This window comes from Aeromonas sp. 19NY04SH05-1 (assembly GCF_040581895.1).
Classification (GTDB): Bacteria; Pseudomonadota; Gammaproteobacteria; order Enterobacterales; family Aeromonadaceae; genus Aeromonas; species Aeromonas enteropelogenes.
On the sequence record NZ_CP095328.1, the window covers coordinates 1835596 to 1947929 of the forward strand.

Genomic DNA, 112334 nt, shown 5'->3' on the forward strand with positions numbered 1-112334 from the left:
ACAAGGTGGAGCTCGGCATTCGTCCCGAGCACCTGGTGCCGCTGGATCACGCCCATGCCGACAGCCGCGTGAGTGGTGTGGTGCAGGTGGCCGAGCACCTGGGGGCGGAGTCCTTCGTCTATATGGATGTGGATGGTCACGACTTCACCGTCAAGACCACCTCGGACGTGGACGTGGCGGCCGGTCAGACCTACAGCGTGGGGATCCCGGCCGAGGCCTGCTATCTGTTCGATACCAAGGAGCAGGCGTTCCCCCGTACCGCCAAATACATCCGTACCTGACGGGTACTGGTGCAGGTTTTCCTTATCTTCAATGCCTTTTTGCCGGTCGCAAGACCGGCTTTTTCATTTCTGGCCGGGTGCAAATAGAGCATCGCTTCATGACGATCCCTCCTGCTGGCGGGCCCAGCGCTGCAGAAAGTCGAGCAGGGGCTGATGGCTGTATGCCAGGTTGCAGCGCAGCCAGGGTGTGGCCGGAGCATCGACCCGAAACTGGCTGCCCGGGGCCAGCAATAACCCTTCGGCCAGCGCCGCTTCGCTCAGGGGCAGGGCATCCTGATGGGGCTCAGGGAGCCTGACCCAGGAGAAGAGACCGCCCTGGGGCGGACAGAAACTCTGCCAGCGGATCTGCTCCAGCCCCTGTTGCCAGCGCTCACCGGCCCGCAGCAGTCGATCCCGCAGCCGCTGCTGCTCTTTCGGGGTGTCGGGATCCTTGAGCATCCGCAGCACCAGACGCTCCGCCAGTTCGGAGGAGGCGATGGCGTTCATCACCTTGTAGCGCAGCAGACGGTCGGTGCGCTCCTCGCTCGCCAGCAGATAACCCACTCTCAGGCCCGGGGCCAGCGCCTTGGCAAAGCTGCCGATGTAGATGATGTGCTCCAGACCCGCCAGCGCCGCCAGGGTCGGGGTGGCGCTCTGGGTCAGGGCCGCACTCACGTCGTCCTCGACGATCAGGCAGTGGTGCTGCGCCGTGAGCTGCAAGACCCGAAACGCGGTGGCGGCCGAGTAGCTGGCGCCGGTGGGATTGTGCTGGCGCGGGTTGGTGAAGAAGGCCTTGGGCTGCGCCAGGTGCAGTTGCTCGGCCAGCACGGCGCAATCGGGGCCCTGCGCTGTCCAAGGGACGCCTATCACCCTCATGCCGGCGTGTTGCAGCAGGGTGATGAGGTTGCAGTAGCCAGGGTCGTCCACCAGCACTGTGTCGCCTGAGCGGAGTTCCGACTGCACCACCAGTGCCAGGGCCTGACTGGCCCCCTGGGTCAGCAACACCCCTTGCGGATCCACCGGGATGCCGAGTGCCTCGTGGTGTTGCCAGAGGTGCTGGCGCAGCGGCTGCCAGCCTGCCGAGTGACCATAGGCGATGGCGCAGTCGGCCTCTCGTCCCTGCTGGCGCAGGGCGCGTTGCAGGATCTGGGTCGGGTACCACTGGCTGGGCAGCCAGCCACAGCCGGGCTGAACCACCTCGGGGCCCGGAGTGATCCTGTGGTCGGTCAGCCAGCGGGCATCGGGTACCGGCGGCGGTGCCATGGGCGGGGCCAGCGGCGTGCGGGCCACATAGTAGCCATCCCCCCGTCTGGCGACGATCACCCCATGCTGTACCAGTCGGCTGTAACCGTCGGCAACGGTGAAGGTGCTGATGCCAAGGATGGCGGCGAGTTGGCGCACCGAGGGCAGGCGCTGGCCCGGTGCAAGCTGGCGCGCGGCGATGGCCTGCTGGATGGCGTGTATCAGCTGCTGGATCAGGGAACCCTGGGTCGGATCGAGGGAGAGGGAGGGCATACTGTAGTGGCTCTTTGACCTGTACGGTTGGGGTGATTGTTAATGGATTGTATATGTAACGTATCGGGCAAATGCAATAGTGTCGAGCCATCCACCCAGAGGAGAGACACCATGAAACGAGCCCTGTTATTACTCACCGGCCTGCTGTTTGCCCAGTCCGTTCTGGCCGGCCCCGTCCTTCGCATCGCGACCGACGGCACCTTCCCGCCCTACAGCACGGTCAATCCGGACGGTTCGCTGGCCGGGTTCGATGTTGATATCGCCAATGCGCTGTGCGCCGAGATGAAGGTGACCTGCGAGCTGAGGCAGTACGACTTCGACGGCATGATAGCCGGGCTCAAGGCCAGAAAATTCGACATGATCGTCGCCTCCATGGCGATCACCGAGGAGCGCCTGCGCCAGATCGCCTTCAGCGACAAGTATCAGGGGGGCTACTCCCGTTTCATGGGGCCTCGCGATACATCCCTGAATGGTGAACCCGCTGCCATGGCCGGCAAGCGGATAGGCGTGCAGCTTGGTTCCATTCAGGAGAACTATGCCAAGGATGTCTATGGCAAGGCGGGGGCCGAGGTGCGCACCTACGGTTCGGCAGAGCAGGCCTGGCTGGATCTGATGGCGGGTCGGCTGGATGCCATTGTGGTGGAAATCGGCGTCGGCATGGAGTTCAAGAAGCGGGAAGGGGCGGCCGGGTTCGACTTTTTCGGCCCCAGGATGAATGACCCCGCCTACTTCGGTACCGGCTCCGGCATCGCGGTGCGCAAGCAGGACGCCCGCCTGCTGGGGGAGGTCAACAAGGCGCTCGCTACCCTGCTGGCCAACGGCACCTACAAGCAGATCAACGACAAGTACTTCGATTACGACCAGTACGAATAAGGGAACAGGATGAAGGAGATCAAACTCCCCCTGCCCGGCGGCACGCCGGGCAGTCAACGGGTGTTGCAGGCCTGGGAATTTGGCTGCAGTGGGCCCCTTGCCTATCTGCAGGCGGGTCTGCATGCCGACGAGTTGCCCGGGGTGCTGGCCCTGCATCGCCTGCGCCAGCATCTGATGGCCCTGGAGCAGCAGGGAGCCTTGTTGGGGCGTATCCGTCTGGTGCCCCAGGCCAACCCCATCGGTCTGTCCCAGTGGCATTTGGGGTTGCATCAGGGGCGCTTTCTGGCCGCCACCGGACAGAACTTCAACCGGGGATATCCCCTGCTGGTGGCGAAGGGGGAGGCAATACCCACCCACCTGACGGCGCGCGATTTGTTGCTGGCCAGGCTGGCCGAACGGCGTCCCTGCGGCGAACTGGCGTGGTTGCAGCACACCCTGTTTGGCTGGGCACTGGAGGCCGATCTGGTGCTGGACATCCATTGCGACAGCGACGCCCTGCTGCACCTCTATGGCCACGTTCGCCAGCGCAGCCAGGTGGAGCGCCTGGGTGCCTGCCTCGGGGCCGGGGTGATGCTGCTTAGCGAGCAGGCGGGGGGCATGTCTTTTGATGATGCCCTGCTGCAGAACTGGTATGCCCTGATGGAGGGGCCACAGGTGCCGGTCGCGGTGACGGTGGAGCTGAGGGGGCAGCAGGATGTGGCCGATCATCTGGCCGAGCAGGACGCCCGGCGGCTGCTGGCCTGCCTGGTGGAGTCTGGCTGGATTGATCCCGCATTCAGGATGCCAGCTGATCCGCCCGCCTGCACAGAGGGAAAGGTGACGCCACTAGCTGCGGTGGAGGTGATCTCGGCCCCGGCGGCGGGGATCCTGAGCTACGAGGTTGCACCCGGGGATCGGGTGCTGGCGGGGCAGCGGGTCGGCTGGCTGACGGATGCGCAAACCGGGGAGCGTATTGCTCTGACCACGCACCACGAAGGCCTCTGTTACGCCAGGGTGCTCAACCGGCTGGCCTGCGCCGGGGATGAGGTGATCTTCCTGGCCGGTGAGGTTGCCCATCGGGAAGGGGACTTGCTGGGGCTGTAAATGGCTACCCGGAGTTTTGTGCGCTGCGTTGACAGGCCAGCCAGAGCGGCTGGCCGGGTCAGGCGTTATCAGTGATCGTCTTTGTCATCAAGATCTGCGGTGATGTCCGGCACGAAGTTCTGGCTGGTGAGCGGCGGGCGCTCGTAACCTTCGGTGCTGATGGGGGGCAGCTCTATGTGCTCGTAGTGGATCGCCTCGTAGGGCACCTTGCCGAGCAGGTGGGAGATGCAGTTGAGGCGGGCACGGCGTTTGTCATCCGCCTCCACCACGAACCAGGGGCTGTCCTGGGTATCGGTGTAGGTGAACATGTCATCCTTGGCGCGGGAGTATTCGACCCAGCGCGAGCGGGATTGCAGATCCATGGGGCTGAATTTCCAGCGCTTGATGGGGGTGCTGATCCGCTCCTTGAAGCGCTTCTCCTGCTCCTCGTCGCTGACCGAGAACCAGTATTTGATGAGGGTGATGCCGGAGCGGATCAGCATCCGCTCGAACTCGGGGCAGGCGCGCAGGAATTCCCGGTACTCCTCGTCGCTGCAAAAGCCCATCACCCGCTCCACCCCGGCCCGGTTGTACCAGGAGCGGTCGAACAGCACCATCTCGCCGGCGGCGGGCAGGTGGGCCACATAACGCTGGAAGTACCACTGGGAGCGTTCCCGGTTGGAGGGGGCTGGCAGGGCGGTGACCCGGCACACCCTGGGGTTGAGCGGCTCGGTAATGGCCTTGATGACGCCCCCCTTGCCGGCGGCATCGCGTCCCTCGAACACCACCACGACTTTCAGTCCCTCCTGCTTGACCCACTCCTGCAGCTTGACCAGCTCCTCCTGCAGATGGGCGAGGTGATGCTCGTAGCGCTTCTTGTTGAGGCGCGGGCGTTTCTTGCTCTTGTCCTTTGGCATGATCTTCTCCTTGTTGACACTCTTCCAGATTGCACCACAGAAGCGTCATCGCCAAGTGGGGCGTGATACACTGCCGCTCCACTAGAGGCAACAGGAGAAAACATGAAGCAGTTTATGGAGATAGCGGGTCGCCGCATGGCCTATCTGGACGAGGGGCAGGGCCCTGTGCTGCTGTTTGGTCACAGCTATCTGTGGGACAGCGCCATGTGGGCGCCGCAAGTCGAGGCGCTCAAGGGGCAGTATCGCTGCATCGTGCCCGAGCTCTGGGGCCACGGGGATTCCGACGCGCTGCCAGAAGGCCCCTGCTCCCTGGCGACCCTGGCCCGCGATCACCTGGCGCTGCTCGATGCCCTCGGGGTGGCAGAGTGTGTGCTGGTGGGCCTCTCCATCGGTGGCATGTGGGGTGTCGAACTCGCGCACATGGCGCCGGAGCGTCTCAAGGGACTGGTGCTGATGGACAGCTTCGTTGGCCTCGAGCCCCAGATCACCTGCGAGCGCTATCTTGGCATGCTCGCCATGATTGAGCAGCTCGGCACCATTCCTGCGCCCATCGTGGCGCAGGTGGCGCCGCTCTTTTTTGCCCATCAGCCGGATGCGACCTTGATGGATGGCTTCAAGGCGCGCCTGGCGAGCTGGCCCGCCGACAAGGTGGCCGCCATGGTGGCGGTTGGGCGCAGCTTCGTGACCCGGGAGGATCGCATCGACTGGCTCGAAGAGATCGCCGTACCCAGCCTGGTGATGACAGGCTGCGAGGACAAGGCCCGTCCCGTGCTGGAAGGCTATCTGATGGCCGAGGTGCTGGGTTGCCCCTTCAAGGAGATCCCGGGAGCGGGCCATATCTCCACCCTGGAGAATCCCGACTTCGTCAACGGCGCGCTGGGAGCGTTTCTGGCCGGGCTGTGAGGGTGACACCTTGCCGGATAGCGAGAAAAGGAGCGATGGGCTCCTTTTTTCTTTTGTCTTGCGACTTGTGCGGCTGAGGGGTTACCAGATATAGCCGAGGCCGAAGCCTGCATAGAGCTCGCCCTTGTGCTGGACGATAGGGCTGTCGGCGATGTCGTCGTCATAGCGTTCGTAGTTGACGCCAAAGCCGCCAATCCAGTTGGCACTGAAGCGATAGCTGCCGATGACGGAGACCATGGGGGAGAGGGTGGTGCCCGTGTTCCACGCCTGCCTGCCTGCCCGGGCCTCTTCTTGCGATACACCGCCGAAGTAATAGTTGGCGAGGTTGTGGCTGCGCAGCATCACGCCAGCCCCCGGCATCAGCAGCAGCGGGCCGCGGATGATGGGGAAGTTGGCCCACAGCATCACCTCCTGGCCGTTGCTGTTGCCGGTCACGTCCGTAGTGGCCCGCATGGTCCACAGGGCATAGGGGGTGATGAGATCGGCCCCGAAGCCGGCCTCGAACTCCCCTTTGCGCTTGTTGAGGCCATGGAGGAAGGCATCATCATCCGGATCCAGGTTGCCAAAGCGCATCCGCCCGAAGGCGTAGGTGGAGAAGCCGCCATCCCGGGTGAGGTAGTAGCGGGCCCGATCCCCCAGATACATCAGGTTGTCGCCAAAATAGAGGGCACCCGGGATGGGCAGCAGGGTGTCGTCCTGATGCTGGTAACGGGCCTGGCCTGCGATAAAGGCGCCGCCAACGACCAGTCCCTTGGGAATGGGGCTGCTTGGGCTGTCGCTGGAGAAGGCGCTGAGTGCCCCGAGATCGAGGTCGGCCCGGACGGGGGCCGAGAGCAGCAGCGCCAGAAGGGCGCCAAGAGAGGCATGGCGAAAGGCCGGGACTGGGGGCATATGAAATATCCTTATGGGTCGGTGACCGATGCAGTGGTGGCGCAACAGGGTGCCGGTAGCGTAGCCAGTTAAGCCGATTTGTATTGTGAATTCAAACCGATAGAGCAAAAAGAGTGGTGTGTTGCCAATGCTGGTCCCAATGGACGCCCGGCCTGGGCTGTGAGAGGCATTGCCGATAAGTAGGTGAGCGCTGCCGCCAACAAAAAAAGAGAGGCTTGGCCTCTCTTTTTGGTCTTTGCCTGTCGTTGCAGAGATGTTCCCTCAGGGGGCGGGGCGGGGCAGCTCTTCCCGCTTGGGCCAGACGTTGAGCACCGCCTTGACCAGGGTGGCGAGGGGGATGGCGAAGAAGACCCCCCAGAAGCCCCACAGGCCGCCAAACACCAGCACGGCGATGATGATGGCCACCGGATGCAGGTTGACTGCCTCGGAGAAGAGCACCGGCACCAGCAGGTTGCCATCGAGGGCCTGAATGACCAGATAGGCCACCATCAGCCAGGCGAAGTCGGGGGTGAGCCCCCACTGGAACAGGGCCACCATGGCCACCGGCACCGTCACCACGGCGGCGCCAATATAGGGGATCAGCACGGAGAAGCCGACCGCCACCGCCAACAGGGCCGAGTAGCGCAGTCCCATCAGGGCGAAGGGAATATAGGTCGCCACCCCGACGATGAGGATCTCGATCACCTTGCCGCGGATGTAGTTGATGATCTGGTTGTTCATCTCCACCCAGACCCGGTTGACCAAGGTGCGGTTGCGCGGCAGGAAGCGACGCAGCCCCCCCATCAGCACCTGCTTGTCTTTGAGCATGAAGAAGACCATCAGGGGCACCAGGATGAGATAGACCATGATGGCCACCACGTTCACCAGGGAGCTCAGGGAGGCGCTGACCAGGTGCTCGCCCCCGCTCAGGATGCGTTGGCGCATGTTGTCGATGACGGTTTCCACCAGGCTGACATCGACAAGCTCGGGGTATCTGTCCGGCAGGGTGCGCACATAGTCCTGGGCATGGGTCAGCATGGCCGGGGCTTCTTTGGCCAGATTGATGCTCTGGTGGACCAGGGTCGGGATAAGGCCCAGCACAGCGGTCACCGCCAGGGTGATGAAGATGAGCAGCACCAGACTGGTGGCCAGGGTGCGGGAGAGCCCCGCCTGCTGCAGCCGGACCACAGGCCACTCCAGCAGATAGGCCATGACGATGGCCACCAGGATGGGGGCGAGCAGGTTGCCAAATAGCCAGAGTCCGGCAAAGCCGAACAGCAGCAACAGGAAGAGGGTGACGGCATCGGGATCGGAAAAACGGGTCTGATACCAGCGCTTCAATACTTCTAACATCTAGCGTCCTTACACGACGGGGTCTGTGAGAGTGGCCTGGCCCCGACAACCAGTAGTAAAGAGAGGGTCTGATCCGGCGCCTGTTGCAGCGTGACCTGATGGCCGAGGCGTTGCAGATAGGCCGGAATATCCTGCCGCGAACCCGGATCGGCCAGGCGGATGGTCACAACCTGGCCTGGTTGGGCTTCTCTTAACCAGAGTTTGAGCCGGATCAGGGGCTCGGGGCAACGCCAGGGGGTCAGGTCGAGGTACTCCATGAGGGCTCCATCTCGAGAGTGGTCGCTATTATGGCCGCGATGACAGCACGAAACAACGCTTGTAGCCCTTCTGGGGCAAGGGTATTCTGCCGAAGCCCCGGTAGGGTCTGCTGACGTTTCGTCACGACCGCGACGGCGTCAGTTTTTGCGCAAGACCAGGCTGCGCCAGCCAAGGAGCATGGATCGAGTCACGACGTTTTGCGCAAAAGCTGGCCTGTCCCTACGGGTTGCGCGGTAAATGACGCCATGCGTCGTTGCAGGAGTGGCCAAGGGTATGGCCATTGTCGGCGTTCCGCGCCTTGCCTGGCGCCATTTGTCGCTGCAACGCGGCTTGCGCCGCAACGTCAACAGACCCTATTGGAGATAGAGATAACGTGGCACGCTTTTCCCCCCTGATGGCATCCATTCCCCTGCTGGCCTCCCTGATGGGCGCCACGTTTCATGCCCAGGCGAACAACCAGCTTCCCGACATCGGCACCGCCGGTGTCTCGGCCCTGCCCATCGAGCAGGAGGTCCGTTACGGCAATGCCTTCATGCGCTTCGCCCGGGCGGGTCTGCCCATCATCGACGACCCCGTGCTCAACCAGTACATCGACGATCTGGGCCAGCGTCTGCTCTCCAATGCCGACGGGGTACGCTTCCCGTTTACCTTTTTCCTCATCAATGACCCCAGCATCAACGCGGCCGCTTTCCTCGGCGGGCGGGTCAAGGTGCATACCGGCCTGTTTCTCTACGCCGACAACGAGAGCGAGCTCGCCTCGGTGCTGGCCCACGAAATCACCCACGTGACCCAGCGCCACATCGCCCGCTACATGGAAGCGCAGGCGAGCAGCTCCGCCATGACCCTGGCCGGTCTGGTGGGCTCCATTGCGCTGGCGGTGATCAACCCCACCGCCGGTATCGCCGCCCTGCAGACCACCCTCGGCCTCTCCATGCAGTCCGCCATCAACTACACCCGTGACAACGAGTACGAAGCGGACCGGATTGGTATGAAGACCCTGTATGACGCCGGCTTCGATCCCATGGGGATGGCGACCTTCTTCCAGAAGCTGGCCGCCGAGTACCGCTATGCCAGCAAACCACCCGAGATGCTGCTGACCCACCCGCTGCCGGAGACCCGGATCAGCGAGGCGCGGTCCAGGGCGAGCAACTACAGTCGCCGCAACCTCTCACCCAGCCTCGATTTCTGGCTGGCCAAGGTGCGTATCCAGGTGCGCTACGGCACGGACACCCCCCAGGGGTTGCTGAGCTACTTCGACACCCGCATCCAGAAGGGGGATTATCCCCTCAAGGATGCCGCCATCTACGGCAAGGCGCTGGCACTGATCCAGCTCAAGCGCACCGACGAGGCGGATGCCCTGATGAAGGAGCTGGCCTCCCGCCATCCGGAAGACTTGTTCGTGGTGGATGCTCTGACCGACATCGATCTTGCCAAGGGGCGCAGCGCCCAGGCCATCGCCCGGCTGGAAAATTTCCGCACCCGCATGCCGGACAACGAGGTGATAGTGGTGAACCTCGGCAACGCCTATCTCGAGAGCGGCAACTACAAGAAATCCATCGCCATTCTCGATCCCTATGCCCGCGAGCATGAGGAGAACAACCTGGCCTGGAACCTGCTCTCCGATGCCTATCGCAAGGCGGGACGGATGACCGAGCTGCACATGGCGCGGGCCGAGATGCTTGCGCTGCGCGGAGATTATCAGGCTGCCATCGACGAGCTCATCGTGGCCCGTGGCACCACCAAGGATCGGATGACGCTGGCCCGGCTCGAAGCCAGGATCACCGAGCTGGAGCGGGCCAAGAAGGATCTCGACAGCCTCAAGGGTTGATGACCCAATATGCGGTTAGCCAACAAGGGCGCACCTCGGTGTGCCCTTGTCATTGATGGTCAAATATGGCGAGTGACAGCCTGCGTGATGACGGGGGTGAAGGGTTAGTTGCCCAAGGTGCGGGCCGCCGCCTTGAGGGCATCGATCTGCGGCTGGTCGAGCTCGCCGACCAGGGTCTGCTGCAGTCGGCCCTGGCCATCGAGCAGATAGCTGGTGGGCAGCCCGGTCGGGCGCGGGAAGGGGAGCTTCGCCGTCTCGTTGGCGATCAGCAGCGGCAATGGGATGTCATAGCGCTCGGCCAGTTGGCCCAGCTCAGCCGGCGTCGCCGGGTCATAGTTGATAGCCACCACGGCGATCTCGCCTTCCCGGGCGAGTGCCGCCAGGCGCGGCATCTCCCGAAGGCAGGGGGCGCACCAGGGGGCGAAGTAGTTGACCAGGAGCGGCTTGCCGGCGAAGTGCGACAGGGAGAGAGGCTGGCCCTGCGCATCGGTGAACTCGGGGGCCGGCGTACAGGCGCTCAGCAGGCCGGCCACAATCATCCAACAAATTCGTTTCAATTCCTTTCCACTGCCGCTTACCCTGACCATCACTTTCCCCTACAATAGCGCCGTTTCTTGTCCCATCTTGCGATTAATCAGGGAGTTACCATGAGCGAGACCCAAATCTACCACAATCCGCGCTGCTCCAAGAGCCGTGAAACCCTGGCCTTGCTGGAACAGCGCGGGATCGCCCCGGACGTGGTGCTCTATCTGGAGCAGGCCCCGAGCGTGGAGACCATCCGCACCCTGCTGGGTCAGCTTGGCTTCACCGATCCGCGCCAGCTGATGCGCACCAAGGAAGAGCTCTACAAAGAGCTGGGGCTGGCCGGGCAGAGCGGCGAGGCATTGATCCTGGCGATGCACCAGCATCCCAAGCTGATCGAGCGCCCCATCGTCATCAAGAATGGCCAGGCCCGTATCGGCCGTCCGCCAGAGCAGGTACTGGAGATCCTCAAGTGACCACCCGCCTTGCCCGTCTGCTGACCCTGGTCGGCTTCTTCGGCCTGCTGATCTGGGTGCTGCTGTGGCACCTGTGGCTCTCGCCCCACCCGGACCTCAACCCCTGGCTGCTGCCGGTGATCTGGACTGTGCCCCTGCTATTTCCCCTCAAGGGGATAGTGCAGGGCAACCCCTACACCCACGCCTGGGGCAACTTCGTGCTGATGCCCTACTTCCTCCATGCCCTGACCCTGATCACCACGGATGAAGGGGAGCGGTGGCTGGCGGTGGTGGAGCTGCTGCTCACCACCCTGGCCTTTGTTGGCACCATCTACTACGCCCGCCTGCGTGGCCGCGAGCTGGGTTTAAGCATTCGCAAGAAGAAAGAGGAGGCGAAATAACGCATCCGGCTGTCAAAAACGCCCCGAACGGGGCGTTTTTTTATGGCGTTTGGTGATGGACAGCCGCCTCGCTGCGGTAGTTGGCCAGCTGTTGGCGGCTAAACGCCATCAGCTCGGGGTAGAAGCGCAGAAACCCCTGCTCGCACCGGCACCAGCGGCTCTCATCCAGGGTGAGCAGGGCGTCTCCGAGGGGCAGGGGACGGCGCAGCCGGCGACCGATGCCGTTGAGGGCCTGACCCAGTCCCTCCCTGTGGTGATAGGAGGCAATCCAGTTCTGCTGCGCCATCCGTGTGAGCGGAGTTGGCAAGCCATCGGGCAGGATGCGGTGATCTGCCAATAGCCGGGCATAGCTCTGCTGCAAGAAACTGGGCAGGGGATGCTCGTGAAATTGCGGCCAGTGCTGGCTGAGCCAGTGATCGTAGAGCATGTCCACCAGGATGCCGCCAAAGCGGCGCCAGGGAGCCTCGAAGCAGGCCACCGCCGCCCTGTGTTCGGGGTGGGCGTCGGTGAAGCCATCTATCTTGCGATGCAGCCAAATGCCCTCATCAAAAGGAGCGTCCAGCCCGGTCGGCAGCGGTCCCTTGATAAAATCCCCCAGCAGATTGCCGGTGAGGGAGCTGTCGGTGTGGGCGGCCAGATGCAAATGTGCCAGAAAGTTCATGATGCTGGCGCTCAGATCGCCAGAAAGCCCAGGATCAAGATGGGGCCGAGCAGGCTCAGGATAAAGCCGGAAACGATGGCAACCGGCACCACCTGGATGCCGCCGGATTTCTGGATCACCGGCAGGGTGAAATCAAGGGCCGTGGCGCCGCCGTAGCCGATGGCGGCACTGGGGTGGCGGCGCATCAGCACCGGGATGATCAGGATGGCGATAAGCTCGCGGCCGAGATCGTTGATAAAGGCGGCGGAGCCCAGCACAGGGCCCAGCTTGTCAGCCACCAAGATGCCGGAGAGCGAATACCAGCCGAAGCTGGAGCTGATCGCCAGGGCGTGGCTGGCAGGCATCTCCAGCAGCTGGGCGGCCAGCAGGCTGCCGAGCCAGCTGCTGAGAATGACGGTGGCGGCTATCTTCATGCCCCAGGGGTTGAGCAGGATCTGGCGCAGCCGCATACCGGAGTTGCGCATCTGCACCCCGATGAGAAACAGCAGCAGCATCAGGGCCCATTCGCTCCATTTGTCGATGGGCAGGGCGCGCAGGTCCACCAGCAGCCCCAGCAGCACGCCGCCGAGCACCACGAAGCAGAGCTGGAGCGACTCCCACAACAGGTGCAATTTGCTCGGCATCTTGCCGTCGCTGGCCTCGTGGGTCGGAGGAGATCGTCGGTCCAGCCACCAGAGCGCCAGCAGGTTGCACAGGGTAATGGCGGTGAGCATGACGCCGGCCACCTTGAAGATCACTGCCAGGTTGCTGCCGAGGTTCTCCACATAGGCAAGCCCCAGCCCCATCAGGAACAAGATAAGGTAGACCATCTTGCCGAGAGACTGGTTGACCAGCTTGATCAGCCGGGCAGAGGAGAGGGGAACCAGATAGCCGATCACCAGAGGTAACAGGATCAGCAACACATTGAGCAACATCGGGGCCTCGGTCACAAAAATTGATAAAAACGCCACATTATCATTACTTCTTGGCTCTGTGTCACATATCTGTGGGTTTGCGTGGTTCATCCGACACTTTTTTATCGATTTGTTATCTTTATGGTGCAAAACAGGGCACTGAACCAATCTGGTTCCCCACCCGGGTGCATCGCTGTTTTGGCAGGGGAGAGTCCATTTTTCAACAAGATGCGGTCAAGGGATGGCTGAATAAAGTGAATTTTGTTTGCTTGTCGGTCATTGGCCTGATTTTTCTTGCCACCCTTGCGCTGCAAGTATAAAAATGCGGTGTTGCCAGAACGGTGCGACTAGGGTTTTATGCACACAAAGTGCTGAAAAATACCTTTCTGGCCAATAAAAATACAGACAAAACACCAAAGACACCTGTTCTGTATTGTTTTTTAACTATCCCGATGATATTTTCGCTGAAGGTTGCCATCGGTTAACTATTTGTTAAAAAGAGATGGTGTGAGTCACGCCCCAGCGGCGTCTAGGGACAGACAAGGTTGTAATGGATGAGCGACGTTGCCGCACTGGAAGTACGTGATCTGCATAAGTATTTTGGCACCCACGAAGTGCTCAAGGGCATCGACATGACCGCCCACAAGGGGGATGTGATCTCCCTTATCGGCTCCTCCGGCTCGGGGAAGTCGACCTTTCTTCGCTGTATCAATCTGCTGGAAACACCCTCTTCCGGCACGGTTTCCCTTCATGGCGAGCTTATTCGCATGAAAACCAGCCGCGCCGGCGAACGCCTGCCGGAGGACATGCGTCAGGTGGAGCGCATTCGCAGCCGTTTGGCCATGGTGTTTCAAAGTTTCAATCTCTGGTCGCACATGACCATCATGCAGAACATCATAGAGGTGCCCATCCAGGTGCTGAAGGTGCCCCGTGCCGAGGCCATCGCCAAGGCGGAGCATCTGCTCAACCGGGTCGGCCTGTGGGAGCGCCGCGACTACTATCCCGGCCACCTCTCCGGCGGCCAGCAGCAGCGGGCGGCCATCGCCCGTGCCCTGGCGGTGGAGCCTGAAGTCATGCTGTTTGACGAACCCACCTCGGCGCTCGACCCCGAGCTGGTGGGAGAAGTACTCGGTCTGATGCGCGAGCTGGCCGAAGAGGGGCGCACCATGCTGGTGGTGACCCACGAGATGTCGTTTGCCCGTGATGTATCGAACAAGGTGATGTTCCTGCATCAGGGCCGCGTGGAGGAGGAGGGCAACCCCAAGGAGATCTTCGCCCATCCCAAATCCGAACGGTTCAAGCAATTCATCTCCTCCATCTATTGATGGACGGGATTTCGAATCAACGATCAACTGTTTTATCAAGGAGAGATACATGAACAAGCTGATGCTGGCGACCGCCGTTGTGACTGCTCTGTCTTCCGGCAGCCTGATGGCCAAGGAGTGGAAAGAGGTGCGGATCGGGGTAGAGGGGGCTTACCCTCCCTTCTCCTGGACCGAGCCGAGCGGCGAGGTGAAAGGCTTTGACATCGATATCGCCAACGCCCTGTGTGACGAGATGAAGGTGAAATGCACCCTGGTCAAGCAGGACTGGGACGGCATCATTCCGGCGCTGCTGTCGCGCAAGTATGACGCTATCATCGCCACCATGGACATCACCGAAGAGCGCAAGAAGAAGGTGGACTTCACCCAGAAGTACCAGCACATTCCGGCCCGTTTCGCCGCCAAGAAGGGCACTGACGTCAAGCTGGATAAGGCCTTCATGGACGGCAAAACCGTGGCGGTGCAGCGCGCCACCTCCATGGACACCTTTATTACCGACAACTTCCCCAATGCCACCATCAAGCGTTACGGCACCGCCGATGAGGCCTATCTCGACCTGAAATCCGGCCGCGTCGATTACGTGCTGGCCGACTCCGCCGCCATCAGCGACGGTCTGCTCAAGAAAGAGGGCGGCGATGCGTTTGAGTTCGTGGGCCCGAAACTGACCGATCCCAAGTGGTTCGGTGAAGGCGCCGGCATCGCGGTGCGCAAGGCCGACAAGGATCTGAAAGAGAAATTCAACGCCGCCATCCTGGCTTTGCGTGCCAACGGCAAGTACAAGGAAATCAACGACAAGTACTTCGACTTCGACGTCTACGGCGAGTAACTCCCAAGGCTCTTTGCCGGGAGCAGGAGCCAGGGCGTGACACGCACAATAGCGACAGGTTGACCCTCGTCTGTAGTCATCGGGCCCGTTGTCTCTCGCAAGGGAGTGATGGGCCCGCTTAGTTGCGATGGAACTGCATATGTTTGATTTGAAAGGATACGAAACCTCCCTGCTGGAGGGGGCCTGGGTCACCCTGGAGGTGGCGCTGGCCTCCCTGCTGCTGGCGCTCCTGCTCGGCATGCTGGGGGCGTTGGCCAAGCTCTCCCCCTACAAGTGGGCCCGCGGCTTTGCCACCGCCTACACCACCATCATTCGTGGCATTCCCGATCTGGTGCTGATGATGTTGCTGTTCTTCGGCGGCCAGGTGCTCATCAACAACCTCTGTACCTGGGTCAACGAGACCTACAACAACTATCTGCTGGCGAGCAATCCCAATCAGGAGTGGGTCTCCCTGCTGCCCGATTACATCGATATCAGCCCGTTTGCGGCCGGGGTGGCCACCATCGGCTTTATCTTCGGCGCCTACATGACCGAGACCTTCCGCGGAGCCATTCTGGCGGTGGACAAGGGGGAGCTGGAGGCGGCCCGTGCCTTTGGCATGCGAGCGACCCAGGTGTTTCGTCGCATCCTGTTTCCCCAGATGATGCGCCACGCCTTGCCGGGCTTTGGCAACAACTGGCTGGTGCTGCTGAAAACCACGGCGCTGGTTTCCATCATCGGACTCGATGACATGGTGCGCAAAGCCTCTCTGGCGGCGGGCTCGACCCAGCTGCCCTTCACCTTCTACATGGCGGTGGCGCTTATCTTCCTGATCTTCACCGCAGTCTCCACCTCGGCACTGAAGTGGGCCGAGCGCCACTACGCGATCAAGACGAGGTAAGCCATGGATTTTTCAATCATCCTAACCGAATGGCCCACCTACTGGCAGGGCCTCTACACCACGGTATTGCTGGTGGCAGCCTCCCTGGTGCTCGGCCTGCTGCTGGCGGTGCCCATGGGCATACTGCGCAACAGCCGCAACTGGCTGATCAAGGGACCGATCTGGGCTTATATCTACTTCTTTCGCGGCACTCCACTGCTGGTGCAGCTCTTTATCATTTACTACGGCGCCGCCCAGTGGGAGTGGCTGAAAAACAGCGCCGCCTGGTCGCTGTTTGCCGAGGCCTGGTTCTGCGCCCTGCTGGCGTTCACCTTGAACACGGGGGCCTACACCGCCGAAATCGTGCGTGGCGCCGTGCAGAACATGCCCAAGGGGCAGATTGAGGCGGCCAATGCCTTCGGCATGACCCGCTGGCAGACCCTCACCCGCATCATCTTGCCCAACTCGTTTCGCCGTGCGCTGCCCGCCTACAGCAACGAGGTGATCTTCATGCTGCAGGGCTCGGCGGTGGCGGGCATCATCACCATCGTCGATCTGACCGGTGCGGCGCGGATCATCAACTCCCGCTACTACAGTCCGTTTGAGGCGTTCCTGACTGCCGGTCTGCTCTACATGGTGCTGACCTTCGTCATCGTCTGGCTGTTCAAGAAGTGGGAGGCGCGCTGGCACGCCCACCTGCGCCCGCGCAGCGTCTGACCAACGGCTTGCCATACTGAGTGACGACGGCCCCCGCCCGGCAACAGGCGGGGGCCATTTTTTATCCCGGCACATCGGGTTTGCCAAATGGCGGGGGAGCGGGGAGAATGCCTCGCCTGAGCGCGGCCCCTGACGGGTCGCGAAGGCTTTTTTGTTTATCGAGGTTTTATGTACCGGATCCTGTTCCAGCACCCCGCCTTCCTGGTTATCGACAAGCAGCCCGGCATTGGCATGCACGATGAGGGAGGGGAGCCCGGTCTGCTTCATCCGGGTCTGGTCAATCGGGTCAAGGCGGACACGGGCCTCACCCTCTATCCGGTGCATCGCCTCGACAAGATGACCTCCGGGCTGGTGCTGTTGGCGCGTACCACGGAGGCGAACCGCGCCCTCAGTATGGCTTTTGCTGCGCGGGAGGTGAGCAAGCAGTATCTGGCCCTCTCCGATCGCAAGCCGAAGAAGAAGCAGGGCTGGGTGAAGGGAGACATGCAAAAGGGGCGGGGCGGCAGCTGGATGCTGACCCGCACTCTCGACAACCCCGCCATCAGCTGGTTCGATTCGGTGTCGGTGCGCGAAGGGTTGCGCCTCTATCGGATCAAGCCCCAGACTGGCAAAACCCACCAGATCCGGGTGGCCATGAAGAGCATTGGTGCCCCCATCCTCGGGGATGAGCGCTACGGCGGCACGCCGGCCGATCGCGGCTACCTGCACGCCTGGCGCCTGCGCTTTACCCTGGCAGGCGAGCCGTTCGACTTTGTCTGTCCGCCAAACCTGGGGGACGAGTTCGTGACCTCCGAACTGGCGGCGGCAATCGATACCCTGGCGCCCTGAGTCCGGGAGAGCAAGATGCAGTTGGATGATGATCCAGAGAAGGCGAAAGCGGGGAGTGCAGCGAAGACGATCGGCTGGATCCTGGCCGATTTTGACGACACCCTGGCCCCCGGTGACAGCCATGCCGGGCTGCTGCGTTACATCCTGCGTCGCCGCCGCTGGCCGCTGCTGTTGCTGCCGGTCATCGCCCTGGGCGGGCTGGTCTATCTATTGCCAAGCCAGCGTCGTCAGGGGATTTCGCTTATCTGGTGGGCCATCACCCTGGGGCTCTCCCCCCTTGGCTGGCGCAAGCTGGTGCGGGCCTATTGCCGCACCCGTACGGGTCTCTTTCGGGAGGCGCACGCCCTGCTCGATGAGGCGGGGGCGCGCTGCTGGGTGATCTCCGCCAGCCCCCGCGCCCTGGTGCGTGGCCAGCTCTACCAGCAGCGCCCGGGCAAGCTGCCCTGTCGCATCCTGGGCTCGCGCATGCACTACCGTTTCGGCGGTCTGATGCCGCGCTTTTATTGCCACGGGGTGCACAAGCTGTTGCCCGAGGTGTGCACCCTTGAGCCTGTCCTTACCTTAAGTGACAGCCTGCACGATCTGCCGCTGCTGGCGCTGGGGCAAGAAGCCTGGCTTGTCAATCCCACCCCGGCACGGCTCGCGCGGGGGAGGGCACAACTGCCACGGCTTATCCCGAAAACCTGGCAACTGTAAGACAAAGCTGACAGGGGGGAGGCACTCCGGCGCTTTGATCGCAGGCCTTCGCCATGAATGTCACAATTCATTTACATTCATTGCTTGCTTGGGTGAAAAACTATCTGAGGGCTCCCTCTTCTCTTCCTGTCGCCCACTGTCTCTAATGAAACAAGTTGTTAACACTTGTCGCGGGCAGTGTGTCATCGCCCGCGCTGTTTTCCTGATGGAGCAAGGAGCGCCCGATGAATGCCACCCCCTCTACTACCCATACCATCAATCCGCTTGGCACCGACGGCTTTGAGTTCGTCGAATACACGGCCCCGGATGCCAAGGGCATTGCCGCCCTCAAGGCGCTGTTCGTCTCCCTGGGGTTTGCCGAAGTAGCCCAGCACAGGCACAAGCAGTGCTGGCTCTATCGCCAGGGGGATATCAACTTCGTGGTCAATGCCGAGCCCCACTCCCAGGCCGAGCAGTTTGCCAGCCTGCACGGGCCGAGCGTCTGCGGCATGGCGTTTCGGGTTTCTGATGCGGGCAAGGCCCAGCAGTACGCCATCGCCAAGGGGGCCAAACCGTTTGTCGGCAAGATAGGGCCCATGGAGCTCAATATTCCCGCCATCTACGGCATCGGCGAGAGCACCCTGTCGTTTGTCGACCGTTACGGCGAGCGGGGCTCCATCTATGAGGTGGATTTTGTCTTCTATCCCGACTGGCAGGCGCGCATGGCCGAAGTGGATGCCGGGCTCCTTGATATCGATCACCTGACCCACAACGTCCATCGCGGCAACATGGATGTGTGGTCGAACTTTTACGAGCGGATCGGCAACTTTCGCGAAATTCGCTACTTCGACATCGAGGGCAAGCTGACCGGGCTCCATTCTCGCGCCATGACGGCTCCCTGCGGCAAAATTCGCATCCCCATCAACGAGTCGGCGGACGACAAGTCCCAGATCGAGGAGTACCTGCGCCAGTACAAGGGGGAGGGGATCCAGCATATCGCCCTGGCGTCCGCCGACATCTACCAGACCATTCGCACCCTGCGCAGTCGTGGCACCGGATTTATGCCAACTCCCGACACCTACTACGAGAAGGTGAACAGCCGGGTCGAGGGGCACCAGGAGGATCTGGCGGCGCTGAAAGAACTGCGGATCCTCATCGACGGTTCCCCCACCAAGGACGGCATACTGCTGCAGATCTTCACCGACACCGTCATCGGCCCCGTCTTCTTCGAGATCATCCAGCGCAAGGGTAACGAGGGGTTTGGCGAGGGCAATTTCCAGGCATTGTTCGAATCCATCGAACTGGATCAGATCCGCCGTGGCGTGCTCAGTGGCAGCGAACAGGGTGAGAGAAAAGGGGAGGAGAGTGATGCGTAACTGGATAAGTTTCCCCCATCGGGAGGGGACCCACTCCCGCCAGGCTCATGCCGACCTGCCCGAGCAGGCCATCTACGAGCGTGAACTGGGCCGTTCCGGTTTTTTCGGCCCGGCCACCCACATGCACCACAAGCATGCCCCCACCGACTGGATCAACTGGGAGGGGCCGCTGCGCCCGCGGGCCTTCGATCTCAACGGCTTGCTGGAGGAGGTCAGCTCCCTCTCCCCCTGGGTGATGCCGGATATTCTGAGCAACCCCCACTGCCGCTACCGGATCTGGCGCCTGCACGAGCCCATGCCGTTTCTGGTGCGCAACGCCGATGGCGACGAGCTGTTGTTCATCCACGAGGGGGGCGGCGAGTTCTACTGCGACTATGGTCACCTGACCCTGAGGGATGGCGACTATGTGGTGATCCCCCGCGGCACCATGTGGCGCATCGAGCCGACGGCGCCCCTGTTCATCCTGATGATCGAGGCCACCAACGACAGCTACCAGCTGCCGGACAAAGGGCTGGTGGGCAATCACGCCATCTTCGATCCGGCGGCGCTCGATGTGCCCGCCATCAACGAACGTTTCCTGGCCCAGCAGGATGAAAACCCCTGGTCGCTGCAGGTCAAGCGTCACGATCAGGTTTCCGTCATCACCTGGCCGTTCAATCCGCTCGATGCCCAGGGGTGGCACGGGGACTTGTGCGTGGTGCGCCTCAACTGGCGCGACATCCGCCCGCTGATGAGCCACCGCTACCACCTGCCACCGTCGGCTCACTCCACCTTCGTGGCGAGCCGGTTCGTGGTCTGCACCTTCGTGCCGCGCCCCATCGAGAGCGATCCCGGCGCCCTCAAGGTGCCCTTCTACCACAGCAACGACGACTACGACGAGGTGCTCTTCTATCACGCCGGGGACTTCTTCAGCCGGGACAACATAGAGCGGGGCATGGTCACCTTCCATCCCGCCGGGTTCACCCATGGCCCCCATCCCAAGGCGTTTGCGGCGGGCCAGGCCTATGCCAAGAAGTTCACCGATGAGGTGGCTGTCATGCTCGATACCCGCGATGCGCTCCATGTCGGCAGCCTGTGCGAGGGGATAGAAAACCCGGCGTATGTCACCAGCTGGCAGCGCCCCGGACTCACCAGTGGCAGCGGCAAATAAGGAGCCATCATGAAACTGGCAACATTGAACAATGGCAAGCGCGACGGCGCGCTGGTGGTGGTGAGTAGGGACTTGCGCCACGGGGTGCGGGTGGCAGACATAGCACCCACCCTGCAGGCGGCGCTGGATGAGTGGGCCGTCATTGAACCCCGGCTGGCCACCGTCTATCGGGCGCTCAACGATGGAGAGTGCCCCGAGGCGTTTCCTTTCGACGAGACGGCCTGTCTCTCCCCCTTGCCCCGCGCCTATCAGTGGGCCGATGGCAGTGCCTACGTCAATCACGTGGAGCTGGTGCGCAAGGCCCGTGGCGCCGAGATGCCCGAAAGCTTCTGGCACGATCCTCTGATGTATCAGGGGGGCTCCGACAGCTTTCTCGCCCCCCGTGGCCCCATCGTCATGGAGTCCGAGGCGTGGGGCATCGATTTTGAGTCCGAGATCGCCATCATCACCGACGACGTGCCCATGGGGGTGAGCCGTGAGGCCGCAGCCAGCCACGTCAAGCTCTTGATGCTGGTCAACGACGTGAGCCTGCGCAACCTGATCCCGGCAGAGCTCGCCAAGGGTTTTGGCTTCTTCCAGTCCAAGCCCTCCAGCGCCTTTTCGCCGGTGGCCATCACCCCGGACGAGCTGGGGGAGGATTGGCGCGAGGGCAAGGTACATCTGCCCCTTGAAACCTACCTCAACGGCGCCCTGTTCGGCGCGCCCGATGCGGGGGTGGACATGACCTTCAACTTCTATGAGCTGATCGCCCACGCCGCCAGGACCCGGCCGCTCGGGGCGGGTTGCATCATAGGGTCGGGTACCGTCTCCAACTATGATCGCAGCGCCGGATCATCGTGTCTGGCCGAACAGCGCATGCTGGAAATTCTTGATTGTGATCAAGCTACAACCCCCTACATGAAGTTTGGTGATAGAGTGGCCATCACCATGCAGGATCGCCATGGCAAGAGTCTGTTTGGCACCATCTCCCAGCAAGTGGTACAAGGTGGTGGCCAGACGGGGTGATGATTCCCGAGCGTACGGGGGCCGACCCAGGGTGAGCTCGCCCCGGGTCGGCAGATAAAAAAAGGACGAAGTATGTTGCAGTTGTTTGGCTATTGGCGCTCATCGGCAAGTTTCAGGGTACGGATCGTGTTGCAGCTCAAGGGGCTCGATTATGAGCAGCATCCGATCAATTTGCGGCAGGATGAGCAGCGGGAGAAAGCCTATCGTCGGGTCAATCCGCAAGGCTTGGTGCCCTTTCTGGTGGATGGGGATGTGCGGGTCGGCCAGTCGGTCGCCATCATGGAGTACCTTGATGAAACCTATCCTGCCCACCCCCTGATGCCCTCGGCCGCAGAGGACAAGGCCCAGGTACGCCAGATCGTCAACATGATCGCCTGTGACATCCACCCCCTCAACAATCTGCGAGTCCTCAATTATCTGGGCCAGGAGTTCAGGGTCAGCAAGGCGCAGGAGGCGGCCTGGTATCGCCACTGGATCACCGAGACCTTCACCGCCCTCGAACAGCTGCTGATGAGCACGGCCGGTGTCTATTGCGTCGGGGACGAGGTGACCCTGGCGGATTGCATGCTGGTGCCCCAGGTCTACAACGCCCGCCGCTACGAGATGTCGCTGGAGGAGTACCCCACCATCAGCCGCATCGTCGCCAACTGCGAGCAGTTGCAGGCCTTTATCAAGGCCGCCCCCGCCAATCAGCCGGATGCACAGCCTTGATATCGCTCTTGGCTCGCCCAGTATTATGCATTCTTCGCTCTGACCCCTATTTCAGACTGGTTGGGGCGTGTAGTGCGCTATGTAGTGGTCAACTAATTCCTGACAGTTGGTTAGGCCCAACCTCGGCTTTTGCCGGTGGTATCCCGTCGCCGAGCGTGACCGCTTATTGATGGCGATGCTCAAACCTCTCGGCATAGAGAAAGGCAAACCCTTCAAGCCGGACGAGCGTCAGACCAAGTTGCTGACCGAAGGCTCCTTGGTCGGCGAAGCCATGGCCAAGGCCAACGATGTAGAGACGCGGCTGGCAGCAGGCCACTATGCGGAGGGCACGGGCTGGCATTTTTCCATCGTGCTCGATCCCTCGTAGCGAGCTGAGTTCTACGGCAAGCTCGATGGCGCGCCGCATGGTTCTACGAGGCTGTTACCACATCAAGTAGTATGGTGACCAAGATTTCGGTCATCGATCAGGTCTATCTTGGAGCCTACAAGGACAAGGACTGCGACTGGCTTGACGGTGCGAAGAGTTACCGGCTTCAAGTCCCGCCCAATGCTCCAGTCGCGCAATTCTGGTCGGTGACCGTTTACGATGTCTCCTCGCGCTGTTTGATCGCTAATCCGACCCAACAAGTGGATTGTTCCTCGTAAATGGCGTTGCAGAAGAACGACGATGGCAGCGCCGATCTCTATGTTGGGCCGACAGCCCCGAAGGGGAAAGAAAGCAATTGGAACGAGACGGTGGTTTAGCTACTTCTGGCTCTATGGCCCGGAACAGGCCCACTTTGACCGCAGTTGGGTCATCGGGGACTTTGAGAAGGTGAAATGGTGAAAAGCGTTTGAGTGTCAAGAAAACCGCGATAGCGAACCAAGTATTGCACCGGCCGCCGGTGAGCTTCGGCGTTAGGTCAAAGTCTACGGGGATATCTTGGCACTGGATGTTGCCGTACCCCTACACCAGGGAGATATTGTTGCTGCGAAAAATAGGGCGTATTGATTGTTCACTGTGAGAACGCTGGGAGAGCATGCTGTGAAGCATGGAACAGAAGCAGAAACGAAAAAGCCCAGCCATAAGGCTGGGCTTTAGAATGTGGCTCCCCCGACAGGACTTGAACCTGTGACATACGGATTAACAGTCCGCCGTTCTACCGACTGAACTACGGGGGAATTGGCTCCTCCTACTGGACTTGAACCAGTGACATACGGATTAACAGTCCGCCGTTCTACCGACTGAACTAAGGAGGAATTGCCTGTCTCGTCGAGACGGGGCGGATATTAATGGCCAGGGTGGCGGGTGTCAACCCGCGATCTTTGTTAAAAACGGATTTTCGACCTGTTTGCCCAAAACTTGGTCTTTGCCGCTTATTTTGAGCACAATCAGTCTCTTGCACTTGCTTCACTGGTCACAAAGAGGGGCTAGAGGGTGTGTGCTGATGAGGGAAACTTCCCTTTATCGGCTGCGAACGTGCAAAATTGATGCAATGTCTCAAATGGCAATCTTTGCGGCTAACTGGGCTGGAGTCCGGATAAATATCGGGGATTTGGTGGCGAATGGGCCAAATGGTGGGCGAGTGTGTCATTCATTGATCCTGACCATCGAAAAAACGGCGCGGCAGGAGTAAGGTTACGCAGGATACCATCGCCGCGTCGACAGTTCTGCCGGCCCTTGATGATGATCGGGCGCCGGATTTATCCGGCCTTTATCTCCCTCTTCTGGTATTACGATATACATGCACAAGCAAGCACCTTTGAATAGCGTGAAGCTGGCCGTTGCTTTACGCCAATCCTGTATCGATGAACCCTATAGTGTTGCCCGTTTTGGCCGCGATTTGATCGCCGGCATTACCGTGGGCATTATTGCCATTCCGCTGGCCATGGCGCTGGCGATTGCCAGTGGCGTGCCGCCACAACATGGCCTCTACACCGCCATTATCGCCGGTATCGTGATTGCGGTAACCGGTGGCTCCCGTTACTCCATCTCGGGGCCGACCGCCGCTTTTGTGGTGATCCTCTATCCGGTGGCCCAGCAATTTGGTGTGGGTGGCCTGTTGATGGCGACCCTGCTCTCCGGCTTCTTCCTGCTGGCCATGGGGATGGCGCGGCTTGGCCGCCTTATCGAGTACATCCCCCCCTCAGTGACTCTGGGCTTTACCGGTGGTATCGCCATCGTGATTGCGACCCTGCAGATCAAGGATTTCTTCGGCCTGCACGTGGCCGAGATGCCGGAAACCTATGTCGGCAAGGTTGAAGCGCTGGTACATGCCCTGCCCAGCTGGCAGTGGGGTGACACCCTCGTCGGGGTCGCGACCCTGGCGGTACTGCTGCTCTGGCCGCGACTGCGCCTGCCAGTGCCGGGCCATCTGCCTGCCGTGCTGGTGGGGGTGGGTCTGGGCTTTGGTCTGCATCAGTTCGGGGTGGATGTGGCCACCATCGGTAGCAAGTTCAGTTATACCCTGGCCGACGGGACCCAGGGGATGGGGATCCCGCCCATCGCGCCGAGCCTGGTGATGCCATGGGCCCTGCCCGGACCGGATGGTGCCCCTGTCGAGTGGAACCTGGCCGCCATCGAGCGCCTGCTGCCGGCTGCGTTTTCCATGGCGATGCTGGGGGCCATTGAATCTCTGCTTTGCGCCGTGGTGCTGGATGGCATGACAGGTCGCAAGCACAGCTCCAACGCCGAACTGGTGGGGCAGGGGCTTGGCAACATACTGGCGCCCTTCTTTGGCGGTATCACCGCCACTGCCGCCATCGCCCGCTCTGCCGCCAACGTGCGGGCGGGAGCGACCTCGCCTGTTTCCGGCATCGTTCATGCCCTGGTGGTGCTGGCGGCCATTCTGGTGTTGGCGCCCTGGCTCTCCTGGTTACCGCTGTCGGCCATGGCCGCGCTGCTGCTCATCGTCGCCTGGAACATGAGCGAAGCTCACAAGGTGGTGGAGCTGGTGCGCCGTGCCCCCAAATCCGATGTGCTGGTGCTGCTGGTCTGTCTGTCGCTCACCGTCATCTTCGACATGGTGATTGCCATTACCTTCGGGGTGATCCTGGCTTCCCTGCTCTTTATGCGCGAGATCGCCAAGATGACCCGTTTGCACGATTTGGCCGAGCATAAGCGCTATGCCAAGGAGCTGCCGGATAACAGCCTGGTCTACAAGATCAACGGCCCGCTCTTCTTCGCTGCGGCCGAGCGGGTCTTTGGTGAGCTGGAAGCCCAGGTGAAGGGGCATCGTCTGCTGGTGTTGCAGATGGAGGCAGTCTCCATCCTGGATGCGGGCGGGCTGTCGGCCTTCCTGCACTTTGGCAAGCAGATGGCCACCGCCGGGGTCGAGGTGCGTGTCGCCGAGCTGCAGTTCCAGCCGCTCAAGACGCTTGCCCGTGCCAAGGTGCGTCCTCAGCTCGGGAAGCTGGAATTCTACGGTTCGCTGGAAGAGGCCCTCAAAGGGGAACACTTGCACGAAGCGGCGGAAAATTGAGTAAAAGGGATACAAAACGGCATGTTTTTGGTCATTTTGTTCGACTATCAAGCGAACGAACGCAAAAAGTAAAAAATTGCATTGACCAAATGCCTGCGTATCCCGTACATTACGCCCCGTTCCAGCGCAACGGCGCAACGAACAGCGTGTTGGCTGAACACGTTAAACAACAGACCAAAATTTGGTGAGGTGTCCGAGTGGCTGAAGGAGCACGCCTGGAAAGTGTGTATACGGCAACGTATCGAGGGTTCGAATCCCTCCCTCACCGCCAAATTGCAAAGCCCGACCTGATGGTCGGGCTTTTTGCTTTTCCGGGCTTTCTCATTACCAATGATTGATGTGATCCCGGCATCCTCCTTCTCCCTGCCTGCGCCAGTGATCTTTCACTCCCGATAAGGGACCCAAGGCTCCCAGTTCCTTTATCCAATCAATGGTGAGAGGAGGGGAGATGGGACATCTTTTCATGGCGCTGTTTCAGGCGCCCCAACCAGATCCCCAGGCCTGCCGTCAGGCAGAGCACCAGCTCGATCCCCACCACCAGGCCCTCGAGCCTGCCTTGTTCCCAGAACGGGTGGAGGTAGAGCCCCCCGAGGCTGGCCCCCAGATAGTAGGTCACAAGATAGAGGGAGGAGGCGAGCGCCCGGTTGTGCTCGACGTGTTGACCCACCCAGGCGCTGGCGCAGGCGTGAGCCAGGAAAAAACCGAAGCTGGAGACAAGCAGGGCAGTGAGGATCCCGGAAAGGGTGCCCAGCAGCAGGCAGATACTTCCCAGCGCCATCAGGGCAATCCCCGCCAGCAACATGCGTTGGGCTCCCCAGCGATTGGCGCAGCGCCCGCTCAAGGAGGAGGCGACGGTGCCGGAGAGGTAGGTCAGAAACAGCATGCCAAGCCACTGGGTCGGCAGGAAAAATGGGGGGGCTGCCAGCAGGAAGGTGAGATAGCTGAACTGGTTCAGAAAGACCATGAAGTTGAGCCCGCCAATCAGATAGGCGCCCACCAGCAGCGGATTGCTCAGATGTTGTTGCAAGGCGTGGGCAAACTGGCCCGGCACCGGGGAGGCCGCGACAAAGCGCGTTTGATGAGGCAGCAGCCAGAACACCAGCGGCAGCAAGGCAAGGCTGATCGCGCCAATGCCGAGGAAGGTGTGCTGCCAGTCGCCAAACCAGCCAGCCAGCAAGCCACCGACCACCCGACCCGCGATCCCCCCGAGGGAGTTGGCGGCGATATAGACCCCGACCGCCGAGAGCAGCGCCCGCTTGCTGAACTCCTCGCCCATGTAGGCGATGGCCGTGGCGGGCAGACCCGCCAACAGGGCGCCCTGCAGGATCCGCAGCAGCAGCAGGGCTTCAAATTGCTCGACCAGTGGAATGAGCAGGGAGAGCAGAACCGCCAGCGTGAGGGTGCCCAGCATCACCTGGCGACGGCCATGACGATCGGCCAGTCTGGCGCACAGGAGCAGGGAGGCGGCCAGCCCGGCGGTGCAGCCAGCCAGAGTCCAGCTGGCCGAGAGAGAGTTGACCGAGAACACCTCGGCGATCAGCGGCAACAGGGGATGGGTCTGGTAGAGATTGAGAAAGACCAGAAAAGAACCCAGGCTGAGCGCCAGGGTGGCGCGTATCCATTCGCGACTTCCAACTTCGATCATGCTTGCAATGTCCTGATAACTTTTCATCAGGGTAGAGCGCCATGACACATAAATATAATATATTTAAGTTATCTATCTCATAAGATGAATTGATATGGACTTGAAACAGCTCACTTATCTGCTGGCGGTCAGGGATGCCGGTTCATTCACCAAGGCGGCCAGCGGGCTGCATGTTGCGCAGCCTGCCATCAGCATGGCCATCGCCAAGTTGGAGCAGCAACTGGAGCTGCGTCTGTTCGACAGGCAGGATCGGGCGGTGCGTCTCACCCCGGAGGGGGAGGTGCTCTGCCGCCATGCCGAGCGACTGCTGTTGCAGATGCACCAAGCCGAGGCTGAGATGGCCGAGCTAAAAGGGTTGGAGCGGGGGGAAGTGCGGATCGGCATTCCCTACATGATGGGCTCCTACTATTTTCCGCCGAGGTTGATGGCGTTCAAGCACCGCTATCCCGGGCTCAAGATCCGGGTGGAGGAGGCGGGAACCCGCGAGCTGCTTAGCCGCATGGTGGACGGTACCCTGGATCTGGCCATCCTCATCACCAGCGATCTGCCCCCCGCCATCGAGGGGGCTCACCTGTTGACCGAGGAGATGCTGATGGTGGTAGGGGAGGAACACCCGCTCCACGGCGCGCCCGGGGTGACGCTCGAGCAGTTCTTCCAGCAGGAGCTGGCCCTGTTTCGCCGCGGTTTTTACCACAGGGAGCATATGGAGGCCCTGGCCCAGACCCTGGGTGTCGAGCCCAATATCGCTTTTGAGAGCAACCTGATCCCCCTGCTCAAGGCGGTAGTGCGCCAAGGCTTTGCAGTGACCACCTTCCTGCGAATGGTGCTGGAAGAGGAGGCCGATCTGGGGGGCGTGTCGTTTCAACCCCCCATCTTCCTCGATCTTTGCGTAGCCTGGCGGCGTGGGGATCCGCTCTCCATGGCCAACCGTGCCCTGCGGGACTTTTTGCTGAGTGAACGTTCAGGGGCGCAGGACACCCAGGCCTGATCCGGGGCTCGATGCGAGATTTGCCGAGGCCTGGTGGGGGATGCGCTCATGGAGAAATTGGCCTGGTGTCTGCTGGCTGGATGCAAGAAAGGGCATGGCGCCTGACTGCCGTGATGGAGACATAAAAAAACGCCTCATGGGAGGCGTTTTCATTAGCTGAAAAGTAACAGACTCACTTTTTCAGCATGTGATCCAGCTTGTTGGCCTTGGTCGAGAGATAAAACTCGTTGTGGGGATTGCGCCCCTCCTGCAGGGGAACACGCTCGGCCACCGGAATGCCAAAACTCTCCATCGCCTTCATCTTGCGCGGGTTGTTGGTCATCAACTTGAGAGATTGAACCTCGAGCAACTTGAGCATGTCGGCACAGATGGTGTAATCACGCATGTCGGCGGCAAAGCCCAGGGCCACGTTGGCCTCGACGGTATCGGCCCCCTGATCCTGCAGATGATAGGCCCGGATCTTGTTGAGCAGGCCGATGCCACGCCCTTCCTGACGCACATACAACAAAACGCCGCGGCCCGCCTTGGCTATATTCTCGAGGGCGGCCTGCAACTGGAAGCCGCAATCACAGCGCAGACTGAACAAGGCATCGCCGGTCAGGCATTCCGAGTGGATCCGGCCCAAAACGGGTTCCGTGCCGGTGATGTCGCCCATGACCAGGGCGGCGTGATCCTTACCCGTGCCGGTTTCCTGAAAACCTACCAGCGTGAAAGTGCCCCAGGGGGTTGGCAATTTGGATCTGGCCACGAGGGTAACGCTGCTCATAGGTTGCTCCTTACTACAACTGCTCAAAAAAAGGGGGCCAGTTTAGCGCGCCTTGTCGGGAACGACCATAAGAACAAGTCCCTGCATTGATTAATGAAATGTACCGACGGCAAATGGCGGAGCAGAGCGGGCTTTTGCGCCATTGTATGTATTGGTGACTGCCAGTGGCAGCACATTTGGGTATAATCGGCGCCCATTAACCCATTCCTTCGGGATGGGCGCAACACAGTGCAGGAGAGAAGTTATGCCTCAGATGGCCCCCGTAATGACAATTGATGGCCCCAGTGGCGCCGGCAAGGGCACCTTGTGCCAGTTGCTCGCCGAGAAGCTGGGTTGGCACTTGCTGGATTCGGGCGCCATCTACCGGGTGTTGTCCCTGGCCGCCTTGCATCATGATGTGGAGCTGGACAGTGAAGCTGCGCTGGTGCCCCTGGCCGCCCACCTGGACGTGCAATTTCAGGTTGAAGGGGCGCTGGTCAAGGTGATCTTGGAAGGGGAGGATGTCTCCCGTACCATCCGCACCGAAGAGGTTGGCAACACGGCCAGTAAAATCGCAGCCTTCCCGCGGGTTCGGGAAGCCCTGTTGCGTCGTCAGCGTGCATTTCGTCAGGCCCCTGGTCTCATCGCCGATGGCCGTGACATGGGAACCGTGGTTTTCCCGGAGGCCGAGGTGAAGATTTTCCTCGACGCCAGCGCCGAAGAACGGGCCCAACGTCGCTATAAGCAGTTGCAAGATAAAGGCTTTGATGTTAACTTTGAGCGTCTTTTAACCGAGATTCGGGAGCGTGATGATCGCGATAGAAATCGCGCCACCGCCCCCCTGAAACCGGCAGAAGATGCTCTCGTGGTGGATTCAACCGCCATGACCATAGATGAAGTGCTGGCAACGGTACTCGCCTATGCGGAGCAACAACTCGGAGATGCCAGCGCAAGTTGACATCCGGTCGTCTGCACCAAGGATGGCGCAGATTATTTAAAACAACCCCGCTTGTGCTGGATGACAAGTGGATGTTTCATTTGTGACATAAACAATGATCGAATCTTTTGCTCAACTCTTTGAAGAGTCCCTGAACGCCGTTGAAACCCGTCAAGGTTCCATCGTCAAGGGTACTGTCGTTGCTATCGAGAACGGTTTCGTACTGGTTGACGCCGGTCTGAAATCCGAGTCCGCTATCCCGGCTGAAGAATTCAAAAACGCCATGGGCGAGCTGGAAATCAACGTAGGTGACTCCGTTGACGTGGCTCTGGACTCTATCGAAGATGGTTTCGGCGAAACCAAGCTGTCCCGCGAAAAAGCCAAGCGCCACGAAGCTGGCTGCAGCTTGAGAAAGCTTACGAAGAGCAAGCTACCGTTATCGGTATCATCAACGGCAAGGTCAAGGGTGGTTTCACCGTTGAACTGAACGGCATCCGTGCCTTCCTGCCGGGTTCTCTGGTTGACGTGCGTCCGATCCGTGACACCGCTCACCTGGAAAACAAAGAACTCGAGTTCAAAGTCATCAAGCTGGACCAGAAGCGCAACAACGTTGTTGTTTCCCGTCGTGCCGTGATCGAGACCGAGAACACCTCCGAGCGCGAAAGCCTGCTGGCTAACCTGCAAGAAGGTCAAGAAGTTAAGGGTATCGTCAAGAACCTGACCGACTACGGTGCATTCGTAGATCTGGGCGGTGTTGACGGCCTGCTGCACATCACCGACATGGCGTGGAAGCGCGTTAAGCATCCTTCCGAAATCGTCAACGTTGGCGACGAGATCTCCGTCAAGGTTCTGAAGTTCGACCGCGAGCGTACCCGTGTATCCCTGGGTCTGAAGCAGCTGGGCGAAGATCCGTGGGTTGCTATCGCCAAGCGTTACCCGGAGACCACCCGTCTGTCTGGCCGCGTGACCAACCTGACCGACTACGGCTGCTTCGTTGAAATCGAAGAAGGCGTTGAAGGCTTGGTACACGTATCCGAGATGGATTGGACTAACAAGAACATCCACCCGTCCAAAGTTGTTAACGTTGGCGACGTGGTTGACGTGATGGTTCTGGACATCGACGAAGAGCGTCGTCGTATCTCCCTGGGTCTGAAGCAGTGCAAATCCAACCCGTGGCAGCTGTTTGCCGAAACTCACGCCAAAGGCGACCGTGTTTCCGGCAAGATCAAGTCCATCACTGACTTCGGTATCTTCATCGGTCTGGATGGCGGCATCGACGGTCTGGTTCACCTGTCTGACATCTCCTGGAACAACCAGGGCGAAGAAGCCGTGCGTGAATTCAAGAAAGGCGACGAGATCGAAGCCGTTGTTCTGCAAGTGGATCCGGAGCGTGAGCGCATCTCCCTGGGCGTCAAGCAGATCGAAGAAGACCCGTTCAACAAGTACCTGGCTGACAACAAGAAAGGTGCTATCGTGAAGGGTAAGGTTACCGAGGTTGATGCCAAAGGTGCCGTTATCGAACTGGCTGACGGCGTAGAAGGCTACCTGCGTGCCTCCGACGCTGCCCGTGACCGCGTAGAAGACGCCACTCTGGTGCTGTCTGTTGGTGACGAAGTTGAAGCCAAATTCATGGGCGTTGATCGTAAGAACCGCACCGTAAGCCTGTCTGTCCGCGCTAAGGACGAGGCTGACGAGCGTGTCGCTATCGACAACCTGAACCAGCAAGAAGAAGTTGTGTTCAGCAACGCTATGGCTGAAGCGTTCAAAGCCGCCAAGGGTGAGTAATCCTTGATGCAAGAAAAGGGCGGCATTGCGCCGCCCTTTTTTATCCTGGCAAAATGAATATTGCATGTGATCGGGGAAGGAGATTTAACGTTATGACCAAATCAGATCTCATCGAACAACTGGCAGCCAGCCGCATGCATATGCCGGCCAAGGATGTCGAAGCTGCCATCAAGGAGATCCTTGAACAAATGGCGTCGACCTTGCAAAACGGCGACCGGATTGAAATTCGCGGATTTGGCAGTTTTTCACTGCACTATCGTGCCCCCCGCGTGGGCCGTAACCCCAAGACCGGGGACAAGGTTGAACTGACCGGGAAATATGTCCCGCACTTCAAACCTGGCAAAGAGTTGCGCGAGCGCGTCAACACTATTGAATAATGCAAAAATGGGCATACACGGGTATGCCTTTTTTGTTTTTGGCCTTTGAACCTGTGCCAATCATCTTGTTTCTTAAACTCTTTTCCCATTCACTCTAGAGTCTGCCTGTGATTTTAAGGATAATCAGCCTCTCACTCGATACTGACAGGGAGCTCTTATGAAGCGTATTTTGGCCCTTATCCCGCTGGTGCTGGTCTTTATTCTGACCCTGGCGCTGGGTTCACAAAATGGTCAGCTGGTTCAGTTCAATTACCTGATTGCACAAGGAGAGTTCTCGCTCGCCATGCTGCTCGGGTTCTTCTTCGCTGGTGGCTTCCTCCTTGGTTGGCTGGTATTCGGCCTGCTGTTCCTGCGTTTGAAGATGCAAAACCGCACCCTCAATCGCACTATGCGTCGTCAATCCCGCGAATTGGAGCTGGCCCGTACGGCGGGTAAGGAATAATGCTCCTCAATGCTTGAACTGCTTTTCCTGCTGTTGCCCATCGCCGCCGGTTATGGCTGGTACATGGGCCGCAGGAGTGTTCGCCAGGACACCCAAAAACAGAGTAACCAGTTTTCCCGCCAGTACGTGGCGGGTCTCAATTATTTGCTGTCCGATGAATCCGACAAGGCGGTGGATCTCTTTATCCAGCTGCTGGAGGTGGACAGCGAAACCATCGAAACTCACCTCTCCCTCGGCAACCTGTTTCGCCAGCGCGGCGAGGTCGATCGTGCCATCAAGATCCACCAGAATCTGGTCGCCCGCCAGTTGACCCGTGAGCAGCGCCAGCTGGCGTTACAGGAGCTGGCCCGCGATTTTCTCGCCGCCGGCTTGCTGGATCGCGCGGAAGCCATCTGGAAAGAACTGTGTGAAGACAGCGATTTCGAAGAGACGGCGCTCGCCCAGTTGCTCATCATCCACCAGCAGTTGCGAGAGTGGGGCAAGGCCATCGAGGTGGCAGTGCGCCTGCAACAGTTCCAGGGCAAGAAGCTGGCCGAACCCATCTCCCATTTTTATTGCGAGCAGGCTGAAAACGCCCTGCGCGAAGGCAATCAGGGGGAGGCGCTGGCCAAATTCAAACGGGCCCTTGGCATCAACCCCGCCTGTGCCCGTGCTAGTCTGCGGCTGGCTGAGCTGGCCATGGCTGAGGGGGAATATGAGCGGGCGAGCAAGGAGCTGCTGCGGGTATTTGAACAGGATATGGATTTTGCCTCCGAAGCCATCCCCAAATTGTTGCAGTGCTACCAGCAACTGGGGCGCAGCCAGGCGCTGATCCCCATCCTCGAGAAGGCGGTAGAGGAGCATGCCGGTGTCAGCGTGACCCTGGCGCTTGCCAAGCTGGTGGAGGAGCGCGATGGCCTGAGCCAGGCCCGCGAACTGGTGTTGCGTCAGTTGCGCCGCCATCCCTCCATGAAGGGGTTCTATCAGTTGGTGGGATTTCAGCTGGCCAGTGCGGAGGAGGGGCCCGCCAAGGAGAGCCTCGAGCTGCTGCAGCAGCTGGTGGGCGAGCAGATAAAAATCAAATCGACCCACAAGTGTCGCCAGTGCGGGTTTGCCACGCACTCGCTGTTCTGGCAGTGTCCATCCTGCCGCCAGTGGGGCTCCATCAAGCCAATACGTGGCCTGGATGGCGAATAAAAGAAGCAATTGAACATCTGATGTGGCGCGAATTGAGCGCCACATCTATGTCAGCAAACGGAACCTGGATCAGGACGATGAACGCGATCCAGGAGGGTGAATAACAACTAATAGGAAGTGAGATGCTAGATCCCAAAGTACTGGTAGCGCTGGATTATCAACACGAGGCAGATGCCTTGGCGTTCGTTGACCGTATCTCTCCGGCCCAGTGCCGTCTCAAGGTGGGCAAGGAGATGTTCACCCTGTTTGGCCCGCAGTTTGTGCGCCAACTGGTGGCCAAGGGGTTCGATGTCTTTCTGGATCTGAAATTTCACGATATTCCCAACACCGTTGCCAAGGCCGTGGCCGCCAGTGCCGAGCTGGGCGTCTGGATGGTCAACGTGCATGCCAGTGGGGGCGAACGCATGATGCGTGCCGCCGTCGAGGCGCTGGCACCTTATGGTGACAAGGCACCGCTGTTGATCGGCGTGACCGTGCTGACCAGCATGGAGCAGTCCGACATGGCCCCCATGGGGCTGGATGTGACTCCAGCCGAACAGGTGATCCGCCTGGCCAAGCTGACCAAGGCGGCAGGGCTTGATGGTGTGGTGTGCTCCGCCAATGAAGCGCATGAGCTGAAAGCCTTGCTGGGGGCGCACTTCAAGCTGGTGACACCGGGGATCCGCCCAAGCGGCGCCGATGCCGGGGATCAGCGCCGGGTGATGACGCCGCGAGCGGCCGTCGAGGCGGGCTCCGATTATCTGGTCATCGGCCGTCCCATCACCCAGGCCGCCGATCCGGCAGCCATGCTGGCCAGCATCAATGCCGAGTTGAGTGCGTAATGGACACCGGGTGCAGGCCGAGCAACAGGCCTGCACCTGCTCCTATCAGATGGGATTCTATATGCACCCTGGCACCGATCAGCGTGGCTATCGGGCTCTCGCCGGCATTGTAGAAGTCCACCGCCAGTTTGATCCCCATTCCTGCCAGCATCAGCCAGCCCGAGATCCGGCGCCCGTGTCGCAGATCCTGCATGGCGCCCCACATAAACAGACCATGCAGTGAGCCGGATAGCCCCATGTACCAGTGGGTCTGCGGGCACAACCACCAGATCCCCAATCCGACGGCGCACCAGAGCAACAGCATCAGCACAGGGAGTCTGGCGTACCCCAGGTAGTCGCGAAACAGGCTATACAGGATTGTGAGTCCACCCAGGTTGAGCAACAGGTGCCATTGATTGGTATGAACTAGATTGCCTGTTATGATCCGCCACCCTTCGCCCTGGGTGATCAGATCCCTGTCGAACGACAGCTGGAGATTGGGGACGGTAAAAAAGAGCAGCAAGCTGGCGAGAGAGAGCGTGATAACCCAGAGCCATCCGGATTTTTCTGACAACATGACACAGCCCAACAACAAGAAGAGTCGATACTGTACACGCTGTACCCGGGCCCTTAAAGCGTGCCTGTGCGATTATATCGTGCCGGTTGAAAACCAGACGCCGCTCTATATCCTGCAACACCCCAATGAAGTGGCGCATCCCAAAGGCACGGCTTCCCTGCTGGCGGCCTCTCTCAAAGACGCCGAGTTGCATGTTGGCGAAGATTTTTCGCAAGTGGATTGGCTCAATGAGTTGCTGGCCGATCCCGCACGCCGCTGCTATCTGTTGTGGCCGGATGAGGAGGCGTTGTCACTGGCTCAACTGCGCCAGCAGTGCGAACTTACTTCGGGTTCGCATTTGCCGATCGCCTTTATCCTGCTCGATGGCACCTAGCGCAAGGCGTATCGCATGTTGCAGAGCAACCCCATGCTGGCCCGGCTGCCCCGCATCGGCCTGGAGGCGGTGGCAGGCCAGTACGCCATTCGCAAGAAACCCTTTCCCGACGCGTTGTCGACCCTGGAGGCGGGCTATCACCTCCTCGCCCAATGGGAAGGCACGCCCGAGCGCTATGCCCCTCTGCTCACTCTGTTCCATCAGCTCAACAGCCAGTGGCTGGCCTTTGCCGAAGGGCGCCGTCGTTAAATATTCCGAGGAGTCATCAAGATGAAAAAAGCAGTTGTGGTTTTCAGCGGTGGGCAGGACAGCACCACCTGCCTGGTGCAGGCACTGGCCCGATATGACGAGGTGCACGCTATCACGTTTGACTATGGCCAGCGCCATCGGGAAGAGATCGACACGGCCCGTCGTCTGGCCAGCCAGCTGGGCGTCGCGGCCCACAAGGTAATGGATGTGACGCTACTCAACGAACTGGCCGTCTCGGCCCTGACCCGTGACGACATTCCGGTGAGCGGCGAGCTGCAGGATAACGGCCTGCCCAACACCTTCGTGCCGGGTCGCAACATCCTGTTTCTGACTCTGGCTTCCATCTATGCCTACCAGGTGGGAGCCGAGGCGGTGATCACCGGGGTGTGCGAGACCGATTTCTCCGGCTACCCGGATTGCCGTGACGAGTTCGTCAAGGCGCTCAATCAGGCGGTGTCCCTGGGGCTGGATCGCGGCATCCGCTTTGAAACCCCCTTGATGTGGCTCGACAAGGCCGAGACCTGGGCGCTGGCGGATCACTACGGCCATCTGGAGACGGTGCGCCAGCAGACGCTCACCTGCTACAACGGCATCCCCGGCGATGGGTGCGGTACTTGCCCGGCTTGCGAATTGCGCAGCCGCGGGCTGAACCACTATCTCGCCGACAAGGCCGGCGTAACGACTCGCCTGCACGAGAAAACCGGATTGTAAACCTGCCTCTTGCCTGTGCTTGAGGTATAATCCGCGACTTTTGCAACCAGCAGTGATCAAGATGCACTACCCAATCAACGAGATTTTCCAGACCATCCAGGGGGAGGGCATCTTCACCGGCCTGCCCGCCATCTTCGTACGCCTGCAAGGCTGCCCCGTGGGTTGCCCCTGGTGCGATACCCGTCATACCTGGATTGTCGATCCCGAACGTGAGGTGGGTGTGCAGGCGGTGCTGGATTGCTCTAACGAGTCGGATGGCTGGAGCAAGATGAGCACGGCAGAGATCCTGGCGAGTTTTCAGCAACTTGGCTATCAGGCTCGCCATGTGGTGATCACCGGGGGCGAGCCCTGTCTCTATGATCTGCATGAGCTCTCCACAGCCTTGCTGACGGCGGGTTATCAGGTGCAAATCGAAACCAGTGGCACCAGCGAGATCAAGACCCATGACGATACCTGGGTGACAGTGTCTCCCAAGATCGGCATGAAAGGGGGGCAGGCCATACTGGTATCAGCGCTGGAGCGTGCCAACGAGATAAAGCACCCGGTGGCCACCGAACACCATATCGAAGAGCTGGATGAGCTGCTGGCCACTGCACACCTGCGGGCCGATGTGGTGATTGCGCTGCAGCCTATCAGCCAGAAACCCAGAGCCACCCAGTTGGCGATGGCGACCTGTATTGCCCGTAATTGGCGACTCTCCATCCAGACCCATAAATATCTGGATATCGATTAATATGGAGTGGCTGTCCGACGAGCGGGTGCTGCTGACTCTGGCCAATAAAATGCCCTATGGCAAATATCAGGGGCGGCGGATCATTGATATTCCGGAACCTTATCTGGTGTGGCTGGCCCGCAATGGTTTTCCGGCCGGTAAATTGGGTCAGACACTGGCCCTGGCCTACGAGATCAAGCTAAACGGGCTGGAGTCCATGATTATTCCCATTATTAACAGGATGTCGGTATGAGAATATATACGAGGCAGGGTGACAAGGGCATGACTCGGCTGGCAGATGGTGTTCGTCTGGCCAAGGATCATTTGCGCGTCGAAACCTATGGTTATATCGATGAACTCAATTCCCATATCGGGGTATTGATTTGCGAGGTATCCGCGCAAGAGACAGCCTTATTGGCCGATTTGCAGTTGCTGCAGCAGGAGTTATTCGATTTGGGCGGCGAGCTGGCATTTTCCAGTGCCGCCCAGAATGCGGCCATCTGGCAAGTTAATGCCGCTTGGACTGCCCGTCTGGAGCAACAGATAGACGCTTACAGCGAGCAGCTGACCCCGCTGCGTCAATTTATACTGCCCGGAGGATCGCGCGCTGCAGCCCAGGCCCATGTGGTGCGAACCCTGGTGCGCCATTGTGAACGGTTGCTGCTGACCCTGAGCAAGGAAGAGGCCATCAACCCCGAGATCCTGCCTTATCTGAACCGGATGAGCGACTGGTTTTTTACCATCGCCCGTTACCTCTTGAGCCGGGAAGGCAAGGGGGAGGTAGTGTGGCTCAAAGCTGCCGATCGCCAGCCCTCGAATGTCTGATGGGAAAAATAATAAAAAACCTCGCCTTGGCGAGGTTTTTTATTGGATGGAGATGTCATCAAATAGCGAAATCTTCCAGCGATTGGCCTGCCGCAATGGCATTGGCAATCACCGACGGCATGCGTCCCTGGCCAGTCCAGGTTTTCTCTACGCCGTTATCCTGATAACGATATTTGGCGGGACGGGGTGCCCGCTTGGTTTTTTCGGATTTGGCCGGGCTGGCTGCGACAACTTTGACCAGGTCGGCAGGATCAATACCGGCCGCTTTGAGCATTTCACTGTATTCTTCAATTTTCCGTTGATGCTCTTCGCGAGCCTGACGTTCAGCGGCCTCATCCTGCTGGCGTTCGGCTACGATAATCGAAAGTTTTTCCAAGCCCTCTTCCAGTTGTGCCAGAGATAGCTCGCGGCAAGTCGCGCGCAGGCTGCGGATATTAAGCAGTACTTTCAAGAAATCATGCATAGGATTTACCATGTAGCGTCACAAGGAAATATATATGTCGACTCTGATTCTTGCGTCTCAAATTAAATATGTCAAGGCAGTGGAAATATAACAGGAGCCTTATCCGGATAATGTTGGCAGCAATAATTGCTAGTCGGGACATTGTTCAACGGGATATCAATGGCGCCTGACTAGTTGAAAATAGCGCCAAAAAATTCAATGGCGCATCATTTGACTACCTTTTTGATGCTTGGTGACGTGTTTGTTATGGTTATTTAATCAAAAAACTTGCTATAAGCTGATGGCTGGATAAAATGTCCTGTGAATACCTTTAAGTAGAGGCGCGCTGCCTATGACTACTTGTGCGGAGGGTGATGCCGATGATGCACAAGGAAAGGAGTCAGCGCCGAAGTGGCCAGGCCATCATACCGGGCTGCTGGTTCTGCATCTAATAGGTGCAGGACTGCCATAGTCATCCACTATGGAGCGCTACCTGAAGGGGCTGAGGAGTATGACCTCCCCATGGGTTTTGTTTCTTTAGATCCTCTCGGTAGATCTCCACCTGTATCTTTAGGTGCAAAGAGATCATGGACATTAGTCATTTCGCCGACTCCGGTTGGTCTGTCGTTCCCCCCTTATTGGCTGTCGCCCTGGCGATCCTGACCCGCCGCGTCCTGCTGTCGCTCGGGGTCGGTATCCTGGCCGGCAGCCTGCTGCTCAACCAGTTTTCACCGCTCGATTCCCTGCACTACCTGCTGAACACAGTGCTCAAGATTTTCTGGGTTGATGGTGCCCTCAATAGCGACAACATCAACATGCTGTTGTTCATGCTGCTGTTGGGTGGCCTCATCAGTCTGATGAGCGTCTCCGGCGCGACCCGGGCCTTTGCCGAGTGGGCCGAACGTCGTGCCAAGACCCGCAAGGGGGCCAAGGCGCTCACCGGCATGATGGTTTTTGCCTTCTTTATCGACGACTTTTTCCACAGTCTGTCTGTGGGGGCCATCTGCCGTCCGGTGACCGACCGTTTCCAGATCTCCCGTGCCAAGCTGGCCTATCTGCTCGACTCCACCGCGGCGCCGGTGTGCGTGCTGATGCCCATCTCCTCCTGGGGGGCCTACATCATCGCCCTGGTGGGTGGCATTATGGCGGCCCATGGTCTGACCGAGCAGAGCCCCATCGCCGCGTTTGTCGAGATGATCCCGATGAACCTCTATGCCGTCTTTACCCTGGTGATGGTGCTGGTGGTGATCGCATTCCAGCTCGATATCGGCCCGATGCGCCAGCATGAGGAGTGGGCGCTGGAAGGCAAGCTGTGGGATGAGTCCAAGGGGCGCCCCATCGGTTTGGACATGGAGAGCCCGGAAGAGAGCAACGGCGGCATGATCGACATGGTGCTGCCGATCCTGACCCTGACCGCCGCCACCATCTACTTCATGATTGACTCCGGTGCCGCCGTGTTGAGCGAGCAAGGCTTGCCGTTCAGCGTGCTCGGTTCGTTCGAGAACACCAACGTGGGTTCCTCCCTGGTGTATGGTGCCCTGTGCAGCCTAGTGGTCTCCATCGGTCTGGCCATGCGCCTCAAGCTCGGTGCCAAGAACTGGATCAAGGCCGCGCCGCAAGGGGTAATGGCCATGCTACCGGCCATCAACATCCTGCTGTTTGCCTGGACCATCGGCGCCGTGGTGCGCGACGTGGAGACCGGCAAGTACCTGGCTTCCCTGGCCAACGGCAACCTGCCTGTCGAAGTGCTGCCTGCCGTGGTGTTCGTGCTCTCCTGCGCCATGGCGTTTGCCACCGGTACCAGCTGGGGCACCTTTGGCATCATGCTGCCGCTGGCCGGCGACATGGCCGCAGCCAGCGATGCGGCGCTGATGCTGCCGATGCTGGCGGCGGTACTGGCCGGTTCTGTGTTCGGCGATCACAGCTCGCCCATCTCCAGCACCAGTATCCTGTCGGCCACCGGTGCCGGTTGCCATCACATCGATCACGTGATGACCCAGCTGCCCTATGCTCTTTCCATCGCGTTTGGCGCGGCGCTGGGTTACTTGGCCATGGGGTTCATGCACTCCGCCCTGGCCGGTTTCAGCATCAGTGCTCTCTGGTTTGCACTCTTTACCAGCTATCACCTGAGAAAGGCGAAAGCGCGGCCGGTGCTTGCCACCGCGTAACGTCAATAGTGCAAGGGGCCTGCGGGCCCCTTGGTTTTGTCTGGGGCTTTGGTTAGCATGCGCCCCATCAATTCAGTTTCGGAACAGTAACATGGCTTCATTGCACTACAAATTTGCCACCATGAATTCAGGCAAATCGACCCAGCTCATCCAGGCGCATTTCAACTATCTGGAGCGGGGCATGCATCCTCTGGCCATGACACCGGCGATCGATGATCGGTTCGGGGTGGGCGTGATCAGCGCCCGGGTAGGGCTCGAATTGAAAGTGGAGGTGTTCAGCGATACCTGCGATCTGTTCGAGATGGTCAAGGCGCGCCATGCCGAGAAACGGATCGATGTCTTCATCGTCGACGAGGCCCAGTTCCTGACCAAGGAGCAAGTTTATCAGCTGGCGCGCATCGTCGATGAGCAGGATATTCCGGTCATCGCCTACGGCCTCAAGACCGATTTTCGCGGCGAGCTCTTCCCTGGCTCCTACCATTTGCTCTGCCTGGCGGACAAGTTTGAAGAGCTCAAAAGCATCTGCTGGTGCGGCAACAAGGCCCACATGAACTCGCGAGTGAGTGAGGCTGGGCTGGTTATGCGCGATGGCGAGCAGGTAGAGATCGGCGGCAACGATCGCTATGTGTCACTGTGCCGCAAGCACTATCTGGAAGGGCGGGCCTTCAAGTAACGCCGCCTTGCGGATCCTTTGACAACAAAAGGGCGCCATGTCGGCGCCCTTTTGTTTGCCCGGAGCTCAGTCAATCTCGATATCCACTGGCGCTATGATGGGATCGGCCACCGGCAGGCGGTGGAACAGCTGGCGAAAGTGATGTTGCACCCGGCCGATATCCACCAGCGACATGCCGGAGGCGAAGCCGAACCAGACGTAGAGGCCGGTGAGATCACGAAACATGGGGGGCAGGTAGCGGGGGGCGGCGATCAGTCCCTCCAGGTAGTGCTGGTAGAGCACGGGGATGTCATCCAGGGTCACCTTGCCGACAAACAGCATGGGCAGGATCTCGGGGACCCCCTCCAGCACGGCGCTGCGGATGAAGTTGACCGTCTCCACATAACCGCGCACGTAGGAGAGATCCTTGGTAAAGCAGGCGCCCCCTTCGACCATGCCGCCGCGAAACACCCGCTGGGTGATCTTGTAGGCGTCGTGCTCGCTGGCCCCCCGTTGTACGAAATGCTGGAACACCTCGAGGAAGTTGGCTCCCCGCTCGGCCATGTCGATGGCCATCACCCGATCCGAGATGCGCTTGGCCCGATCCGGGAAGGAGCTGAAGGTGAGGGTCTCGATAAGCACGGCCAACCCCTCCTGGCAGGCGGTGATGCGGGGGGAGCCGGCGCTCAGCCAGGTGGCATAGGGTTGCTGACGGCCGTTGAGGGTGGTACCGACGTGCACCCAGCCCTCGTGGACCTCCAGTACCTGCAGATCGAGCTCCGAGAAACGGGCATGGGAGTTGAGCTTGATGTAATCCCCGCCAGCGGCGGCGTCCGAGACGATGCCATCGCTCAGCTTGACCTGCACGGTGCCGTCGCTGAAATAACTTGAGAGCTTGCCCTGCAGCCTGGCAACCGCGATGTCCCCCTCAAACTCCTTGGGGTAGGGGCGCACCAGATGGCGGGCGCCGGGCAGGGAGAAGATGTCGCACAACCGCTCCCCCAGCTCGCGCAGGGTCTTGCGATCCCCGCGCAGGTGATCGCTGGCCGAGCCATAGAGCAGCTGGCTGTAGCGCAGAAAGTCCGGTTGCCCGCGCTGGCGCAGCATCTCGATCACCACCATGTATTGATCGACGGTCTCCTGCAAAATGCGCCCGAGATCGTCCTGGGGGCCCAGCTTTCTGCGGATCCGGTCCCTGAGCTCTTTGAGCTCCAGATACTTGTTGCGGGGATCAAAGCCGAGGGGAAGCCCCTCGTAGAAGTGCCTGTCGATAGCAGGAAGCTGCCGGCCGCCACTGGCCAGAAAGCGCTCTTGCATCTGCCGTGGCCACTTGATGGCATCCAGAATGCGGATGGGCTTTTGCAGGGCGAGCAGCTCGTCCGACAGGGATTTCAGATGCAGGCGATATTTTTCTTGGATGGTCATAGGGCCCCCTGTGGGGCAAGCGTGGCCGTGGATTGGGCTGAGTATATGCATAGCACTTGCCAAAAAGAAGCCGGCCCCGCGCCGATTGGGCGGGTGCGCTTTTGGTTGCTGGCAAATTGGTTTAGACTGCGCCCCTCGATCCCAATCTTGTCGTGGAAATAATGAATATCCCCAGCTCTGAAATGATAATGCGTTGGTTGCAGCAGGCTCGTATCGAGCATTATGTGTGTGACCAGTGCCATGGCATCCATATTGTCTCCCTGCAGTCCGTCGACGGTATTCAGGAGAGCCGGATCTTTGTCGAAGAGGAAGGGCTGCTGTTTTCATCCGAACTGGAAGTTCGTCCCTCGGCACTGCTGCCGCTGGTGGCTGAACTGGGGCGTCTCAACATGCAGTATCCCTCGCTCAAGGTGTTTCTCGATATCATCGACGACAACTTGCCACGGCTGGTGGTCGGTCACACCGTCTTCACCAAGGCGGGGCTCAGCGTCGAGCAGTTCCTCTTGTTCGTGCAGAGCACGATCGCGGCGACCCATGAACTGGTATCCGAATGCGAGCGTTCCGGCTTCCTCAACCTGCCGGAAATCCAGGTTGCACCGGAATCTGTTCATTAATTCCGCGAACGATTCGTTTTGCAAAAAAAGCCGTTGACGCGGGCGGGGCTTTCCCCTAAATTACGCCCCGTTCCAGCGCAACGGCGCAACGAACAGCGTGTTGGCTGAACACGTTAAACAACAGACCAAAATTTGGTGAGGTGTCCGAGTGGCTGAAGGAGCACGCCTGGAAAGTGTGTATACGGCAACGTATCGAGGGTTCGAATCCCTCCCTCACCGCCAAATTGCAAAGCCCGACCTGATGGTCGGGCTTTCTGCTTTCTGGCGTTTCTCGTACTGCGCAAATCCTGGCGGGAAAACGGACAGGTGCCGGTGAGTGCACGTCATCAGGCAACCCGTCGGGCCTCGACCAGTGAAGGGGCCTGTTCACCGGCGCGGCTGAGCTTGATAAAGACCCGTGCGGTGAGCCGGGTCAGCAGCTCGTAGGGGATAGTGCCTATCTTCTCGGCCACCTGTTCCACCGGCAGCCCTTCCCCCCACAAGGTTACCTCGTCACCACTCTTGTCGTGGGCCCCGGGGCCAAGATCGACCGTGATCATGTCCATGGAGACACGACCGACAATGGGCACCCGACGACCATTGACCAGCACAGGGGTGCCCTCGGGCGCCATGCGCGGATAACCGTCCCCGTAGCCAACCGCAATCACGCCGAGGGTAGTGTCATGATGGGCCACCCAATGGCCACCATAGCCGACGTTTTCTCCCTGCTTGCATGCCCGGGTGGCAATAAGCTGGCTCTTGAGGGTCATCACCGGGCGCAGATCGTGATCGCTGGCCAGCTGCCCACCAAACGGGGAGGCGCCATAGAGCATGATCCCGGGTCGGATCCAGTCACTGCGTGAATCCGGCCAGGCCAGGATCCCCGCCGAGTTGGCCATGGCCCGCTCGCCCGGCAGATGGGCAGTGAGGCGGTTGAACTCCGCTATCTGCAACTGGGTGGCCGGCCCATCCTGCTCATCGGACTGGCTGAAGTGGGTCATGAGATTGAAAGGCTGTACCACATTCTTGCAACGGGTGAGCCGCTCGATAAAGGCGGGCAGCTCTTCGGCGCGCAGCCCCAGCCGGTTCATCCCGGTATCGAGCTTGAGCCAGACCTTGATGGGAGCGGGCAGGTGGGCCTGCTCGAGCAGCGCCAGCTGCTCCCGGGTGTGGATGGTGGTTTGCAGATCGTGGGTCGCCAGCAGGGGAAGTGCCTCTGCCGAGAAGAATCCCCCCAGCACCAGAATGGGCTTGGTGAAGCCGTTGGCGCGCAGTACCAACGCCTCCTCGACCCTGGCTACCGCATAGGCATCGGCCCGAGCCAGGGCATGGGCGACCGGCAGCAGGCCATGGCCATAGGCATTGGCCTTGAGGACCGCGATGATCTTGCTGTGGGGGGCATGGCGCCGTACCACGGCAAAGTTGTGTTGCAAGGCATCGAGATCGATGCTGGCGGTAACAGTGTTCATGATGAGCCATTTCTTCCGTGAAATAGAGAAAAAGGGTTGCCCTCTATCAAGGGGCAAGGTCATTTGGCATCCCACATCCAGGGGATGTCCTGCGTGAATCTCTGTGTCGGGATAACGTCCTTATTGGCAGCCGATAGCAACTTGGATACTGATCGGCGCCTGCTGTGATAAAGGGGATTGTTATCCATGTTGGCTTGCGAGCCTTTATTTCCTCAGTCTCTTTTGCCAGTTCAGACAGTCATGAATGCCATTGCTGGTGTATCTGACTGCTTGTGTTTTATTTATGTTATCAGTTGGTCTATTGGTGGTAAATAAAGTGAGATATTAAATCGATCTTTATCGATTTTGTGGTTTTAAACTCCGCGTAAATTTCTCGATTGGTGGTTTGTGTCATGTTTAATGACATTGGCAGCGATTTCTATCCAGCGTATCGGGTTTATCCCAGCCAGCCTGATGGCGCTGTCGGTCTATGGCGTGACAACATGCGCCATCGACCGCACTACGACCCGGAATTAAAGTGCGAATAGCAAATACTGAATATCGGCTGTTGACTGACGAGAGCTGCGAGCATCGCGTGCTGACGAGCCGGCCCCGCGCTCCGGTCGGGGCGTTGCGCAGAGAGTTGGCGCAGAGTGCTGCGCAAGGAGAGACTACGGCCAGGGCAATGGAGGCCAGAAGGTCATTGGCGCTCGGAGCCGGCTCGGGTATAGTCCTGCGCCAACAAGATTGGTTCGGCCGGGGCAGTCAGGCTCCCTCGGGAGCAGAGCACTGCGCCTTTCGCCGATACAGCCTCAAAGGATACTTAGCCCATGAAATTCAGTCCCCTGCTCGATGAGATGATGAAAGCCCTGCAGGTGCTCCCCGGGGTGGGCCCCAAGTCCGCCCAGCGCATGGCGTTCACCCTGCTCGAACGCGAGCGCAGCGGTGGCTTGCGCTTGGCCCAGCTGCTCAGTCGGGCGCTGACCGAGATCGGGCACTGCAGCCACTGCCGCACCTTTACCGAAAATGATCGCTGCGATATCTGCGCCAATCCCAAGCGCGAAGAGAATGGTCTGCTGTGCGTGGTAGAGAGCCCGGCGGACGTGGCGGCCATTGAGCAGACCGGCCAGTTTTCCGGTCGCTACTTCGTGCTGATGGGCCACCTGTCGCCCCTCGATGGCATAGGCCCCGAGGAGCTGGGGCTCGATATTCTGGAGCGGCGCCTGAAAGAGGAGGCTATCAGCGAGCTTATCCTCGCCACCAACCCCACTATCGAAGGGGATGCCACCGCCTGGTATATCGCCGACATGGCTCGTGCGGCCGGTGTCGAGGTGAGCCGCATCGCCCACGGGGTGCCGGTGGGGGGCGAACTGGAGCTGGTGGATGGCACCACACTCTCCCACTCCCTGATGGGGCGCCAGCGCCTGACTTAAGCCCGCTGGCCGCCTGTTGGTAGCGACACGCATTGGCCGAAAAATCGGCAATCGAACAGAAAAAGAGGGGCGAGTGAGGCAGATTGCACACTCGCCCCTTGATATTTGATCGGCCGTCCCCATCTAGGTTGGGCGTATGTTCAACCCGATGTTTCTGAGGATTGGTCCATGACCCAAAGTGTTCATGCCGAAACCCACGGCTTTCAAACTGAAGTCAAACAACTGTTGAGCCTGATGGCCCACAGCCTCTACTCCAACAAAGAAGTATTCCTGCGCGAGCTTATCTCCAACGCCTCCGATGCGGCGGACAAGCTGCGATTCAAGGCGCTCTCCGATGCCTCTTTGTTCGAAAACGACGGCCAGTTGCGTGTGCGCCTGGTGGTGGACAAAGAGAAGCGTACCCTGACCATCTCCGATAACGGGATCGGCATGACCCGGGATCAGGTGATCGAGCATCTGGGTACCATCGCCAAATCCGGCACCGCCGAATTTTTCAAGAACCTCTCCGGTGATCAGGGCAAGGATTCCCAGCTGATCGGTCAGTTCGGGGTAGGTTTCTACTCCGCCTTCATCGTCGCCGACAAGGTGACCGTGGTCTCCCGCGCCGCCGGTACCGAGCCGAGCCAGGGCGTACAGTGGGAATCGGAAGGGGAAGGCTCCTTTACCGTGGCTGACGTGACCAAAGAGGGTCGCGGTACCGACGTCATCCTGCACCTGCGCGCCGAAGAGGACGAGTTCCTCGACGACTGGCGCCTGCGCTCCGTGGTAGGCAAGTATTCTGACCACATCAGCGTGCCGGTGGAGATGTATAAAGAGGGCACCCCGGATCGCGAAGAAGATGGCGAGACCATCGTCGGCACCCCGGGTGAGTGGGAGCAGGTCAACCGTGCCACCGCTCTGTGGACCCGCAACCCGAAAGACATCAAGGACGAGGAGTATCAGGAGTTCTACAAGCACGTCGCCCACGACTTCGAAGATCCGCTCCTGTGGGGTCACAACCGGGTGGAAGGGGCCCAGGAGTACACCAGCCTGCTTTACGTGCCAGCCCGCGCACCGTTCGATCTCTACAACCGCGAGCAGAAGCATGGCCTCAAGCTCTACGTGCAGCGCGTCTTCATCATGGACGACGCCGAACAGTTTATGCCGACCTACCTGCGCTTCGTCAAAGGGGTGCTGGACTCCAACGATCTGCCGCTCAACGTGAGCCGTGAAATTCTGCAGGACAACAAGGTGACCGCCTCCCTGCGCAAGGCCTGCTCCAAGCGGGTGCTGACCATGCTCTCCAAGCTGGCCAAGGATGACGCCGAGAAGTACGCCAAGTTCTGGAAAGAGTTCGGCAATGTGCTCAAAGAGGGCCCGGCCGAGGATTACGCGAACCGCGAAGAGATCGCCAAGCTGTTGCGCTTTGCCAGCACCGCCGGCGAGGGCGAAGCCCAGACCGTGTCGCTCGAGGATTACGTTGGCCGCATGAAGGAAGGCCAGCAGAAGATTTACTACATCACCGCCGACTCCTATGCCGCGGCCAAGAACAGCCCGCACCTCGAGATCTTCCGCAAGAAGGGTGTCGAAGTGCTGCTGATGTGGGAGCGGGTCGACGAGTGGCTGATGAGTCATCTGACCGAGTTCGACGGCAAGCAACTCATCTCCGTCACCCGTGGCGAGCTGGATCTCGGTGATCTGGAAGACGAAGCCTCCAAGCAGGCGCAGGAGGAGGCCGAGAAGGCCAACGCCGGCCTGGTTGAGCGGGTCAAGAAGAGCCTGGGCGAGGCGGTGAAAGAGGTGCGTGTCACCCACCGTCTGACCGACTCCCCCTCCTGCATCGTTACCGACGCCTACGGCATGAGCACCCAGATGATCAAGCTGATGCGCGCGGCCGGTCAGCCGGTGCCGGAGCAGAAGTACATTCTGGAACTGAACCCCGACCACGCCCTGGTGAAGAAGCTCGACACCATCGAAGACGAGGCGCTGTTTGGCGAGTGGGTCACCCTGCTGCACGAACAGGCCCAGCTGGCCGAGCAGGGCGGGCTGAACGATCCGGCGAGCTTTGTCTCCCGCATCAACCGTCTGCTGCTGCAAGCCTAAGCGGCAAGCATCAACAAAAAGCCCACTGCATGCAGTGGGCTTTTTTTATATCCGCAAGGGAAAAGGCTATCGACGGTATTCGTTGTCGTAGTTTTGAATGAGGCGGCGAGTCACCTCGTGCTGGGGATCGGCGAATACCTTGAGGGTCTTGCCACGCTCCACCACGCGTCCCTCGTGCATCACCAGCACCTCGTCACTGATGTGGCTCACCACCCCCAGGTCGTTGGCCACCAGCACATAGCTGAGCCCCATGGTCTCCTGCATCTCCAGCAGCAGGTTGATGATCTGGGAGCGCACCGAGATATCCAGGGTGGAGAGTGCCTCGTCCGCTACCACGATTTTGGGGTTGAGGATGAGCGCCCGCGCCAGCGCCACCCGCTGCTGCTGACCGGCGGAGAGCATCTGGGGGTAGAAGAGGGCGTGGTCCGGCAGCATGCCCACCATGCGCAGGGTCTGGATCACCTTGTCCTGCCGCTCCTCCTCGGTCATCTCGGTGTTGAGACGCAGCGGGGTCTCCAGGATCTGGCCGACCCGGATCTTGCGGTTGAGGGAGGAGTTGGGGTCCTGGAAGATCATCCGCAGCAGCTTGCAGCGGGTCTGGTAATCGCCGTGCACCATCCGCTGGCCATTGATGGCGATCTCGCCGCCGCTGGGTTCTATCATGCCAGCGAGAATGCGCGCCAGGGTGCTCTTGCCGGAGCCGGCCTCGCCGACGATGGCCAGGGTCTGGCCCACTTCAAGGTCAAATGAGAGGGGCTTGATGGCTTCCACCGCCTGGCGCCGGAACAGGCCGGTGCGGTTCTGATAGGTCTTGCACAGGCCCCTGACCTGCAGCAGGGAGGGTTCGAGTTCCTGTTGGGCCGCTTGCGGGGGAAGGTTGACGGTCAGGCTCATTTCTTGGGTTCTTCCATATTCAGCGGGAAGTGGCAACTGAACTGATGGCCCTTGATCTTGCTCATCAGCGGGGTCTGCACGCACTGCTTCTGGGCGTGGGGACAGCGGGGGCCGAGGCGACAGCCGATGGGCAGGTGCTGCAGCGGCGGAATGACCCCGGGCAGGGTTTCGAGTCGCGACTTGTGGCGCACCAGCTTGTCAAAGTCCGGGATGGATTTGAGCAGGGCGTCGGTATAGGGGTGGTGGGGGGTTTCCAGGATCTGCTCCCGGGTGCCCACCTCCACCATCTGGCCGCAGTACATCACGTTGATGGTGTCGGTCAGGTTGGCGATGGCGGCGATGTCGTTGCTGATGATAAGGATGGTGGTGTTGCCCAGCTTGTTCATCTTGTCCAGCAGCCGCAGGATCTGGGAGTGGGTGGTGGACTCCATGGCGCTGGTGGGCTCGTCGGCCACCAGCAGGCGCGGCTGGTTGGCAATCGCCATGGCGATCATCACCTTCTGGCACATGCCATCTGACAATTCGTGGGGGTAGGCGCGCATCACCTTGCGGTGATCCTTGACACCGACCCGGTGGAGCAAGGCGATGGCCTTCTTCTTGCGCCACTGGAAGCGCTGCCAGAACTGCCCCTCGAACGAGTCGGTCGGGATCGCCTCCTCAAGCTGGGTGCCTATCTCTTCTGATGGGTCGAGACAGCTGATGGGATCCTGGAAGATCATGGCGATCTCGCGGCCCATGATGCGGCGCCGCTCCCGCGGGGCCATGGTCAGCAAGTCCATGTCGTTGAAGCGCATCCGGTCGGCGCGCACCGTCCAGTTGTCCTTCTGGATACCGACGATCACCTTGGCCACCAGACTCTTGCCGGAGCCGGATTCTCCCACCAGGCCGCGGATCTCCCCCTCGGCCAGGGTCAGGCTCACCTTGTCCACCGCCTTGACCTTGCCCTGTGGGGTGTCAATTTCGATGGTGAGATTGCGAATATCGAGCAGGGGCATCAGTGACCTTCCTCATGACGATGTGGCACTGGGCGCGCCACGGCGCCGGTGCTGATATTGGCTTTGTCGAACAGGGGCTGCATTAGTCATTCCCCTCCTTGAGTGCTTCACGAATGCCTTCCCCCACCAGGTTGGTCACCAGCACGCTGAACAGGATGGCGATGCCGGGCAGAGTCACGGTCCAGGGGGCGAGGTAGATGAGATCCCCCGAGTCGCCGAGCATGGCCCCCCACTCGGGTTGCGGCGACTGGGCGCCGAGACCGAGAAAGCCCACCGCCGAGATGTCGAGGATGGCGGCCGACAGGGTACGGGTGGTCTGGGTCACCAGGGTTTCGACGATATTGGGCAGGATGGCGAGGCGCATGATCCGGAAAGGGGGCGAACCATCGAGGCGGCTTGCGGTGATGTACTCCTTTTGCATCTCGGCGTGCACCGCGTTGTAGGTGGCGCGGATGAAAGGGGGGATCAGCGCGAGAGTGATGGCGATCAGGGTGTTGAACAGGCCGGGCCCCAGGATGGCGACCACCAGGATCGCCAGCAGCAGGGAGGGGATGGAGAGCAGGGTATCGAGCAGGTGGTGCAGTACGCTCGATTTGAGCCCCTTGCTCATGCCCCCCAGGATGCCGATGGCCGAGCCCACCACCAGGGCGATGACCACCACCACCAGTGCATAACCGAAGGTGAGCCGTGCTCCCACCACCAGGCGGGAGAGCATGTCACGGCCCAGATCGTCGGTGCCGAGGAAGTAATCGATGTTGCCGTTGTTGGACCAGGAGGGGGCCAGCAACAGGTGGGTGGGATGCTGCTCGTCAATGCCGTAGGGCACCAGCAGTGGTCCGAACAGGGTGATGGCGATCAGCAGCAGGAAGCACCAGAGCCCCGCCATCGCCAGGGGATTGCGGCGATAGGCAGCCCAGGTCTGCTCCATGGGGGAGAGGATCTTGAGCTCGGGATAGATGTTCGATTTATCTTGCATAGGATACCTGGCTCCGGGTTACGCCATGAGCGCGTTCAATCTTGTCTGGCATACAACTCTTTGCGCCTTGCCGGATAGATAAGGGTGGTCAGCAATTCGGTGCTGACGCTGATGAAAATCACGAAACTGGCCACTACCAAGGTGGCGCCGCGAATGGCGGCGTAGTCCTGCAGGGCGATGCTGCTGATGAGCCAGCGGCCAATGCCGTGCCACTCGAACACTACCTCGGTGATCATGGCGGAGGTGAGCACGCTGCCAAGCTGCAGGCCGAGCAGGGGCAGCACCGGGGGCAGGGCATTCTTCAGACCATGGCGCCAGACGATCTGGGCCCGGGAGAGGCCGCGGCTCGCCGCCGCCTTGATGTAGTTCTGCTTCATCACGTCGATGAGGGAGCTGCGCACGTGGCGGATCACCTCGGTGGTGGGCACTACCGCCAGCACCAGGGAGGGGAGGATGAGGTGGCGCAGGGCATCGTGCAGCGCCGCCTCCCGCCAGGGTTCGTGGCTCAGCAGCACATCGACCAAGGCGATGCCGGTGATGGTGGGCACGTCATAAAGCAGGCTGATCTGGCCGGAGGCAGGCAACCAGCCGAGATCCAGCGAGAAGAGCATCACCACCAGAAGGGCCAGCCAGAACACGGGGACGGCATAGCCGATCAGTCCCGCCGTCATGATGGAGAGGTCGAGCCCCCGTCCCTGATAGAGGGCGGCCAGGGTACCAAGGGGAATCCCCACCAGCAGCGAGATGGCAAAGGCCGCAAAGCAGAGGATCAGGGTGGCGGGGAAGTAGTGGCGGATCTCGTCCAGCACCGGCAGCCCGGAGACGCTGGAGAGCCCCAGATCGCCGGCCAGGATGCGGCGCAGGAAGTCGGGATAGCCGCGCCAGAAACTGAGCTCGTGGCCGATGAGGCGATACTCCAGCAGATAGGCGACCAGGGTTAGCGCCAGCAGGGTGATGAGCAGCAGGTTGATGCGACGCAAGGTGTAGAGAAACATGCTTACTCCCTGTAGGCCTGATTGAAGACGGTGCCACCAAAGGGCATCAGCTGCAGCCCTTCGATATCGCTGCGGCTGATCTGGGTGCGCAGGGCATGGGCCAGCGGAATGAGCGGCAACTGCTCGTTGAGCAGGGTCTGGGCGTAATAGTAGTTGCGCAGCCGAAACGCCAACTGGGGTGTGGTGACCGCATCGTCAAGCAACTGATCGAAGGCCGGGTTGCACCAGCGGCTGTAGTTATTGCCCCGCTCCACCGCCGAGCAGCTCAGCAGCTGGCGAAAGAAGTTGTCCGGGTCGGCGTTGTCGGCAATCCAGCCTGACAGCAGGCTGTCATACTGCCCCTTCATGAGGCGGCGCTCGATAACGGGCCAGGCCTGCTGCACTATCTTGAGCCTGATCCCCACCCTGGCGAGATCATTGCGCATCAGTTGGGCGGTCTTGATGGCATCCGGGTTGTAGGGGCGGGCGTCCGGCTGCACCAGCACCTGCATCTCGAAACCCTGCTCCAGACCCGCCTGTTTGAGCAGTAGGCGGGCCCGTTTCAGGTCCTGCTTGCGCTGGGGCAGGCTCGGGTTGTAACCCCAGGAGAGGGGCGGCAGCAGACTGTTGGCGGGCAAGCCTGTATCGAAATAGACCGCCTGCAGCAGATTGTCGACATTGATTGCGCTGGCGATGGCCTGGCGCACTTTGATGTCGTTGAACGGCGGCTTGCGGGTATTGAGGGCCAGGAAGGCGACGTTCATCCCGGACTGGACCGACAGGTTGAGATCCGGGTGCTGCTTGATCACTGACAGCTGGCTGGCAACCGGGGTGCTCATCACGTCGCACTCGCCGGTCAGCAGTTTGGCCAGTCGCTTGGAGGACCTGGGAGTGATGTCGTAGACCAGCTGTTCAATCCTGGCCTCGCCGCCCCAGTAGCCGGGGTGGCGCAGGTAGCGGATGAACTCGTTGTGGCGGTACTCCTTGAAGCGGAAGGGGCCGGTGCCGACGGGGCGGCTGTCGAGCAGCGCCGGGGTGCCGGCTTTGAGCATCTGATCGGCATATTCGGCGGAGAGGATCACCGCATAGTCGCTGGCCAGGGTGGCGAGGAAGGAGGCATTGGGCTGGTTGAGCTCGAACACCACTGTCTGCGGATCTTTCGCGTAGACCCGCTTGATCAGCTGATCCTGCCCCAGGCTGTAGAAGTAGGGATAGTCGCCGCCGGAAACCTGGTGATAGGGATGAAGGAGATCGAGCTGGCGCGCGTAGGTGAAGACCACATCCTCGGCGTTGAGGGTGCGGGTCGGCGTAAACCAGGGGGTCTGGTGAAACGTGACGCCCTGGCGCAGGGTCAGGGTATAGGTGAGGCCATCCTCGCTTATCTGCCACTTGCTCGCCAGGGCCGGCTCCAGCGTCAGGGTATTGGGGTTGACCTCCAGCAGGCGGTCATAGAGCGGACGGGCACTGGCGTCCAGCGTCACCCCCGAATTGGAGACATGGGGGTTGAAGGAGAGGGGAGAGCCCTCGGCGCAGTAAATGAGTCCGGTTTTCGAGGCCTCGGACTGCTTCTGGCAGCCGGTGACCAGCACCAGCAGACCGAGCAGCAAGGGTTTGAGCATTCTCATTGTCTAACCATGTTTTTATACGAAGGTGCCAGCGTCGTGGCTGGCGTGTCGCGGGAGCCGGTCTTAACCGATCTCCGTCTGGTCCTGTTCTGCATCATTGTCACCATCTTGCAGCTGATACTTGCGTAGCATGCCACGGAACTGGTGATAGCTTAAGGCCAGCAGTTGGGCGGCTTTGCGCTGATTATACTGGGATTGCTGCATCGCTTGCTTGAGTAAATTAATCTCGTACTCCGCCACCGCCTGCTTCAGATCGAGCGGCAGGGCCAGGGGGGGCGTCATCCCGCCCGCAGGAACAGAGTGCTCTTCCGGCATGACTGGCGTTGTTGCGACCGCCGTCTGGCGCGGCCGCCAGGGGGAGTCGAAGGGATTGAGCACCAGATCCGACAGCGGCAACTGGGGGTTGCCCTGACGGTAGATGCTGCGCTCCACCACGTTTTTCAGCTCCCGCACGTTGCCGGGCCAGGGGTAGTCCAGCAGCAGCTGGGTCGCTTTTCGCGAGAACCCGGCGAACAGCGGATAGCCCAGCTCCCGGGTCATGCCGTGGGCAAAGTGCTCCGCCAGCATCAGAATGTCTTCCCGGCGCTCGCGCAGCGGGGGGAGGGTGATGACGTCAAAGGCGAGCCGGTCGAGCAGATCGTGGCGAAATTGCCCCTTGTCGGCGAGGGCCGGCAGATCCTCGTTGGTGGCGCACACCAGCCGCACATCCACCTTGAGGGGCTTGGCACCACCGACCCGCTCGAACTCGCCATATTCGATGACCCGCAGCAGTTTCTCCTGCACCCGGGCACTGGTGGTGGCCAGCTCGTCGAGAAACAGGGTGCCGCCATCGGCCCGCTCGAAGCGCCCCTGATGGCGTTTGGCTGCTCCGGTGAAGGAGCCTGCCTCGTGACCGAACAGCTCGGTTTCCAGCAGACTCTCGCTCAAGGTGGCGCAGTTGACGGTGACAAAGCTTTGATCCCAGCGCGTCGAGAGATAATGTAGGCGGTGGGCGATGAGTTCCTTGCCGGTTCCCCGCTCACCGATGATCAGCACGGGTTTGCGCAGCGGGGCGAGGCGTGAGGCCTGCTCAATGATCTCGAGAAACGCGTTGGATTCTCCCAGCAGGCTTTCCGTGGCCGTGGTCATAGTGATCCCTGTCGGTTATAAAAGCTGGTCAATCTTACCAAAAGTTGGTGATTTTTATCACCACTTGTACCGGGCACCTTGAAACGCGATCATTCTGCACCCATATAAATCAAAGAGTTAAATTTCGTTCCAGATTGGCACACAAGTTGCCATTGTCAATGGAGAAACAACGCCATGCCAATAACAGGAGTGCAATCATGAGTATTTTTTCCCGTCTGGCCGACATCATCAATTCCAACCTGACGGCCCTGCTCGACAAGGCAGAAGATCCCCAGAAGATGGTGCGCCTGATCATCCAGGAGATGGAAGACGAGCTGGTGAAGGAGCGCTCCAACCTGGCCCGCTTCCTCGCCAGCCAGAAAGAGATCGGCCGTCAGGTCGCCCGTCATCAGGAGCGGGTGGACGAGTGGCAGGCCAAGGCCGAACTGGCCCTGACCAAGGGACGTGAGGATCTGGCCCGCGCCGCCCTCATCGAGAAGAAAAAGCAGACCGAGCTGGCCGACGCGCTCCTGCGCGAGCAGCAGGCGGTGGACAGCGGCATCGAGAAGCTGGGGGAGGAGATCCGTCAGCTGGAAGCCAAGCTTGAAGATGCCCGCGCCCGCCAAAAAGCGATGGCCATTCGCAGCGAAGCGGCCAGCAGCCGTCTCAATGTGCAGAGCCAGGTGGCCCGTGGTGACAGCCAGGCGGTGGTCAGCAAGTTCGAGCGCATGGAGCGTCGCATCGACGAGATGGAGGCCCGCGCCGATCTGGGACAGTCCGACAAGGCGCTGGATCAGCAGTTTGCCGAGCTGGAGGTGGACGATCAGATAAGCCGCGAACTTGAGGCCATGCGTCAGAAGCTGGGTCAGGGCGACAGTGCGCCGAAACAGGGGGAGTAACAGATGGAAGATCTGCTGGGTGTATTGATGGTTCCCATGGTGGTCTTCATGATGGTGGTGGCTCCCATCTGGCTGGTGCTGCACTACCGTGCCAAGGGGCGGATTGGTGCCGGGTTGGCCGATAGTGAACGGGAACAGCTGCAAGGGCTGCTGGCCCGTGCCGAGAAGATGCAGGAGCGGGTCGGGGCACTTGAGTCGATTCTGGACGCTGAAGTCCCGGGCTGGAGGAACAAGGTATGAACAGCGCGTATCGTGAGGGGCGCAATCTCTATCGCGATCCCCGCCAGGGAAAGATAGCGGGGGTCTGCGCCGGTCTTGCCGACTATTTCGGGGTGGAGACCTGGATCGTGCGCCTGCTGGCCATCAGTGGCCTCATCTTCGCCGGCTTCATCACCTTCACCGCCTATATGGCGGCTTGGTTCCTGCTCGACAAGAAGCCGGTCACCCTCTATGAGCAGGAGGAAGAGGCCTTTGCCGAGGTACGAATGAAGGCGCGCAGCTGGCAGGCGGGGATCACCCCCCATCAGGCTCTGGGGCGGATCAATCGCGAGCTCGATGCACTGGAGCCCAGATTGCAGCAGATCGAGAAGCTGGTGACCTCCAAGGAGTTCACCCTGCAGCGGGAGTTTCGCAAGCTGTAAGCCAGCCACCGGCCCTGTGCGAACCTCTCACCCCGCAGACGGGCACCTGCCACCACCTTGGTGGCGGCAGGTGCCCGTCGGCAGAGGCGAGTGTTTGGACGGGGAGACTATCCAAGCCAATCAGCAACTCCATCATCAGCCCCATCACCAAGCTAGGGAGAACGGGATCAGCCTTGATACTCAATAAACTGGAACAGAAGTTGAATCGCCTGCAACACAAGGCGAACGACGTGGTGAACCGGGTTCGGGATCGCCACATCCGGCTGGCGGTGACCGGCCTCTCCCGCAGCGGCAAGACCGCCTTCATCACCGCCCTGGTCAACCAGCTGGAACATGCGGCCATCGACGGTCGTCTGCCCCTGTGGGATGCCCTGCGCCAGGGGCGCATTCTCGGTGCCCGCCGGGTGCCGCAGCAAAATCCCCATATTCCCACCTTTGCCTACGAGCGCGGCCTCGACTCCCTGTTTGGCGATCCGCCGGCCTGGCCCGAGCCCACTCGCGGGGTAGCCGAGGTGCGCCTCGAAATCCGTTATCGCACCCGTCACCCCCTGCGCAAACACCTGGGGGAGATCTCCACCCTCTACGTGGATCTGGTGGACTATCCGGGGGAGTGGTTGCTCGATCTGCCGTTACTCGAGATGAGTTACGAGCAGTGGAGCGAGCAGGTGCGCGATCAGCTGCGCCGCCCCGAGCTGCAAACCCTCGCCGTCGGCTGGCTGACGCCCGCCTGGCAAGCGGATCAACCCTTCGAGGAGCGGCCGGTCGCCCAGCTTGCCGAGCGCTACACCGACTATCTGCACGCCTGCAAACGGGAGCTGGGACTGCATCTGATCCAGCCCGGTCGCTTCGTGTTGCCAGGGGAGTATGCCGGTGCCCCCATGCTGCAGTTTGTGCCCTGGGTGTGGGACAAGCCTGCCGGCGAACCCGTTGATGGCACCCTCTACGCCACCCTCAAGCAGCGTTTTGAGCAGTACAAGCAGCACCTGGTGCAGGGTTTTTATGAGCAGCACTTCGCGGGCTTTGATCGCCAGATCGTGCTGGTGGACTGTTTGCAGCCCCTCAATGCCGGCGCCGCCAGTTTTGGCGACATGCAACAGGCCATTGCTCGCATCATGGAGAGCTTTGCCTACGGCAAGAGCAACTGGTGGCGCCGGCTCTTCTCGCCGCGTATCGACAAGCTGTTGTTTGTGGCGAGCAAGGCGGATCACGTGACGCCGGAGCAGCACGGTCCCCTGGTCTCCCTGCTCCAGCATCTGGTGCGTAGTGGTCGCGGCCAGGCGCGCTTTGAGGGGATCTCCACAGAGTGCCTGGCGCTGGCCGCCATCAAGGCGACCGAAGTGGGCAAGGGGGTGGCCAATGGCCGCGAGTTTCCCGCCATCCGTGGTACCAGCCTCTCGGGTGAGCCGCTCTTGCTGTTCCCGGGCGAGGTGCCCTCCCATATTCCGCCCGCGCAATGGTGGAACACCCAGGGCTTTGATTTTCAGGCGTTTCGCCCCATGCCCATGAGTGCCCATCAGGCGCTGCCCCATATCCGGCTTGATGCGGCGCTGGAGTTTTTGCTTGGGGATCATCTCGAATAACGGGTGTGCGGCCTAGGTTCGTCCTCGGCACCACGCACAGGAGAAAAAGTGATGAACGATCAGACAAAACAGTACGGGGATGCCAAGGCATCGCTGCAGGGCAAGGTGATCCTGGAGCCAGCCCTCAAGGTGGCGAGCGAGGAGCGACCGCCTGCCCCCGCCCAGCGTCTCGATGAGACCAGCTTCGAACGCCTCGACGATCTCGATGCCCTCACCGAGGTGGAACCGGCTCTGACCCTGCGGCCGCGCCGGCGTCATCGGTTGCTCGCCTGGGGGCTGGGGGCGGTCGGCCTGCTCTCCCTGGGGCAGTATGGCGCCTTCCTCTACGATCAATTTCTCACCACCCCGCTCTGGGGCAGCGCCTGGCTGCTGGCCTCAGGCCTGGTGGCGGTGGGTACCGCCGGGGTGGTGGGGCGCGAGTGGTTGCGTCTGCGCACCCTCAAGAAGCGCCAGGATGTGCGCTCGCGGGCCGAAGACTTGCTGGCCCATCAGGGGGTCGGGCAGGGGCTGGCGTTCTGCGAACAGCTGGCCGAGCGCAGCGGTGACAAGGGGCGCGAAGGGTACCAGAGCTGGCTTGGCCAGCTCGACGAGAGCCACAGCGATCGGGAGGTGCTGACTCTCTACAGCCAGCTGGTGCTCGGCGAGCGCGACAAGCTGGCCCAGGCGCGGGTGGCCAAGTGGTCGGGGGAGGCCGCCGTGCTGGTGGCCCTGAGCCCGCTTGCCACCGTCGACATGATGCTGATGCTGTGGCGCAACCTGCGGATGATAGAGGACATTGCCGATGTCTACGCCATCGAGCTCGGCTACTGGAGCCGCATTCGCCTCATTCGCCAGGTGTTTCGCAACATGCTCTACGCCGGTGCCACCGAACTGGTGACCGAGGTGGGGATGGACTTGCTGGGGGCCGAGCTCACTGCCAAGCTCTCCGCCCGCGCCGCGCAAGGGGTGGGGGCCGGGCTGCTTACCGCTCGCCTTGGTCTGCGTACCATAGAGGCGTGCCGCCCGTTGCCCTGGTGCGCGGATGAGAAACCCAAACTCGGTGAGCTGCGCAAGCGGCTGATCGGGCAGCTGGCAGGTTATCTCAACAAAGGCTGATCCTGCCTTTCGATGACATGTGGATCATCGCATCCCCGCCGATCCTGTTTAAGGTTGGCGGGGATGCGTCGTGTTGCCCCTCCGGTTCAGCAACTGTGATCCCTGTGTGCATTGTTGTCCGGCGGGCATTGCGGGTAAGCTGGCCATTCGACCGATGCTCTACGGCAAGGATGCCAGATGAACTTTACCTTCCGCCAGATCCGCTATTTCGTGGCGGTGGCCGACAGCTTCTCGGTCAGCCGCGCCGCTGCCGAGCTGCACATCTCCCAGTCGGCTGTCACCAGCGCCATCCGCGAGCTGGAGAGCGAGCTCGGCGCCCCCCTGTTCGATCGCAACCCGCGCGGGGTCAGCCTCACCACTCAGGGCCACCAGTTTCTGCTGCACGCCCGTCGCATCCTCGGCGCCATGACCGAGGCGAGCCACTCCCTCAAGGCGGTGGCCCAGCAGGATCAGGGGCGGCTCACTATCGGTGTGACGACCCTGGTGGCCGGCTACTACCTGTCGGAGGCGCTCGGCCGCTTTCGCCGCGCCTTCCCGGCGGTACAGATCGAGGTAAAGGAGGACGAGCAGCCCTATCTCGAGCACCAGATCGTCAACGGCGAGGTGGACGTGGGGATCCTGATGACCAACCGCACCATCCGCCAGGAGGCGTTCGATACCGAGCTGCTGACCCGCTCGCCGCTGCGGGTCTGGCTCGCCGCCAACCACCCGCTCTGCGCCGAGTCGACCCTCTCTCTCAAGGCGCTCGGCGAAGAGCCCATGATCTCGCTGACCGCCGACCAGCTGGACCAGATCATCGGTGGCGGCCTGCGCCGCTACGGCATAGCGCCGCGCATCGTGCTGCGTACCGCCTCGGTTGAAGCGGTGCGCAGCCTGGTGGCGAGCCAGCTCGGGCTCGCCCTGCTGCCGGACTTTGCCTACCGCCCCTGGTCGCTGGAGCAGGAGCGAGTCGAGGCCCGCGCCATCAAGGAGCCCATTCCCGCCATCGACATCGGCCTGGTGTGGCGACGTGGCTCCCGGCTGGAGTGGACCGCCCGCGAGTTCATCGACATAGTGCGGGATCAGAGCCGGTTGCGAGCACGTCAGGCGCTCCCTCGCTAACCATCTCTTGCGGAGCTATCACTAAAATTCAGATTCATCTGCACTCGATATCGATTTTACAGATACCCAAGCCGTTAAAAATTGAAATTCTCATTGATCCCGGCTTCTCCTACGCTCATGACTGGTTAACAGGATGTTAATGCCTACTGTGGCGCCGCCACGGTTGCCAATCATGCAAGGAGAGCAAGATGAAATTGACCCCTCTGACCCTGGCCCTGATCCCCGCGCTGCTGGCTGGCCAGACTCAGGCTGCCCCCACCTCACTCGGCAAGGGGGAAGGCCAGCTCAACATTGTGGCCTGGGCCGGTTATATCGAGCGCGGTGAAACTGACAAGAATTACGACTGGGTCACTGGATTTGAAAAAGAGACCGGCTGCAAGGTCAACGTCAAGACGGCCGCTACCTCGGACGAGATGGTGGCGCTGATGAACGAAGGGGGCTTTGACCTGGTGACCGCCTCGGGCGATGCCAGCCTGCGCCTCATCGCCGGCGGCAAGGTACAAGCGCTCAATCTGGCGCTCATCCCGAGCTACGGCAAGATAGATCCCCGCCTGCAAAATGCCCCCTGGCACACGGTGGATGGCAAGCACTACGGCGTGCCCTACCAGTGGGGCGGCAACATATTGATGTACAACACCAAGGTGTTCCCCAAGGCGCCCGACTCCTGGAGCGTTGTGTTCGAGGAGCAGACCCTGGCGGACGGCAAGTCCAACAAGGGGAGGGTGCAGGCGTTTGACGGCCCCATCCACATTGCCGATGCGGCCCTCTATCTGATGACCCATCAGCCGGCCCTCGGTATCAAGGATCCGTATGAACTGAACGAGGATCAGTACAAGGCCTCCCTCGACCTGCTGCGCCAGCAACGCCAGCTGGTGGGGCGTTACTGGCACGATGCCTTCGTCCAGATCGATGACTTCAAGAACGAGGGGGTGGTGGCCTCCGACTCTTGGCCGTTCCAGGCCAATACCCTGATCGCCGACAAGCAGCCCGTCGCCACGACGGTGCCCAAGGAAGGGGTCACCGGTTGGGCCGATACCAGCATGGTGCACAGTGGCGCCAAAAACCTCACCTGTGCCTACAAGTGGCTGGAGCACTCCCTCAACAACAAGTTGCAGGGGGATCTCGCCTCCTGGTTTGGTTCCGTGCCCGTGGTGCCGGCCGCCTGCGAGGGAAATGCCCTGCTCGGGAAAGAGGGGTGCAAGACCAACGGCATCGACAACTTCGATCGGGTGCACTTCTGGCGTACCCCCGTCTCCCAGTGCAAGAGCCAGGGAACCTGCGTGCCGTATTACCGCTGGGTCTCGGACTATATCGCCATCCTGGGTGGTCGCTGAGGTCGCCTGAGTAAATGCCGATATTGGGCCGGACAGGCGTCCGGCCCGCTTCCCACAGACAAGGATGCACCATGACAGCCGTACAATTTGACCGGGTCAGCCGCCACTATGGCGAGGTGACGGCGGTCGACGACATCTCCTTCCAGATCCCTGCCGGCGAGTTCTTCACCCTGCTGGGGCCGAGCGGTTCCGGCAAGACCACCTGCCTGCGGATGATCGCGGGCTTCGAATACCCGAGCGAGGGGGAGATCCGGCTGTTCGGTGAACCTTGCTCCACCGTGCCCCCCTACGATCGCAACCTCAATACGGTGTTTCAGGACTATGCCCTGTTTCCCAACATGGATGTGCGCGACAACATCGGCTACGGCCTGATGCTCAAGGGCGTGGCCAAGGCGGAGCGCTACCGCAAGGTGGACGAGATGCTGGAGCTGGTACGCCTGCCCGGCGTCGGCAGCCGCAAGCCGGGTCAGCTCTCCGGCGGCCAGCGCCAGCGCATCGCCATCGCCCGCGCGCTGATCAACCAGCCGCGCATCCTGCTGCTGGACGAGCCGCTCGGGGCGCTAGATCTTAAGTTGCGCGAGCAGATGCAGCTCGAGCTCAAGGCCTTGCAGCGCCAGCTCGGCATCACCTTCATCTTCGTCACCCACGACCAGCAGGAGGCGCTCTCCATGAGCGACCGCATCTGCATCTTCAATCAGGGCAAGATCGAGCAGATCGCCGCGCCGGATACCATCTACGATGCCCCCGCTACCCCCTTCGTCGCCCGCTTCGTCGGCACCGTCAACCTGTTCGAGGGAGAGCAGGCCCGCCGCCTGTGTGGCGATGAGCGCCAGATGATGGTGCGCCCGGAGCGGATCCGCCTCGCCGAGGCCGGTACGCCCGGCTGGTCAGGGGAGGTGCGCGAAGTGGAGTACCTCGGCCCCTTCGTGCGCTACCGGGTCGATCTCGGCGAACAACTCGAGCTCATCGTCAACCACCCCAACGAGGGCCAGGCCCGCCTGCCCCGTGGCACCCGGGTCAGCCTCAGCTGGCCGGAGCAGGCGATCCACCGTCTGCACACCGCCCACCAGGGAGCTCAACCATGAGCGCCCCCCACAGTGCGAGCCTTGCCATGAGCCACGCTACCGACTCCGTTCGCGTCAGGCCGCTGCGGCGCCTCTCCACCCTGCTCTACGGCCGCTCCGGTCTGCTGCTGGCCATCCTGCTGGGGCCGCCCCTGCTCTGGCTCGGCATCATCTACGTCGGCTCCCTGCTGATGCTGCTCTCCAACGCCTTCTTCGGGCTGGACGAGTTCAGCGGCCAGATCCGCCACGAGCTGGGCCTGCAGAACTTCGTCGCCCTGCTGCGGGCGGAGAATCTGGACGTGATCCTGCGTACCGTCGGCATGTCGCTGCTGGTGACCCTGGCCTGCGCCCTGCTCGGCTTCCCGGTGGCCTACTACATGGCGCGCTACACCAGCGGCAAGACCCGGGCCCTGTTCTACGTCGGCATCATGCTGCCGCTCTGGTCCAGCTATCTGGTGCGGGTCTACGCCTGGAAGCTGATCCTGGCCAAGGAGGGGGTCGTCAGCTGGCTGGCAGACACTCTGGGGCTGGACTGGCTGCTCGACGCCATCCTCTCGCTGCCGGTGATCGGCGGGCCGTCGCTGTCGTTCTCGCGCATCGGTACCTTCATCGTGTTCGTCTACGTCTGGCTGCCCTTCATGATCCTGCCCATCCAGGCGGCGGTGGAGCGGATCCCGCGCTCTTTGCTGGAGGCGAGCGGCGATCTCGGGGCGACGCCTGCCCAGACCTTCCGCACCCTGATCCTGCCGCTGGCCTTGCCCGGCGTGGTAGCGGGCTCGATCTTCACCTTCTCCCTGACGCTGGGGGACTACATCATCCCCGGCATCATAGGTAACTCGACAATGTACATAGGTCAGGTGGTCTATATGCAGCAGGGCACGGCGGGCAACCTGCCCTTCGCCGCCGCCTTCTCGCTGGTGCCGATCCTTATCATCGCCATCTACCTCACCATCGCGAAACGCTTGGGAGCCTTCGATGCGCTCTAATCAGCCCATGAAACGGGACCATGGCAACCAGCCTTCCGGCCTGCTCAAGTACGCGGCCATCGGCGGTCTCTTGTTCCTGCACTTTCCGATCCTGTTCATCTTCCTCTACGCCTTCACCAGCGAGAGCAAGAGCTACCAGTTCCCGCCGCCCGGGCTCACCCTCAAGTGGTTCGAGGTGACCCTCAACCGCCCCGACGTGTGGCGCGCCATCCAGCTGTCGCTTGAAGTGGCCGGGCTCGCTACCCTGGTGGCCATGGTGCTCGGCACCCTGGCGGCGGGGGCCATCGCCCGCAGCCGCTTCTTCGGCCAGGAGGTGGTGTCGCTCTTGCTGGTGCTGCCCATCGCCCTGCCCGGCATCGTCACCGGCATCGCGCTGCGCTCCGCCTACGGGGTGATGGAGATCCCCTTCAGCTTCTGGACCATCGTCATCGGTCACGCCACCTTCTGCGTGGTGGTGGTCTACAACAATGCCCTGGCGCGCTTTCGCCGCACCAACCAGAGCCTTATCGAGGCGTCGATGGATCTCGGTGCCGACGGCTTCCAGACTCTGCGCTACGTGATCCTGCCCAACCTCGCCACCGCCCTGCTGGCGGGGGGCATGCTGGCGTTCGCCCTCAGCTTTGACGAGGTGATCGTCACCACCTTCACCGCCGGCCAGCAGACCACGCTGCCGATCTGGATGTATCAGGAGCTGATCCGGCCACGGGACAGGCCGGTCACCAACGTGGTGGCGCTCATCATAGTGGCCTTCACCACCATTCCCATTCTGCTTGCCTACTATCTCACCCGCGACGGCCAGGACGTCGCCGGCAGTGGCAAATAACGACTCAACGCGTGCGCAAGGATGCAACCATGAAACTCTCTACCCAACTCTTGATCGACGGCCAGTTCGTCACCGGTGACGGCCAGGCCGAGCCCATCCTCAATCCGGCCACCGGGGAGCTTCTCGCCTCGGTGCCCGAAGCCTCGTTCGAGCAGGTGAACCGGGCGGTGAACGGCGCCCAGCGCGCCTTCGCCCAGTGGAGCCGCACCACGCCAGCCCAGCGCAGTACCCTGCTGCTGCGCCTGGCCGATGCCATCGAACGCCACGCCGAGGAGTTTGCGGCCCTCGAATCCCTCAACTGCGGCAAGCCCTATCTGGCGGTGCTCAATGACGAGCTGCCGGCGGTGGTGGACTGCTTCCGCTTCTTCGCCGGCGCCGCCCGCTGCCTGCAGGGGCCGCTCGCCGGGGAGTATATCGAGGGGCACACCAGCATGATCCGCCGCGACCCCATCGGCGTGGTGGGCAGTATCGCCCCCTGGAACTATCCACTGATGATGGCGGCCTGGAAGATGGCCCCGGTGCTCGCCGCCGGCAATACGGTGGTGCTCAAACCCTCAGAGCAGACCCCCCTCACCGCCCTGCGCCTGGCGGAGCTCGCCAGCGAGCTCTTCCCCCGCGGCATCATCAACATCGTCTGCGGCCGGGGCGAGAGCGTGGGGGCGCCGCTGGTGGAGCACCCGCTGGTGCGCATGGTGTCCCTCACCGGTGACATCGCCACCGGCCAGAAGATCCTGCAGAGCGCCGCCCGCACCATGAAGCGCACCCACCTTGAGCTGGGGGGCAAGGCGCCGGTCATCATCTTCGACGATGCGGACCTGGAGGCCGTGGTGGCGGGCATTCGCACCTTCGGCTTCTACAACGCCGGCCAGGATTGCACCGCCGCCTGCCGCATCTATGCCCAGGGCAAGATCTACGACAAGTTTGTCGCCGCCATGACGGATGCGGTCGCCTCCATCAAGGTCGGTGGTCCGCGCGAGGAGGGGGTGGAGATGGGGCCGCTTATCTCGGACCGGCAGCGCAACCGGGTGGCCAGCTTCGTGGAGCGGGCCCAGAGCAGCGGTCACGTGGAGGTGACGGCGGGGGGCAAGATCCGCCCCGGCAACGGCTTCTTCTTCGAGCCAACCCTGATCGCCCATGCTCGTCAGGAGGATGAAATCGTGCGGCGGGAGGTGTTTGGCCCTGTGGTGTCGGTGACCCGCTTCAGCGACGCCGAGCAGGTGGTGCAGTGGGCCAACGACTCCGACTACGGCCTCGCCAGCTCGGTCTGGACCCGTGATCTGGGCCTTGCCAGCAAGGTGGCCAGCCACCTGCAGTACGGTTGCACCTGGATCAACACCCACTTCATGCTCACCTCCGAGATGCCCCACGGCGGAATGAAGATGTCCGGCTATGGCAAGGATCTCTCCCTCTACGCCCTGGAGGACTACACGGTGCCGCGCCACATCATGGTCAAGCTCTAGCAGCCTAGCCAGAATGATTGTCACAAATTATTTACATTTGTTGCCGCCAGCCGACCCGAGGGTCGGCTGCTTTTTTGCGAGGCGAAACGTTACAGTGATCCAGAGAGTGTCAGGGAGCCCGCGCCGGGCCGAGGGATGGAACCGCTATGACAACGCTTTACACCGCATATCAGCCGGATGCCCGGGGCGTCATTCACTACCCGGATGAAGATCATGGCACCTGGCAGATCCTGATCGACCGCCAACTCGGGGCGTTGGAGGGGAGGGCGTGCGATGAGTACCTGGCGGGGCTGGCCCGCCTCGGCCTGCCCCGGGATCGCATCCCCCAGTTGGCAGAGATTAACGCCGTGTTGCAAGAGGCCACCGGCTGGTCGGTGGCCGCGGTACCTGCCCTCATCTCGTTCGATCGCTTCTTCGCCCTGCTGGCCAATCGCCAGTTTCCGGTGGCGACCTTCATTCGCCATCGGGACGAGCTCGATTACCTGCAGGAGCCGGATATCTTTCACGAGATCTTTGGTCATTGCGCCATGCTGACCAATCCCGCCTTTGCTCACTTCACTCATCTCTATGGCCAGCTGGGGCAGAAGGCAAGCAAGGAGGAGCGGGTCTTTCTGGCGCGCCTTTACTGGTTCACTGTGGAGTTTGGCCTGATCGAAAGCCCGGCGGGGCTTAGGATCTACGGCGGCGGCATTCTCTCTTCCATCGGCGAGACCGCCTATGCCCTCTCGGGCCAGCCGCTGTTGCAACCCTTCGACCTGCTCGAGGTACTGCGCACTCCTTATCGCATCGATATCATGCAGCCCACCTATTTTGTGCTGCCAAGCCTCAATACCCTCTACCGGCTGACCGGGGAGGAGATCTTGGCCGCGCTGGCCGAGGCCAAACGCCTTGGCTTGCGCCCGCCACGCTTTGCCCCCGCCGCGGGCAAGCAGGCGAGCTGAACGTCACCCGTTTTTCGTGATCCCCATCAAGAGAGCAACAAGGAGAGTCCCATGTCCGAACTGGCAAGCCAGCAGTGTGAAGCGTGCCGCGCCGATGCCCCCAAAGTCAGCGATCAGGAGCTGGCCGAGCTGATGCATCTCATCCCCGACTGGCAGCCGCTGGTCGTGGAGGGGGCGCTGCAGCTGAGGCGCGAATTCGTCTTTCGCAACTTCAAGGAGGCGCTGGCCTTCACCAACCGGCTCGGCGAGCTGGCAGAGGTGGAGTTTCATCATCCGGCCATCCTGACCGAGTGGGGCAAGGTCACTGTCAGCTGGTGGACCCACAAGATCGGCGGGTTGCACCGTAACGACTTCATCATGGCGGCACGCACGGATGAGCTGCTGAAGTGAAGACGCCACCACTCATCGAGTGGGCGATATGGTGACCGTGAGTTGGTGGACCCACAAGATTGGGGGGTTGCACCGCAACGATTTCATCATGGCGGCGCGCACCGATCAGCTGCTCAAATAAGCGTCATGGGTTGACCTGGGCCTGCCCGGCGAAAGCGGGGTAGGCCCGCATTTTTATGGGCTGGCGCTCGCACTGGGGGGGGCGAGTCTGTATTATCCCGTCATTCATAGAGTTAGCTAGGAAGTGTGTCCCGAATGCGTCTTGAAGTCAGCTGTGAAGACCGCCTGGGCCTGACCCGGGAACTGCTCGACCGCCTGGTGGAGCACAATATCGATCTGCGCGGCATCGAAATCGATACCTCAGGCATCATCTATCTCAACTTTCCCGAGCTGGAGTTTCGCGATTTCCAGCACCTGATGCCGGAGATCCGCCGCATTCCCGGCGTCTATGACGTCAAGACCATCCCCTACATGCCCTCCGAACGGGAACACCACGAAATCGAGGCGCTGCTCAAGGCGCTGCCGGATCTGGTCTTCTCCCTCGACAGCAAGGGCAAGGTGACCCAGGCCAACCAGTCGGCGCTCACCACCCTCGGCCTGCCGGTGGAGGAGGTGCGCGGCGTGGCGCTGGGCTCCCTGGTCAAGGGCTTCTCCTTCGGTCGCTGGCTGGAGGCGAGCGAGATCAAGCCCCAGACCTGCAAACTCACCATCCATGGTGAGGAGTATCTGGCGGATCTGATGCCGCTGTTCGTGGCCGAGGAGAAAGGTAAACAGGCCCTGGCCGGCGCCGTGGTGGTGCTCAAGTCCGCCCGTCGGGTCGGCATGCATTTCAGCGCGCTCCATGCGGTGGAAGTGGGGGGCTTTGAGCATCTGCAGGCCGAAAGCCCCAAGATGAAAGAGGTACTGGCCCAGGCCCGCAAGCTGGCGATGCAGGATGCCCCGCTGCTCATTGTCGGCGAGACCGGCACCGGCAAAGAATTGTTGGCCCGCGCCTGTCACGGCGCCAGCCTGCGCTCCAGCCACCCCTTCATGGCTCTCAACTGCGCCGCCATGCCGGACAACGTGGCCGAGAGCGAGCTGTTTGGCTATGCCCCCGGCGCCTTTGGCAACAACACCGAGGGCAAGCGCGGCGTGCTGGAGCTGGCGAGCGGCGGCACCCTGATGCTGGACGAGATCGGCGACATGTCTCCCCATCTGCAGACCAAGTTCCTGCGGGTGCTGCAGGACGGGGTATTTCGCCGGGTGGGCGACGAGCAGGAGGTGAAGGTCAATGTGCGCTTCATCTGCACCACCCAAAAGCAACTGCTGGATCTGGTGCATGAGGGTAAGTTTCGGGAAGATCTCTACTATCGCCTCAACGTACTGAGTCTGGGTCTGCCTCCCCTGCGCGAGCGCAAGGCGGACATCATGGCGCTGGCACAGCAGTTTGTCTCCCGCTTTGCCAGCGAGTTGCAGCGCCCGCGTCCGCGCTTTACCCGCAACATGGCCGATTACCTGACCGCCTATCGCTGGCCCGGCAACGTGCGCCAGCTGCGCAACTGTCTTTATCGGGCCATGACCTTGCTGGAAGGGGATGAGCTGGGTCCCGAGCAGATCGATCTGCCGGTGGCCGCCGAGGCCATGCCGCTCATCGACGAGTGGTTCGAGGGGGATCTCGACGATGCGGTGAAGCGCTTCGAGAGCCAGTTGCTGGCACGGCTCTATCCGGCCTTCCCGTCGACCCGCCAGCTCGCCAAACGGCTGGGTGTGTCGCATACCGCCATCGCCAACAAGTTGCGGGAATACGGGATCGGCAAGAAGTAATCTCCTCCCGCTCCTTGCATCCAACGGAGTCCATTGAAATATGGGCTCCGTTTTTATTTGTACGACCTGACCATCGGGACCGGATCCGGACTTGTCAAGGGGTTGCCGGGCCCCTTACTCTCTCCAGTTCATGTACCGAAACCGCACGATGGCGGTGATAGAGAGAGGCGGTTTTATCCTGATGTTATTTCCTTCCCCCGGCGTTGTTGTCCGCCTGTCACTCCTGTTGCTGGTACTGGGGCTGGTGTTTCCTTCGGGGACCATCGCCGCGGCGAAGACGGCTGCCGAAGTGCGGGCGAGTGCCGTCAAGGAGCTGGTGCTCGATATCATGAGCTACACCCGCTGGCCGGTGGAGCCCGAGGTGCTGCGTCTGTGTGTGGTGGCGCCGACCGAATATGCCGGCGCCCTCTTCTCCATCACGGGTCAGAGCAATGGGAGAGCGGTAAGCGTCAATCGTTACGGGGTGACGGATCCTGCCATCCGCGATCACTGTGATGTCCTCTATCTGGGAGTGGTGGATGAGACGACCCGGCTCGACCTCTTTTCCCGCCTGAAAGGCCGGGCCGTGCTCAGCATCAGTGAACAGAACGCCGAGTGCAGTGCCAGTGCGGTCTTCTGTTTGCAGCCGGATCCCGCGAGCGAGCGGGTTCGCTTCGACGTCAACCTGGATGCGCTGGCCCTGAGCGGTGTGCGGGTCCATCCTGCCGTCCTCAAGCTTGCCAAGGCGAATAGGGAGGCTCCATGACGGCCTGGCCAGGCTCCCGTGATCAACGACTGACCCTGCACCAAAACCTCAGACGTACCCACCTGATGGCCGCCTTCACCTCGGCCTGCGTAGTGGGGATCTTCCTCACCCTGATCGCCTTGCTGGCCATGCGGTTCCATGCGGAGCACAATCTGGAGCTGGTGGCCCGAGCCATCAGCTATACCGCAGAGGCGGCCGTGGTGTTCCGGGATGAGGAGGCGGCCAACGAGGCGCTCAGAACCATCGCCGAGCGTGAAGAGGTTGCCGAAGCGCAGATCTATCTGCCCGATGGCACCCTGCTGGCAAACTGGCGTCGAGCCACGAGTACCCCCCTGGCGGGGCTGGAGAACTACCTGGCCGAACGGATACTGCCGGGGCCTGCCCGGGAGTCCATGATGCGGGGCAAGGAAGTGATCGCCGAAGTGCGGGTCAAGGGACACGGACAATCGTTGTTGCTGTTTTTGCTGGCGGTGTTGCTGGTGATGCTGGTCTGCCTGCTGCTCAGCGCCATGGGGGCGCTCTATGTGGCAGGACGAATGCAGGTGTCGATCATCGGGCCGCTGCGGGATCTGGCGCAGGTTGCCCACTCGGTGCGCCGCCAGCGCACCCTTGGGATGCGCGCCAGCCCCGCTGCCATCGTTGAGCTCAACGAGTTGGGGGAGGATTTCAACTCCCTGCTCGACGAGTTGCAGGCCTGGCAGCAGCATCAGGCTCGCGAGAATGCCAGCTTGTTGCATCAGGCGACCCACGATGCCTTGACGGGGCTGCCCAATCGGGCACTGTTCGAGGCTCGTCTGGAGCAGGCCATCATAGAGGTGGAGCTGGAGGGTAGCTCCTTTGCACTGCTTTACCTTGATTGTGATCGCTTCAAGCAGATCAATGATTCCCTCGGACACAACGCCGGCGATGATGTGCTGGTGACCTTGGCCAAGCGTGTGCAGCACCAGCTGCGGCCGCAGGATCTGGTGTGCCGCCTTGGGGGAGACGAATTCGCCATACTGTTGAGTCCCGCCCATCAGGCTATGGATGTGGAAGAGGTGATCACTCGTATTCAGCAGGCGATGAAGGATCCTGTGGTATTGCGGGATGAGCAGCAGCTGGTCGCCGGGATCAGCATAGGGTTTGCCATCCATCAGCCCGGGACAAGTGCCAGCGAGCTTTGTGCGTTGGCTGACAGTGCCATGTATCTGGCAAAACGCGCCCGTCGAGAGGAGGTTGATGCCGCCAGGACGGCGTGAATGGAAGTCGTTAAGGAGTCGTAACCATGAAGATGTCCCTCTCCCTCAAGGCCGCCGTGCTTGGCCTGCTGTTTTCCCTGCTGGCTGGCTGTCAGAGTCCGCCCAGGGGATTGACCGAAGAACAAGTGATGGTATTGAAGGAGCAAGGTTTTCATCTGACCGATGAAGGCTGGACGCTGGATTTTGCCAACCGGGTGTTGTTTGCCAACAACGTCGGGAATCTTACGCCACAGACCCGCCAGGCGGTGGAAACGCTGGGCAACTCCCTGCTGAAGGTGGGCCTCGACAAGGCCAGGATAGACGGTCATACCGACAACACGGGTGACGCCGCCTATAACCAGCAGCTCTCGGTGAAACGGGCCCAGTCGGTGGCGGATGTGCTGGTCTCGGTGGGCATGAAGCCGGCCAACCTCGAGGTCCGCGGGCGTGGTGATACGGCCCCGGTAGCCGACAATCGCACCTCGGCCGGACGGGCAGACAATCGTCGGGTGGCTATCGTGATTGCCAACGAATAAGGCAAGAGCCAGCCAGACATGTCGTGTACATAGCAAAAGAGCGCCCCGGGAGGCGCTCTTTTTGATCCTGCGATCGTGATGGCTATTTCTGCCCGCTGGCAGTCGTGTGGCTGCGCAGGCGAATGTTGATCATCTCCACCACCAGCGAGAAGGCCATGGCGAAGTAGATGTACCCCTTCGGAATGTGCACATCAAGTCCTTCCGCCATCAGGGCGAAGCCCACCAGGGTGAGGAAGGAGAGCGCCAGCATCTTGATGGTGGGGTGGCTGTCGACAAAATCGCCGATGGCCTTGGCGGCGAACATCATGATGAAGACGGCGATCATGATGGCCAGCACCATGACGGGCACGTGATCCGCCATGCCGACTGCTGTGATGACGGAATCCAGGCTGAACACGATATCGAGGATGGCGATCTGGAGCAGGGTGCTGACAAAGCCGGAGGCGACGGCCGTCGTGCTCTCAGGCTCGGCCGCGCCCTCCAGAGTGGCGTGGATCTCGTGGGCGCTCTTGCCGATGAGAAACAGGCCCCCCAGTAACAGGATCAGATCGCGCCCCGAGATGGCCTCGCCCAGCACGGTGAAGAGCGGGCTGGTGAGGCGCATCACCCAGGCCAGGGAGAGCAGCAGCAGGATGCGGGTGCCCATGGCGAGCGCCAGTCCCAGAATGCGCGCCTTCTGGCGCTGGGCTTCGGGCAGGCGGCCGACCAGGATGGAGATGAAGATGATATTGTCAATGCCAAGTACGATTTCGAGCAGGGTAAGAGTAGCGAGAGCGACCCAGGCTGAGGGGTCAAGAACCCATTCCAACATAATTGCACCTTGATAGGGAAAAACGAAACGGAACATTTTAACAGGGGGAGACCGCTTGTCCCAGTGTGGCGAAAAGATAAGAATGGTCGCCATCGCAAGGGAGGGACGCATGTTTCGATTAGGACTCATCATTAATCCGGTTGCCGGCATTGGCGGGGCGGTCGGTCTCAAGGGCAGTGATGGCGTGGTGGAAGAGGCGCTTGCTCGCGGCGCCGTGCCCAGGGCTCAGGAGCGGGCACGGCAGGCCCTATTGCCGCTGTGCGAGCTGGCTGAGCGGTTCGAGTTGCTGACGGTCGCCGGCGAGATGGGGGAGGCGCTGGCCCGTTCTCTTGGTTTGCTCTGCCGGATTGTCTACCACCCCGAAGGGGAGGCCACCAGTGCCACCGACACCCGCCAGGCAGCCGAGCGGATGCGCGACGCCGGGGTCGATCTGTTGCTGTTTGCCGGCGGCGATGGCACGGCGCGGGATATCTGTGCGGCGGTGGGGGAGTCGTGCCATGTGCTCGGCATTCCGGCGGGCTGCAAGATCCACTCGGGGGTCTACGGGGTGACCCCTGCCGCGACGGGCAGGGTAGCGGCACGGATGATCGCAGGGGAGCTGCTCAGCCTCATCGATGCCGAGGTGATGGACATAGATGAAGAGGCGTTTCGAGCGGGCAAGGTGCGTGCCCGTCACTATGGCCAGTTGCTGGTGCCAGGCGATCTGCGTTACGTACAAGCGGTCAAGCAGGGGGGCAAGGAGTCCGAAGAGCTGGTGCTGGCGGATCTGGCCGCCGGCTTTGTGGAGCAAATGGAACCCGATATTCTCTACCTGATGGGGTCCGGCAGCACGGTGGCCGCCTGCATGGCGGAGCTTGGCCTGGAAAATACCTTGCTCGGTGTGGATCTGGTGGAAAATGGCCGGCTTATCGGGCAGGATCTGTCCGCCGCCGAGATCCTGACCCGGATCCACGGCCGTCACTGCCGTCTGATCATTACCCTGATAGGCGGTCAAGGACATCTGTTCGGGCGCGGAAATCAGCAATTGAGTCCAGAGGTGATTCGGTGTGTCGGGCTGGAAAATATCCAGGTGCTGGCGACCAAGAGCAAGTTGGCCGCGCTTGAGGGCCGACCGCTGCTGGTGGATACCGATGATCCCGAACTGAACCGGGCGTTGAGTGGTTATCTGCGGATCACCACGGGATACAAGGATCAGGTCATCTACCCGGTGGCCAACCCGGAATAGGACGTCAAGGAAGCCGCTGGCTTGGCGCCAGAGAGCCGCAATCAACCGGATTGCGGTTCCATACCCCCGAATTATTTTGCCGGCAACCCCGGAAATGAGGCTGCGTTACATGACGATTCACGATTTTGAGCACAAGTTGTTGGGACTGATCGACGACATGGTTGCCACCGCGACAGATGATGAGCTGTTTGCCGGAGGATACTTGCGGGGGCATATCTCGCTGGCGGTGGCCCGGGCCGAGCTGGAAGGCAAGACCCTGGTGCGCGATGTCAAGAGCTATGTGCTGCGCAGCCTTAACGAGGCCATCTTGCAGGGGGAGCTCTCCGAGCAGGATGAAGAGCTGGTGCAGACCATGTGGAAACGCCTGCAGCAACAAGCGGAAGCTTGATCAAAAACACATTTCAAACGGAAGTATGAGTTTCTGCTTCCCTGATAGTTATCAAAAGGTTAATAATAAGTATCGCCTTTTGTTTCAGGGATTAAACTATGGCTTCCACATCACATATTGCCAAGAAACTGCCGCTCGAGATGCTCTATCACTGGGAGCGGCAGTGTCCTGATCGGATTTATCTGCGACAAACCATCAACCGCGAATATGTCGACTTCACCTGGGGTGAAGTGGCGGAAGAGGCGCGGCGCATGGTGACGGCCCTGCGTCATCTGGGGCTGGTTGCCGGTGACAAGGTGGCGCTGCTCTCCAAGAACTGCGCCCAGTGGTTCATCGCCGATCTCGCCATGCAGATGGGGCAGTATGTGAGTGTGCCCATCTATCCCACCGCCAACGTCGATACCATCGAATATGTGCTGCGCCACAGCGAAGCCAAGGCCATCTTCGTCGGCAAGCTGGATGACTGGAAGAGTCAGGAGGCCGGCGTCCCCGCCGATCTGCTGCGTATCGCCTTTCCCTATGACACCATGCCGGCCAGCCACCAGTGGGACGACCTGCTGGAGGCGCACGAGCCCATTCCAGACAACCCGGTGCAGGCGCCGGACTCCTTGCTGAGCCTGGTCTACACCTCTGGCAGCACCGGCAAGCCGAAAGGGGCCATGCTGAGCGTCGAGCGTTACGCCTGGTCCTGCGAGAAGCTGGTGGAAACGGTCGGTCTGACCCAGGCCGATCGCGGCTTCTCCTATTTGCCCCTCGCTCACATCACAGAGCGGGTCTACATCTATGGTGGCAGCCTGTTTGGCGGTGCCACCATCGCTTTCCCCGAATCCCTCGATACTTTCATCGATGACGTCAAGCGCTGCCGTCCCACCGTGTTCATCTCGGTGCCGCGCCTGTGGGCCATGTTCCGGATCAAGATCCTCGAGAAACTGCCCCAGAAGAAACTGGAGCTGCTGCTTAAAATCCCACTTGTTTCCAGCCTCATCAAGAGCAAGCTGCAAAAGGGGCTGGGACTGGATCAGGCGCGGGTGCTGGGCTGTGGCTCGGCGCCTGTGTCACCGGCCCTGCTTGAGTGGTACCTGAGCATCGGTCTGAATGTCACCGAAGCCTGGGGCATGACCGAAAACCATGCCTACTCCACCATCAACTACCCGTTTCGGGCCGACAAGATCGGTACCGTCGGCAAGGCGGGGCTTGGCGTGACCATCAAGATCTCCGATGAAGGGGAGATCCTCTGTCGCTGCGAAGGCATGATGCTGGGCTACTACAAGGATCCCGAGCACAGCGCCGAGGCCATCGATGCGGATGGCTGGCTCCATACCGGCGACATGGGCAAGCTGGACAGGGAGGGGTATCTCACCATCACGGGGCGGATGAAGGATGTGTTCAAGACCGCCAAGGGCAAGTATGTGGCGCCTGTCCCCATCGAAGGGTTGCTTGGGCAGGAGTCCATCATAGAGCAGCTGTGCGTGATTGGTTATGGCATGCCGCAACCCATCGCCCTGGTGCAGCTCGCCGAAAGCGCCATGAAGGGAGACAGGGGAGCGGTCGAGGCCCAGCTGGAGGCGGCCCGCAACCGGGTCAACGATCAGCTGGAGGCTCATGCCAAGTTGCGTGGCATCCTGGTGGTGAAGACACCCTGGAATATCGAGAACGGCGTGCTCACTCCCACCATGAAGATCCGCCGCCACCTGCTGGAGCAAAAATATGCCGATATCGGCGAGCAGTGGCCTTCACGCCCCATCGTGTGGGAAGAGTAATGTCAGACATCGCCTGATCGCGTTGTGAAAACGGCGGCCATGATGGCCGCCGTTTTTGTGTTAGGTAAAAGAGTTAAAGGAGGGCGAGCGCCGCCGCCAGATCGGCGATGAGATCGTCCGCATCCTCCACCCCTATGCTGAAACGAATGAGATCGTCATTCACCCCGGCGGCGAGGCGGCTCGCCTCGTCCATGGCGGCATGGGTAGTGCTGGCCGGATGGCAGGCCAGGCTCTCGAGATCGCCGAGGCTCACCGCCTGCACGAATAGTTGCAAGTTGTCGAGCAGGGCGGCGCAGCGCTCAAACCCTCCTTCCAGCTCTATGCTCACCATGCCACCAAAGCCGCTGGCGAAGGTGCTAAGGGCAGGGTGGCCCGGATGGCTGGCCAGCCCCGGGTAGATCACCTTCTTCACTGCCGGGTGAGCGGCCAGAAATTCGGCGACTCTTTGCGCATTGTGCAGGTGGGCATCCATGCGCAGCGGCAAGGTCTTGACTCCCCGTTGCAGCAGGTAGGCCTCCTGTGGGCCGATGGGGGAGCCGATATGTTTGAGTGCCACAGTGCGGATGGATTTCATCAGCGCGTGGGATCCGGCCACCACACCGGCGATGATGTCGCCGTGGCCGCCCAGGTACTTGGTACCGCTGTGCATCACCAGATCGACACCGAGCTCCAGTGGGCGCAGTAGATAGGGGGTGAGGAAGGTGTTGTCACACACACTGATGGCGCCCACCTTGCGGGCCGCCTTGACCACCACTCGCGGGTCCACCACCTTGAGGGTGGGGTTGGTCAGGGTTTCGAACAACACGACCTTGGTGGCGGGGCGGATGTTGGCCAGCAGATCCTGATCGCTCTCGTAGGCGGTGACCTTGATGCCAGCGCGGCTGAAGGTCTGTTTGAGGAACGCATCTGTGCCACCGTAGAGAGGACCAATATAGGCCACTTCATCGCCGCAATCGGCCAGGGCATACATGATGGCGCTCACCGCCGCCATGCCACTGGCCACCACCAGTGCCTCATCGGCTCCTTCCAGCGCTGCCAGCTTCTGCTCCAGCTCGGCGGTCGTGGGGTTGCCAAAGCGGCTGTAAATGAACCCGGGAGCCTGGCCGGCAAAGCGCTCCTTGCCCGCCTGGGCGTTGAAGTAGCTGAAGGTGCTGCTCTGGTAGAGGGGGGGGGTGAGGGCGCCAGTCTGGGGATCGATTCGCTGGCCGCTGTGCACGCTCATGGTCTTGAATTTCATTGTGTTACTCCGTGGTCGCCAGAAACTGGCACAGATATTCAGGTGTGATTATGGTTGGCAAGACAAGTTGCTCGAAGTCCGTCTATGGTTTGCTCCTCGCTCTATCCTGATTGGCAAGGTCAAGGACAACCAGTGCGGTTGGGCATAGCAATGAGACTTGAATGCCTGGCCTTGATTGCGTGATGCTGCGAACCGCAGGAACATCAGTGCAGGTTCATGGGCTGCAGTAGTGTAGTTAGCGACGGGATAGCGAGTCCGGTAATAGGAAGTGGGTGAGAATGGGAGAGGTTACCGTTTTTCGTAATAAAACATAAACAACAAATTATTCTGAGTTATAAGCAAAAACGAAACAAGATTCAGAGTATTGATGATTTTGTGTCTTTATGAGGTGGAATGCATAGAGCAAAGAACGGGCTTAGTCCTTTGATTTTGCAGAAGGGCAAAAACAAAAAAACCGGCATAAGCCGGTTTTTTTGTTTCACTCTGGAGAGCGTTCTGCTCGCTATGAATTGCGAGTGCAGAGAGATAATGGGGTGGCTGATGGGGCTCGAACCCACGACAACCGGAATCACAATCCGGGACTCTACCAACTGAGCTACAGCCACCACTAAAACTGTCATTGATTTCCATTTATCTGATAAAAGAGGCAATCAATGGCGCGCCCTGCAGGATTCGAACCTGCGACCCACGGCTTAGAAGGCCGTTGCTCTTCTAACCCCTTTACTTAGGTTACCACAAGTTACTACTAAGCGCTTTATGGTGCGGATGATAGGCTGATAAGTCGCATAAATCAACAAAATTTTATAGCTTATTGATTTGACCAACCCCCTATTAGATCTTACCATTAAGTTAACACATGGAACGTCATGTTAAAGGAGTGTTGCTTTGAGGTTGGGTGAGAATTCTCCAATAGGTAGGTCTCATGTTGTGATCATCCAGAAGTTGGCTGATGTCTCAACCATGAAGCTACCAATGTTATACTTGATTACTCCAAACGGGCTGTCTGTTTTCTGGCCTCTTGTTGAGTACTTCAAAGCTCGCCCAAATACTAGCTTGTCGTGGGCCAGACAAACGTCTAGAGCGCTGGGCCTGCTATATGATTTCTCCGTTGCTGTCGCCGATTTAGGTCTATCAAGACAAGAGCTTTTCCGGCGGTTCTCGCTGTCCCTTTGCCATGGCACTATTGATCCCGAGACCTATCAAGACAAGACAGGTCTTTATTGGGCCCCTGGTTCGGTTTCTGTGCAAAAAAAGATGTGCTCTAGCATAACTAGGTTTATCGCTTGGAAAGATGAAACCAGCAGGAAAGAGGATCCGGTTTTCCTTCGGTATTTAGAAGAAGTCCCACCTAGCCTAAGGAGGCTGCTGACGGCTAGTAAAATAATAGCCAGTAAATCCATGCTATATCACACCAAGGACGTCAACATGCTGGCGGAAGGGTTGGATAAGGCGAGGAAGTTTTTTGGTATGGAATTGGGTAATGATCCACGAGAGTCGATAGGTAACATTCGAACTGTCAACAACTTCCCTTCAGAGCTAATTCCTCAGCTAATAACACATGGCTTTATTCGTGATCCTCATGCAACTGATCCATTTGAACGAGAGGACATAACGGCCAAAATGATCACTATATTGCTTGCAGGCGGTGGGCTTAGAAAAGGGGAACCATTTCATCTCTGGTTTAATGATGTCGTGCCTGAACCTGCTAGAGGGTGCGCAGTAACCTTATTTCATCCCTCAGGCTCACAAACAGGTTTTAGAGGCAACAAACAAACCAGAGAGCAGTACCTAGCTCAGAGGAAAATGTTACCTAGAAATCGGAGTGGTGCTAGCAGAAGTCACCATGCTACTTGGAAATCTCTGGCCGTAGATAAAAAAACGCTGTCAGCGCCTGTTTATTTCATACATGAGTCGTACTCGTTCCTGTTTTGGGAAATGTATTTGCTCTACATGAACCGCTATCGTCCTTCACTAATGAAGAGTTACAAGGCTAATCACGGAACAGAACATCCATTTTTATTTGTATCTAATGGTGAAGATCGTGGGGCAGGCATCAGCTATCGAGGTGCTCCTTACTCAATGGCTGCATTCGATAAATCTTTTGAGAGGGCTCTAGGGCGGTTGGAGAAAAAACTTGGGCGGAAGTTGCCGCGTGGTCGAGATTATGGACTCAATCCGCATGCGTTACGGCACCACGTTGGACATGTAATGGCCGAAGCTGGAGTTGAGCCCCAGATAATTAAGGATGTAATGCACCATCGAACCATTGATGCTCAAGAAGTATACAAAAAACTACCACCAGATAAGGTTCAGAAGATCTTGGCCAGTTACACACTTAGCTCACAACTAAACAATATAGGAATGGTCAAATGAAATTGCGCGGTATCAGTGTAAGAAATGGCAACGCAATTGAACAAAATGATGAAATAACCCTATCTGTGATGATCATTTCTCCTTTTGCTGCATCCAAGGTTTCAAGAGAGGTTGAAAATGCGTTTGAGCGTTTGATAAAAAACTACAAAACGTGTAAATGGATGGTAACGTCTGAATTTTTTTACGCTAGATATGGGCAGTCGTACATGCCCAAAAATTTAAGAAGGCTACTTGTCCCAAAGTCAATAGTAGATAGGCTTGAAAAGGATATAGCCTCTCATGGGGTTGCTAATAGCCCAAAAAGTGAGCAAGCAAGAGCCACTCTCGTCAATAATATTATCACTGCTGCGAGTGAACTTCTTTTTCTGATGGAAAGGGAATACCTTAATGACGTCACTATGGAGGACTGGGAGGAGTTTTTAGCTCCTATAAGAACCGCCGACGGGGACCGGTATATTAATGATCTAAGCATTCATGATAAAGCAGGTTTAAAGGGGGTAGCTCAACTACTAACTTTAATGGTAGAAGGGTATAACTTCTCTAAGGCGATTCACGTAAAACGCTCAGATAAAGTCAACAAAGGCGAGGATCTTCTGGCTAAGCCGCCTGAGCATCTTGTTTCATGGGTTGAGCGTTGGAACCACTATATAGAATCAACTCGTAACTTTACGCTAAAAACTTATCATACTGCATTTCATCGATTTCGTATCTTCTTGGAAGATGTCTATTTTGGCACCCAAATACCATCGCCAGAAGAGTTCTTTAGCTCACAACCACCCGTAGATTTCATAGCATGGTCGGAAGCAAAGTTTCATGAAAAGTTATTTTCCAGTGAGGCCGCTCTCTGCGATTTTGTAAGATACAACACGAACTTTTCCAACTGGTTTATCGAAACCTATTTATCTGACACCGAAGAAAATGGTGATAAATTTTCTGCCGCATACCCATTAGTTCGTCCGCAAGCACTTAAATCTTTTTTTAATTCGCATAAAAGTGATTTGGATGTGCCAGGATCTTCTACCAAGGAGGTTATGCCATTATGGCTTAGAATGAGGTTAAGGGATTTGCTCTCAGGAGAAGATTATGCATGGCCAAAAACATTAAGTAGTGAATATAGTGACCATTTAACAAACGAACTAGGTGAGCCTCTCTGGTTACCTTCAGTTACATATATCTACCTGATGATGTTAGAAATTCCAGTTCGGCGTATCCAGTTGCTACGGTGTGATTCTGGAGAGGGCGATACTAAGCAATTCTCACCAGAGTTAAATAAATGGATTGCAAATAAATCAAGTACCGCTAATTTTTGGAAAAACGATCCTAAAGCTAGAGTTTATGACCGTGGTTTACTGAGAGAATCTCGCTCATTTGAAGAAAGTGACCAGAATCTGGTTCTTTACATAAACTCCAATAAAACAGCAGACAAAGATGTGGGGTTTAGTGAATTCTCTGGTTATGAAATTCCTTGGAAGCATCCCGAAATAATCCGTCTGGCAACAGAGTTAAGAGCATGGCAGGAAAAGTATAATCCGTGTTACAATCCTGTCTCTGCCAGAGAAATTCCAGATTCTGTATTTCCTCAAACAGCCAATCAGGCTATCGCAGATAGTATTCCTGACCGTTTTTATCTTTTCCGTTCGGGCATAAACTCGAAACGAAGTGCTGCAACTAGCATGGTCCCTCCAACTGAGCGTTCTCTAGTTCAGTATTGGAATCTGGCAATGGCTGAACTGGAAAAACAGCTTAATGAAGAGGGACTGGATATCCAACTTGTTCTTAATTGGAATGAGGTTGGACAACCCCAATTAGTATTCTTTACACCTCACGGATTAAGGGTTGCGGGACTAACCTCACTGGCAGAACAAGGGGTTCCAATTGATGTGCTTAGTAAGCTTGTTGCTGGGCACAAAAGCTTGACCATGACCCTCTATTACATAAAACATTCGGTAGCTCACGTCACAGAAATACTGAATGAGGCCAGTCACAATATCCTGCTAAGGGAACAGGAAGACTTTGCTCGGTGGATTAAGAGTTCTTCGTGGGATGAGGTGAAAAAATATGCAGCATACAATAGTGAAGATGCTGCAATCGCATTAAGCAGAAATTGTACTGCCATTGTCGGTATTTGGAATGCAACCCATCTAGGAATTTGCCCATACGGTGGTACGAGGTGTTACGATGGTGGAGAAGTTATTCGTAAAAATGGGAAAACTAATACTTATGGAGCGGTTTCAGATAAAGACTGTATTAATTGCCGTCATTTCATTACCGGTTCTCCTTGGAAAATGGAGTTGATAGTACACGGAAACAAATTACTACTTGAGATAGAGAAAAAGATAAAGGCAACTCAAGATGCCACCGAAAATGTGAATAAACTTCAGGTTAATTTGAGAACCGCCGTGAAGGCTGGAGAAAAGCCTGATGCAAAATTGAGGACTGATATTAACAAATTACACTCAATAATTGAGCGCCTTAGTAATGAAACAGATACTCTGATCCGTTCGCTTCATGCGACTCATAATCTCATCAGTAAAATTCGTCAGATACCAGATGGAAGTCCTGAAGGGGGGATTGATCTTGTTGTGCACTCACAAAGCCACTTCGATATAGAATATGCTGAGTCACCTAGCAATTTCAAAACACTAGATCTCGTTGTTCAGGCTAGCAGAATTTATATCAATGACCGTGATGAAAACTATGAGCGAGAACGTGATGAGGTGATGAATATTATCCTTCTAAACAACGGATATAAGCCGCTCATGATGCTACCGCTGACAATAGATGAAAAACGGAGAGTCGCAGATAGCCTGGCAAAACTGCTTGTAACTAGAGCCACAGGAGAGGAGATAGTAGCATTGCAATCAGGTAGTGTGACCCTAGAAGAGCTTGGCTTTACCCCTAGTATGCCGCGTGAAATGGCAAGACTACAGTTATCTAGTCAGATTTTGCACAAGGAAAATGATCAATGACACCCGTAACAATTAGCCAAGTAGAGGATTTGTATCAGGAATTATCAAAAAATAGAAAAGCAGACCAAAGGAAAATGCTTGCGAATATCCATGAGGTTTGTGCAAAGCTGGTAAAACAGGGTTCAACGCCTTCTGCCGCATCTGTAGTAAAAATATTAGGAACACAAGGGTATAAGATCTCGACTAGAACTATTTACAACAAACGTAATGGCCAAAATCCTTATCCCATTTTAATCGATGCTTGGATAGAGGTTCTGGCGGCGAAGAAGGTTAAGATTACTGAGACAATTGATAATGGAGTAATCCAAATTGATGAACAAGATTTAGCAAAAATTAGTGATCCAGTTCTTCAGCATAAAATGATGATATTCATTGGCCAAGTCCGTTCGCTAAAGGCTCAAAATGACGCATTGAGAAACATCGAGAAATTACCAGTTGTATCTATGGAGATAGGGACTACTAATTTGGTAGCAACAATATTGAGTGAGTTGAATCGGGAAGTTATCTCAAACCTGCTCAATCAATCTAACCCGAGTTTGTCTTTCAACAATGATGGGTGTCTGATAGCTAAGCGGCCGATTCCAGCAGGAACAGTACTTTCAGATCCAGGATTAGCAGAGGCGTTGGAAGCAATTCTGGACAGTCAAGATTTAGACTATAAGCAGAAATGACTTGTGAGGTTCTAATTATCACAAGACACCGACCTAAAATCGGTGTCTTGTTTACGCTACTTTCGTGCGCCCTTCCTTTGGTATCAATTCCAGAGCCCATTCAACGTGCTGTAGGGGATTCTGCTTGGGTAATGACTCCAATCAGTTGAAATGGTGTCTTTCTATAAAGGCACCAATCACTTTCTCGTGGAGCTCAACGGAACGAGAGAAGCAGATGGTCTTGCGAGCCAATCGCTTGATGCGAGTTCTGAGCGTCAGGTTGTTACGCTCGATACGCTGGGTGAATATCTTCCCGGTCAGATGCATCTCGCTCGGCACCTCTCTGGCATAGCTTCCCCAGTCATCACTGGTGATAAAGCCTATCTGGAACGGAGAAAGCAGGCTCAGCAACCGACGGCATGTCTCATCGTTGCGTGGGCCAAAGGTATATGCCACGACTCGTTTTCTCTTGGTATCAAAAGCATACCAAAGCCAATGTCGATGCTGTTTGTTGCCAACATAGGCCCACTGTTCATCAAGTTCACAGATAAGCGCCACGTCATAGAGCACCACCTTTTCGGAGGTTACTTGCCTTGGGGCGAGTTTTTTAGGGTGCGTATGACGGTGTTGATGCCAATCTTGAGGACGCGAGCAGTATCACGAACACCTGAGCCGTTGAACGCCATATCAACAATCTTGTCTTTGACGCCAGGCTTGCGGGCTTCATAGGTGTAGGTGAGCTGAAACACGTGCGGACAGACGGGGCAACGATAGCGAACATGGCCAGCAGGGGTCTTACCATGGCGATATACGTGGTCAGAGTTGCAACGAGGACAGTGAACGGGGATGGATGCCATGAAGCTGTCGGTCTCAAAAGAGTTCATCATATCAACTCAACCGATCGGATGCATCACCGCACAAGGAACCAATGTGCAGTCCATTCGTTATGACTAATGAGTGTCCAGCATAGAAGCGAATATATGGCTCCCCAATAACCATCGGATTCTCAGCATATAGGGGATCTTGAGTTGTATCCTCTATAACAAGCATGCTCTTTGTGAGAAACCCTTTTTTACAAAAGGAGATATTCGGAAGTGGTTCATGCATGTTTAGACCATAACAAGGTTTAGCCCATCCATGCTCATTATCTTCAAAGGATATTAGGGCAATAGGCACGTCAAAAATATTACGAGCCATCCTTGTTATACGAATGAAACGTTCCTCTGTAGGGGAATCAAGTGCTTGAAGACGGCGTAACGCATCTAGGCGTAGAAAGTCGGGATCTGAGGTTTCATGAAGAGGTTGCATCCTTGCTTCCTTTTTTCATATCGGTTTTAAACGCAAATAGTATGGCATTCTTTGAGATGCAACAGAATGGAATGTAGCATTACATATGACGGATTTTAGTTGTAGTGTGATCGTTAACACATTAGCTTCTCGCATGGGATTCAACTCGACAGGAGACCAAGCCAGCATCACATCATGAGCGGCCTCAATGGAAGCCTTGCGGCTAAGGGGAGACCATGGAGGATGATATTACAATGCGCGGCAAAAAATATTTCTAGTTAATCATGGTAGCAATATTTATCTTTCAACTGTTCAATCTTATTTTCCACTTTCATCATGTTTAGCGTAGAGGCTAATCTTTGTGCTAGCGTAAAATGCCTATTATTAAGATAGGCATAGCCTTCTAATTTATCTACAACGCCAGCCGAATGTACTTTTTCGTATTCTGGTGAGCTTTCAAGTAGGTCTTTTTTGTTTTTATCAAATACAAGGGTTTGCTCAATAAATATATCTGTACGCCCTTTTATCAGTTTTTTCAATCCCTGTTCTGTCGTATTCACATCAGTAAGTAAAGATGGTTTAATCAACTTTGAGAGAACCTCTCCTGCGCGCTTAGAACCTCTTCTAAACTCAATCTTTAAACCATCTTTGTTTAAGTCATCCCAAGAATTAAATTCTAACTTTTTATCATATACATATGCCTCGATAGTCACATAAAAATGTGACTCGTTCACTCTAATCATATTTTTTGTTTGTTGCTGATATTCTAATGGTCGATGTATCTCTCCATCGACACTTCCATTCTCAGCCAGAATTGGGGCTCGTCCACCAGGAACGCCACGATAAATTAGTTTATATCCTAGTCTGGAGAATGCCTCGCTGTAAATATTATGAAGCCAACATCCATACCTTGATTTGAAGGTGTCATCTGAACTCACCAAAACTATAGTGTTTTCAACAGCACTTACACCTAGCGAGAATATAATGAAAAAAATATAAAATATGTTTTTTATAAGGTTTTGTGAAAACATATAGATCTCACATTGACATATCATACGCTCAATATAGCTCAAAATTAAACTTTCTTCATTTTTAAATGAAAAATATATGATGACTACTGGATTGCTTTGTAATATTTACATATTTAACTTTAAAGATTACTCGCACGCCCTGTATCTAGAGTTACAACGCCGAACGACATAGAATGAATCGATGCCTATTATGAACGCTGCCCTTTGCATACATACATCTCCTCATCTGCTTGCCGGAGTAGTTGATCTAAATCAGGTGGAATACTAGCATCGTAAATAACAATTCCTAAGGAGCATGACAACTGGTATGGCTTACCACTATGACTATTGAAGTCATCTATTGCATGATTCAGCCGCTCTTTAATTCTCTGACAATGTTCACTACCAGTGCCAGGTAAAAGGACAACGAATTCATCCCCACCAAGGCGAGCGAATATATCAGCATCGCGGAATACTCGGCATAACAACTCGGCCATATGTCGCAACGCGTCATCGCCAATGTCATGACCAAACTTATCGTTAATTAGTTTGAAGTGATTTAGATCTAAAAAAAGTAAGGCCGCTGGGTGTTTTACACGAAATGCATATTTCAAACTTTTTTCGGCGAGCAGCATGAATCCTCTACGGTTAGTTATCCCCGTCAATTCATCTATGGTTGCTCTCTGAACGGCTTGTAACTCACTCTCAACCATGGATGCCAAATCAGCTAACAGCGCTTGGTCTCGTGGGCTAAAACCCCTGGGTTTAGAGTCTATGATGCACAATGTACCCAGCTTCAAACCGTTCCCAACTTCTAGTGGATGGCCTGCATAGAAGCGAATGTGTGGTTCCCCCGTGACTAAGGGGTTGTCAGAAAATCGTGGATCTTGGGCCGCGTCTTCAACTACAAACAGTTCTTCACCGAGAATTGCATGACCACAAAAAGAAATGTCTCGCGGTGTCTCCAATACCGGCAACCCACAACATGACTTGAACCACTGTCTGTTTTCATCCACCAATGAAACCAATGCGATGGGCACATCAAACATGTTGCGAGCCATCCTGGTAATCCGGTCAAAACGCTCCTCTGCGGGGCTATCAAGTATCGCTAAACGGCGCAATGCGTCTAAGCGAAGCGGTTCGTTATCCGGTACTACAGGGCTTTGCATCAACATCTCCTTGTTGTGTGGGCACTGTACGCTGCCAACATATACTGTGCATCTGTAGATCTGATGTACTGACAGTATATTACAGTAGGTAGACCTATGATTTCGAGCCATCTCATCTTTGATGACAGGAGCAGTGTTTGCACTCTTGGTAGCGTGGTTGTCGCTCGCTCGACAAACAAGAGCTCGCCTAGAATCCCCCTAGTTTTATTCGACCATCCTAGCAAAAAGCCATTCCGCAGTTAACTTGTTTGTCATTAATGAACTAACCTCATATCATCAAGTCTCCCAGTTTTTGCATCTGGATGTTTCACGATGGTCAGAGTCATTTTTCAAGCCAAGGTACATACCTCCGTTGACTCAGGCGGGTGGGTCGAAGTCCCACATTTATGCTTGCAACACTGCGTTATAGAGGACTTTAAGGCTCACCCTCGCTGGAGAAGATCCATCTCATCTTTAGAGCTGGATGAGATTCTCGAACAGCACACCACTAGGTTGTTTGGGGAGGCCAGGCGATTAGATCTGAACACTGTGCCTGAAGGTGTCTCTGTAGATGTGTTCGGGGCTTTGGCTATTGTTACTATAAATTTGATGCAGTGTGACACATACCATTGAAAATATAATATATTCAGACACTTATGACTTTAAAGCTCAGGCCATCGTCTTCATCGTAGACAAACCTTAACGTTCAGATTGTATGAACGGTAGTAAGTAGTTATCGAGCAAGTCGTCCTGAGGGGGCTCGTTCAGGTTCGAGGAGGGTGATCACAATGATGGGCTCATTTAAAGCTTTCTGGTATGGTTAGCCCATCAGATTTTTTCAGACAGGATGTCTGTGTAATGAGTGATAAAACCCAGTGGAAAACATGGTCATTGATTTCCCGCATGCGTCTTGGGTTAGTTCTGCTTTTCGTCCCCATATTAATTCTCGGGGCCATTTATTACTATCATATGACCGTCACTCTGCAACGTGATTTACAGCAACAGTTAGTATCCAAGAATGATCAACTTCATAATGTTTTGATTAAGCCATATCTTGATACCCTCACAACACAGTTTGAGCTTATCTATCGCAAGGTTGATTATAAAGACTTTATAAATAATAAGATCACGCATCAATCTGAATACTTACACGACTGGCGGCGTTATCAGGAAACTGCTGGGCTACAATACATCTATGTTGGCACAGAGCATCGACAATTGCTTGTTCATCCTGAATGGCAACCAGACTCAAATTTTAACCCACGCATAAGGCCATGGTATCAACTTGCCGTTAAAAATAAAGGCAAGATGGTTTGGACTGAACCATATTATGACTACATTTACGGAACGCTATCCCTCTCATTAGCTAAGGAAAGTGCGAATAAGCAGGTCATTTCTTCCCAAGCTGGCTCGCTGATTAAAATTTCGCGGATCCGGGCCGATTGTTCTCCCGTAAACACCTCGAATTAGCCTATTTAGGCCGTTTTTTCGCCATTCCTGGCGTTATTTCCGGTTTTTAGTGAGATCTCTCCCACTGACGTATCATCTGGTCCACCCGAAACAGGTTGGCCAGGGTGAATAACATCGCCAGTTGGTTATCGTTTTTCTGTAGCCCCTTGTATCTGGCTTTCACGAAGCCGAACTGCCGCTTGATGATGCGAAACGGGTGCTCCACTTTGGCCCGGATGCGGGCTTTCATGTATTCGATGTTGATGGCCGTTTTGTTCTTGCGTGGATGCTGTTTCAAGGTTCTTACCTTGCCGGGGCGCTCGGCGATCAGCCAGTCCACATCCACCTCGGCCAGCTCCTCGCGCTGTGGCGCCCCTTGGTAGCCGGCATCGGCTGAGACAAATTGCTCCTCTCCATGCAGCAGATTACCCAGCTGATTGAGGTCATGCTCGTTGGCCGCGGTGGTGACTAGGCTGTGGGTCAGGCCACTCTTGGCATCGACACCAATGTGGGCCTTCATGCCAAAGTGCCACTGATTGCCTTTCTTGGTCTGATGCATCTCCGGATCGCGTTGCTGCTCTTTGTTCTTGGTCGAGCTGGGTGCCTCAATGATGGTGGCATCGACCAAGGTGCCTTGAGTCATCATGACGCCTGCTTCGGCCAGCCAGCGATTGATGGTCTTGAACAATTGGCGGGCCAGTTGATGCTGCTCCAGCAGGTGGCGGAAATTCATGATGGTGGTGCGGTCCGGCAAGGCGCTATCCAGGGATAACCGGGCAAACAGACGCATGGAGGCGATTTCGTACAGAGCATCTTCCATCGCGCCATCGCTCAGGTTGTACCAATGCTGCATGCAGTGAATGCGTAGCATGGTTTCCAGCGGATAAGGTCGCCGGCCATTACCAGCCTTGGGGTAAAACGGCTCGATGACTTCCACCATGTTTTGCCATGGCAGAATCTGCTCCATGCGGGACAAGAAAATCTCTTTTCTGGTCTGACGGCGCTTACTGCTGAATTCACTGTCGGCGAAGGTGAGTTGATGACTCATGATGGCCCTCGGAAATGCGGCTCCGGATGAACATTATGATCTCATATCACAGACTTGTTCGCACCTTCCTTAGTAAAAAAGATATTAGTGCAAAAGAGCTTATAAATGCAGCTGACATTCAGGTTTACAACGCTAAACGCGATGGTAAGAATCGAATTTACGAGTGCATATCAATAACTACTGTTCATGACACCATGTAGCGTGAATCCCATATGATTGATATATATGCAAGAAATAAATTGAAGTTTTACTATTCAGTGCCTTAGGCACTAATTTAACCAGTTATTGTAAGGGTATCTCCTTCGATAGAATTCGTTATTAGATTGTTATGACCTTCAATTATGAGTGTTTATTGATGAAATAATAGCCGTGGGTGTACAAAACTGGTTTATCTTCGCTGCGTAGCAGCGGAATAATGGTGAGCTGCTTAAATTTAATTGAAGCTCTCATAATTAGTAAATGGACAGTTTTCCGAATTTTTCAAGTGGGGTAAATGAAATAAATTTCAAAAAATGATGAGATTGGTTGTTTTTGAAGCATTCTGTGGGGATTCGCCTATCAGAACCCTCGATTTAGTTGCACACCCCATGCTGAATCCGTCCCACCAAATTCACAACAGCCTGAACCCCCATCGGTGTATTCAGCAATGTGGCTGGAGCCACGCCACCGAGGCCCCAGGCTGGTCTGTTTATCCATGACAACGCCTTGGCAGTATCGTTCTTGTTGAGGGATAGTGCCGCATTGAGGGCCTGTACAACGCCGTATACCCTGGCACCCTGAGAGATTGATAGGGGAGCCCCAATCCTCAGCTTGCGAGCAACAGTGTGGCGGCTAATGCCTGCTAAGCGGCATATCAAACCTATGTCTGCACTCATCAATTCAGCCAGTCGATGAATGATGCCAGGAGCAACGCCAGCCACGATCCATAGATGTGCTCCTAGTGGGTCACGAGGAATACCAAGACCTTCTAGGAGACGGTTCGGAGTAACTGCGTCACTACTAGGATGATAGGTTGCATAGGGCATCATGTAGCACTCCTCATTGTACAAACACGACCTCTCATGAGCTATCCTACCCCAAACTGTCGTTTTGAGTGGAAAATTAACAACCAAATGCCCCTGCATTGAGGAGGGCTGATGACCGAGTTGGTCTGTACTGAACCAGGTTTAGGCATTGAGCTGGGGACTACTTTTCAGGTTCTATCGGAGAACGGCTCTGAATGGGAAATCCTGTTGGGTAATGAATACCGAAGGGTCAACAAACGCAGCGGGCGCGTTACAGGTTGGAAAACACCTCCAAAATTTGAGTGCAAAGACATCCAAAAATAACAAATGAGAGTTCAATGCTGGTTATGCCAGTAATAATGTTGACTAGCGGCTTCACCTTTCATAGAATCAAGGCACAGGGAGATTCGCTACCCTAAGTGCGAAGTTGAAACAAGGGAGAGTCGCTACCCTGAGTGCGAAGTTGAAAAAATGCTGAAACCCTGCCTCGTTGCGGGGTTTTTTGCTTTCTGGAGACATGGATGTGTAGTGGCCTAGTCATCCAAGACTTCCTCTTAAGTTAAGAGGGGCGAAGTGTCTGGATCCTCAAGGGGCAAATCTAAAATTTCTTATCATCGACTCATTCTGTGAGCCAATGATATTGTCCTATCGGCTCATTTCGTGAGCCGATCAAGATCATTCATCGGCTCATCTGGTGAGGTGGTCTCAACGCTCACTACCACCTAGATTTAATTTTTGGCTACATAGTTTCATATAAGATTGGAGCTTGGTCACCAAGCGACTCCAAACGCGATTTCGCTCACGTCTTTTTGAATAATGCTATTTCTATAATCGTCTTGGTGCCAAAAACAGTGGTGCTAATACTGGGGTTGAGAGATAATTTCACTGATATAAAAATGTGATACATGAGGATAAAAATGAACGATTTTTTGAAAACCTTGTTGAATATCCGTAGTCTGCGAGCTGCATTGCGTGAGTTGTCATTTGAGCAACTGGTCGAAGTTAAAGAAAAATTTGATGAGGTTTTTGCTGAGCGTGAGCAGCAAGAAACCAAATTGAGAGAGGAATCTGCCGAGCGCCTGCAAAAATTGGCTGAGTTTACCGCGATGCTGAAAGACGCTGGCATCGATCCGAGTGAGCTGGTTGGCACTGCCGCTCCGGCGAAATCTGAGGGATCCACCAAAGCCAAACGCGCTCCTCGTCCTGCAAAATACAAGTACACCGAAAACGGTCAGGAGAAGACCTGGACGGGTCAGGGGCGCATGCCTAAGGCTATCGCAGAAGCTGTTGCGGCTGGCAAGACTCTGGAAGATTTCCTGATCTAATGCTGAGAGCCCATGCCTGTGTGGTATGGGCTCTTTCTAGCTACCATAGATATGTGTAGAGGTTAATTATGAGTGATAGCTTTCCTTATAGTCTTCCAATAATGGATGTGATCCGTCATGACTATGAGAGATTTAGGTTTGACACTCATAAATATACACATAAGGGATTGTTTACAGATGGTGATTTATTATTTGCTGTGATACTAGAAGTAAACAGTAACAAGGAGCTTCTAGAGGAGCTAAGTCAGCAGTATCATCATTTTAAAACAGCTGGAATTCCAGCCGCAAAAATTGTTGGGGAGATCTTAGATAGCTATAAGCCTATAGCGCTGCGAAATTCAATTGAGAAAAGTCATCTTCATGGTCATCCTATGAATATGCACGAAACAATTAATGAACTGAATTTACATATTCCTAAAAAATATCATCCATTCTACGTTGACTTTAAGTATGGGACTAACAAGTTCCAGATTACCTTAAAATGTAATTTCACAGAAAGTGACAAGGAAGAAATTCAGTTGATATGTGAGTCTCTTGGTTATCAAGGGTATGATTACGTATTTATACACAATGATAGAATAAAGGACTACCCTGGCGAAGTTCACTATAAACCAAATCAAAATGGCAACTTATTATTGGCTGCTAGCGGACTGATTCATAAGCAATTCCCAAAAGAATTACTTGCATGCTATGAAGAAGATGAAGACTTTTGGCTTGAGAATCGACATTTTATTTTTAGTGGGAATCATTCTGATTCGGCAGCGAGTTACTTATTGCCTGGTTTTGATAAAATCGGAACACGCTGTTTTGTTGATGCATCAGTTTTCTCTCGTCTAAATATTAGGGTCTATTTGACGCTATATGAACAGGTGGTTATCGCATTGCCGCTTGAGCAGTCCAATGAGCATTTTTATGAAATGTTTAAAATTAATAGGTTTGAGTTGCGTGAATTGATTTTTCGTGGGCGATTATTATTTGTTGTCCCACAAAATCTCGCTAGGTATTCTCAATCCTTGCTCCTTGATATCATTTCAGTTAATCCTAATTCTATTATTTTCTCTAGGGAAAGTGCGAATAAGCAGGTCATTTCTTCCCAAGCTGGCTCGCTGATTAAAATTTCGCGGATCCGGGCCGATTGTTCTCCCGTAAACACCTCGAATTAGCCTATTTAGGCCGTTTTTTCGCCATTCCTGGCGTTATTTCCGGTTTTTAGTGAGATCTCTCCCACTGACGTATCATCTGGTCCACCCGAAACAGGTTGGCCAGGGTGAATAACATCGCCAGTTGGTTATCGTTTTTCTGTAGCCCCTTGTATCTGGCTTTCACGAAGCCGAACTGCCGCTTGATGATGCGAAACGGGTGCTCCACTTTGGCCCGGATGCGGGCTTTCATGTATTCGATGTTGATGGCCGTTTTGTTCTTGCGTGGATGCTGTTTCAAGGTTCTTACCTTGCCGGGGCGCTCGGCGATCAGCCAGTCCACATCCACCTCGGCCAGCTCCTCGCGCTGTGGCGCCCCTTGGTAGCCGGCATCGGCTGAGACAAATTGCTCCTCTCCATGCAGCAGATTACCCAGCTGATTGAGGTCATGCTCGTTGGCCGCGGTGGTGACTAGGCTGTGGGTCAGGCCACTCTTGGCATCGACACCAATGTGGGCCTTCATGCCAAAGTGCCACTGATTGCCTTTCTTGGTCTGATGCATCTCCGGATCGCGTTGCTGCTCTTTGTTCTTGGTCGAGCTGGGTGCCTCAATGATGGTGGCATCGACCAAGGTGCCTTGAGTCATCATGACGCCTGCTTCGGCCAGCCAGCGATTGATGGTCTTGAACAATTGGCGGGCCAGTTGATGCTGCTCCAGCAGGTGGCGGAAATTCATGATGGTGGTGCGGTCCGGCAAGGCGCTATCCAGGGATAACCGGGCAAACAGACGCATGGAGGCGATTTCGTACAGAGCATCTTCCATCGCGCCATCGCTCAGGTTGTACCAATGCTGCATGCAGTGAATGCGTAGCATGGTTTCCAGCGGATAAGGTCGCCGGCCATTACCAGCCTTGGGGTAAAACGGCTCGATGACTTCCACCATGTTTTGCCATGGCAGAATCTGCTCCATGCGGGACAAGAAAATCTCTTTTCTGGTCTGACGGCGCTTACTGCTGAATTCACTGTCGGCGAAGGTGAGTTGATGACTCATGATGGCCCTCGGAAATGCGGCTCCGGATGAACATTATGATCTCATATCACAGACTTGTTCGCACCTTCCCTAGACGTTTAGCCGCAGCAACCATTCAAGGTATCCAAGAAAAGAGTGGTGTTGTTGGGACTACTTTTTCGAGTGATGAACAATATAATTTCGTTCACCACTGCTCTCGTTCTGGAAATATAGGATTGCAGCGACTAGCGGATATGCTTTCGGCACAATGGCAATTCGGAGAGTATATTACAAATAAAGAAGGTGCGGTAGGTGCACATTATTTGGGACTATCTGGAATGGCCATAATGGGATTTAAAGAAAAAGGAAAAGACTATACTATAGAATTATCTAGTGCGAGCTCTAGCTACGAGTTTTCCCAAGGATTAAAGGCCCATCACTTTCCATTCGACTCTAGTGGTTACTCAGAGGTTAATGCTTGCCAAATTATTAGTGGCTTATATAACGGAGTTGTTAGTACATCACAAACCATACGAGAGTCTGAGATATCGACAATTTTGAGTAAAGTGTTTGCAGTTAATAATGACATGAGCGTACTGGAACTCGATGATGCATTATCACGCAGTCTTATTAGAACTCTACCAAAAATTATAGGTGAGTTTTCTAGGCTTAGTGAGGAACAAAGAACAGAAAAGCTCTACTGCTTAAACAAAGAAATACAAAGGATTGAAAAAAATCAAACGAGAGTAGCATCTCTGGATTTTGCTGGTGCATTTATTCCCGCAGCTGCTGGGGCTGTAATGGAATACTCAAATGTTATGGGGGCTGGCTATATATCACTGGGTGGATGGGCGATTAAAGCACTTGAAATGTATACTCGCAACTCTGACTTAATAAACAATCCGGTATATATTAAGTTATCGAGTCTAAATCATCTAGTTTCTCAAGATGCTGTGATAGTGAAACATGTAAGAGATGCCTTTTCTACTGTTAATGGATAGCATTTTCTGCCAAATGGCCTAGCCATTTATTATAAGGTATCTGATGTCTATGAGTAAAAAAATGGGAGGATTTAATCGAATCACAACCATTTGAGGTAGCTCAGAGCACAAAGGAGCTTGCCGAAGTGCTGAGAGTCCGTATCGCTCTGACCAAATTGCTTTCAAATCTCATGGCTGGTGATGTTCCTGAAATTGATGCCGATGTTCTCGATGGTTTGTTGTCGCTCAAAAGGTCAGTGGAGAGCCAAGACTGTCGGCTAAGTTTATTCGTCCATATGCCAGATGGTACGCATCATGGCGTCAACATTTAACTAAAGTGCGTCATTAGTACGTTAATCGCAGATCTCATCTACCAAACGAAATTAACGCTCCCATGGCGATGTTTTTTCAAACTCCCTCGGTGTGTAAGCAGATCTGATAGCGTGTATTGCGTCCGCCACCAGGTAATTTCTCAATGCACCCCCTACCCACCAATTCGGCCAGATGGCGTGTAGCCGTCGCCTTGCTGACTCCGGCGACTTTTTGATATTGGCTGGCGTTGATGCCATTTTCAAAACCTTGTTGGCCGCCATCCAATAAACGGTTAATAACCTTGGTTTGCTCTGGACTCAGACCATCATGACAGTGCTGCAACCAGAAATGTTTTTTGGCAAGAGAACGGTCAATAACCTGTAACGCCAGCTCTATGGCGTAATCCAGTGTGCCGAGGAACCAACAGATCCAGGAGGTAATATCTAGCGAGCCCCTCTGCGCTGACTCAAGCGCTCGATAGTAGTCACCCCGCAGCTCTAGAATCGCAACTGACATGGCATACAGCCGGATGCTGTGGCTGTCAGCCTGTGACAGCGCGAGATCGGTCAATGCCCGCGTGAGCCGCCCATTACCATCATCAACGGGATGCAGGGTCACGAACCAGAGATGGCAAATCGCCGCACGAAGCAGTGGATCCATCGTGGGGTCATGCTGAGTCTGGTTAAACCAGGGGATGAACTCGGCCAGTTGATCGTCCAGAGTTGCTCTGGGCGGTGCCTCAAAATGCACGGTGGGGCGATCTACACGTCCAGAGACAACCAGCATCGGCGCATCTCCTCGCAACTGCCCTACATGCAGCCGCTTCACCGACCATTCGTTGACGGGGAACAACCAACGATGCCATTGGTAAAGCCGCTCAATCGTCAACGGCTGTCCATGATTGTCGATGGCATCCAGCATCATGGCCGCGAGCCCCTCTGAGCGCTCTGATACTGGATAGGACTGAGTTTGTGAGCCTCCTAACCGCCTATCCAGAGAGGAACGCACGGATTGTGCATTGAGGCGTTCGCCTTCGATAGCGGACGAGGCGATGATGTTAGCCAATAACGTGTCCAACGTTTGGTCGGGGTTCCCCAACCTGGAATGACGACCGATTAGAATTCCCTGCCTGCGTTGAACCTGCCGTAATCTGGGCAATATCTCGCTATCCCGCCAACGAAAATGGGGCCAATCTGCTTGTTGCCAAATCCAAAATGGTTCCATTATTTCCTCATCCAACGTGCTAGGGTCTCAATAATGAGCCGACCCAGCCCATCATTCGGCTCAACATCTGAGCCGAATATAACACATGCAGCAGACCAGCAGAGCTGGAAATGAGGATGGAGATCCAGGCTGAAAATCTCAGACCGGAGCTGACGAAAAACTGGATTTATTGCTGCTGTGTGGCGCTACAGCAACCAGTAGATAGACGAGGCGGGAAGCTCGTTTTCGTTTCGAATGGTTCTTGTGAGCTTGCAGCTTGCGCTGCATGAATCCACCCCCAAGATAATGCCGTTCGGTCTACTCATTCATATGCCTGACGATACTCACTAATATTGGAATGCCAGTCTAAGCCACCAGAAGAGAAGAATTGAACCACCGAGTAGATTGCCTGCGAGGTATTTCCAAGATCGATCTGACAAGAACAAAATCGCCCCCAGTATTGTTATCAAACCCCAGAGATAGGGCATGAGCAGTACATATAGGCCAGTCAGGGAGTATTCATCGTTAAACCAGTCATAGACAGGCTGAATGAACAGGATCGATGCATTCAAGAGGTGATAGAGCATGAACAACACGAATACCCATGTTCTCTCTGTCTTCACTGCTGCGCTCACTTTAGTTCCCCTTGGAATGGATAGCTGAGTTCAATGACGGTCAAAAATGGCTTGTAGGCAAAGCGCTTGTAGTGTTGAAGAACAAACCAGCTTCTGAAACCGGACGCCAGGCCCTAGAACTTGACTCTTCCGGTTGTGGGGTCAGGGCCAATGTCAGGATAATCGAGACCGAAGTGGTCATATAGCGTTACTTTGATCGTGCCCTTGTAGAAATCGCCAAACTTTTCATATGTCGTGATTTCCGCCTTGCCTGCCCAGACATCGTTCACCGCAATTGTGAGGCCTTGCACCTTATCTACCGCAGAGTTGAAGATGGGTAACCGAAAGCCGGAGGTCTTGCTGTATTGCTGCATCAAGTCACTCAGAACAAGCTTATTCACATCACCATCAACTTCGGCCAGCTTTGCCTTCACTTCCTTGATAAGGGTATCTGAGAACTTGATCGTGGTCGGGTGAGCTCGCGCTGCTCTCGTCAATGCTTGGTTCCGGTATTCACCCCCCTCAGATTTTTCGAACTTGGCGATCATGGCCAGAATGTTCATCTTCAAGTCACCAGTTGCAAACAATGTGGCCATGTTGCGGAAGCTACTAAAGAACACCTTGGGGTCACTCTTTTCGAGATCGCCAATAAAGCCGTCATCTCCCATCTTCCCTACGAACATGGGGATAGCCTTGATCTGCTCAGCCGTCATCGTACCATAGGTCATATCTTCGGCAGGGCTACCATCAACGTTCTTACCTGGCTCACGCTTCGACTTGTAAATGAGCACAGGCACACGATAGGTTGTGGCTGACGTTGTATCGGTTTTTGGCTTGAGAGCAGGAGGTATGGTTTCTGTTTTCGGACGCTCTTTCTCTGCCGAACCAAACCACATTGTTGGCTTGGCCTGGGCATATGCCGACTTGATGGCCTGCTCAAACCTGGGCGTCCCTCTCACCGAGATTTGGTCTCCCTGAATAGTACAGCAAGCAAACACATCAGATTGCATCCCCAATACGACCTTTGAACCATCATCAAGGCTTCCTGCCACAGGGCCTAGAATGCGCTTGAACTCGTCCTTGGTGAGTTGGCTGATGTCTCTGAGGTCTGGTTTCTGCATGTATAGAGGGCTCGATGAAAAGTAGTGAGAGGATCACTTTATCATCAATGCGCCAATCGAGACCATGTAGGCATTTTCTGAAAACGGCAGTTTGTGCGCGAATTCAACTTCGAAGTGCGACACTCGCCTATGCCGCCTGACGGTACTCTTCGAATACCTTGACAGGCTGCCTGAATCCGAGACATTTCCGAGGTCGTAGGTTGAGCCACTGCTCCGCTCTCCTGACATCCTCGTCCGTGACCTCTCTCAGGTCTGTTCCCTTTGGGATAAACTGCCTCAACAGCCCATTGCTGTTCTCGTTCAGACCGCGCTCCCACGAAGAGTAAGGGTGCGCAAAGTAAGTCTCGGCACCCAGCGCTTCCTCTATCGCCTTGTGTTCGGCAAACTCGCCGCCGTTGTCAAAGGTGATGGTATGCACCTGCTCGATGTAGGGCGTTAACATCTCGATTATCGCATCCCGCACCACCCCAGCCTGTTTGCTCGCGACCCGCTTGACCAGATAGAGCCGGCTCTTGCGCTCCACCAGGGTGACCAGTGCACCTGTGCCTTGCTTGCCCAGCACCGTGTCCGCCTCCCAATCACCGAGCCGCTCCCGGCTATCGACGATAGCCGGCCGTTCATCAATAGAGCGGGCTTCCTTGATGGGAGAACGCAGGCTGCTCGCCCCCTTGCGGTAGCGCTTGTGGCCCTGGCGCAGATGGCGGTACAACTGGCCACCCCGGGCTTTGTCGGCGGCCACATGGCGGTATATCCACTCGTGACTCACCATGAGGCCTATCTGCTTGCCCACCGCGCTTATCTGCTCCGGGCTCCACCACCAGGCGAGTGTCAGCTCGACAAACTGGATGACATCGGCAGATAGCCGAGATTTGGCCGCACTGGCCCGTCGGTGGGTGGCGTGCTGATGCGCATTGTCTGGCTGGTAGCCCTGCGGCCCGGCGTTACGACGCAGCTCCCGGTAGAGGGTGGAGCGATGAACGCCAATGGCGCGTGCGGTGGCAAGGATGGACATCCCCTGTGCGCGAAGCACCGATAACTGGTATCGTTGCCCCTCGGTCAACTGCTGATAGCTCATGGTGATACTGCTTTTACTTTGGCGAGCAGAAGGGTACCACCAATCAGCAGTTGGCCACCTCTCGCCATTCATCCATGAGTGTCGCACTTATTATCTGAATTCCCGGTGACGCTTTCTATCGATGGACGCGGGGGATTAATAGCTAATAGACAAATGCTAAGGATGGCAATGATGCTAATTGCCATCACTGTGAATAATTATAGGGAAATTTGGTTTTATCTGGGTAAAGAGATAATTATTTGGCAAATATATCTATGGCAGCAACTCGCGAATGTCACACCCCATTACTCTGGCAAGACGATAAGCCTTTTCCAGGGTGATATTAACCTCACCACGCTCAATTCGTCCTACGTAGCTTCTATCAATTTCGGCCGCATATGCGAGAGCATCTTGCGATACGCCCAATTGAAGCCGTCTATCACGCACAGCATCACCAAATTTTTTTGCTAGATCTTGCATGTCTCGCCTCTCACTGGCGAGCACTATCTCTGGTTGTCTGGCTAACGACCACGGATTATAATCCGCAATCGAGTTTAGATTTCCACTAAATGTTTTCGTTCGAGGCTGAGTATTGCTTATGAGCTCCCAGACTGTGTGGTTACCAACCGCGCTCTACACCGCACTCATTCGATTGCAGATGGATGACTTCACTGCGATAGGATTTGTAAATGCCATTTTTGGTGACAAAGCAGAATCGCAGATACGTAAGCGGCGTTATACCTTCATTTATCGGCATCTGATTAAGCTCGTAAATCAGGGACTTCTAAAAAGGAAGAACGTTGATGATGGGAGGCGCTTTTCTCATTTCATCAGGACTCCCAAGTTCGATGAAGTGCATTTCAAAGAGGAATTTATTGGGCCGGATGCGCTTGTAACGGAATCGGGTAAGGAGCGAGAATTGGAAACGTATGAGTCTGTCTTGGAGGGGCTGAGTGCGAGAGCACAGCACTACCGTCAAGCGTTGCAGGAATGTGATTCAATGCTCACTGAGTACCAGGAGTTAAGATCCGACTTCTCCATATTGGATCTAGCGATTGAAAGGGCCATCAACCATACCGTTGCAGAAAGTCGCGATTTGCGGGGCAGGCTGGAGGCCGTGGAGAGGCTTTTGAGGGGGCTGATGGCGTTTAGAAGCGCCTCTTGATGTAACCGTTCAGCGTCAGGGGATTGATGCACACAGTTCGGAGTGAATGGGGTAATCCGTTTCTCGATGCGGGCTCGGATAATTGTATGCAGTCACTCTTGGGGTCAATGTCCCAAGTGTTTGGTCGTCTCAACCAACGAAAGTAAGCGTTGACGAAACAGCTCCCCACTCAGGGCGATAATAGCCACGTTGCGCAGTACATGGGCCCAGCAAAGCAGGCGCAGATGCATATTCCGGCCGATCATGAACACCAATTCCGATTCAACGTGAACACCATTTCCGGACCAATGTGAACGCTCATTCCGGTTCAACCTGAACACTTCGCCCCTCCTTTCCGGAAACAGTGTTCAACATCCCGGAATCACTGTTCACATTCACCGGAATCATCCTTAACGCATTGATTTAAAAACCTTTGATACGCTCTCCCTTTTGCCAGGGAAGAGCCTATGTCTGCCAAGAGGATTGCAATGCGTAAAATTCGTGAAGTGCTGCGACTGCGGCTGGAAGCTGACCTCTCTGTTCGCCAAATCAGTATCTGTACCAAGGTCAGTGTCGGCTCCATCCAGAAACTCCTCAAAAGTGCCCAGGCGCTCGGCCTTACCTGGCCCTTACCTACCGAGCTTGATGATGGCCGACTGGCTGCCCTGTTCTATCCGCAGGCCGATACCACCATCTCGGCCCGCCATGTTGTGCCGGATTGGCCCTCTGTCCATCAGGAGCTCAAGCGCAAGGGGGTCTCCAAACAGCTGCTCTGGGAGGAGTACACCCAGCGCTATCCCAATAGCTGTTACAGCTACTCCCAGTTCTGTGACCGTTACAAGTCCTGGTGTCAGTTGCAAAAGCGCTCCATGCGCCAGATCCACAAGGCGGGGGAAAAGCTCTTTATCGACTACTGCGGGCCCACGGTGCCCATCGTGTCGCCGACTACGGGTGAGGTCCGTCAGGCACAAGTCTTTGTCGCCGTGCTCGGTGCGTCCAACTACACCTTTGCCGAGGCCACCTGGTCCCAGTCACTGCCGGACTGGCTGCAAAGCCATGTCCGTGCCTTTGAGTTTTTCGGCGGGACACCGGTACTGCTGATCCCCGACAACCTCAAGAGCGGTGTCAGCAAGGCTTGCCGATACGATCCCGAGCTCAACCCCAGCTACCAGCAGTTGGCCGAGCACTATCAGGTGGCGGTGATGCCAGCTCGCCCTTACAAGCCTAAGGACAAAGCCAAGGCCGAGGTGGGTGTGCAGATCGTCGAGCGCTGGATCCTGGCTCGTCTACGCCATCAGACCTTCTTCTCGCTTGCCGAGCTAAACCAGTGCATCCGGGCTTTGTTGAATGAGCTCAACGAGCGCCCGTTCAAGCAGCTGCCCGGTAACCGACGCGAGGCGTTTGAGCAGTTGGACCGCCCGGCACTGGGGTCACTACCGGTGCATCCCTATCGCTATGTCGCCATCAAAACGGTCAAGGTCAACATCGACTATCACGTCAGTTATGAGCAGCACCATTACTCGGTGCCGCACCAGTATGTGGGTCAGCAACTGGAGCTCCATGCGGGCGATACCCTGCTTCAGGTCTATCACCAGCAACAGCTGGTCGCGAGCCATCCGCGTAAAACCATCCCGGGGATGAGCACACTCCCTGAGCACATGCCGGAACGTCACAGCAAGCAGCAACGCTGGACGCCAGGGCGTCTTAAGCAGTGGGCTGCCGACATCGGACCGGGCACCTTGTGCTGGGTTAGCGAACGGCTGGCAGAGAAAGCCCATGCCGAGCAGGCATACCGACTCTGCCTGGGACTGCTGAGTCTTAGCCGGGAGTATCCGCCATCACGAGTCGAAGGCTGTTGCCAGCTGGCCAACCGGGAAGGACTGGTGCGGCTCAAGCAGCTCAAGTCGGTGCTGACCAGTGGCCGCGACCAACTGCCCGCAAGTCCGCTCAGTTATCCAGAACTGCCGCAAGAGCACGAGAACATCCGCGGCCCCCAGAGCTTCCACTAACGAGGAAAAAACCCATGACCCAACAAACGCTGACCCGCTTGAGACACCTGAAACTGACTGGCATGGCGGATGCCGTGCAACAACAACTGGAACAGGCAAGTACCTACGAAGGGCTGCCCTTCATCGAGCGGCTAAGCCTGCTGGTCGAACACGAACAACTGAGCCGGGAGCAGCGTAAACAAGCTCGGCTGGTCAAGCAGGCGAGGCTCAAACTCCAGGCCACGGTGCAAGAGGTGGACTACCAGTCTGCACGCAACCTGGAGCGGTCACAGGTGGCAAACCTGGCCCAAGGAGAGTGGCTGCGCCGGGGCCAGAACCTGCTCATTACCGGCCCCTGTGGCTGCGGAAAAACCTACCTAGCCTGTGCGCTGGGCTACCAAGCCTGTCAGCAGGGGCACAGCACTCGTTACTACCGGCTGCCGCGTCTGCTACTTGAGCTGAGCCAGGCCAAGGTAGATGGCAGTTACGCCAGACTGCTGGGTCAACTGGCAAGGATAGAGCTGCTGATCCTGGATGACTGGGGACTGGAAGCGGTGAATGCCGAGCAGCGCAACGCCCTGCTGGAGATCATGGATGATCGGTACGGGAAATACTCGACGGTCGTGGTCAGTCAGCTGCCAACGGAAGAGTGGTACGCGAGCTTGGGGGACAACACTCTGGCAGATGCGATCCTGGACCGGCTGATGCACAACGCTCACCGGCTGTCACTGAAGGGAGAATCGATGAGAAAGAGGAGAAGTGAGTTGACCCAATCTGAACACTCGAGTTAGAAACGGGGTGACGTGAGCGCGTTAAGGATCAGGGTGTTCACGTTGGCCGGAATGGCTGTTCAACTTCGCCGGAATACGCAGCAGACTCGTGCAGAACTCCAGCAGGCGCTTGGCGACATCAATGCCACGCCCGTTGGCTGTCACAAAACAGACCGCTATCTTGCTCAGAGCCATACACACATAGATCCGATCGATAAGGTTGTCATGAGCCAACACTTTGCCGTGGAGGAGGTGATGAGGGCGTACTCATCCAAAGACCAATAAGGTCGTCATTGGTTGTCCAATGGGGGAGGGGGGGATTTAATTGAGAGGTTATAGAAGTAAAAAAGCCAGCTAATGCTGGCTTTTTTACTTCTGAAAATGGCGTCCCGTGCAGGATTCGAACCTGCGACCATCCGCTTAGCTTACCACTACAGCTTTCACTGCCACCCGAGGGTGTTTGTGGTCTGGACTATATCTTCACCCACAGCATTATCTGTTTGGGTGGAGGGCGCTAATGATGTATTCCGCAATGAGATCGCATTGCACCATCTAGTCTCTGCACCTTCTCTACACGCTTGTAGAGCTTGGCTCAAGATTACCACCGCCATTACGCGCTGAGGCTTCCTTGAATTCACCCTCTCCACTGTATAGGTTTCCCTGTACAGGCTCCTAATAACTTAAAGGCGGATGCTCTATCCGACTGAGCTAACGGGACAAATTTTACAAATCAACAACATCTTAAGAGCTATGCAAAATGGTAACTCTTTTTTGTAAGGAGTAACAGCAAGGCTTTACTAGGTAACCTTACCATCTCTCCAGCCCTTGCCTACTCTAGTCACCTCAAAAAGTGGTAACACTTTGGGGGTTAGTTTTGCTCTATCCGACTGAGCTAAGGGCGCGTATCTCAACCCGCCATGCAGGCAAGTTGACAAACCTGGTCGGTGATAAAGGATTCGAACCTTTGACCCTCTGGTCCCAAACCAGATGCGCTACCGGGCTGCGCTAATCACCGAAATACCGCGTCCAGCATACTCGACAAGAGTCGTACTGGGCAACGGGCGGGCATCATACCCAAGCGTTGGAGCCAGCGTCAACGACTTTTTCCCCCAGTAAATTCAAGTGCCTACTTATTGCCCTCTGGTCATGCGACCTATCTGTGCCGCTAACATCCCGGCTAAAAAAATGCGACAATGCGCGGCAGTTGAACACATGGTGAGTGGAGTACGATGTCTGCCAAAATCATAGATGGAAAACAGGTTGCGCAAACGATTCGCAGCCAGGTCGCGGCGCAGGTCCAACAGCGGTTGGCGGCAGGGAAACGGGCACCGGGGCTGGCCGTCATTCTGGTGGGGGCGGATCCTGCCTCTCAGGTCTATGTCGGCAGCAAGCGCCGGGCATGTGAAGAAGTCGGGTTTCTCTCCCGCTCCTATGACTTGAGTGCGACGGCCACTCAGGAAGAGTTGCTGGCCTTGATCGATGAATTGAATGACGACAGCCATGTCGATGGCATTCTGGTTCAGTTGCCGCTGCCGGCTCACTTCGATACGACCCTGGTACTGGAGCGGATCCGCCCCGACAAGGATGTCGATGGTTTTCACCCTTATAATGTCGGGCGTCTGGCACAGCGTATTCCGGCACTGCGCCCCTGCACCCCGAAAGGGATCATGACGCTGATTGAAACCACAGGAGTCAAGACTCATGGTTTGCATGCGGTGGTGGTCGGAGCATCCAACATAGTGGGACGCCCCATGACTCTGGAGCTGCTGCTGGCGGGGTGCACGACCACCACTTGTCACCGTTTTACCCGCGATCTGGAAGAGCAGGTGCGCCGCGCTGATTTGCTGGTGGTAGCGGTCGGCAAGCCCAATTTCATTCCGGGGGAGTGGGTCAAGCCGGGAGCGCTGGTGATCGATGTGGGTATCAATCGTCTGGCGGATGGCTCTCTGGTAGGGGACGTTGAGTTTGAAACGGCGCGCAGTCATGCCTCTTTTATCACGCCTGTGCCAGGTGGTGTCGGACCGATGACAGTCGCCAGCCTGATGGAAAACACCCTGATCGCCTGTAACGACTATCACGACTGAAGACAGCCGATGAGGTGTCCGTGATTAGGGCACGAGACAGTCGTGGAGCACAGAAGTCACAGGTATAGATAATAAAAAACCGGTTTCTCTGGGAGAAACCGGTTTTTTATTTATCCAACGCATGGTTTTAAATATTTTGTGCTTCGTTTGGCACAATAACGGAGGCGTGATTTCCTTTCGGCCCCTGTTGTAGTTCAAAATTGACGGCCTGACCTGCTTTCAGGGTCTTGTAGCCCTCCATTTGAATCGTGGAGTAGTGCGCGAAGATATCTTCACCACCTCCTTCCGGACAGATAAACCCAAATCCTTTTGCGTTGTTGAACCACTTAACTGTGCCGGTTGCCATACTTCTACATCCTTTTATTGATTACCCAGAAGTCGTTGAGTAACCTGCGCCAGCCCATTATAACTAGGACATGAGCCCGTAGCAGACGGGCACAGATTAGCAAGTAACCAATCTAGTCCAACTTTTGAGCGAGTCAAGAAGTTGTTAACAGTTGATGTGATCTGGTTAACAAGTCTATTGACAAGCTTGTGTTAGGCGGTAGTAATCTAGAGGTACCAAAGCGCGATTATGAGCAAGCAGAAAGAACTCTTTGCTAATGAAGAGATTGCAGAAGCAGAGAAGACAAAGCTGCAGCCGCCCCCCATGTACAAGGTCGTGTTGAACAATGATGACTACACACCGATGGAGTTCGTGGTGGAGGTGCTGCAAAAGTTCTTTGGTATGGATTTGGACAAGGCAACTCAGGTCATGCTGAGCGTGCATTATAGTGGTAAGGGGATCTGTGGCACGTTTACCGCAGAGATCGCCGAAACCAAAGTAGTCCAGGTCAACACCTATTCACGTAACCACGAACATCCACTGCTATGTACTATGGAAAAGGCTTGAATCTGATGACTTGATGGCGAGTGTGACACCACATTGTAGCTGTACTAGGGGAGGTGCCTATGTTGAATAAAGATCTGGAAAAAACGCTGAACGAGGCGTTTAAACTGGCCCGTGACGAGCGCCACGAATTCATGACCGTCGAGCACCTGTTGTTAGCCCTGCTGGATAACAGCTCAGCCCATGAGGCGCTGAGTTCTTGTGGTGCCGATGTCGAGCAGATGCGCAAAGAGATCCGCGCATTCATCAATCAAACAACCCCTCTTATTCCCCGTGACGATGAAGATCGTGAAACCCAGCCGACGCTGGGATTCCAGCGAGTGCTTCAGCGTGCGGTGTTCCATGTGCAATCATCGGGCAACACCGAAGTCAGTGGTGCCAATGTCCTGGTCGCCATTTTCAGCGAGCAGGAGTCGCAAGCGGCTTACTTCCTGAAAAAAGCCGAGATCAGTCGCCTCGACGTGGTCAATTTCCTCTCCCATGGTGTTCGCAAGGAGAGCAAGCCGGACCTTGGCAGCAATAGCAATCCTGAGTCTGATGACGACGTCTCTGCCGCCCAGATCGAGAGTTTTGCGACCAATCTGAATCAGCTGGTGCTGGAGGGGCGCATTGACCCCCTGATCGGTCGTGATCAGGAGTTGAATCGCACCATCCAGGTGTTGTGTCGTCGTCGCAAAAACAATCCCCTGCTGGTCGGTGAGGCCGGTGTCGGCAAGACCGCCATCGCCGAGGGGCTGGCCTACCGGATCGTCAAGGGGGATGTGCCCGAGGTGATTGCAGGTAGCACTATTTACTCGCTTGATATGGGCTCTTTGCTGGCGGGAACCAAATACCGCGGCGATTTCGAGAAACGCCTCAAGGTGCTGCTCAAGCAGATTGAACGCCAGGAAGGGGCCATTCTGTTCATCGACGAGATCCACACCATCATAGGTGCCGGTGCTGCCTCCGGTGGCCAGCTGGATGCGGCCAACCTCATCAAGCCGCTGCTCTCCAACGGTTTGCTGCGCTGTGTTGGTTCAACCACCTATCAGGAATATGCCCAGATCTTCGAGAAAGACCGTGCTCTGGCACGTCGCTTCCAGAAGATCGATATCGTCGAGCCGAGCGTTGACGATACCACACGTATCCTGATGGGGCTCAAGAGTCGTTACGAGGCACACCACGGGGTGCGTTATACCGTCAAAGCGATCCGTGCTGCGGTGGAGCTGTCGGCCAAATACATCAACGATCGTCATTTGCCGGATAAAGCCATCGATGTGATCGACGAGGCGGGGGCTGGGCAGCGGTTGTTGTCGGCGAGCAAGCGCAAGAAAGTGATCAATGTGCAGGAAATAGAAGCCATCGTGGCCAAGATTGCCCGTATCCCGGAAAAATCAGTCTCCTCCTCCGACAAGGAAGTGCTGAAAAATCTGGAGCGTAATCTCAAGATGGTGGTCTTCGGCCAGGACAAAGCCATCGAAGTGCTGACGGATGCGATCCGTTTGTCCCGTTCGGGATTGGGTAACGAGCGTCGCCCTGTCGGTTGTTTCCTCTTTGCCGGTCCGACCGGGGTGGGCAAGACAGAGGTGACCCAGCAACTGGGCAAGGCCCTCGGGGTGGAGATGCTGCGCTTTGACATGTCCGAATACATGGAGCGCCACACAGTCTCCCGTCTGATCGGTGCCCCTCCTGGCTATGTCGGGTTTGAGCAAGGTGGCCTGTTGACCGATGCGGTGATCAAGCACCCTCACTCAGTGGTGTTGCTCGACGAGATTGAGAAGGCACACCCGGATGTCTTCAACCTGTTGCTGCAGGTGATGGACAACGGGACCCTGACCGATAACAACGGGCGCAAGGCTGATTTTCGCAATGTGATCCTGGTGATGACCACCAATGCCGGGGTGCAGGAAACCCAACGCAAGTCCATCGGTTTCCAGCAGCAGGATCTGAGCCACGATGCCATGGCGGTGATTAACAAGACATTCAGCCCGGAGTTTCGCAACCGTCTCGACCACATCATTTGGTTCAACCATCTGGATATGACGGTGATCCACCAGGTCGTCGACAAGTTTATTGTCGAGTTGCAGGTTCAGCTGGATGCGAAAGGAGTCTCTCTCGAGGTGTCAGAACGTGCTCGTCACTGGTTGGCCGAGAAGGGATATGACAGAGCCATGGGGGCCAGACCGATGGGGAGGGTGATCCAGGAACACCTCAAGAAACCCCTAGCCAACGAGATCCTGTTTGGCTCATTGGTCGATGGTGGGGTTGTGAAGGTTGAGCTGGTTGATGACAGCCTCAGCTTTGACTTTCAGGTCGATGTTGAAGCTGTTTCCCACTAAGCATCTGTGATTAGAAAACGACAAAAAACCCCAACCGAAAGGTTGGGGTTTTTTGCTGAATTCCTGGCTTAGCGAGAGCGGAAAACAATACGTCCCTTGGAGAGATCGTAGGGAGTCAGTGCTACCGTTACTTTGTCTCCAGTCAGGATACGAATGTAGTTTTTGCGCATCTTGCCGGAAATATGAGCGATAACCACGTGACCATTCTCCAGTTCCACACGGAACATGGTATTGGGCAGGGTTTCGAGAATAGTGCCCTGCATCTCAATACTGTCTTCTTTAGCCATTGAATCCTCTTGATAAGCCACAACAAAAAACCGCTGGATCATGCCGGATTTAAGGCTATGTGTAAAGTTTACTCGGGCTTGCTGTCGATATTTTTCCATTCTCCCTGGATTAGCACCTCATGGGGCAGATAATTGCGCTTGTAATTCATCTTGCGACACGCTTCTACCAGATAGCCAAGATAGAGCCAGTTACGCCCCGTGCGTCTGGCGAGATCGAGCTGGCTCAGGATGGCAAAGGTGCCCAGAGAGCGGTCGGCGTAATCGGGGTCGAAAAAGGTATACATGGCGCTCAGGGAGTGAGGCAGCAGATCCGTAGTGGCGACCCCGATGAGCCGCCCTTCCTTGCGCATTTCCAGAAAAAGAGGAGGCATCCAGTCGCAGTGGAGAAAGCCGCGATACTGGTTGCGATTGGGGGGATACATGCTGCCATCGCGGTGGCGCTCCCGGATGTAGCGTTCGTAGAGCAGGTAATATTCGGGTTTGTCATCGTAGCTCAGCACGATGTCGATATCCCTGTTGAGCTGGCGGATCCGCTTTTGCCCGCGGCTGGGGCGAAACAGTTCGCTGTGAATGCGAAGAGATTGGCAGGCATGGCAAGCGGGGCAGTGGGGGCGATAGATGTCGTTGCCACTGCGGCGAAATCCTGCGGTCAGCAGGCGCTCATAACCGCTGGCATTGAGCAGGGAGTGGTCCATCAGCACCAGCAACTGTTCCTGCTCCTTGTCAAGATAACTGCAAGGGTGTTTCGGGGTGAGCCCTACTTTGAGGATCACTTCTTCCGTCATAGGCTGATCTCCCCCTTGTGCCAGCATGTTGCCGCCAATGTTTGTTGCCCCAGTACTGCCAGTGCTTTCAGAAAGCGGGCTCTTGGCCACTCTTCAATACCCAGGGTGGCGAGAAACGGGTTCTGCATCTGGCAATCGACAAGTTCACCCCCATGACGAGCAAAGTGACGACAGAGGGCCACCATGGCCAGTTTGGCGCCATTGTCGATGTGGCTGAACATGGACTCGCCACAGAACAGTCGACCAATCGAGAGCCCGTACAATCCCGCCTGCAACCGTCCTTCTTGCCAGATCTCGATGGAGTGGGCATGACCCAGGCGATGAAGTTGCTGATAAGCCTCGATCATGGGCCTGCTGATCCAGGTTTCATCGGCAGTGCGTCGCGGAGCAGCGCAGGCGGTGATTACCTCATTAAAGGCGCGATTGAGGGAAATATCGAATGACGTGCGGCGCATCACTTTTTGCAGGGTGCGCCCTATGTGCAGTTGCTCTGGCCGGATCACCCCCCGGGGATCCGGTGACCACCAGAGCGTCGGCTGGTGGGGCTCATTCCAGGGGAAGATCCCCTTGTGGTAAGCTGCCAGCAAACGTGTCGGGGAGAGATCGCCCCCAATCGCCAGCAGGCCGTTGGGCTCTTCCAGGGCATGCTTTGGGTCGGGAAACCAGCAGAGCTCATCATCCAGTTGGGTAAGATAGCGAGACATTAGGCAACGAGGTTCACAGATGAAGGGCATTATCCTGATAGTATCCAGCTTGATCTGGTTTGTCACTGCGCCAGCCTGGGCTGCTGTGTATGAGCGCAATACCGCCAGGCCCGTGAATCAGGTGGTATTTGGCGAAGTGGATACGGTGCGCAACATTACCCAGCGCCAGATCCTGGAATCCGAGCACTCCGGCTGGAAAACCCTGGGGGGCGCCGTGCTGGGTGGGCTACTTGGCAACCAGTTTGGCGGCGGCCATGGCCGGGAAATTGCGACTGCAGTGGGGGCGCTGGCGGGGGCCGCCATGGCGCAGCAGTATCAGTCGTCCGGTGGCAGCGTGGTGGAAAACAAGCTGGTGGAACTGCTCATTCGCAATGAACAGAATGGGCTGGTCAACGTGATCCAGGATTATGATCCCGCCATGGTGTTCATGAAGGGGGACAAGGTCCGCATTCTCTATTTCGATGACGGTGTGCGGGTCGACAAGACGTTTTGAGAGAGGGGCTGAAAAACAACCGACAGATTTTCGGAGAGAAAATCTGTCGGGCGGTAACACACGGGACTCACTGCTTGCCGGTCAGGCAGCTGGGTCCTGAGACACGATTTTATCGCGACCGGTATTTTTCGCCTGATACAGCAGGCGATCCGCTTCGCTCAGTGCCTCGTCCATGGAACTTCGCCCGACATTGATCACGCCGTAACTGGCGCGCACGAACAGGGGATGCTCCTTGGAAAGAGGTTGCTGGCGCAACTGCTGACGCAGCCCTTCCAGCCGTTTGTTAAGGACACTCACGGTGCAGTGCGGGACCATGAGTGCAAACTCTTCCCCCCCAAAACGGGCAATCATGGCATCGGGGAAGAACTGGGTCATCAAGCGGGTGAGGTGGCAGAGCAGCTGATCGCCGATGGCATGGCCCCAGTGATCATTGACCTGTTTGAAGTGATCCACATCGAGTACACAGAGCGCGAGCTGGGTCTGTTGGCGCTGATGCTCTTCGAACCATTTCTGCCCTTCATTGAACCAGTAACGCCGGTTGTACAGGCCAGTCAGGTAGTCGCGATTGGCCGACTCCTGAATGCTGTTGAACTGCTCGAGCGCCTCCAGATTGTGGCTGACCCGGCACTGCAGCTCTTCCGGCTCGAACGGCTGGTTGAGGAAATCGTTGGCGCCTTGCTTGAGATAGCGGGCTGACAGCCCCCGCTTGTCGGAGACCGAGATCCCTATGATGGCCAGTTGCTGCTTGCTGTAGCGCTCGCGCAGCATACGTACCAGGCTGATCCCGTCGATATCCGGCATATAGTAGTCAACCAGCGCTAGGCGAATGCCCGGGTGTTGCTCCAGCATGGTCAGCGCTTCACGGGCGTGGCTCGCCTCATGAACCTGCAGCAACTGTTTGCGCAGCTGGGTCATGGTGCGGTGGCGGGAGGTGCGTGAATCATCGACGACCAGCACTTCAATGGCCTGGTTGAGATAGAGGCGATGCACCAGGCTGACCGCATATTGCAGCGAGTGGCGCGAATCCTTCATCACATAATCCAGCACCCCGGTTTCCAACCAGGCGCTGCGTTTATCCTCGCTGATGTCGGCGGTGAGGATCACCACCGGCAGGCCACGGGCCAGCAGTGCGCTGACGGCTTCTCCGCTTGGGGCATCCGGCAGCGTCAAGTCCACCAACGCCACCACATACTCTTCTCCCCGGCAATGACGGGCGCCTTCCAGGGTGTCGAAGGCATCAATCTCAAGACCGGTTTGCTGGGCAATGGCTTGAGTCAGCATGCGACGTATGGTCAGGCTGTCTTCGACTATCAATATCTTCTGCTTCATTAGACTCCTACATATGAAAAAGGCATACCCGAGGGTATGCCTTATATCACATCTGGAGCGCGTTTATTGTGCGTCGAGATAGCGTTCTGCATCGAGGGCCGCCATACAGCCGGTACCGGCGGAGGTGATGGCCTGACGGTAGGTGTGGTCGGCCACGTCACCGGCGGCAAAGACCCCTTCGATGCTGGTCTGGGTGGCAAAGCCGTCGAGGCCACCACGAACTTTCAGATAGCCGTTTTGCATCTCCAGCTGGCCGTCGAAGATCTGGGTGTTGGGCTGGTGACCGATGGCGATGAAGACGCCCATCAGTGCCAGTTCGGAGGTGGTGTCGTCCTGGGTGTTGCGCAGGCGCACGCCGGTGACTCCCATCTGATCGCCCAGCACTTCGTCTAGGGTCTGGTGGGTATGCAGTACGATATTGCCGCTGGCTACCTTGTCATGCAGGCGCTTGATCAGGATCTTCTCGGCACGGAACTCGTCGCGGCGGTGAATGAGATGCACCTTCTTGGCGATGTTGGCCAGATAGAGGGCCTCTTCCACGGCGGTGTTGCCACCCCCGATCACCGCCACTTCCTGATTGCGATAGAAGAAACCGTCACAGGTGGCGCAGGCAGAGACGCCGCGCCCCTTGAACGCCTCTTCGGAGGGCAGGCCCAGATACTTGGCGGAGGCACCGGTGGCGATGATCAGGGCATCGCAGGTGTACTCGCCGTTGTCACCCTTGAGACGGAACGGGCGCTGGGTCAGCTCCACCTCGTTGATGTGATCGAACAGGATGCGGGTATCAAACTTCTCCGCATGCTCTTTCATGCGCTCCATCAGGGCAGGGCCAGTGAGGCCTTCGGGATCGCCAGGCCAGTTTTCCACTTCTGTGGTGGTGGTCAGCTGACCGCCTTGCTGCATGCCGGTGATGAGCAGGGGATTGAGATTGGCGCGGGCGGCATAGACGGCAGCG

General features: G+C 57.3%; 108 protein-coding genes, 6 tRNA genes, 5 pseudogenes and 1 riboswitch (2 of these 120 only partly in view). Of the genes and pseudogenes, 75 read left to right on the forward strand and 44 right to left on the reverse strand.

Annotated elements, in window-relative coordinates; genetic code table 11:
* Positions 1–281: the final stretch of a sn-glycerol-3-phosphate ABC transporter ATP-binding protein UgpC gene (ugpC, locus tag MRK42_RS08495; RefSeq protein WP_026457175.1), read on the forward strand. The gene continues 856 nt to the left of window position 1, outside the view; the window shows 281 of its 1137 coding nt (coding positions 857–1137); its start codon lies off the left edge, out of view; the stop codon is at positions 279–281.
* A gap of 96 nt (positions 282–377) precedes the next feature.
* Here the strand turns inward: ugpC and MRK42_RS08500 are convergent, their stop codons facing one another.
* Positions 378–1775 carry a PLP-dependent aminotransferase family protein gene (locus MRK42_RS08500; protein ID WP_338612173.1) on the reverse strand — a complete coding sequence of 466 codons (1398 nt, stop codon included), beginning with the start codon at positions 1773–1775 and terminating at the stop codon, positions 378–380.
* Between the two features lie 111 nt (positions 1776–1886).
* Between MRK42_RS08500 and MRK42_RS08505 the strand changes: the two genes are divergently transcribed.
* Positions 1887–2648 (forward strand): transporter substrate-binding domain-containing protein, encoded by a 762-nt coding sequence (locus tag MRK42_RS08505; RefSeq protein ID WP_338612174.1) that lies wholly within the window; start codon positions 1887–1889, stop codon positions 2646–2648.
* Between the two features lie 9 nt (positions 2649–2657).
* Positions 2658–3731 carry a succinylglutamate desuccinylase/aspartoacylase family protein gene (locus MRK42_RS08510; RefSeq protein ID WP_338612175.1) on the forward strand — a complete coding sequence of 358 codons (1074 nt, stop codon included), beginning with the start codon at positions 2658–2660 and terminating at the stop codon, positions 3729–3731.
* 68 nt (positions 3732–3799) lie between these two features.
* Here the strand turns inward: MRK42_RS08510 and ppk2 are convergent, their stop codons facing one another.
* The gene (gene ppk2, locus MRK42_RS08515; protein ID WP_223378060.1) at positions 3800–4627 is read right to left on the reverse strand and encodes a polyphosphate kinase 2; all 828 of its coding nucleotides are present in this window, start codon (positions 4625–4627) and stop codon (positions 3800–3802) included.
* A gap of 102 nt (positions 4628–4729) precedes the next feature.
* Between ppk2 and MRK42_RS08520 the strand changes: the two genes are divergently transcribed.
* The gene (locus MRK42_RS08520) at positions 4730–5530 is read left to right on the forward strand and encodes an alpha/beta fold hydrolase (protein ID WP_338612176.1); all 801 of its coding nucleotides are present in this window, start codon (positions 4730–4732) and stop codon (positions 5528–5530) included.
* Between the two features lie 81 nt (positions 5531–5611).
* On the opposite strand, the gene MRK42_RS08525 is transcribed toward MRK42_RS08520, so the two are convergent.
* The 3 genes from MRK42_RS08525 to MRK42_RS08535 all read right to left on the reverse strand — a co-directional run bounded on the left by MRK42_RS08525 (position 5612) and on the right by MRK42_RS08535 (position 8010).
* A complete protein-coding gene (locus MRK42_RS08525; RefSeq protein ID WP_338612177.1) occupies positions 5612–6421 on the reverse strand; it encodes a MipA/OmpV family protein in 810 nt (269 codons plus the stop codon).
* A 261-nt stretch (positions 6422–6682) separates the two neighbouring features.
* Positions 6683–7753 carry an AI-2E family transporter gene (locus tag MRK42_RS08530; RefSeq protein WP_216992542.1) on the reverse strand — a complete coding sequence of 357 codons (1071 nt, stop codon included), beginning with the start codon at positions 7751–7753 and terminating at the stop codon, positions 6683–6685.
* Positions 7747–8010, reverse strand: a complete 264-nt coding sequence (locus tag MRK42_RS08535) for a sulfurtransferase TusA family protein (protein ID WP_124239970.1) — start codon at positions 8008–8010, stop codon at positions 7747–7749. Before MRK42_RS08535 ends, MRK42_RS08530 begins: the two co-directional genes overlap by 7 nt.
* Positions 8011–8384: 374 nt before the next feature.
* Between MRK42_RS08535 and MRK42_RS08540 the strand changes: the two genes are divergently transcribed.
* A complete protein-coding gene (locus tag MRK42_RS08540) occupies positions 8385–9839 on the forward strand; it encodes a M48 family metalloprotease (protein WP_354689014.1) in 1455 nt (484 codons plus the stop codon).
* Between the two features lie 104 nt (positions 9840–9943).
* On the opposite strand, the gene MRK42_RS08545 is transcribed toward MRK42_RS08540, so the two are convergent.
* Positions 9944–10426 (reverse strand): TlpA disulfide reductase family protein, encoded by a 483-nt coding sequence (locus MRK42_RS08545; protein ID WP_338612178.1) that lies wholly within the window; start codon positions 10424–10426, stop codon positions 9944–9946.
* Between the two features lie 60 nt (positions 10427–10486).
* On the opposite strand from MRK42_RS08545, the gene arsC reads away from it, so the two are divergent.
* Together arsC and MRK42_RS08555 are read left to right on the forward strand one after the other, a co-directional pair.
* Entirely contained in the window at positions 10487–10837 is a 351-nt protein-coding gene (gene arsC / locus MRK42_RS08550) for an arsenate reductase (glutaredoxin) (protein WP_026457654.1), read from the forward strand.
* Positions 10834–11217, forward strand: a complete 384-nt coding sequence (locus MRK42_RS08555; RefSeq protein WP_026457653.1) for a DUF2069 domain-containing protein — start codon at positions 10834–10836, stop codon at positions 11215–11217. Before arsC ends, MRK42_RS08555 begins: the two co-directional genes overlap by 4 nt.
* 40 nt (positions 11218–11257) lie before the next feature.
* Here MRK42_RS08555 and MRK42_RS08560 read toward each other — a convergent pair whose 3' ends face one another.
* Both MRK42_RS08560 and MRK42_RS08565 read right to left on the reverse strand, forming a co-directional pair.
* On the reverse strand, positions 11258–11878 hold the full coding sequence (locus MRK42_RS08560) for an ACP phosphodiesterase (protein WP_338612179.1): 621 nt from the start codon (positions 11876–11878) through the stop codon (positions 11258–11260).
* 11 nt (positions 11879–11889) lie between these two features.
* Positions 11890–12792 carry a lysine exporter LysO family protein gene (locus MRK42_RS08565; protein WP_042024911.1) on the reverse strand — a complete coding sequence of 301 codons (903 nt, stop codon included), beginning with the start codon at positions 12790–12792 and terminating at the stop codon, positions 11890–11892.
* Positions 12793–13325: 533 nt separating this feature from the next.
* Here MRK42_RS08565 and MRK42_RS08570 point away from each other — a divergent pair.
* The 12 genes from MRK42_RS08570 (at position 13326) to MRK42_RS08625 (ending at position 22885) form a co-directional block, all read left to right on the forward strand.
* The gene (locus MRK42_RS08570) at positions 13326–14096 is read left to right on the forward strand and encodes an ABC transporter ATP-binding protein (RefSeq protein WP_026457651.1); all 771 of its coding nucleotides are present in this window, start codon (positions 13326–13328) and stop codon (positions 14094–14096) included.
* Between the two features lie 49 nt (positions 14097–14145).
* Positions 14146–14919 (forward strand): ABC transporter substrate-binding protein, encoded by a 774-nt coding sequence (locus MRK42_RS08575; RefSeq protein WP_042024910.1) that lies wholly within the window; start codon positions 14146–14148, stop codon positions 14917–14919.
* A gap of 139 nt (positions 14920–15058) precedes the next feature.
* Positions 15059–15799: an ABC transporter permease gene (locus MRK42_RS08580; protein ID WP_042024909.1), complete on the forward strand. Its 741-nt coding sequence runs from the start codon at positions 15059–15061 to the stop codon at positions 15797–15799.
* 3 nt (positions 15800–15802) lie between these two features.
* Positions 15803–16495, forward strand: coding sequence for an ABC transporter permease (locus MRK42_RS08585; protein WP_026457515.1), 693 nt, complete (start codon positions 15803–15805; stop codon positions 16493–16495).
* A 168-nt stretch (positions 16496–16663) separates the two neighbouring features.
* Complete coding sequence (locus MRK42_RS08590) at positions 16664–17323, forward strand: TIGR01621 family pseudouridine synthase (protein ID WP_338612180.1); 660 nt, start codon at positions 16664–16666, stop codon at positions 17321–17323.
* A 15-nt stretch (positions 17324–17338) separates the two neighbouring features.
* The gene (locus tag MRK42_RS08595; protein WP_338612181.1) at positions 17339–18019 is read left to right on the forward strand and encodes an HAD family hydrolase; all 681 of its coding nucleotides are present in this window, start codon (positions 17339–17341) and stop codon (positions 18017–18019) included.
* Positions 18020–18243: 224 nt separating this feature from the next.
* Positions 18244–19374, forward strand: coding sequence for a 4-hydroxyphenylpyruvate dioxygenase (hppD, locus tag MRK42_RS08600; RefSeq protein ID WP_225632008.1), 1131 nt, complete (start codon positions 18244–18246; stop codon positions 19372–19374).
* Positions 19367–20524, forward strand: a complete 1158-nt coding sequence (locus MRK42_RS08605) for a homogentisate 1,2-dioxygenase (protein WP_338612182.1) — start codon at positions 19367–19369, stop codon at positions 20522–20524. Before hppD ends, MRK42_RS08605 begins: the two co-directional genes overlap by 8 nt.
* Positions 20525–20533: 9 nt before the next feature.
* Positions 20534–21529: a fumarylacetoacetate hydrolase family protein gene (locus MRK42_RS08610; protein ID WP_338612183.1), complete on the forward strand. Its 996-nt coding sequence runs from the start codon at positions 20534–20536 to the stop codon at positions 21527–21529.
* A gap of 72 nt (positions 21530–21601) precedes the next feature.
* Complete coding sequence (gene maiA, locus MRK42_RS08615) at positions 21602–22240, forward strand: maleylacetoacetate isomerase (protein ID WP_042024902.1); 639 nt, start codon at positions 21602–21604, stop codon at positions 22238–22240.
* 175 nt (positions 22241–22415) lie between these two features.
* Positions 22416–22607, forward strand: coding sequence for a hypothetical protein (locus MRK42_RS08620; protein WP_052449230.1), 192 nt, complete (start codon positions 22416–22418; stop codon positions 22605–22607).
* 71 nt (positions 22608–22678) lie between these two features.
* Positions 22679–22885 (forward strand): DUF1214 domain-containing protein, encoded by a 207-nt coding sequence (locus MRK42_RS08625; protein ID WP_354689015.1) that lies wholly within the window; start codon positions 22679–22681, stop codon positions 22883–22885.
* Positions 22886–23325: 440 nt separating this feature from the next.
* Here the strand turns inward: MRK42_RS08625 and MRK42_RS08630 are convergent.
* Together MRK42_RS08630 and MRK42_RS08635 are read right to left on the reverse strand one after the other, a co-directional pair.
* Positions 23326–23401: transfer RNA gene (locus MRK42_RS08630), tRNA-Asn, on the reverse strand.
* Between the two features lie 2 nt (positions 23402–23403).
* Positions 23404–23479, reverse strand: a tRNA-Asn gene (locus MRK42_RS08635).
* A 485-nt stretch (positions 23480–23964) separates the two neighbouring features.
* Here MRK42_RS08635 and dauA point away from each other — a divergent pair.
* Both dauA and MRK42_RS08645 read left to right on the forward strand, forming a co-directional pair.
* Positions 23965–25701: a C4-dicarboxylic acid transporter DauA gene (gene dauA / locus MRK42_RS08640; protein ID WP_338612184.1), complete on the forward strand. Its 1737-nt coding sequence runs from the start codon at positions 23965–23967 to the stop codon at positions 25699–25701.
* A gap of 183 nt (positions 25702–25884) precedes the next feature.
* Positions 25885–25972, forward strand: a tRNA-Ser gene (locus MRK42_RS08645).
* Between the two features lie 156 nt (positions 25973–26128).
* On the opposite strand, the gene MRK42_RS08650 is transcribed toward MRK42_RS08645, so the two are convergent.
* Positions 26129–27346 (reverse strand): MFS transporter, encoded by a 1218-nt coding sequence (locus tag MRK42_RS08650; RefSeq protein WP_338612185.1) that lies wholly within the window; start codon positions 27344–27346, stop codon positions 26129–26131.
* A 94-nt stretch (positions 27347–27440) separates the two neighbouring features.
* On the opposite strand from MRK42_RS08650, the gene MRK42_RS08655 reads away from it, so the two are divergent.
* Complete coding sequence (locus tag MRK42_RS08655) at positions 27441–28334, forward strand: LysR family transcriptional regulator (RefSeq protein ID WP_338612186.1); 894 nt, start codon at positions 27441–27443, stop codon at positions 28332–28334.
* A gap of 172 nt (positions 28335–28506) precedes the next feature.
* On the opposite strand, the gene ribA is transcribed toward MRK42_RS08655, so the two are convergent.
* Positions 28507–29100, reverse strand: coding sequence for a GTP cyclohydrolase II (gene ribA, locus MRK42_RS08660; RefSeq protein ID WP_042029267.1), 594 nt, complete (start codon positions 29098–29100; stop codon positions 28507–28509).
* A 244-nt stretch (positions 29101–29344) separates the two neighbouring features.
* Here ribA and cmk point away from each other — a divergent pair, with 244 nt between their 5' ends.
* The 6 genes and pseudogenes from cmk to pyrF all read left to right on the forward strand — a co-directional run bounded on the left by cmk (position 29345) and on the right by pyrF (position 34617).
* Complete coding sequence (gene cmk, locus MRK42_RS08665) at positions 29345–30037, forward strand: (d)CMP kinase (RefSeq protein WP_338612187.1); 693 nt, start codon at positions 29345–29347, stop codon at positions 30035–30037.
* 94 nt (positions 30038–30131) lie between these two features.
* Positions 30132–31801: pseudogene (rpsA, locus tag MRK42_RS08670) on the forward strand (30S ribosomal protein S1).
* A gap of 92 nt (positions 31802–31893) precedes the next feature.
* Positions 31894–32178, forward strand: a complete 285-nt coding sequence (gene ihfB / locus MRK42_RS08675) for an integration host factor subunit beta (protein ID WP_026457386.1) — start codon at positions 31894–31896, stop codon at positions 32176–32178.
* 157 nt (positions 32179–32335) lie between these two features.
* Positions 32336–32620 carry a lipopolysaccharide assembly protein LapA domain-containing protein gene (locus MRK42_RS08680; RefSeq protein ID WP_026457385.1) on the forward strand — a complete coding sequence of 95 codons (285 nt, stop codon included), beginning with the start codon at positions 32336–32338 and terminating at the stop codon, positions 32618–32620.
* A 9-nt stretch (positions 32621–32629) separates the two neighbouring features.
* Positions 32630–33796, forward strand: coding sequence for a lipopolysaccharide assembly protein LapB (gene lapB / locus MRK42_RS08685; RefSeq protein WP_338612188.1), 1167 nt, complete (start codon positions 32630–32632; stop codon positions 33794–33796).
* 122 nt (positions 33797–33918) lie between these two features.
* Complete coding sequence (gene pyrF, locus MRK42_RS08690) at positions 33919–34617, forward strand: orotidine-5'-phosphate decarboxylase (protein ID WP_338612189.1); 699 nt, start codon at positions 33919–33921, stop codon at positions 34615–34617.
* Here the strand turns inward: pyrF and rrtA are convergent.
* The gene (gene rrtA, locus MRK42_RS08695) at positions 34595–35173 is read right to left on the reverse strand and encodes a rhombosortase (RefSeq protein WP_338612190.1); all 579 of its coding nucleotides are present in this window, start codon (positions 35171–35173) and stop codon (positions 34595–34597) included. The two genes, pyrF and rrtA, sit on opposite strands and share 23 nt — an antisense overlap.
* On the opposite strand from rrtA, the pseudogene MRK42_RS08700 reads away from it, so the two are divergent.
* The 5 genes and pseudogenes from MRK42_RS08700 to MRK42_RS08720 all read left to right on the forward strand — a co-directional run bounded on the left by MRK42_RS08700 (position 35172) and on the right by MRK42_RS08720 (position 38043).
* Positions 35172–35795: pseudogene (locus MRK42_RS08700) on the forward strand (tRNA-uridine aminocarboxypropyltransferase). The gene rrtA and the pseudogene MRK42_RS08700 sit on opposite strands and share 2 nt — an antisense overlap.
* A gap of 21 nt (positions 35796–35816) precedes the next feature.
* On the forward strand, positions 35817–36506 hold the full coding sequence (gene queC, locus MRK42_RS08705) for a 7-cyano-7-deazaguanine synthase QueC (protein ID WP_338612191.1): 690 nt from the start codon (positions 35817–35819) through the stop codon (positions 36504–36506).
* Between the two features lie 61 nt (positions 36507–36567).
* Entirely contained in the window at positions 36568–37239 is a 672-nt protein-coding gene (gene queE, locus MRK42_RS08710; RefSeq protein WP_338612192.1) for a 7-carboxy-7-deazaguanine synthase QueE, read from the forward strand.
* A gap of 1 nt (position 37240) precedes the next feature.
* Positions 37241–37471 (forward strand): DUF3820 family protein, encoded by a 231-nt coding sequence (locus MRK42_RS08715; RefSeq protein ID WP_026458128.1) that lies wholly within the window; start codon positions 37241–37243, stop codon positions 37469–37471.
* Entirely contained in the window at positions 37468–38043 is a 576-nt protein-coding gene (locus tag MRK42_RS08720; RefSeq protein WP_061475385.1) for a cob(I)yrinic acid a,c-diamide adenosyltransferase, read from the forward strand. Before MRK42_RS08715 ends, MRK42_RS08720 begins: the two co-directional genes overlap by 4 nt.
* 58 nt (positions 38044–38101) lie before the next feature.
* Here the strand turns inward: MRK42_RS08720 and MRK42_RS08725 are convergent, their stop codons facing one another.
* Positions 38102–38506 (reverse strand): H-NS family nucleoid-associated regulatory protein, encoded by a 405-nt coding sequence (locus MRK42_RS08725; RefSeq protein WP_042029258.1) that lies wholly within the window; start codon positions 38504–38506, stop codon positions 38102–38104.
* 307 nt (positions 38507–38813) lie between these two features.
* A riboswitch (Lysine riboswitch) is annotated at positions 38814–38985 on the forward strand.
* Between the two features lie 87 nt (positions 38986–39072).
* On the opposite strand from MRK42_RS08725, the gene MRK42_RS08730 reads away from it, so the two are divergent.
* Positions 39073–40653, forward strand: coding sequence for a Na+/H+ antiporter NhaC family protein (locus MRK42_RS08730; protein ID WP_042029257.1), 1581 nt, complete (start codon positions 39073–39075; stop codon positions 40651–40653).
* A gap of 91 nt (positions 40654–40744) precedes the next feature.
* Complete coding sequence (locus MRK42_RS08735) at positions 40745–41326, forward strand: thymidine kinase (RefSeq protein WP_026457233.1); 582 nt, start codon at positions 40745–40747, stop codon at positions 41324–41326.
* 66 nt (positions 41327–41392) lie between these two features.
* Here the strand turns inward: MRK42_RS08735 and MRK42_RS08740 are convergent, their stop codons facing one another.
* Positions 41393–42730 carry a flavohemoglobin expression-modulating QEGLA motif protein gene (locus tag MRK42_RS08740; RefSeq protein WP_042029256.1) on the reverse strand — a complete coding sequence of 446 codons (1338 nt, stop codon included), beginning with the start codon at positions 42728–42730 and terminating at the stop codon, positions 41393–41395.
* 188 nt (positions 42731–42918) lie between these two features.
* Between MRK42_RS08740 and MRK42_RS08745 the strand changes: the two genes are divergently transcribed.
* Complete coding sequence (locus MRK42_RS08745; protein WP_042029255.1) at positions 42919–43344, forward strand: YbjN domain-containing protein; 426 nt, start codon at positions 42919–42921, stop codon at positions 43342–43344.
* A gap of 134 nt (positions 43345–43478) precedes the next feature.
* Positions 43479–43566 (forward strand) — tRNA-Ser (locus MRK42_RS08750).
* 104 nt (positions 43567–43670) lie between these two features.
* On the opposite strand, the gene alr is transcribed toward MRK42_RS08750, so the two are convergent.
* Positions 43671–44792: an alanine racemase gene (gene alr / locus MRK42_RS08755; protein ID WP_338612199.1), complete on the reverse strand. Its 1122-nt coding sequence runs from the start codon at positions 44790–44792 to the stop codon at positions 43671–43673.
* Positions 44793–45601: 809 nt separating this feature from the next.
* Here alr and recR point away from each other — a divergent pair.
* Both recR and htpG read left to right on the forward strand, forming a co-directional pair.
* Positions 45602–46204, forward strand: a complete 603-nt coding sequence (recR, locus tag MRK42_RS08760) for a recombination mediator RecR (RefSeq protein WP_201941182.1) — start codon at positions 45602–45604, stop codon at positions 46202–46204.
* A gap of 168 nt (positions 46205–46372) precedes the next feature.
* Entirely contained in the window at positions 46373–48286 is a 1914-nt protein-coding gene (gene htpG, locus MRK42_RS08765; RefSeq protein WP_201941183.1) for a molecular chaperone HtpG, read from the forward strand.
* 66 nt (positions 48287–48352) lie between these two features.
* Here the strand turns inward: htpG and MRK42_RS08770 are convergent, their stop codons facing one another.
* The 6 genes from MRK42_RS08770 to pspF form a co-directional block, all read right to left on the reverse strand.
* A complete protein-coding gene (locus tag MRK42_RS08770) occupies positions 48353–49180 on the reverse strand; it encodes an ABC transporter ATP-binding protein (RefSeq protein WP_042029246.1) in 828 nt (275 codons plus the stop codon).
* Positions 49177–50175 carry an oligopeptide/dipeptide ABC transporter ATP-binding protein gene (locus MRK42_RS08775; RefSeq protein WP_042029245.1) on the reverse strand — a complete coding sequence of 333 codons (999 nt, stop codon included), beginning with the start codon at positions 50173–50175 and terminating at the stop codon, positions 49177–49179. Before MRK42_RS08775 ends, MRK42_RS08770 begins: the two co-directional genes overlap by 4 nt.
* Before the next feature lie 82 nt (positions 50176–50257).
* Positions 50258–51151 carry an ABC transporter permease subunit gene (locus tag MRK42_RS08780; protein ID WP_042029244.1) on the reverse strand — a complete coding sequence of 298 codons (894 nt, stop codon included), beginning with the start codon at positions 51149–51151 and terminating at the stop codon, positions 50258–50260.
* A 35-nt stretch (positions 51152–51186) separates the two neighbouring features.
* Entirely contained in the window at positions 51187–52146 is a 960-nt protein-coding gene (locus MRK42_RS08785) for an ABC transporter permease subunit (RefSeq protein ID WP_124239920.1), read from the reverse strand.
* A 2-nt stretch (positions 52147–52148) separates the two neighbouring features.
* Positions 52149–53744 carry an ABC transporter substrate-binding protein SapA gene (gene sapA / locus MRK42_RS08790; protein WP_061475375.1) on the reverse strand — a complete coding sequence of 532 codons (1596 nt, stop codon included), beginning with the start codon at positions 53742–53744 and terminating at the stop codon, positions 52149–52151.
* Between the two features lie 69 nt (positions 53745–53813).
* Positions 53814–54878, reverse strand: coding sequence for a phage shock protein operon transcriptional activator (gene pspF / locus MRK42_RS08795; protein ID WP_338612200.1), 1065 nt, complete (start codon positions 54876–54878; stop codon positions 53814–53816).
* Between the two features lie 197 nt (positions 54879–55075).
* Between pspF and pspA the strand changes: the two genes are divergently transcribed.
* From pspA to MRK42_RS08885, 18 genes and pseudogenes are all read left to right on the forward strand, one after another.
* Positions 55076–55756, forward strand: a complete 681-nt coding sequence (gene pspA, locus MRK42_RS08800) for a phage shock protein PspA (RefSeq protein ID WP_026456297.1) — start codon at positions 55076–55078, stop codon at positions 55754–55756.
* A 3-nt stretch (positions 55757–55759) separates the two neighbouring features.
* The gene (pspB, locus tag MRK42_RS08805) at positions 55760–55996 is read left to right on the forward strand and encodes an envelope stress response membrane protein PspB (RefSeq protein WP_338612201.1); all 237 of its coding nucleotides are present in this window, start codon (positions 55760–55762) and stop codon (positions 55994–55996) included.
* Positions 55993–56397, forward strand: coding sequence for an envelope stress response membrane protein PspC (gene pspC, locus MRK42_RS08810; protein WP_026456298.1), 405 nt, complete (start codon positions 55993–55995; stop codon positions 56395–56397). The genes pspB and pspC overlap by 4 nt, the downstream gene beginning before the upstream one ends.
* A 173-nt stretch (positions 56398–56570) precedes the next feature.
* The gene (locus tag MRK42_RS08815; RefSeq protein WP_338612202.1) at positions 56571–57977 is read left to right on the forward strand and encodes a YcjX family protein; all 1407 of its coding nucleotides are present in this window, start codon (positions 56571–56573) and stop codon (positions 57975–57977) included.
* A gap of 51 nt (positions 57978–58028) precedes the next feature.
* Positions 58029–59072, forward strand: a complete 1044-nt coding sequence (locus MRK42_RS08820) for a TIGR01620 family protein (RefSeq protein WP_338612203.1) — start codon at positions 58029–58031, stop codon at positions 59070–59072.
* Between the two features lie 177 nt (positions 59073–59249).
* Positions 59250–60173, forward strand: a complete 924-nt coding sequence (locus tag MRK42_RS08825) for a LysR family transcriptional regulator (RefSeq protein ID WP_005305481.1) — start codon at positions 59250–59252, stop codon at positions 60171–60173.
* Positions 60174–60361: 188 nt separating this feature from the next.
* The gene (locus MRK42_RS08830) at positions 60362–61507 is read left to right on the forward strand and encodes an ABC transporter substrate-binding protein (protein WP_338612204.1); all 1146 of its coding nucleotides are present in this window, start codon (positions 60362–60364) and stop codon (positions 61505–61507) included.
* Positions 61508–61578: 71 nt separating this feature from the next.
* Complete coding sequence (locus MRK42_RS08835) at positions 61579–62592, forward strand: ABC transporter ATP-binding protein (protein ID WP_338612205.1); 1014 nt, start codon at positions 61579–61581, stop codon at positions 62590–62592.
* Positions 62589–63557, forward strand: a complete 969-nt coding sequence (locus MRK42_RS08840; protein ID WP_095591526.1) for an ABC transporter permease — start codon at positions 62589–62591, stop codon at positions 63555–63557. Before MRK42_RS08835 ends, MRK42_RS08840 begins: the two co-directional genes overlap by 4 nt.
* Positions 63558–63564: 7 nt before the next feature.
* Entirely contained in the window at positions 63565–64380 is an 816-nt protein-coding gene (locus MRK42_RS08845; protein WP_167826527.1) for an ABC transporter permease, read from the forward strand.
* Positions 64381–64409: 29 nt separating this feature from the next.
* A complete protein-coding gene (locus MRK42_RS08850; protein ID WP_338612206.1) occupies positions 64410–65840 on the forward strand; it encodes a gamma-aminobutyraldehyde dehydrogenase in 1431 nt (476 codons plus the stop codon).
* A gap of 146 nt (positions 65841–65986) precedes the next feature.
* Positions 65987–66781 (forward strand): phenylalanine 4-monooxygenase, encoded by a 795-nt coding sequence (phhA, locus tag MRK42_RS08855; protein ID WP_338612207.1) that lies wholly within the window; start codon positions 65987–65989, stop codon positions 66779–66781.
* A 51-nt stretch (positions 66782–66832) separates the two neighbouring features.
* The gene (locus MRK42_RS08860) at positions 66833–67171 is read left to right on the forward strand and encodes a 4a-hydroxytetrahydrobiopterin dehydratase (protein WP_338612208.1); all 339 of its coding nucleotides are present in this window, start codon (positions 66833–66835) and stop codon (positions 67169–67171) included.
* A gap of 31 nt (positions 67172–67202) precedes the next feature.
* Positions 67203–67292: pseudogene (locus MRK42_RS08865) on the forward strand (4a-hydroxytetrahydrobiopterin dehydratase); the annotation flags it as partial.
* A 134-nt stretch (positions 67293–67426) separates the two neighbouring features.
* The gene (gene tyrR / locus MRK42_RS08870; RefSeq protein WP_042029231.1) at positions 67427–68974 is read left to right on the forward strand and encodes a transcriptional regulator TyrR; all 1548 of its coding nucleotides are present in this window, start codon (positions 67427–67429) and stop codon (positions 68972–68974) included.
* Positions 68975–69149: 175 nt separating this feature from the next.
* Positions 69150–69719 (forward strand): YfiR family protein, encoded by a 570-nt coding sequence (locus MRK42_RS08875; RefSeq protein WP_338612461.1) that lies wholly within the window; start codon positions 69150–69152, stop codon positions 69717–69719.
* Positions 69716–70957, forward strand: coding sequence for a diguanylate cyclase (locus MRK42_RS08880; protein ID WP_338612209.1), 1242 nt, complete (start codon positions 69716–69718; stop codon positions 70955–70957). The genes MRK42_RS08875 and MRK42_RS08880 overlap by 4 nt, the downstream gene beginning before the upstream one ends.
* Before the next feature lie 26 nt (positions 70958–70983).
* A complete protein-coding gene (locus MRK42_RS08885; RefSeq protein ID WP_223377362.1) occupies positions 70984–71472 on the forward strand; it encodes an OmpA family protein in 489 nt (162 codons plus the stop codon).
* Between the two features lie 82 nt (positions 71473–71554).
* Here MRK42_RS08885 and MRK42_RS08890 read toward each other — a convergent pair whose 3' ends face one another.
* Positions 71555–72283 (reverse strand): TerC family protein, encoded by a 729-nt coding sequence (locus MRK42_RS08890; protein ID WP_225632097.1) that lies wholly within the window; start codon positions 72281–72283, stop codon positions 71555–71557.
* Positions 72284–72392: 109 nt separating this feature from the next.
* On the opposite strand from MRK42_RS08890, the gene MRK42_RS08895 reads away from it, so the two are divergent.
* The 3 genes from MRK42_RS08895 to MRK42_RS08905 all read left to right on the forward strand — a co-directional run bounded on the left by MRK42_RS08895 (position 72393) and on the right by MRK42_RS08905 (position 75656).
* The gene (locus tag MRK42_RS08895) at positions 72393–73508 is read left to right on the forward strand and encodes an ATP-NAD kinase family protein (RefSeq protein ID WP_338612210.1); all 1116 of its coding nucleotides are present in this window, start codon (positions 72393–72395) and stop codon (positions 73506–73508) included.
* A gap of 109 nt (positions 73509–73617) precedes the next feature.
* Positions 73618–73896, forward strand: coding sequence for a YfcL family protein (locus MRK42_RS08900; RefSeq protein ID WP_042029226.1), 279 nt, complete (start codon positions 73618–73620; stop codon positions 73894–73896).
* Between the two features lie 98 nt (positions 73897–73994).
* Positions 73995–75656: an AMP-binding protein gene (locus MRK42_RS08905; protein ID WP_338612211.1), complete on the forward strand. Its 1662-nt coding sequence runs from the start codon at positions 73995–73997 to the stop codon at positions 75654–75656.
* Between the two features lie 73 nt (positions 75657–75729).
* Here the strand turns inward: MRK42_RS08905 and MRK42_RS08910 are convergent, their stop codons facing one another.
* Positions 75730–76893 (reverse strand): aminotransferase class I/II-fold pyridoxal phosphate-dependent enzyme, encoded by a 1164-nt coding sequence (locus MRK42_RS08910; protein ID WP_338612212.1) that lies wholly within the window; start codon positions 76891–76893, stop codon positions 75730–75732.
* A gap of 529 nt (positions 76894–77422) precedes the next feature.
* Positions 77423–77498, reverse strand: a tRNA-His gene (locus tag MRK42_RS08915).
* Positions 77499–77865: 367 nt separating this feature from the next.
* Here MRK42_RS08915 and MRK42_RS08920 point away from each other — a divergent pair.
* From MRK42_RS08920 to gmtX, 3 genes are read left to right on the forward strand one after another with little or no spacing between them, the layout of a single operon-like run.
* The gene (locus MRK42_RS08920; protein ID WP_164091218.1) at positions 77866–79266 is read left to right on the forward strand and encodes a tyrosine-type recombinase/integrase; all 1401 of its coding nucleotides are present in this window, start codon (positions 77866–77868) and stop codon (positions 79264–79266) included.
* Positions 79263–82235, forward strand: a complete 2973-nt coding sequence (locus tag MRK42_RS08925) for a VPA1269 family protein (protein WP_182927755.1) — start codon at positions 79263–79265, stop codon at positions 82233–82235. Before MRK42_RS08920 ends, MRK42_RS08925 begins: the two co-directional genes overlap by 4 nt.
* Positions 82232–82906: a gamma-mobile-trio protein GmtX gene (gmtX, locus tag MRK42_RS08930; RefSeq protein WP_076575968.1), complete on the forward strand. Its 675-nt coding sequence runs from the start codon at positions 82232–82234 to the stop codon at positions 82904–82906. The genes MRK42_RS08925 and gmtX overlap by 4 nt, the downstream gene beginning before the upstream one ends.
* A 141-nt stretch (positions 82907–83047) precedes the next feature.
* On the opposite strand, the gene MRK42_RS08935 is transcribed toward gmtX, so the two are convergent.
* The 4 genes from MRK42_RS08935 to MRK42_RS08950 all read right to left on the reverse strand — a co-directional run bounded on the left by MRK42_RS08935 (position 83048) and on the right by MRK42_RS08950 (position 86351).
* Positions 83048–83742, reverse strand: a protein-coding gene (locus tag MRK42_RS08935) for an IS1 family transposase (protein WP_354689049.1) whose coding sequence is annotated in 2 segments (ribosomal slippage) — positions 83048–83496 and positions 83496–83742 — 696 coding nt in all. Because the reading frame shifts where the segments join, the coding sequence is not laid out codon by codon here.
* A gap of 31 nt (positions 83743–83773) precedes the next feature.
* A complete protein-coding gene (locus MRK42_RS08940; RefSeq protein ID WP_354689016.1) occupies positions 83774–84193 on the reverse strand; it encodes a GAF domain-containing protein in 420 nt (139 codons plus the stop codon).
* A gap of 257 nt (positions 84194–84450) precedes the next feature.
* On the reverse strand, positions 84451–85203 hold the full coding sequence (locus MRK42_RS08945) for a hypothetical protein (protein WP_107683372.1): 753 nt from the start codon (positions 85201–85203) through the stop codon (positions 84451–84453).
* A gap of 188 nt (positions 85204–85391) precedes the next feature.
* The gene (locus tag MRK42_RS08950; RefSeq protein WP_245131223.1) at positions 85392–86351 is read right to left on the reverse strand and encodes a sensor domain-containing diguanylate cyclase; all 960 of its coding nucleotides are present in this window, start codon (positions 86349–86351) and stop codon (positions 85392–85394) included.
* Between the two features lie 837 nt (positions 86352–87188).
* Between MRK42_RS08950 and MRK42_RS08955 the strand changes: the two genes are divergently transcribed.
* The gene (locus MRK42_RS08955; protein WP_354689017.1) at positions 87189–87800 is read left to right on the forward strand and encodes a hypothetical protein; all 612 of its coding nucleotides are present in this window, start codon (positions 87189–87191) and stop codon (positions 87798–87800) included.
* Between the two features lie 46 nt (positions 87801–87846).
* Here MRK42_RS08955 and MRK42_RS08960 read toward each other — a convergent pair whose 3' ends face one another.
* Entirely contained in the window at positions 87847–88827 is a 981-nt protein-coding gene (locus MRK42_RS08960; RefSeq protein ID WP_279458731.1) for an IS5-like element IS5 family transposase, read from the reverse strand.
* A 572-nt stretch (positions 88828–89399) separates the two neighbouring features.
* The gene (locus MRK42_RS08965; protein WP_201976755.1) at positions 89400–89951 is read right to left on the reverse strand and encodes an antitoxin Xre/MbcA/ParS toxin-binding domain-containing protein; all 552 of its coding nucleotides are present in this window, start codon (positions 89949–89951) and stop codon (positions 89400–89402) included.
* A gap of 12 nt (positions 89952–89963) precedes the next feature.
* On the opposite strand from MRK42_RS08965, the gene MRK42_RS08970 reads away from it, so the two are divergent.
* The 3 genes from MRK42_RS08970 (at position 89964) to MRK42_RS08980 (ending at position 92319) form a co-directional block, all read left to right on the forward strand.
* Complete coding sequence (locus MRK42_RS08970; RefSeq protein WP_033113929.1) at positions 89964–90155, forward strand: hypothetical protein; 192 nt, start codon at positions 89964–89966, stop codon at positions 90153–90155.
* A 593-nt stretch (positions 90156–90748) separates the two neighbouring features.
* On the forward strand, positions 90749–91156 hold the full coding sequence (locus MRK42_RS08975; protein ID WP_227340946.1) for an H-NS family nucleoid-associated regulatory protein: 408 nt from the start codon (positions 90749–90751) through the stop codon (positions 91154–91156).
* A 68-nt stretch (positions 91157–91224) separates the two neighbouring features.
* Entirely contained in the window at positions 91225–92319 is a 1095-nt protein-coding gene (locus tag MRK42_RS08980; RefSeq protein WP_354689018.1) for a hypothetical protein, read from the forward strand.
* Positions 92320–92365: 46 nt separating this feature from the next.
* Here MRK42_RS08980 and MRK42_RS08985 read toward each other — a convergent pair whose 3' ends face one another.
* Positions 92366–93346, reverse strand: a complete 981-nt coding sequence (locus MRK42_RS08985; protein ID WP_279458731.1) for an IS5-like element IS5 family transposase — start codon at positions 93344–93346, stop codon at positions 92366–92368.
* A gap of 26 nt (positions 93347–93372) precedes the next feature.
* Here MRK42_RS08985 and MRK42_RS08990 point away from each other — a divergent pair, with 26 nt between their 5' ends.
* Positions 93373–94305, forward strand: coding sequence for a hypothetical protein (locus tag MRK42_RS08990; protein WP_354689019.1), 933 nt, complete (start codon positions 93373–93375; stop codon positions 94303–94305).
* 387 nt (positions 94306–94692) lie between these two features.
* On the opposite strand, the gene MRK42_RS08995 is transcribed toward MRK42_RS08990, so the two are convergent.
* The 5 genes and pseudogenes from MRK42_RS08995 to MRK42_RS09015 form a co-directional block, all read right to left on the reverse strand.
* Positions 94693–95520: a Fic family protein gene (locus MRK42_RS08995; protein WP_354689050.1), complete on the reverse strand. Its 828-nt coding sequence runs from the start codon at positions 95518–95520 to the stop codon at positions 94693–94695.
* Between the two features lie 114 nt (positions 95521–95634).
* Positions 95635–95820, reverse strand: a pseudogene (locus MRK42_RS09000) (DUF4172 domain-containing protein); the annotation flags it as partial.
* 610 nt (positions 95821–96430) lie between these two features.
* A pseudogene (locus tag MRK42_RS09005) lies at positions 96431–97534 on the reverse strand (DUF3289 family protein).
* 127 nt (positions 97535–97661) lie between these two features.
* Positions 97662–98609, reverse strand: a complete 948-nt coding sequence (locus tag MRK42_RS09010; protein ID WP_019706001.1) for an IS30-like element ISAs2 family transposase — start codon at positions 98607–98609, stop codon at positions 97662–97664.
* A gap of 252 nt (positions 98610–98861) precedes the next feature.
* The gene (locus MRK42_RS09015; RefSeq protein WP_080631368.1) at positions 98862–99068 is read right to left on the reverse strand and encodes a helix-turn-helix transcriptional regulator; all 207 of its coding nucleotides are present in this window, start codon (positions 99066–99068) and stop codon (positions 98862–98864) included.
* 118 nt (positions 99069–99186) lie between these two features.
* On the opposite strand from MRK42_RS09015, the gene MRK42_RS09020 reads away from it, so the two are divergent.
* The 3 genes from MRK42_RS09020 (at position 99187) to istB (ending at position 102511) form a co-directional block, all read left to right on the forward strand.
* Entirely contained in the window at positions 99187–99753 is a 567-nt protein-coding gene (locus tag MRK42_RS09020) for a hypothetical protein (protein ID WP_201976688.1), read from the forward strand.
* A gap of 446 nt (positions 99754–100199) precedes the next feature.
* Positions 100200–101741 carry an IS21-like element ISAs29 family transposase gene (istA, locus tag MRK42_RS09025; RefSeq protein WP_111809685.1) on the forward strand — a complete coding sequence of 514 codons (1542 nt, stop codon included), beginning with the start codon at positions 100200–100202 and terminating at the stop codon, positions 101739–101741.
* A gap of 14 nt (positions 101742–101755) precedes the next feature.
* On the forward strand, positions 101756–102511 hold the full coding sequence (istB, locus tag MRK42_RS09030; protein WP_000194037.1) for an IS21-like element ISAs29 family helper ATPase IstB: 756 nt from the start codon (positions 101756–101758) through the stop codon (positions 102509–102511).
* Positions 102512–103428: 917 nt separating this feature from the next.
* Here istB and MRK42_RS09035 read toward each other — a convergent pair.
* Positions 103429–103505: transfer RNA gene (locus MRK42_RS09035), tRNA-Pro, on the reverse strand.
* 214 nt (positions 103506–103719) lie between these two features.
* On the opposite strand from MRK42_RS09035, the gene folD reads away from it, so the two are divergent.
* Entirely contained in the window at positions 103720–104574 is an 855-nt protein-coding gene (gene folD / locus MRK42_RS09040; protein ID WP_201941198.1) for a bifunctional methylenetetrahydrofolate dehydrogenase/methenyltetrahydrofolate cyclohydrolase FolD, read from the forward strand.
* 127 nt (positions 104575–104701) lie between these two features.
* Here the strand turns inward: folD and cspD are convergent, their stop codons facing one another.
* The gene (gene cspD, locus MRK42_RS09045) at positions 104702–104920 is read right to left on the reverse strand and encodes a cold shock-like protein CspD (protein WP_010674510.1); all 219 of its coding nucleotides are present in this window, start codon (positions 104918–104920) and stop codon (positions 104702–104704) included.
* A gap of 228 nt (positions 104921–105148) precedes the next feature.
* On the opposite strand from cspD, the gene clpS reads away from it, so the two are divergent.
* Positions 105149–105466, forward strand: a complete 318-nt coding sequence (gene clpS, locus MRK42_RS09050; RefSeq protein WP_026457984.1) for an ATP-dependent Clp protease adapter ClpS — start codon at positions 105149–105151, stop codon at positions 105464–105466.
* A 59-nt stretch (positions 105467–105525) separates the two neighbouring features.
* A complete protein-coding gene (gene clpA / locus MRK42_RS09055; protein ID WP_026457985.1) occupies positions 105526–107781 on the forward strand; it encodes an ATP-dependent Clp protease ATP-binding subunit ClpA in 2256 nt (751 codons plus the stop codon).
* A 68-nt stretch (positions 107782–107849) separates the two neighbouring features.
* Here clpA and infA read toward each other — a convergent pair whose 3' ends face one another.
* The 3 genes from infA to aat all read right to left on the reverse strand — a co-directional run bounded on the left by infA (position 107850) and on the right by aat (position 109557).
* Positions 107850–108068 (reverse strand): translation initiation factor IF-1, encoded by a 219-nt coding sequence (gene infA / locus MRK42_RS09060; protein WP_005300033.1) that lies wholly within the window; start codon positions 108066–108068, stop codon positions 107850–107852.
* Between the two features lie 68 nt (positions 108069–108136).
* Complete coding sequence (locus tag MRK42_RS09065; RefSeq protein ID WP_042029221.1) at positions 108137–108853, reverse strand: arginyltransferase; 717 nt, start codon at positions 108851–108853, stop codon at positions 108137–108139.
* Positions 108850–109557, reverse strand: a complete 708-nt coding sequence (gene aat / locus MRK42_RS09070) for a leucyl/phenylalanyl-tRNA--protein transferase (protein WP_338612213.1) — start codon at positions 109555–109557, stop codon at positions 108850–108852. The genes MRK42_RS09065 and aat overlap by 4 nt, the downstream gene beginning before the upstream one ends.
* Positions 109558–109576: 19 nt before the next feature.
* On the opposite strand from aat, the gene MRK42_RS09075 reads away from it, so the two are divergent.
* A complete protein-coding gene (locus MRK42_RS09075) occupies positions 109577–110050 on the forward strand; it encodes a glycine zipper 2TM domain-containing protein (RefSeq protein ID WP_042029219.1) in 474 nt (157 codons plus the stop codon).
* An 81-nt stretch (positions 110051–110131) separates the two neighbouring features.
* Here the strand turns inward: MRK42_RS09075 and MRK42_RS09080 are convergent, their stop codons facing one another.
* A complete protein-coding gene (locus tag MRK42_RS09080) occupies positions 110132–111379 on the reverse strand; it encodes a diguanylate cyclase (protein WP_042069614.1) in 1248 nt (415 codons plus the stop codon).
* Between the two features lie 63 nt (positions 111380–111442).
* Positions 111443–112334 carry the 3' portion of a thioredoxin-disulfide reductase gene (trxB, locus tag MRK42_RS09085; RefSeq protein ID WP_026456807.1) on the reverse strand. It continues 59 nt past the right edge of the window, so 892 of the gene's 951 nt are visible here — the last part of the coding sequence; the start codon falls outside the window, past its right edge; it ends in the stop codon at positions 111443–111445.

Excerpts from the sequence above, each read along its gene's own strand:
- pspC (WP_026456298.1), top strand. The coding sequence starts at position 55,993 with ATGAACAGCGCGTATCGTGAGGGGCGCAATCTCTATCGCGATCCCCGC.
- MRK42_RS08520 (WP_338612176.1), top strand. The coding sequence starts at position 4,730 with ATGAAGCAGTTTATGGAGATAGCGGGTCGCCGCATGGCCTATCTGGAC.
- MRK42_RS08740 (WP_042029256.1), bottom strand. The coding sequence starts at position 42,730 with ATGACCATCCAAGAAAAATATCGCCTGCATCTGAAATCCCTGTCGGAC.
- pspA (WP_026456297.1), top strand. The coding sequence starts at position 55,076 with ATGAGTATTTTTTCCCGTCTGGCCGACATCATCAATTCCAACCTGACG.
- arsC (WP_026457654.1), top strand. The coding sequence starts at position 10,487 with ATGAGCGAGACCCAAATCTACCACAATCCGCGCTGCTCCAAGAGCCGT.
- MRK42_RS08950 (WP_245131223.1), bottom strand. The coding sequence starts at position 86,351 with ATGCAAAGCCCTGTAGTACCGGATAACGAACCGCTTCGCTTAGACGCA.
- MRK42_RS08860 (WP_338612208.1), top strand. The coding sequence starts at position 66,833 with ATGTCCGAACTGGCAAGCCAGCAGTGTGAAGCGTGCCGCGCCGATGCC.
- MRK42_RS08505 (WP_338612174.1), top strand. The coding sequence starts at position 1,887 with ATGAAACGAGCCCTGTTATTACTCACCGGCCTGCTGTTTGCCCAGTCC.
- MRK42_RS08970 (WP_033113929.1), top strand. The coding sequence starts at position 89,964 with ATGACCGAGTTGGTCTGTACTGAACCAGGTTTAGGCATTGAGCTGGGG.
- MRK42_RS08585 (WP_026457515.1), top strand. The coding sequence starts at position 15,803 with ATGGATTTTTCAATCATCCTAACCGAATGGCCCACCTACTGGCAGGGC.
- MRK42_RS08620 (WP_052449230.1), top strand. The coding sequence starts at position 22,416 with ATGCTCAAACCTCTCGGCATAGAGAAAGGCAAACCCTTCAAGCCGGAC.
- infA (WP_005300033.1), bottom strand. The coding sequence starts at position 108,068 with ATGGCTAAAGAAGACAGTATTGAGATGCAGGGCACTATTCTCGAAACC.
- maiA (WP_042024902.1), top strand. The coding sequence starts at position 21,602 with ATGTTGCAGTTGTTTGGCTATTGGCGCTCATCGGCAAGTTTCAGGGTA.
- MRK42_RS08535 (WP_124239970.1), bottom strand. The coding sequence starts at position 8,010 with ATGGAGTACCTCGACCTGACCCCCTGGCGTTGCCCCGAGCCCCTGATC.
- MRK42_RS09075 (WP_042029219.1), top strand. The coding sequence starts at position 109,577 with ATGAAGGGCATTATCCTGATAGTATCCAGCTTGATCTGGTTTGTCACT.
- MRK42_RS08965 (WP_201976755.1), bottom strand. The coding sequence starts at position 89,951 with ATGCAGGGGCATTTGGTTGTTAATTTTCCACTCAAAACGACAGTTTGG.
- MRK42_RS08985 (WP_279458731.1), bottom strand. The coding sequence starts at position 93,346 with ATGAGTCATCAACTCACCTTCGCCGACAGTGAATTCAGCAGTAAGCGC.
- MRK42_RS08775 (WP_042029245.1), bottom strand. The coding sequence starts at position 50,175 with ATGCCCCTGCTCGATATTCGCAATCTCACCATCGAAATTGACACCCCA.
- MRK42_RS08940 (WP_354689016.1), bottom strand. The coding sequence starts at position 84,193 with ATGCAACCTCTTCATGAAACCTCAGATCCCGACTTTCTACGCCTAGAT.
- gmtX (WP_076575968.1), top strand. The coding sequence starts at position 82,232 with ATGACACCCGTAACAATTAGCCAAGTAGAGGATTTGTATCAGGAATTA.
- alr (WP_338612199.1), bottom strand. The coding sequence starts at position 44,792 with ATGAACACTGTTACCGCCAGCATCGATCTCGATGCCTTGCAACACAAC.
- MRK42_RS08980 (WP_354689018.1), top strand. The coding sequence starts at position 91,225 with ATGAGTGATAGCTTTCCTTATAGTCTTCCAATAATGGATGTGATCCGT.
- MRK42_RS08920 (WP_164091218.1), top strand. The coding sequence starts at position 77,866 with ATGTTATACTTGATTACTCCAAACGGGCTGTCTGTTTTCTGGCCTCTT.
- MRK42_RS09010 (WP_019706001.1), bottom strand. The coding sequence starts at position 98,609 with ATGAGCTATCAGCAGTTGACCGAGGGGCAACGATACCAGTTATCGGTG.
- MRK42_RS08545 (WP_338612178.1), bottom strand. The coding sequence starts at position 10,426 with ATGGTCAGGGTAAGCGGCAGTGGAAAGGAATTGAAACGAATTTGTTGG.
- istB (WP_000194037.1), top strand. The coding sequence starts at position 101,756 with ATGACCCAACAAACGCTGACCCGCTTGAGACACCTGAAACTGACTGGC.
- ppk2 (WP_223378060.1), bottom strand. The coding sequence starts at position 4,627 with ATGCCAAAGGACAAGAGCAAGAAACGCCCGCGCCTCAACAAGAAGCGC.
- MRK42_RS08525 (WP_338612177.1), bottom strand. The coding sequence starts at position 6,421 with ATGCCCCCAGTCCCGGCCTTTCGCCATGCCTCTCTTGGCGCCCTTCTG.
- MRK42_RS08835 (WP_338612205.1), top strand. The coding sequence starts at position 61,579 with ATGACAGCCGTACAATTTGACCGGGTCAGCCGCCACTATGGCGAGGTG.
- MRK42_RS08655 (WP_338612186.1), top strand. The coding sequence starts at position 27,441 with ATGGACTTGAAACAGCTCACTTATCTGCTGGCGGTCAGGGATGCCGGT.
- MRK42_RS08510 (WP_338612175.1), top strand. The coding sequence starts at position 2,658 with ATGAAGGAGATCAAACTCCCCCTGCCCGGCGGCACGCCGGGCAGTCAA.
- cspD (WP_010674510.1), bottom strand. The coding sequence starts at position 104,920 with ATGGCAACCGGCACAGTTAAGTGGTTCAACAACGCAAAAGGATTTGGG.
- MRK42_RS08610 (WP_338612183.1), top strand. The coding sequence starts at position 20,534 with ATGAAACTGGCAACATTGAACAATGGCAAGCGCGACGGCGCGCTGGTG.
- MRK42_RS08945 (WP_107683372.1), bottom strand. The coding sequence starts at position 85,203 with ATGTTTTCACAAAACCTTATAAAAAACATATTTTATATTTTTTTCATT.
- MRK42_RS08840 (WP_095591526.1), top strand. The coding sequence starts at position 62,589 with ATGAGCGCCCCCCACAGTGCGAGCCTTGCCATGAGCCACGCTACCGAC.
- hppD (WP_225632008.1), top strand. The coding sequence starts at position 18,244 with ATGAATGCCACCCCCTCTACTACCCATACCATCAATCCGCTTGGCACC.
- MRK42_RS08565 (WP_042024911.1), bottom strand. The coding sequence starts at position 12,792 with ATGTTGCTCAATGTGTTGCTGATCCTGTTACCTCTGGTGATCGGCTAT.
- tyrR (WP_042029231.1), top strand. The coding sequence starts at position 67,427 with ATGCGTCTTGAAGTCAGCTGTGAAGACCGCCTGGGCCTGACCCGGGAA.
- MRK42_RS08595 (WP_338612181.1), top strand. The coding sequence starts at position 17,339 with ATGCAGTTGGATGATGATCCAGAGAAGGCGAAAGCGGGGAGTGCAGCG.
- MRK42_RS08925 (WP_182927755.1), top strand. The coding sequence starts at position 79,263 with ATGAAATTGCGCGGTATCAGTGTAAGAAATGGCAACGCAATTGAACAA.
- dauA (WP_338612184.1), top strand. The coding sequence starts at position 23,965 with ATGCACAAGCAAGCACCTTTGAATAGCGTGAAGCTGGCCGTTGCTTTA.
- MRK42_RS08570 (WP_026457651.1), top strand. The coding sequence starts at position 13,326 with ATGAGCGACGTTGCCGCACTGGAAGTACGTGATCTGCATAAGTATTTT.
- pyrF (WP_338612189.1), top strand. The coding sequence starts at position 33,919 with ATGCTAGATCCCAAAGTACTGGTAGCGCTGGATTATCAACACGAGGCA.
- MRK42_RS08735 (WP_026457233.1), top strand. The coding sequence starts at position 40,745 with ATGGCTTCATTGCACTACAAATTTGCCACCATGAATTCAGGCAAATCG.
- MRK42_RS09065 (WP_042029221.1), bottom strand. The coding sequence starts at position 108,853 with ATGACGGAAGAAGTGATCCTCAAAGTAGGGCTCACCCCGAAACACCCT.
- MRK42_RS08650 (WP_338612185.1), bottom strand. The coding sequence starts at position 27,346 with ATGATCGAAGTTGGAAGTCGCGAATGGATACGCGCCACCCTGGCGCTC.
- lapB (WP_338612188.1), top strand. The coding sequence starts at position 32,630 with ATGCTTGAACTGCTTTTCCTGCTGTTGCCCATCGCCGCCGGTTATGGC.
- MRK42_RS08845 (WP_167826527.1), top strand. The coding sequence starts at position 63,565 with ATGAAACGGGACCATGGCAACCAGCCTTCCGGCCTGCTCAAGTACGCG.
- MRK42_RS08605 (WP_338612182.1), top strand. The coding sequence starts at position 19,367 with ATGCGTAACTGGATAAGTTTCCCCCATCGGGAGGGGACCCACTCCCGC.
- MRK42_RS09020 (WP_201976688.1), top strand. The coding sequence starts at position 99,187 with ATGAGCTCCCAGACTGTGTGGTTACCAACCGCGCTCTACACCGCACTC.
- MRK42_RS08910 (WP_338612212.1), bottom strand. The coding sequence starts at position 76,893 with ATGAAATTCAAGACCATGAGCGTGCACAGCGGCCAGCGAATCGATCCC.
- sapA (WP_061475375.1), bottom strand. The coding sequence starts at position 53,744 with ATGCTCAAACCCTTGCTGCTCGGTCTGCTGGTGCTGGTCACCGGCTGC.
- ribA (WP_042029267.1), bottom strand. The coding sequence starts at position 29,100 with ATGAGCAGCGTTACCCTCGTGGCCAGATCCAAATTGCCAACCCCCTGG.
- MRK42_RS08530 (WP_216992542.1), bottom strand. The coding sequence starts at position 7,753 with ATGTTAGAAGTATTGAAGCGCTGGTATCAGACCCGTTTTTCCGATCCC.
- MRK42_RS08725 (WP_042029258.1), bottom strand. The coding sequence starts at position 38,506 with ATGCATGATTTCTTGAAAGTACTGCTTAATATCCGCAGCCTGCGCGCG.
- MRK42_RS08625 (WP_354689015.1), top strand. The coding sequence starts at position 22,679 with ATGGTGACCAAGATTTCGGTCATCGATCAGGTCTATCTTGGAGCCTAC.
- ihfB (WP_026457386.1), top strand. The coding sequence starts at position 31,894 with ATGACCAAATCAGATCTCATCGAACAACTGGCAGCCAGCCGCATGCAT.
- MRK42_RS08825 (WP_005305481.1), top strand. The coding sequence starts at position 59,250 with ATGAACTTTACCTTCCGCCAGATCCGCTATTTCGTGGCGGTGGCCGAC.
- recR (WP_201941182.1), top strand. The coding sequence starts at position 45,602 with ATGAAATTCAGTCCCCTGCTCGATGAGATGATGAAAGCCCTGCAGGTG.
- MRK42_RS08730 (WP_042029257.1), top strand. The coding sequence starts at position 39,073 with ATGGACATTAGTCATTTCGCCGACTCCGGTTGGTCTGTCGTTCCCCCC.
- MRK42_RS08885 (WP_223377362.1), top strand. The coding sequence starts at position 70,984 with ATGAAGATGTCCCTCTCCCTCAAGGCCGCCGTGCTTGGCCTGCTGTTT.
- clpA (WP_026457985.1), top strand. The coding sequence starts at position 105,526 with ATGTTGAATAAAGATCTGGAAAAAACGCTGAACGAGGCGTTTAAACTG.
- istA (WP_111809685.1), top strand. The coding sequence starts at position 100,200 with ATGTCTGCCAAGAGGATTGCAATGCGTAAAATTCGTGAAGTGCTGCGA.
- rrtA (WP_338612190.1), bottom strand. The coding sequence starts at position 35,173 with ATGTTGTCAGAAAAATCCGGATGGCTCTGGGTTATCACGCTCTCTCTC.
- MRK42_RS08590 (WP_338612180.1), top strand. The coding sequence starts at position 16,664 with ATGTACCGGATCCTGTTCCAGCACCCCGCCTTCCTGGTTATCGACAAG.
- folD (WP_201941198.1), top strand. The coding sequence starts at position 103,720 with ATGTCTGCCAAAATCATAGATGGAAAACAGGTTGCGCAAACGATTCGC.
- cmk (WP_338612187.1), top strand. The coding sequence starts at position 29,345 with ATGCCTCAGATGGCCCCCGTAATGACAATTGATGGCCCCAGTGGCGCC.
- MRK42_RS08500 (WP_338612173.1), bottom strand. The coding sequence starts at position 1,775 with ATGCCCTCCCTCTCCCTCGATCCGACCCAGGGTTCCCTGATCCAGCAG.
- MRK42_RS08580 (WP_042024909.1), top strand. The coding sequence starts at position 15,059 with ATGTTTGATTTGAAAGGATACGAAACCTCCCTGCTGGAGGGGGCCTGG.
- phhA (WP_338612207.1), top strand. The coding sequence starts at position 65,987 with ATGACAACGCTTTACACCGCATATCAGCCGGATGCCCGGGGCGTCATT.
- MRK42_RS09015 (WP_080631368.1), bottom strand. The coding sequence starts at position 99,068 with ATGCAAGATCTAGCAAAAAAATTTGGTGATGCTGTGCGTGATAGACGG.
- MRK42_RS08890 (WP_225632097.1), bottom strand. The coding sequence starts at position 72,283 with ATGTTGGAATGGGTTCTTGACCCCTCAGCCTGGGTCGCTCTCGCTACT.
- MRK42_RS08715 (WP_026458128.1), top strand. The coding sequence starts at position 37,241 with ATGGAGTGGCTGTCCGACGAGCGGGTGCTGCTGACTCTGGCCAATAAA.
- pspF (WP_338612200.1), bottom strand. The coding sequence starts at position 54,878 with ATGACCACGGCCACGGAAAGCCTGCTGGGAGAATCCAACGCGTTTCTC.
- aat (WP_338612213.1), bottom strand. The coding sequence starts at position 109,557 with ATGTCTCGCTATCTTACCCAACTGGATGATGAGCTCTGCTGGTTTCCC.
- MRK42_RS08975 (WP_227340946.1), top strand. The coding sequence starts at position 90,749 with ATGAACGATTTTTTGAAAACCTTGTTGAATATCCGTAGTCTGCGAGCT.
- clpS (WP_026457984.1), top strand. The coding sequence starts at position 105,149 with ATGAGCAAGCAGAAAGAACTCTTTGCTAATGAAGAGATTGCAGAAGCA.
- MRK42_RS08895 (WP_338612210.1), top strand. The coding sequence starts at position 72,393 with ATGTTTCGATTAGGACTCATCATTAATCCGGTTGCCGGCATTGGCGGG.
- MRK42_RS08560 (WP_338612179.1), bottom strand. The coding sequence starts at position 11,878 with ATGAACTTTCTGGCACATTTGCATCTGGCCGCCCACACCGACAGCTCC.
- queE (WP_338612192.1), top strand. The coding sequence starts at position 36,568 with ATGCACTACCCAATCAACGAGATTTTCCAGACCATCCAGGGGGAGGGC.
- htpG (WP_201941183.1), top strand. The coding sequence starts at position 46,373 with ATGACCCAAAGTGTTCATGCCGAAACCCACGGCTTTCAAACTGAAGTC.
- MRK42_RS08680 (WP_026457385.1), top strand. The coding sequence starts at position 32,336 with ATGAAGCGTATTTTGGCCCTTATCCCGCTGGTGCTGGTCTTTATTCTG.
- pspB (WP_338612201.1), top strand. The coding sequence starts at position 55,760 with ATGGAAGATCTGCTGGGTGTATTGATGGTTCCCATGGTGGTCTTCATG.
- MRK42_RS08905 (WP_338612211.1), top strand. The coding sequence starts at position 73,995 with ATGGCTTCCACATCACATATTGCCAAGAAACTGCCGCTCGAGATGCTC.
- MRK42_RS08990 (WP_354689019.1), top strand. The coding sequence starts at position 93,373 with ATGAACATTATGATCTCATATCACAGACTTGTTCGCACCTTCCCTAGA.
- MRK42_RS08785 (WP_124239920.1), bottom strand. The coding sequence starts at position 52,146 with ATGTTTCTCTACACCTTGCGTCGCATCAACCTGCTGCTCATCACCCTG.
- MRK42_RS08900 (WP_042029226.1), top strand. The coding sequence starts at position 73,618 with ATGACGATTCACGATTTTGAGCACAAGTTGTTGGGACTGATCGACGAC.
- MRK42_RS08830 (WP_338612204.1), top strand. The coding sequence starts at position 60,362 with ATGAAATTGACCCCTCTGACCCTGGCCCTGATCCCCGCGCTGCTGGCT.
- MRK42_RS09080 (WP_042069614.1), bottom strand. The coding sequence starts at position 111,379 with ATGAAGCAGAAGATATTGATAGTCGAAGACAGCCTGACCATACGTCGC.
- MRK42_RS08960 (WP_279458731.1), bottom strand. The coding sequence starts at position 88,827 with ATGAGTCATCAACTCACCTTCGCCGACAGTGAATTCAGCAGTAAGCGC.
- MRK42_RS08820 (WP_338612203.1), top strand. The coding sequence starts at position 58,029 with ATGAACGATCAGACAAAACAGTACGGGGATGCCAAGGCATCGCTGCAG.
- queC (WP_338612191.1), top strand. The coding sequence starts at position 35,817 with ATGAAAAAAGCAGTTGTGGTTTTCAGCGGTGGGCAGGACAGCACCACC.
- MRK42_RS08770 (WP_042029246.1), bottom strand. The coding sequence starts at position 49,180 with ATGAGCCTGACCGTCAACCTTCCCCCGCAAGCGGCCCAACAGGAACTC.
- MRK42_RS08780 (WP_042029244.1), bottom strand. The coding sequence starts at position 51,151 with ATGCAAGATAAATCGAACATCTATCCCGAGCTCAAGATCCTCTCCCCC.
- MRK42_RS08955 (WP_354689017.1), top strand. The coding sequence starts at position 87,189 with ATGAGTGATAAAACCCAGTGGAAAACATGGTCATTGATTTCCCGCATG.
- MRK42_RS08995 (WP_354689050.1), bottom strand. The coding sequence starts at position 95,520 with ATGATGCTGGATGCCATCGACAATCATGGACAGCCGTTGACGATTGAG.
- MRK42_RS08745 (WP_042029255.1), top strand. The coding sequence starts at position 42,919 with ATGCGTTGGTTGCAGCAGGCTCGTATCGAGCATTATGTGTGTGACCAG.
- MRK42_RS08575 (WP_042024910.1), top strand. The coding sequence starts at position 14,146 with ATGAACAAGCTGATGCTGGCGACCGCCGTTGTGACTGCTCTGTCTTCC.
- MRK42_RS08880 (WP_338612209.1), top strand. The coding sequence starts at position 69,716 with ATGACGGCCTGGCCAGGCTCCCGTGATCAACGACTGACCCTGCACCAA.
- MRK42_RS08850 (WP_338612206.1), top strand. The coding sequence starts at position 64,410 with ATGAAACTCTCTACCCAACTCTTGATCGACGGCCAGTTCGTCACCGGT.
- MRK42_RS08720 (WP_061475385.1), top strand. The coding sequence starts at position 37,468 with ATGAGAATATATACGAGGCAGGGTGACAAGGGCATGACTCGGCTGGCA.